This window comes from Pectobacterium quasiaquaticum (assembly GCF_014946775.2).
Classification (GTDB): Bacteria; Pseudomonadota; Gammaproteobacteria; order Enterobacterales; family Enterobacteriaceae; genus Pectobacterium; species Pectobacterium aquaticum.
Genome location: NZ_CP065177.1, coordinates 2,071,588 through 2,186,930 on the forward strand (window position 1 = coordinate 2,071,588; position 115,343 = coordinate 2,186,930).

A 115,343-nucleotide genomic window follows, 5' to 3' on the forward strand; every position below is an offset into this window, starting at 1 on the left:
CAGTAGCGATCTTCGTCTGTCGGTGACTGACAAATACGCTTGATGTCCTGAAACATCGCGAAGCCTAGCGCATACGGATTAATCCCGTTGTAATAAGGACTATTGTACGGCGGCTGATAGATCACGTTGGTATGGCTGTGCAGGAACTCCAGCATGAAGCGCTCGGTGACCCGACCTTCATCATAGAGATGGTTCAGAATGGTGTAGTGCCAGAACGTCGCCCAGCCTTCATTCATCACCTGAGTCTGCTTCTGCGGATAAAAATACTGGCTGACTTTGCGCACGATACGCAGAACCTCACGCTGCCAAGGCTCCAGCAGCGGCGCGTTTTTCTCCATAAAATAGAGCAGATTTTCCTGCGGTTCTTGCGGAAAACGTCGGGCTTGTTCTGGTGCGGCGCCTTGTTCGCGACGCGGTAAGGTTTTCCAGAGATCGTTAACCTGACTTTGCAGGTAGGCCTCACGGCTTTTCTGGCGGGACTTTTCCTCTTCGAGCGAAATCTTCTGCGGGCGCTTATAGCGGTCAACGCCGTAATTCATGAGCGCATGGCAGGAATCTAGCAGGCGTTCCACTTCGTCCACGCCATAACGCTCTTCGCATTGCGCGATATACTGTCGGGCAAACAGCAGGTAATCGACGATGGAACTGGCGTCGGTCCAACTGCGGAACAGGTAGTTACCTTTGAAGAACGAGTTGTGCCCGTAGCAGGCATGCGCCATCACCAGCGCCTGCATCGGCAGCGTGTTCTCTTCCATCAAATACGCGATACAGGGATCGGAGTTAATGACGATTTCGTAGGCCAGCCCCTGCTGCCCGTGCTTGTAGCGCTGTTCGGTTTCGATAAATTTCTTCCCGAACGACCAGTGGGCATAGTTGATCGGCATGCCTATACTGGAGTAGGCGTCCATCATTTGTTCTGAAGTGATGACTTCAATCTGATGAGGGTAGGTTGCCAGACGATACAGCTTCGCCACCCGATCAATCTCATCAAGGTAAACCTGCAATAACTCAAACGTCCAGTCCGGTCCATCACTCAGGCGAAGTGTTTTTTTTACCTGATTATCCGTCGATATAGCCATCAGCGCGCCCCCTAACATAGCAAGTCTGTACGTGAGATCTCGTTTACTGCCTTCCCGCTGGCTCCTGTCAAAAAATCATCGTTGTTCATTTAGTTATAGCTGAGCTTTGGAAACGCGGCAATTGACGAATTGAGCGTATTTGATGGAGAAAGGTCGCTGAGGGGATAAAAAGAAACCGGTCTTACGCTGTCGATTGATAGGGAAATGCTGATAGGGAAATGCGCTCCCCGGAGAGAGCGCGAAATACCACCAGAACTAGCGGTGTTGATACCGTTTTAACAGCGCCTGAATATCGTTGAGGCGGGAAACGGCAATGGTAGACAGCTTCTCTTTAGAAACGTTGCGATCGAGCGAGATGCAATCCTTCCACAGAGAGCGTCCGGCAATCACGCCAGAGGCACCGTTTTTCAACGCGCTCTCTACCTGAGGGAGAAACGTCGCGTGATCGACGCCGGCAGACAGGACGGCCCAGGGAATGTCGCCGCAGAGTGCCGTCACGCGAGCACAGGCTTCATCCGATCCAGGGTAAGGGATTTTTAAGACCTTTGCGCCTTGGTCGATACAGGCCTGACAACCTGCGGGAATGAGTTCGGGCAGGAGGCGGGTATAGGCGTCGCGAGATTCATTTTCCAGAGGATAGGTCAGGAATTCGACGACGAGCAGTAAATCTTCCTGCGCAAAATCCTGAATCACGGTACGGAGTGTGGCAAGGTTCTGGGTATTGGCGTCTGGTCTATCCGGGCGAAGGTAGATCATGATTTTTCCGCCGGTGGCACCCCACTCGCGCACTTTACGTGCCGTGACGCCTTCAACCATCGTGGAGATGCGGTAGCCTTCTGGCGTTGTTTCCCACCCTGACGCGTCAAGCCCGATGAGCAGACCTGTATCGCGGGGCAGAATGTCTTCGTCTATCAGGCCCGGAATGGCGCAGATCGGATCAACCAGCACACAACCTGCCTCCGCCGCCAGATAGCGAGTGATGTCATATTTTGTTTTTCCTAATGTTTCATTGGTAATCGCGGCCTGTGCTTCTGATGTTGGTGCTAATAATGTTCGCATACCGCCACGTTGATCGCAGGCAATAACCATCATAGCGCCTGTCGCGTTACAAATTAATTGATATCCTCGGTGTTCAGCTGTTGTCATGGTGTTCATAATAATTACCCTCATAAAAAGTAATATAAATAAGCGATTAATCTAGGTGTGTTTTGATCCATTGAATTAATTCCTGATGATTAATTTCCTTATCCTGATCAACCGTGTAACACTTTCCAATACACATCGGTTTCGCCTGATGTGCGAGTGAAATTAATTCCGGGAGATACTCGTTGCCGGGATGGCCTTTTATTCTTTCATTCGCTCTGGCTTGATATCGCGCCGCTACCCGATCGGATGAGATGGCATTCCATATTTCAAGCGTATGGTTGATGGCACACGAAGCCAGGTAGTCCTGTAATACGGATCTCTCGCGAAATCCAAACCAGGCGTCGAGAATGAGAATGCTATTTTCAGGCGCCTGTCTGACAATATTAAACATGGCCTGATAGGCGGCATATCCCAGTTTTCTGTTTAACGTTCTATCAATGGCATCGCAGAACTGCATCATGAACGGCTCTTTTATTTCATCGAGGCTTAACCGAGGGAAACTCAATTCATCCGCAATAATACGTGCTACCGTGCTTTTCCCTGATGCGGGAATACCATTTACTAAAATAAGCTTTTTCATAATACTCCGACAATATCATCTGCCGTAGTGGCATTTCGAATACGAGAGAGAATGTCGTCCTTTTCCAATAGATTGATGATTGAGGCGATGCCTTCTGTAATATGTGCGTCGCTGTTAATGCCGCCGAACATAATTAAAATATCCACCGGTTCACTGCCCTGAATAGAGAGCGGTGTCTGGAGCGTCAGTAAACTAAAACAATTCTCCCGAACGCCACACTCGGGGCGCGCATGGGGAATAGCGATACCTTCATCAAAAACATAATAAGGCCCGTATTCCTTCGTGCTTTCTATCACCGCGATAGGATAGTGTTTTGTGATACATCCTGCGCGAATTAACGGTTGCGCGGCGCAATAAATAGCCTCTTCCCATGTCTCACATATTACGCCGAGTTGAATGCAATCATGTTGCAAAAGGAAATTTTTTATGCTCATAAATCCTCATATATTTTTCCGAATGGTATTTCTGAGTTCATCTATCTGAATGAAAATACGATCAACGCGATCCCGATAGTCAGGATGCGCAGAAAATAACTGAATGGCCTGGTTGTATTTAATCATTAGCGCTTTTTGTGTTTCACTATGGGCCGGATCCTGAACTAAGTGAGACTCAAGCTCCGCTAATTCTTCCTCAATTTCCCTAATGCGATTGTCATCCTTATTATCGAGCGGGTCGGAAGCGGGAACTGGGGATAAAAAGCGTTTGAGTAGAGAAAACATAGTGACTCCTTAAGCTATTTGCATCATGACAGCAGGCCAATACGCTATTGCGATAGTTTACGATTCGCAATAAAGGCAATGAAGGCAACGAACGCGACAAAGGCGGCGACAAATAGCCAGTCTTGCTGGAAGGCATGTCCTAATATCAGGCCAGTGCCGATGACATCGGAATCACTGAAGGTGACGCCAGTAAATCCGAAGACTTCCAGTAATGGCACCAGAATAGCGGGCAAGAGCGTAATAAAAAGACCATGAACCACGCCGCCGATGACTGCGCCACGCCGCCCTCCCATGGCGTTACCGAAAATACCCGCTGTCCCGCCCGCAAAGAAGTTGGTCAGTAAACCTGGCAAAATCATCGCCAATCCAAACATCGGGAAGATCAGCATTCCCAGAATGGAACCGACGGTGGTGGCGAGGAAGCCAACAATCACGGCGTTGGGCGCATAAGGGAAGAGCACCGGGCAATCTAACGCGGGTTTAGCGTTAGGAACCAGCCGCATGGCGATCCCCCGAAATGCGGGAACCAGCTCATTAAGCAGCAGACGGACACCGCTGTAGAGAACGAAAACGCCTGCGACAAACTGCATGGACTGCATGAAGGAATACATCAGATAGTTGACGCCGTTGGCGTACTGCGCGATGTAGGTCGGTCCCGCCGCTACGGCAGGGATGAGGTACATCGGTACCATGACGACGGCCATCGACAGGTAGGTATCCTGCAAGAATTTGAAATTATCAGGCAGCGTTAAATCTTCCGTGGATTTGGAATTTTTACCGACGACCCGAGCGACGGCAGCCTGCACCAGATACCCGATGGTACAAAAATGCCCCAGTGCAACATCATCGGAATTCGTGATTTTACGGACAATCGGCTGCGCCAGCGCGGGCATCAGCACGGCCATAATGCCGCCAAATATGCCTCCGGTTAAGATCAGTGTCGCGCCGGTCAAGCCCGATTTATAGCCGATCACGGTGCCGATGGTTGCCATCCACAGCAGAGCCTGTCCCGTTAGGAAGATATATTTAAAGGGAGTAATGCGTGCAATAAGGATGTTGACGGCAAAGATCACCATGAGCGTCAACGCGACTTCTGACCCGAGTTCGCGGTTTGCCAACCCGGCGATGGCGGCGACATCGGTGATGTAGCCTTTCATGCCAAAGCCTTGGGTAAATATGTTGTTCAAATAAGTCAGGGTATCAACGATGATGTTAATCCCTGCCATCATAATGAGGAAACCCAGCAGCGTCTTGAAGGTTCCCTCTGCAATTTTCCCTACTGATTTCTTCTGTAAAATCAATCCGATCATGGCGATCAGCGCGATGAGTATGGATGCCTGGCCTAATAAATCTTTCACAATGAAATTGATAACGGTGTTCATTTTTCACCTCATGCTATTGATTAGCCTGGATATACGTTAAAATTTTTTCTTCTATTTCGTCTTTATCAGTCAATTTATTAAGAATGATGACTCTTTTTTTCTCATCTTCACTGGCATCACTATTCAGGATGTCAGCAAATATTTTCTGGGTTAGGATGACGTCATAATTAAAGGCAGAGGCCTCTGAAATCGTGGTGTGATTTATTTCCGCATCAATACCTAATTTTTTTAGTACGGATTTGGCTGTCATTTCGATAGCGAAACTGGAACCTAATCCACAACCGCAAACGCAAAGTACTTTCAACATAATCATGGCCTCATATAAGGTGATGGGCTTTCGCGAGCTTATAAAAGTGACTGTCGACATCAACCAAACGTCGTTCGGAATCCTCCAGGTCGATAGGAATAGCCTTGTTGTTATTATTGATAATGATAATTTTATTGGTTAGTCCGGCGTTAATACACCGAACCACTTCTTCTGCTAATAGGGTGCCCTGAATAATTTCTTCCCCGGTGGGCGCGCCATTTCGTAAGCCATATCCCAAAATGGTTTTTCGGATACGGATGCCAATCTTATGCTCTAGTTTATTGATAATCGTATCGATAGCGCCCTGAAAGCCAGGAGTATACTCATGGGTATAGCCTTCAGAACATAAAATGATCACGCTGTTTTGTTCTGCGATTTTCTCCCGAATGCATTGTGATAATTTATCAATATCCCACGGTGATTCTGGAATGAGTGCAATATCTGCGTTGCTCTTTAATGCCGCCTGTAATGTTAATTCACCGCAATAACCGCCGAGTAATTCAATCATGAATACCCGTCCTTGTAGTCCACGGCCTGTATTTCGCAATTTTTCTACTTCACTCATTACCTGCTCACAGGCGGTAGAAAAACCGATCGTATAGCTGTTCCCTGAAATGTCATTATCAATCGTCATGCCTACGCCATAGCAATGAATGCCATAGTGACTGAGTTTTTTTAGAAATTGGAATGAACCATCTCCCCCAGCCATAATGAGCGCGTCGAGTTTTTGTTTTTGAATGTTTTTGACGATTTTCTCATAGTCTGTTTTTCTACATTTTCCGGTTTTTCTCCCTGAAGTAATCAGGGGCATTGCCGAGATTGAATAATCCACTAAATCGCGGCGAGTGAGGACTTTACAGCAGTTATCGATAAGGCCATTAATTCCACCATCGAAAATGACGATGTCAGAGGCAGTCATTCTGTTCACCTGAAAAATGAAGTTATTTATTCCGCTAACGTCGCCGCCGCTAATGACTAATCCAATTTTCATCGTCGCCCTCTGGAAATATGAATAACCACCGTGTGAACACAATGTTATTAAACTGATAAGGCGTTTTTTTGATGAATGTCGCAAATTTGTATTTAATTACGGTGCTGAGTGTCTTGACAGTGATGTTGATTATTCGATTGATGTGATGATTATCACGATTTAAAAATAAGCAATCTCACTAACTTATTAATTAACCTGGACTTTAACATTTCCCCCTTTTTTACTTTTATTATGCTTTTCAGCTAAAAAACGAATACATATTTTGTGAATGATTTCACAGTTATTTCGTTACGATCTCCAATGGAGAAGCAACGGATCGAAGAGATAACAATAGATAAATGTTATCGTCGAGATTGGTGACAATTCCTTCCCAAATGCTAGAGTAGTCTTCAGTTTTACCTTTTAACTAGTGTTTTATTCCATTAAATAAGCATTTTTCCAGTAGATTAGACGGTCTTTAACGGAGAGAAAGGGAGAGCGGTAGCATGCGGGTTGTGATTCTGGGAAGTGGCGTCGTTGGCGTAAGTACCGCCTGGTATCTTGCGCAGGCAGGGCATGATGTTACCGTGATCGACAGGCAGCCGGAGCCCGCGTTGGAAACCAGCGCCGGGAATGCCGGACAGATTTCCCCCGGCTATGCCGCGCCTTGGGCTGCGCCGGGAATACCGCTGAAAGCGATAAAGTGGATGTTTCAGCGTCATGCTCCGTTGGCCATCCGGCCGGACTTCACGGCAGCACAGCTGTGCTGGATGTGGCAAATGTTGCTCAACTGCGACGCGCGCCACTATAAAACGAATAAAGCGCGGATGGTGCGGCTGGCGGAATACAGTCGCGACTGTCTGCAAGCGCTGCGGCGAGATACCGGTATCCAGTACGAAGGTCGACAAGGTGGAACGCTGCAACTGTTTCGCACTGAGCAGCAGTATGAAAACGCGACACGCGATATCGCCGTGCTGGAAGAGGCTGGCGTACCGTATCAACTGCTGACGCGTCATGAGCTAGCCTCGGTGGAACCTGCGCTGGCACACGTGGCGGGAAAACTGACCGGCGGGCTGCGTTTACCGCATGATGAGACCGGCGACTGCCAGCTGTTCACTCGCCAACTGGCGGCGATGGCTGCCGATGCAGGTGTCACCTTTAAGCTGGGGCGTAACGTTCGCCAGTTGCGGGTGGAAGGGCAAAGCGTCACGGGCGTCCAGTGCGACGATGAAATGATCGTGGCAGATGCCTATGTGATGGCGTGCGGCTCCTATTCCACCGGATTACTGCGTCAGTGGTTCGATATTCCGGTTTATCCGCTGAAAGGCTATTCACTGACGATTCCGCTGGCGGATGACGCTTTTGCACCGGTTTCTACCGTATTGGATGAAACCTATAAAATAGCGATTACTCGTTTTGATCGTCGCATTCGCGTCGGAGGCATGGCAGAGGTCGTAGGTTTCAACACCGAGCTGAATCCCAAGCGCCGTGAAACGCTGGAAATGGTGGTGCGCGATCTCTATCCTCACTGCGGCCCGATTGAGCAAGCAACCTTCTGGACGGGATTGCGTCCGATGACGCCGGACGGCACGCCGCTGGTGGGGCGCTCACCGTTAAAAAATCTGTATCTGAATACGGGGCACGGCACGTTGGGCTGGACGATGGCCTGTGGATCGGGGAAATTACTGGCGGATATTCTGTCGAACAAATCACCGGATATTGAAGCCGATGATTTGTCCGTGGAAAGGTATGCGCGTTAGATTTGAACTACTTATTTTTGAACTACTTATTTTTGAACTACGTACGGGGCAGCGATGTAATGCTGCCCTTGTGGTGCCGCGTAAGCAGGCGGGCGCGTATTGCCAGCAGTGCGGCACAGAGCATGACCAGCGCCAGTGATACTTTTGACGGCAGAGGAATGGCCATAGCAATCAGCCCCAGCGCCGCGCCGCCCGCCATCTGCAAAAATCCTACCATCGCCGACGCAATCCCCGCCTCATTGGAATAAGGCTCCAGCGCATAGCTGGTGGACGGCCCGATCAAAAATGCCAGACCGGCACAGGCCAGCGCGACAGGCAGCATGTAGGTTGGCCAGGTGTTTTGCATCGCTTCGGGTAAGAGAACGACGCCGCCAAGCAGCGAAAGAAACCCAGCCCCCATCAGCAGGCTACCGATAGCCAAGCAGCGCGGTCGGCCGACTTTGCGGATAATGCGATTTGCAAAGAAGCTGACCAGCATGATCCAAAAACCGTTTACGCCAAAGGCAATGGAAAACTCAAGCGGCGTGAGCCGGGCCTCATTCATCAACACCACGGGAGAGAAGGTGACATAGGTCAATGCCATCCCCATGGCACCCGCGTTGACTGAGGCAAATCCCAGAAACTGGCGATCGGATAACAGACGTGCGTATTGGCGCAGCGGCAAGCCGTGTACGGGCAGTGTTGAGTCTGGGCGCGTTTCAGGCAGGAAGCGGATGACGAGTGCCAGTACCAGAATACTGTAGCCCGCGAGGAACCAGAAGGGGGCACGCCAACCGAAGGCTTCGGCCAACAGCCCACCCAAGAGCGGCGCCAGCGCCGGCACAATGTTCAGCGTGCCGTTAAGAAAGCCATAGGTTCTGGCGGCATCGTCGCCGTTCAGTTTGTCACGCACGCTGCTGAAAATGGCGACGGCGGTACAGCAGACGGCCAGCCCCTGAAAAAGGCGTGAGAGGACGAACAGCGTGGCGCTGGTGGCTAGCGCGGCCATGATCGCACCGATGAGATAGATAATCACGCCAGCCAGCGCCATAGGGCGTCGACCGTATTTATCGACCAGCGGCCCTGCTAGCAGTTGGCCTAATCCCATGATCAGAATAAACAGTGCGACGGTGGATTGAATCAGCGATTCAGGGCTGTTCAGTGCCACGGCGATGGCGGGAATAAGCGGTAAATAGATGTCGATGCCCAGAGGGCCGAGTAGAACCAGAGTCAGTAAAATCAGAACAAATCGTTGCATAACAAAAACAGAAATCTATGTTTTATGGGTTCGACAGGGTAATGCGCACACTGGCGGAAAGAAAGCGTTATCTTTGTGACAATGTCACGACGAGGTAGTGATTTCAACTCTGGAAAGAGAAAATCAGCCAGCTAACGATTAATTATTAACAGATAACTGGCTGATTGAGAGGAGGGTCAGTGCCCTACCGTTTGTTTACGGAAGAGTTCACGGAAGACAGGGTAGATATCATCCTGATCGCGGATATGCTGCATGGCGAAATTATCGAACGTATCGCGTAGCGTTTCATATTCGCGCCAGAGCGTCTGGTGTGAACGCCGAGTGATTTCAATATAGCTATAGTAACGCACCATCGGCAGAAGCTGATTTGCCAGAATCTGGTGACACAGTGGTGAGTCATCGGCCCAGTTATCGCCATCCGACGCCTGTGCCGCATAGATGTTCCACTGTGACGGATCGTAACGCTCGCGAACCACTTCCTCCATCAGCTTTAACGCACTGGAGACAATGGTGCCGCCGGTTTCCTGAGAGTAGAAGAACTCCTGTTCATCAACCTCTTTCGCCTGTGTATGGTGGCGAATGTAGACGACGTCGACGTTTTTATAATTTCGGCTGAGGAACAGATACAGCAGAATATAAAAGCGCTTCGCCATGTCTTTCGTCGCCTGATCCATCGAACCAGACACATCCATCAAACAGAACATCACCGCTTGGCTCGACGGTTCGGCCCGACGCTCGTAGTTCCTGTAGCGCAGGTCAAACGTATCAATAAACGGCACGCGGGCGATTTTCTGGCGCAGTTCGTTAATTTCCTGCCGCAGCCGTTCCTCTTCCAGCAATTGTGCAGGTTCGGTATGCGCCAACTGTTCCAGCGTCTCTTCCAGTTCATGCAGCGTACGCCGTTTACCCGCTGTCATCGCCATACGGCGTGCCAGCGAGTTTTGCAGCGAACGTACCACGCTGATATTGGCAGGAACGCCGTTAGCGGTGTACCCAGCGCGGTGCGTTTTGTACTCGTTCATTTGCCGATGCTGGGTTTTCTTCAGATTCGGCAGCGCTAGATCTTCAAACAGCAGGTCCAGATATTCATCTTTGGAGATCTGAAAGACAAATTCATCTTCGCCTTCGCCATCTTTACTGGCATCCCCCTGACCGGAACCACCGCCGCCACCTCCTTGTGGCCGCTCGATTTTGTCGTTCTGTACAAAGTGATCGTTGCCCGGGTGGACGCGGTGGCGGCGTCCTCCACGGCCCTGATGGAACATCGGTTCGTTGATGTCTGCATTGGGGATCGAGACGGACTCCCCGCTTTCGATGTCGGTCACCGAACGCTTATTAATGGCCTCGGAAATCGACTGTTTTATTTGCGACTTATAGCGGCGCAGAAAGCGTTGGCGGTTCACCGTGCTTTTGTTTTTGCCGTTCAGTCGTCGGTCAATAAAATAGGCCATGTTTCCCCCAAACGCTGTTGCCAGCATCGTGCGTCATTATGATGACTTCCTCACCCGCAGATACCATTCGCACAGCAAACGAACCTGTTTCCGGGTGTAGCCTTTCTCCATCATGCGATCGACGAAGTCATCATGTTTTTTCTGTTCATCCGTTGAGGTTTTGGTATTAAACGAAATCACAGGCAGCAGCTCTTCCGTATTGGAGAACATCTTCTTCTCAATGACCGTACGCAGCTTCTCGTAACTGGTCCAGTTTGGATTCCGGCCGCTATTGTTGGCACGGGCGCGCAGGACAAAGTTGACGATCTCGTTACGGAAGTCTTTAGGGTTGCTGATGCCCGCAGGCTTCTCGATCTTTTCCAGCTCGGCGTTTAACGATTCGCGGTCAAACAGCTGGCCAGTATCTGGGTCACGGTACTCCTGATCCTGAATCCAGAAATCCGCATAGGTAACATAACGGTCAAAAATGTTCTGGCCGTATTCGGAATAGGATTCGAGGTAGGCGGTCTGGATCTCTTTACCGATAAACTCGGCGTATTTCGGTGTCAGATAGCCTTTCAGGTGCTCTAAATATTTCTCTGCCAGCTCCTGCGGGAACTGTTCGCGCTCGATCTGCTGCTCCAGCACATAGAACAGGTGCACCGGGTTAGCCGCGACTTCGCTGTGATCGAAGTTAAAGACGCGCGATAGAATCTTGAACGCGAAGCGGGTCGACAGACCGTTCATTCCCTCATCCACGCCTGCATAGTCGCGATACTCCTGATAGGACTTCGCCTTCGGATCGGTATCTTTCAGGCTTTCGCCGTCGTAAACCCGCATCTTGGAATAGATGCTGGAGTTTTCGGGATCTTTCAGACGCGACAGAATGGAGAAACGGGCCAGCGTTTCCAGCGTGCCGGGCGCACAAGGGGCATGCGTCAGTTCGCTGTGATCCAGCAATTTGTCGTAGATCTTGACCTCTTCGGACACGCGCAGGCAGTACGGCACCTTCACGATATACACGCGGTCAAGAAACGCTTCATTGTTCTTGTTGTTACGGAACTGCACCCACTCGGATTCATTAGAGTGCGCCAGAATAATCCCGTTGAACGGTAGGGCGGCAATGCCTTCCGTCCCGTTATAGTTGCCTTCTTGTGTCGCAGTCAGTAGTGGGTGGAGAACCTTGATCGGCGCTTTGAACATTTCGACGAATTCCATAATGCCCTGATTCGCGCGGCATAGTGCACCGGAATAACCGTAGGCATCGGGATCGTTTTGGGCAAAATGCTCCAGCTTGCGGATGTCGACTTTACCAACCAGCGCTGAAATGTCCTGATTGTTTTCATCGCCGGGCTCGGTCTTCGCGATCCCAATTTGCGCCAGAATTGAGGGCCAAACTTTGACAACTCTGAACTTGGTAATGTCGCCGCCAAACTCCTGAAGGCGCTTGGCTGCCCACGGCGACATGATGGTGCCGAGGTAGCGCCGTGGAATGGCATACTCTTTCTCAAGTATTGTGGCATCTTCCTGCGGGTTGAACAGGCAGAGCGGATGATCATTCACTGGGCTGCGTTCGCCGTTAGCACTGAGGATGTAAATCGGTACGCGCTGCATTAGCGCTTTCAGGCGTTCGGCAAGAGACGATTTCCCGCCGCCGACTGGCCCCAACAGATACAGAATCTGTTTCTTCTCTTCCAATCCCTGCGCGGCATGTTTCAGGTAAGAGACAATCTGTTCGATGGCCTCTTCCATACCATAAAATTCTTCAAAAGCAGGGTAGCGAGCAATCACCCGGTTTGAGAATAGGCGCGACATTCGTGATTCTTGGGCGGTATCCACCATTACAGGCTCACCGATAGCCGTTAACAATCGTTCAGCCGCGTTCGCATAAGCGTTGCGATCCTGCTGACAGATGGTAAGGAATTCCTGCAGAGTGAACTCTTCGTCCTTGGCAGCGTCGTAGCGCTGGCGGTAGTGATCAAATATGTTCATAGTGATGCCCGTCCTTCGTCGATTAGCACAGATTAAGAGAGCGTGTGGAATATATGCCTATTAATGTATTGCCCTCCGAAAGAAGAAATCTCCTGAGTCCAGCAACCCTTATGCCAACTTGTCGCATCAGGGCGTCGTGATTTTATTCATTCCTGCTGGTCAGGAAGACGTCACCTTCTGTATTAAAGCGTAGTTTGCATCCGTAAAATTTCCTCTAGTCCACAGACGTATTTTTAAGATATTTCAAGGACTCACTTTCAGGAAAATCCGTGTAACATTATAGGGAATAGGCGCTCAGCCTTAAGAACTCGGCCTATTACCGACGTTAGCGCACGTAAAACCTATCGAATATATCGGTTATTCGTTAATGTTATTTTTATATAACCTGAACGCGAACGTGTGTAATTGGCTTATCATGTTTCATGATATTTATCTGTAATAGGAAATAGAAAACTGTGAAAAAACCTCAACTATGTATGCTGGCCGCGCTGGTTTCTGGTGCTGTGCTCCTGCCTTCAGCCTATGCCGCAGATGTCTCTCTGGGCCTTGGCGCTGCGGGTTCAACGTCCGTGTACCGTGGTGTTGATAATGACGTTTATCCGCTTCCTGTGCTGAATTATGAAAGTGAAAGTTTTTATTTCCGCGGGCTGGGTGGTGGATACTACCTGTGGAATGACGGCGCAAATCGTTTCTCTTTAACGGCGTACTACCTGCCTTTAGGGTTTAAACCGGGAGATAGTGACGATCTGCGTATGAAGCAGTTGGACAAACGCCGCGGTACGCTGATGGCGGGTGCGGCTTATCGTCATACTGCCGACTGGGGTGAAATTCGTACCGTGTTGGCCGGTGATACGCTGGATTACAGCAACGGTTTCATATGGGATACCGCCTACCTTTACCGCTTCTCAATGGGTGATCTGAGTATCACCCCCGGTATCGGTGCCTCTTGGTTCAGTGAAAATATGAACCAGTATTACTACGGTGTTAGCGCACAGGAGTCCGCTCGTTCTGGCTTTAACCAATACAGCCCTGGCGATGGCTGGGCCCCGTATCTTGAACTGAGCGCGGGTTATCAGATTAACGAAAGCTGGAGCGCCTGGGCCGTGGGCCGTTACACGCGTCTGTCTGACGAAATGAAAGACAGCCCGATTGTTGATAGTAACCACAGCATCTTGATGAGCGCGGGCGTCAGCTATCGCTTCTGATGCTTTTCATGAGCGCTTTTAATGCTCTTCGTAAGCATAGTGCATCTGCCGTACAATAATGGGGTGATATCACCCCATTTGCACATTTATGGTGCGCCAAACGCCATGTTAGGTTGACGGCAAACCCGTTACGTTGACGGCAGGCAAGGGAGGAACGTGTGACAAAAGCGATTCGTTTTCCAGATGACACCCGCGTACCGGCGATCGGTCAGGGAACGTGGTACATGGGCGAAGATGCCCGAATGAAAGCGCAGGAAGTGACGGCGCTGCAAACGGGTATCGATCTTGGGTTAACGCTGATTGATACGGCCGAAATGTATGCGGAAGGCAGGGCGGAGGACATCGTCGGTGAAGCGATACGTGGCCGCCGCGATAGCATTTATCTGGTGTCGAAAGTCTATCCGCACAATGCGGGAGGCGAAAAGGCGATACAGGCGTGTGAACGCAGCCTGAAGCGACTGCAAACCGAGCGCATTGACCTGTATTTGCTACATTGGCGCGGTGGCATCCCGTTAGTGGATACGATTGCGGCGATGGAGCGGTTACAGCAGGCGGGAAAAATCGGCCAGTGGGGCGTCTCCAATCTCGACTTTGAGGATATGCAGGAGCTCTGGTCGCTAAACGGCGGACAGCGCTGCATGACCAATCAGGTGCTTTACCATTTGGCATCGCGCGGTATTGAGTTTGATTTGTTACCGTGGTGTCAGCAACAGCCGCTTCCGGTAATGGCATATTGCCCGCTAGCGCAGGCCGGGCGCTTGCGTGAGGGATTATTCTCGCATCCGGTGGTGAACCGCATTGCGCGTGAACATAACATCACGCCTGCTCAACTTCTACTGGCGTGGGTGATTCGCCAGCCGGGCGTGCTCGCGATTCCAAAAGCCAGTTCTGTGAAGCATGTGCAGGAAAATGCGAAAGCGCTGGACGTGGTGCTATCGAAGGAAGATATCGCACAGCTCGATCAGGCCTTTCCACCGCCGACGCGTAAACAGCATTTGGATGTGGTGTAACGGAAGCGAAAGGATTTGCGGAAAAGGATTTGCAGAATAGGGCGTATGGCGAAATCGGCATACACCCTATCGCGTGGTTATTTCTTGATGCGGATAACCGTTGCCAGACGCGCTGGCGCGTTGACGGAGGCGACAAACGGTTGATTAATGCGCGCAGTTTCCACACACACGAACGTTTTATATCCCTCATCGGTCATATCGCTAATCGTACGAGAGAGCTCAGCACCGGGGTTCCATGACACGACATCGCTATGGTGCGTATGGTGCACTTCGATAGCACGTTTCAGCACAGCGTCATGTACCACACTGGTGTCCTGCGGCTGGGTATAAATGCGGTCTGTACGGTCGGTAAAGACCAGATCGCCTTGCTGCGTTGTCAGCTTGCCCTGATCCACCTTATCAATGAAAGACTCACCCAGGCCAGCAATGCGGATATTGCTGATATCGCCGATATTGAAATAGGTATGCAGCGCGCTGGTAATGCTGTAATCACCATGCGCTTCCAGTTCAATGCCACATTCCTTACCCAGCTTGAAGCGGGCGATGAGCGTGAACGCATGCGGCCAGCTCTTGCGCGTTTCTTCATTGTCTTGCAGCGTGAACGTGAGCTGTACGCCGTGTTCATCTTCGCTGTGGGCGGTAAATTCCCACGGCAGCAGACGGGCAAAACCGTGATTAGGATCGGCGAAAGGGCCAAACCAAGGGAAACAGATCGGGACACCGCCGCGAATCGCAACGTGATGAGTAAAAGGCGTATTGTCGCTCAGCCAGAGCACCGGCTCTTCGTTTGTTGGCTGCCAACTGAGCAGATGCGCACCTTGTAATGCGACTGCCGCGCGAACTTCAGGGTGATCAACGACAATGATGGGTAATTGGTCCAACTGACGCTGGGTGAGGGTGGCGCTAATTTGTTTCGTGACGGGGAGTGAGAACATTGTGTTATGCATGATAGTGCCTTTTTTTGATTGTTTTTCGTGGTAAAAAGAAATCTGCAATAAACAATAAAAAAGGGCGACATCACGTCGCCCTTTTTTCACAGAATCATCGCTGACGCTTATTTAGAGATGTGAGCGATCAGATCCAGAACTTTGTTTGAATAACCAGTTTCGTTATCGTACCAGGAAACCAGTTTCACAAAGTTGTCGCTCAGAGCGATACCCGCTTTAGCATCGAATACGGAAGTCAGTTTTTCACCGTTGAAATCGGTAGAAACGACTTCATCTTCGGTGTAGCCCAGAACGCCTTTCAGCTCGCCTTCAGAAGCGGCTTTGATTGCTGCACAAATTTCTTTGTAAGAAGCAGGTTTTTCCAGGCGTGCAGTCAGGTCAACAACAGAAACGTTCGGGGTAGGAACGCGGAACGCCATACCAGTCAGTTTGCCGTTCAGCTCAGGAATCACTTTACCTACTGCTTTAGCAGCACCGGTAGAAGATGGGATGATGTTCTGTGCTGCGCCGCGGCCGCCGCGCCAGTCTTTGTGAGACGGGCCATCAACCGTTTTCTGCGTTGCAGTGGTTGCGTGAACAGTGGTCATCAGTGCTTCAACGATACCGAAGTTGTCGTTGATGACTTTTGCCAGCGGAGCCAGGCAGTTGGTGGTGCAAGATGCGTTAGAAACGATTTCCTGACCAGCGTAAGTTTTGTGGTTTACGCCCATAACGAACATTGGGGTGTCATCTTTAGATGGACCAGTCAGAACGACTTTCTTCGCACCAGCAGCGATGTGTTTACGTGCAGTCTCGTCAGTCAGGAACAGGCCAGTTGCTTCAGCAACAACATCCACGTTGACTTCGTTCCACTTCAGGTTTGCAGGATCGCGCTCTGCGGTAACACGAATGGTTTTGCCGTTAACAACCAGGTGGCCATCTTTAACTTCAACGGTGCCGTCGAAACGACCATGAGTTGAGTCGTACTTCAGCATATACGCCATGTAATCAGCATCTAACAGGTCGTTGATTGCAACGATCTCGATGTCAGAACGCTCTTGCGCAGCGCGAAAAACAATACGGCCGATACGGCCAAAACCGTTGATACCTACTTTGATAGTCATATATTCCACCAGCTATTGGTTTGTGAATAAAAGGTTGGTTGTAAAATTACAAAAACCTTGCTGAGCGTCAAGCGGAATCGTGTCAATAGTTGCTGTAAGTCAAACCTATGACCAAACTTTGTGCGAAAACCGCTCGACCCTGTAACTAAGTAACATCTAAGCCTGATATGAGGGTGAAATGCATCATATAAAGCCTGTGTGATCTCAATATGTGATTCGCATCACAATTAAATATTGATGCTAATAACATTCCTAATATTAGGCCAGAACGGTCTGTCAGGTTGTTAATTTTTTGTTATAATCAATGATTAATTGAATTGATAACACTCGCTGTGAGACTTCCTATGACTAACGACTCTGCTTCGCGTACCCCATCCGACAATACTGAATTGACAGAGATGCAGCGCTATGTCACCCAGCAACGTGGTACGGAACCTGCATTTTCAGGCAAATTGCTGCATAACAAGCGCACTGGCGCTTATCACTGCCTGTGCTGCCAGGCTCCGCTGTTTTATTCCGACAGTAAATACGACACCGGCTGTGGCTGGCCAAGCTTCGATCAGCCCGTTTCTTCAGAGGCGATTCGCTATCTGGAAGATGATTCACACAATATGCGCCGTATTGAGATCCGCTGCGGGCAGTGTGATGCGCATCTGGGGCACGTTTTCCCTGATGGCCCGAAAACCACGGGCGAACGCTACTGCGTGAATTCGGCTTCACTGAGTTTCATCGACGACATTGATGGCGAACGCGTTGACGGGTAATCTGTCTGTGATAGGTGCGACGGCGATAAACTAGATGATAGTTGGCTTTAAACGATTCAGCTACTAAAAACGCTGTTAGCACAGAAACCCAGTAAGAATAAACCTGACCTTTCTCGGAGCAGAAACCGGATATGGAACTCAATGATCTGATCGACGCTATGACGCCAGAAATTTACCAACGGTTAGTCACGGCGGTGGAACTGGGCAAATGGCCAGACGGTGTCGCGTTGACGGCTGAACAGAAAGAAAATTGCCTGCAAATGGTGATGATGTGGCAGGCTCGCCATAACGAACAGGCTGAACACATGACGATTGGCACTGATGGCGAAATCGTGATGAAGAGTAAGCAAGAGCTGAAGCGCGAGTTTAACATCGCTGACGCCATTATTACGCTGAAACCCAACGCGTAAAACATAAGCAGGCAGCCGCAATGGCTGCCGCTGTTCCCGTTGTCAGTAGCCGTAGCGTTAGTGGGTGGCAGACAACGTAGTAAGAAACTGCGCCATATCCGTCAGTATCGCCCCACGTTGTGTCATTTCCAGTAATGCGGATTCACTGTCATCTGACGAAAGATTCACGCCACGACAGCCATCCACCAAGACTTCGGTGTGATAGCCCAGCGCAATCGCATCCAGCACGCTGAACTTGACGCAATAATCGGTCGCCAGCCCCAGAATAATCAAATGGGTGATGTGATTGGCGTGTAGCCACGCATCCAATTCGGTTTTCACCCGATGTCCGTTATCGAAAAAAGCGCTATAGCTATCGATCTCCGGCTGGGTTCCTTTTCGCACTACCCACTGAATGGCTGATTGATTCAGTGCTGGATGAAAATCAGCGCCGGTTGTTCCCTGCACACAGTGAATCGGCCACCAGATCTGCGGCCAACCGTTTAACTCACCGAGTTCTCCGACCTTGGTATTCGCATTAACCGCAAAACTGCCGTGATTAGCGGGGTGCCAATCCTGACTGGCAATCACTGGAACGCCAGCGGCGACGCAGGCTTCAATAGCGCGGTTAGCCACCTCAATGACGCGGTCGCCTTCGTTAACGGGCAATGCGCCACCGGGACAAAAATCATTTTGCAGATCAACTAATAGCAATGCTTTTTTCATTACGACTCCGTGATTGATTCAGTCTTTATCGCTCAATTCCCCGAGCAGGTTTTTCTGCATCAACTGGCGAATGTCATCGGCGCTTAGGTCTTGCTGGCTCAGTAAGTAATGCAGTTTGGTCAATGCGGCTTCGACCGTCATGTCAAAGCCACTGATAACGCCTGCATGCGCCAGCGCATTGCCTGTCGCATAGCCGTCCATGTTAACGCGCCCAGAAATACACTGTGTCAGGTTAACGACTACAATGCCGCGAGCAGAGGCTTCACGTAATTCATGCAGCAGCCCCGGGCTTTGCGGTGCGTTGCCAACGCCGTAGGAGCGCAGGATAAGTGCTTTCACCGGTTGACGGAGGAAATTGCTGATGACATCGGCAGAAATGCCGGGGTAAATCGTAATTACCCCGATAGGCTGCGGCGTAATGTGATGCACTTTCAGCGGCGGACAGTTGCTACATTCCACGGTCGGTGCCAGCCGACGAATATGGATACCGGCTTCCAGCAGCGGCGGATAGTTGGGGGAAGCGAAGGCATCAAAGCCGTCCGCGTGAGCTTTGGTGGTGCGGTTGCCGCGCAGCAGTTTGTTATTGAAGAAGAGGGCGACTTCATTAATCGGATGATTAGCCGCAACGTACAGCGCGTTCAGCAGGTTGGTCTGACCGTCCGAGCGCAATTCCGCTAACGGAATTTGTGACCCTGTCACGATAACCGGTTTGGCAAGATTTTCCAGCATAAACGAGAGCGCAGAGGCGGTGAACGCCATCGTGTCAGTACCATGCAGAATCACGAAACCGTCGTAATCATCGTAGTGGTTTTGAATATCGTCCGCGATGGATTGCCAATCCGCTGGCGTCATATCAGACGAATCGATCAGCGGATCATATTCATGAATTGTGAACGACGGCATCTCTTCACGGTGGAATTCCGGCATGTTTGCCAACTGCTGCTGTAAATGACCGGATACCGGAACATAGCCATTAGCAGAGCGCTGCATGCCGATAGTGCCGCCCGTATAGGCGACATAAATGGATTTCTTTCGCATGGTGGTGTGAGTCAGGCTTAAACCGAGAATTATAGAGGGAAAAACAGCCCGATAATACTATCATAAGCAATGACTATTACTATCGGGCTATACCCGTCATACTTCAAGCTGCTTGTGCGTTGGCAGCGTTCAGTCACCCGAATCACTTACCTGAGTAAGCTCATCGGGATGCCTTCTCTTGCCGCCTTCACGCAACTCGAATTATTTAGGGTACATATTGGCGACTACTGTAAACGCTACCGGACTTCTCCGCAGGTGAGGCAAAATGCATACCGGTTCTGCGGGTCGTTCAGGTTATTCATGATGGACGGCTGTGACCGCATGGCTTCCGCCAGCTGTGCGACCGGTGCTGGCAGCATAGACTGGACGGCAACGGGCAGCAGGGCATAAACGGAAGCGTTCACCTGATTCAGCATCGTGTCGAGCAAACTTGGCTGTTCGGCATACCAGTTCAACTGATATTGCCCCAGTTTTGCCAGCTCAGCGGCTTTCTTCACGGCATCATCAAAATCGCCGATCTGATCGACCAAACCATTTTCTTTCGCGTCGCTACCGACCCAGACGTGACCTTGTGCGATCTGATCGATTTGCTCAGGCGTTTTCTTACGCGCCTGCGCCACGATATCAATGAAGTTCTTATAACCGCGTTCGATACTTAACTGCATCATCTGCGAGAATTCAGGCGGCAGCGATTTCGTGATCGACAGATCGGCCAGCGGAGAAGTGGCAACGCCATCCGTGTGGACGCCAAGGCTTTCCAGCGAATTCTCGAACGTGGTAATCACGCCAAAAATACCGATAGAACCAGTCAGGGTACTGGCGCTGGAGATGATTGCGTTCGCTGGCGTTGATATCCAGTAGCCGCCCGATGCTGCCATACCGCCCATAGATACCACGATCGGTTTACCCGCCAAACGGAGTGCCATCAGTTCTGAGCGAATCAGCTCTGACGCAGTGACGCTACCGCCGGGGCTATTGACGCGCAGTACCAGCGCTTTGACTTTAGGATCGAGGCGCGCGGCGCGGATTTGTGCTGCCGTGGTATCGCCCCCGACCATTCCCGGCGTTTCCGGGCCATCAATGATGGCGCCATTGGCAAATACAACCGCGATCTGGTTGTTATTTTGCACCGGCGGTTTGATGGTGTAGTCGTAAATGCTGATGAAATTAAAGTTGTTCTTCTGGCTATTCCAGCCGAATGCTTTAACCAGCGATTGCTCGGTCACGGAACGTGATGCCACTTCATCGACCAGCTTGTTATCCAGCGCATAGCGTGCGGTATCGCCCTGAACGGCCTGCAAGCCTGCAATGATGTTGGTTGCACCCGGGAAGAGCTGCTGAGGCGTAATCTGGCGGTTAGCGGAAACGGTATTTAAATACTGCTGCCACAGCGCATTGATCCAACGGCCATCGGCATCGCGTGCAGCAGGCGACATATCGTCACGCAGATACGGCTCAACGGCTGATTTATAGGTTCCCACGCGGAAGATATTGGTGGTCACTTTCAGCTTGTCCAACATGGACTTGAAATAGAGATTGTTGGTCGCGAAACCGTGTAGATCAACACTGCCTTGTGGCGTCAATGACACCGTATTAGCAAAACTGGCCAAATAGTATTGAGACTGGTTGTAGCTGTCGCCGACCGCATAAATAGGCTTACCGCTATCGCGAAATTCGCGTAGCGCCTTGCCGATATATTGCAGAGACGGTTGGTCGGCACCGGTAAAGTCGCTGAGATCCAGCACCATTCCCGTGATGTTGTCGTCACTCTTTGCCTGACGAATACTGTCGACAATATCGAACAGTGAGTTCTCCTGGCGACGGTTGTTCGATGCGCCAAAGAATTCACGTCCTAATTGACGCAGTCTGTTGTTAACGGTGGGTTGATCGACGACCACGCCCGTCAGATCGACCAGCAGCGCACCCTTCGTGGGCTCTTCCGGCGTCGTTTTTACCTGTGAGTAGATCCCAACACCCAATAAAATCAGAGCAATAAGGAAAATATTGAGAAGAAATTCTCTGATAAAATTAAGTAGACGCCATGTCCACTTAAAAAATCCGCTAAAAATTCGCCACAATGTGCGCATGATATCTCCATGAACGGGTAAACAGCGTGTGCCCTACGTCCTTCAACTCGCCCTCTGGCAAGTGATGAAGCACAAGGAGTGATAGTATCCTAATGAGCGGACAGTAAAAAGTCAGCATTAAATCGCCGCAGAAGCACGCCCTGTCAGGGGTTATCTTGTAACAAAACTTCTACTTGTGCTAACGTGGCGCGCAACGTTGTCGTACCGTCATTTCTACTGTAGAAGTGGCTTGCCGTAGAACTGAGTTGTACCGCAGAAATTATATTGCCAGACAGGAGATGTGCGATGGATGCTCTTGAATTGCTATTGAATCGTCGTTCGGCCTCGCGCCTGACCGCGCCAGCACCGACAGGTGACGCATTGAATAACATTATCCACGCCGGTATGCGTGCGCCGGATCATGGTGCCATGCAGCCGTGGCGCTTTTTTATGATCGAAAATGACGGCCTGGATCGTTTTAGTTCGCTACTGACCCGTGCAGCGCAGCAGGAAGGGTTTGACGAAGCCGGTATCGATAAAGCGCGTCAGGCACCTTATCGTGCACCGCTGATTATCACCGTTGTTGCGCATTGCGAAGAGAACCCGAAAGTCCCGCTTTGGGAGCAAATTGTCTCCGCAGGCTGTGCGGTTCAGGCCATGCAGATGGCGGCATTGGCGCAGGGTTTTAACGGTATCTGGCGTAGCGGTGCCTGGACACACAATTCACTGGTGCGTGAAGCGTTCAACTGCCGTGAACAGGATGAAATTGTCGGTTTCCTCTATCTGGGAACACCACAACTCAAAGCCTCGACCACGATCGCGCCGCTTGATACCGACGCGTTTGTTCACTACTTCTGATCGTCATCTCTTGAATAATATCGATTTCCACCCTGTTTTACAGCGTGCTTTCCCGCGAGTTACGCGGGAAATGCGCAGTCTGCTTGATGGTGAATAATGCGACTTTTTATTGCCGAAAAGCCCAGCCTTGCGCGGGCGATTGCAGACGTGTTACCCAAACCGCATCGACGCGGCGATGGCTTTATTGCATGCGGCCAGAATGATGTTGTGACGTGGTGCGTGGGGCACCTACTGGAGCAGGCGCAGCCGGATGTTTATGATGCGCGCTATGCTCGCTGGTCGCTTGCCGATCTCCCGATCATTCCCCAGAAATGGCTGTTGCAGCCGCGACCCTCGGTCAGTAAGCAGCTCAACACCATCAAGAAGCTCCTGAATGACGCCACCGAAGTGATTCACGCGGGAGATCCCGATCGTGAAGGACAACTGCTGGTGGACGAGGTGCTGGAATATCTTTCTCTGCCGGAAGAAAAACGCCAGCAGGTACGTCGTTGCCTGGTTAACGATCTCAACCCACAGGCGGTAGAACGTGCCGTTTCTCGTCTTCGTGAGAACCGAGAGTTCATCCCTTTGTGTGTGTCGGCGCTAGCGCGTTCCCGCGCAGATTGGCTCTACGGCATAAACATGACCCGTGCTTATACGCTGTTAGGGCGCAATGCGGGCTATGACGGCGTGCTGTCGGTTGGCCGCGTGCAGACGCCGGTGCTGGGGCTGGTGGTGCGACGAGATGAAGAGATAGAAAACTTCGTTTCCAAAGATTACTTTGAAGTGAAAGCCCATATCGTGACGCCTGCCGATGAGCGTTTTGTCGCGCTATGGCAGCCCAGCGAGTCCTGCGAACCTTATCAGGATGAAGAAGGGCGATTGTTGCATCGCTCGTTGGCGGAACATGTCGTCAGGCGTATCGAAGGCCAGCCCGCGATTGTCACCAGCTATAATGATAAACGGGAATCAGAAACTGCGCCGTTGCCTTATTCGTTGTCGACGTTACAGATCGAAGCCGCAAAGCGTTTCGGGCTGAGTGCGCAGCAGGTACTGGATGTGTGCCAGAAGCTCTATGAAACCCATAAGCTGATTACGTACCCGCGTTCTGACTGTCGCTATCTGCCAGAGGAACATTTTGCTGGGCGTCATGCCGTCTTGAATGCGATATCCGTACACCAGCCCGATCTGTTGCCACAGCCGGTGATGGATGTGGATCGACGTAACCGCTGCTGGGACGATGGTAAGGTTGATGCTCACCACGCGATTATTCCCACCGCCCGCAGCGCAAGTGCCTCGCTGACGGAGAATGAGCGCAAGGTGTATGGTTTAGTCGCGCGGCAGTACATCATGCAGTTCTGCCCAGACGCCGTGTTTCGCAAGTGCGTCATTGAACTGGATATCGCGGGCGGTAGGTTTATTGCTAAAGCGCGATTTTTGGCCGAAGCCGGTTGGCGCACGTTGTTGGGTGGCAAAGAGCGGGACGAAGAAAACGAAGGTATGCCGTTGCCCGTGGTAGCAAAAGGTGATGAGTTACTGTGTGAACGCGGTGAGGTGGTTGAGCGTCAAACACAGCCGCCGCGACCGTTTACCGATGCCACGCTGTTGTCAGCAATGACGGGTATCGCGCGTTTTGTGCAGGACAAAGAACTGAAGAAAATCCTGCGGGCGACCGATGGATTAGGCACAGAGGCCACGCGAGCAGGTATTATCGAGTTATTATTTAAACGGACATTCCTGTTTAAGAAAGCCCGCTATATTCACGCAAGTGAAGCGGGGCGAGCGTTGATTCACTCACTGCCTGCGAGCGCGGCACACCCCGACATGACCGCACATTGGGAAGCCACGTTGACGCAAATTAGCGAGAAAAAATGTCGCTATCAGGATTTTATGCAACCGCTGACGAGCTCCTTGCAGGAGTTGATTCAGCAAGCGAAACAAAACGGTGCGGTGAGGGCGTTTAAAGGGCTTTCTGCACCGCCGTCGGGTGCATCAAAACGGCGCAAGCCTCAGACTAAAAAAGCGAAGGAGCAGGAGCAATGAAATCGTTAGTGTCTTTGTGTGTCGCCAGTGTGATGCTCGTGCTGCCCACGCTGGCGCAGGCTAATCGTGGTGGAACAGATATTGTTGTTCCCGTTCCACCGGAGGTATGGGGAGCAGGGACCGCGGTACGTGAGCAAAATAACACCTGCCTACGTTGCTGTGTGTATGAAAACCGGAATTATTCTGAAGGCGCGGTGGTAAAGGTCGAAGGGGTGATTCTGCAATGCGTGCGGGACAAACAAACGCTGGGAACGAATAATCTGATATGGCAGTTGGTTAAGCAATAACCGTGCGTTAAAAAGCACTACGACTAATATTTCTGCTAATTTTAATCACCGCTGTGGCTTTGATGCACAACGGTGATGTTATTTTTACTACGCATTACGTCTACAACGCATTGCCTTTACAGCGAAAACGTCTATAACGAAAACTGTGCCCAGATCGGTGCATGGTCGGACGGTTTTTCCATCCCTCGAATATCGTAATCAATACCGGTAGCGACGCAGCGTTCGGCCAGGAACGTACTGGCGAGAATCAGGTCGATACGCAGGCCGCGGTTGTCATCGAACCCGGCAGAACGGTAGTCAAACCACGAAAAACGATCGTTGCTGTCTGGATTCGCGGCTCGGAAGGTGTCGATAAGCCCCCAGCCTTGCAAACGCGCCATCCATTCACGCTCTTCCGGCAGGAAAGAACATTTACCGGTGCGCAACCAGCGCTTACGGTTCTCTTCGCCGATGCCGATATCCAGATCGGTAGGGCTAATATTGACATCACCCATCACAATCAGCGGTTGTGTCGCGCTGTGATGCTGTTCCAGATACGTTTGCAAATCCTGATAAAAGCGCGTCTTCGCGGGGAATTTCACCGGATGGTCGCGGCTTTCTCCCTGTGGGAAATACCCGTTAACGACGGTCAACGTGCCGTACTCGGTGGCAAAATCTGCCATGATGATCCGGCGCTGTGCATCGTCTTCATCCGTTGGGAAACCGCGCCGAACCGCAATGGGCTGCGTTTTACACAGCAGCGCGACGCCGTAGTGACCTTTTTGTCCGTGGTAATAAACGTGGTAGCCGTATTGGCTGACATCCTCTAACGGAAACATGTCATCGTGGACTTTGGTTTCCTGCAACCCGATCACATCCGGCTGGTGTTGTTCGATAATGGCGGCCAACTGATGAGGGCGCGCCCGCAGGCCATTGATATTAAAAGATACAACTTTCATGTTCGCTGCCATTCGCTAAAAAATGTGACCAGATGGTAGCAGAAAATGAGGGATGCCGTCACGGCGAGGCTACGCTTTCGAATGCGGTTACTGGGCTTATTGCTGTGGCTTCAGAGATGGTTGGCGCAGATGGGAATCGTTAAAAAATAAGATTCACTTATATTCAGTTGAATATGAGACTTGTCGACCGCTATACTCCGCACCTCGCAGGAGAGAGGGCGTATACCCGTCATTATTTAGGGTATATATGACGCTCCGCCGAAGGCGCAAACTCCCATAATCGCTCAGGCTACCCTAACTGCGAATTCCATTGAAGCCAACTGGAGAGAGGTTGCCATGCAACCCACCGAAGGGGCAAGCAGCACGACTGCGTAAACTCTCAGGTAAAGCGGACAGAGGGAGTGGCACATTTCACAGGATAACTTGTGTGCTGACTTACATCTATCTGATCGCGATTACGGCTGAAGGGATGTCTGGGGCGCTGGCCGCTGGACGTCGTAATATGGATATTTTTGGTGTAGGCATGATTGCCTTTATCACCGCGCTTGGCGGTGGCACCGTTCGCGATATTCTTCTTGGTAATTATCCCATCGGCTGGACGCAGCATCCCGGCTATATCTACCTCACCATTGGTGCGGGTCTTTTCACGATTATCATTGCGCGCTTCATGCATCATCTGCACCGGCTCTTTCTGGTGCTGGATGCGATGGGGCTGATAGCCTTTACGGTTATTGGCTGCAACGTCGCACTGCAACTGAATTATTCAACGACGGTGGTGGTTATGGCGGGTATCGTAACCGGAATTTTCGGTGGAATATTGCGTGATATTTTCTGTAACCGTACGCCCATGGTGCTGAAAAAAGAGCTGTACGCCAGCGTCTCGCTTTTAGTCGCACTTCTCTATCTTGGGCTAAAGTCGCTTAACGTTAATCACGATATTAACCTGCTGGTGTCATTCAGCATTGGTCTGGCCGTGCGTCTGGCGGCAATCCGCTGGTCGTGGCAGCTCCCTGTCTTCTCTTATGTTCCTGGGCGCTGGAAAGGGAAGGCATAAGGCTATTTTCCCCCATTCTATATAGCGCGCTGATTATGGGTGCGAATGGCGGTGGGGGAATAACGCTACGCGTTGCTCAAAACAGTGCCGGTTTTGTCGAACCTTGGTCGAAGGTTCTCACCTTCCCCTGACGGGAATTTGATGCTTTAGCGTTGGAATGTAATTCAGAAGTGATGCTGTGAAATGGTGGTGGGGGAAGGATTCGAACCTTCGAAGTCTGTGACGGCAGATTTACAGTCTGCTCCCTTTGGCCGCTCGGGAACCCCACCACTGGCCTTGCTGCAAGATACTTTCGCTTCAAGCGGGGCGCATCATATCAAATGACGCGCCCCTGTAAAGCGGTATATATCAAAAATAAATGCGGTTGCCGTTTTTTTATTCCGTTCGGCGCATCCTTATACAAAAAGATGCCCGATCAACCAATTACAGAATAATGGTGCGGTTACCGTAGACAAAAACACGCTGTCCCAGCACGCGGTATAGCGCACGACTCAGGACATTTTTCTCAACGTCTCGGCCTGCACGCATCATGTCGTCGCCCGAATAAGTATGGTCGACGTGAATAACGTCCTGCATGATGATCGGACCTTCATCCAGATTATCGTTGACGTAGTGTGCCGTCGCGCCAATGATTTTTACACCACGCTCATAAGCCTGATGGTACGGGCGAGCACCGATAAAGGCGGGTAAGAACGAATGGTGAATGTTGATCACCTGATTCGGGTAGTGCTGAACAAAGGCCGGTGTCAGCACTCGCATATATTTCGCCAGCACGACGTAATCAGGTTTGTATTGGTCGATTTGCGCGATCATCTTTTGATCATGCTCTTCGCGAGTCAGTCCTTCATGGCTGACCAGATGGAAAGGAATATCAAACCGCTCAACCAGCGTCTGTAAGGTATCGTGGTTGCCGATGACGGCAGAGATTTCGACATCCAAACCACCGTAGGCGCTTTTCATCAACAGATCGCCCAGGCAGTGGGCTTCTTTCGTCACCAGAACGACGATGCGACGACGGCCAGCCGCGGTTAATTCGCGAGAAGACCCTTCGGGAAGTGCGCTATCCAGATCGGCTAACAGCGTGGTGTCGTTGAAAATCCCTTCCAACTCGGTCCGCATGAAAAAGCGGCCAGTGCGATGATCGACAAACTCATTGTTTTGCACGATGTTCAGTTCGTGCTTATAACAAATATTCGTAATTTTCGCGATGAGCCCTTTTGCGTCGGGGCAAATGGTTCGTAATACTTTTCTTTGTATATTTTGGGATTGCATGAGCGTGTGGATCCTGTCCAAAAACTAAAATAACGATCTTAGGGTAACGCAGCAATAAGGCCGCGTGGGGGACTGCCTGTGTTCTATTGTCCGCAACACTTTTTGTATTTTTTGCCGGAATCACACGGGCAAGGTTCATTTCTGCCGGTCTGCAAATGAACGCCGTCTATATAGTACCAGCGATTATGCTGGCGAAGGAAGCGTGAGCGCTCTCGCATCACTTCTGTTCGTTGGTTGTCGCTTTCAGATAGATAACGTGCGGCGAATTCCACATACCCCTCATCGGGCGTTTTTCCGGGAGACGTTGCCAGTATAGTAAGGCCGAGCCACTGCGAATTCTGGCAACTTTCCGCGAGGGACTCACGCCATTTCTCGGGTTGAAGATCGGGATGCCAGGTAGCGATAAGGTAATCGACATCGTGTTTGACATAGGCGGTATAGCGCGATCGCATTAATATGGCGGGCTCAGCCGCTGTTTCGGCATGCGTGAGGTAGGGTTGACAGCATGCGTTATACTGCAACCCACTGCAACAGGGGCAAAATTCTGACACGACGTCTCCTGAAGAAAATTTAAGATAAAAACTGATAGATAATAAACAGATCACTATGCAGGATGCCGATATGTTACCTAAGAAACTCTACGTGTAGCAATGTGCGCTAAAATGAAGGCAGGTGGATCGATCATGCAGCGGAAAAAAATTGGAATAGCCTTGGGATCTGGGGCAGCGAAAGGATGGGCGCATATTGGTGTGTTTAATGCGTTAACAGAAATGGGGGTAAAGGTTGATGTTGTGGCTGGTTGTTCTATCGGTGCGCTGGTTGGTGCGGCGTATGCCACAAACAATTTATCCTCAATGGATCGCTGGGTAAGAAGCTTCGGCTACTGGGATGTGATTCGTCTGATGGATCTCTCTTGGCAACGCGGTAGTTTGTTGCGTGGCGATCGTGTTTTTAATAGTGTGAAGCATTTGTTACATACAACACAGATTGAAGACTGTGCTATTAAATATGGCGTAGTGACGACCAACCTCAGTACAGGGCGTGAGCTCTGGCTGACGGAAGGCGACTTGCATCAGGCTATGCGTGCGTCTTGCAGTATGCCAGGTCTGCTATCCCCCGTTCGATTTAACGATTACTGGCTAGTGGATGGCGCGGTGGTTAACCCTGTTCCCGTTTCTCTGGCACGGGCAATGGGGGCCGACATTGTTATCGCGGTTGATCTCCAGCACGACGCCAGCCTTAATCATCAGGATTTGCTGTCGATCAAACCGACGGCGTCGGACATTGATGTGGAGAATGTTCCACAAGATTGGCGTAGCAGAATCCGTGAACGTTTACTACGAAGCCGTCGCCAGCCAGCGGAAAGTTCGCCAACGGCGATGGAGATAATGAGTACGTCGATCCAGATTCTGGAAAATCGGTTGAAGATGACGCGGATGGCGGGCGATCCACCAGATGTGCTGCTGCAACCGTATTGTCCCCAGATTGCTACTTTAGATTTTCATCGGGCGCAGGAAGCAATTGAGGCGGGCTATAAGGCGGTGCAAAAGAGGCGTGATGAATTGTTGCCGCTAGCTAAAGAGGCATAGTGAAGCGCGCTGCATGTAGTTAAAGTACATGTAGCGAAGGAGGCTAAGTGTGCTGTCTATCTGGCACACTGGCGCTAAAGCAACTGTGATTATTCGGTGTTTGAAGTAAGGGGTACTGATGGAAAAACCACTGGCGGGTAAGCATATTTTAGTCATTGATGACGAGGCTGTTTTTCGCTCTGTGCTCGCTGGTTATCTGACTTCTCTTGGAGCTTCAGTTCAGGAAGCCATTAATGGATTAGATGCGTTAAGTACTCTTGAACATAACCAACCCGATTTAATGATTTGCGATCTGAATATGCCGACGATGGGAGGAATCGAGTTCCTTGAACGTCTGCGCTTGAAAGACAACGACACGCCAATACTGATCATCTCTGCAACCAGCCAGATGGCAGACATCGCCAAGGTCTTGCGGCTTGGTGTTCAGGATGTGTTGCTGAAGCCGATTCGTGACTATGCACGTTTGCGTGAAGCAGTGATGTCCTGTCTGTATCCTGATATGTTCACCTCACAGCTGAATGAGATGGATCAACTCATGCAGGATATGGATTCCCTGAATCAATCTCCTGAAGCGGTCACCAAACTGCTTGCTCAGCTACAGCCGCCCGTTCAGCAAACGCTTGCTCGTTGCCGTATTAACTATCGTCAGTTGACGGCAGCAGAACAACCGGCGCTGGTGTTGGATATTGCCGCGCTTTCGGAGACTGAGCTAGCGTTCTATTGCCTTGATGTCACTCAGGGCGTCAATAATAATGGGACGCTGGCAGCGTTACTGCTTCGGACCTTGTTCAATGGGGTGCTTCAGGAGCATTTGGCCGATCAACAACACCGTTTGCCGTATCTGCCGACGTTATTAAAGCAGGTAAACCAGTTATTGCGGCAGGCGAGCCTAGACGGCCGTTTTCCTTTACTCGTAGGGTATTATCATCAGCAGTTAAAACAGTTGATACTGATTTCCGCTGGGCTAAATGCGACGTTGAACGTTAACGGACAGCAGATAGCGTTGAATAGTGGTGTCCCTTTAGGCACGCTTGAAGGCGCTTATCTCAACCAACTGAATTATCAGTGTGAAGCATGGCAATGCCAGATATGGGGCGGCAGTGGCCGTTTACGACTGATGTTGACGACAGAATAGTCTGATGGTGCGGGATTCGGGTAATACCTCTCTTTCGGTATTATTTTTTATTTCCTACTATGTAGGGAGTTATCTTATTTTTATTGAACGGTAACGTTGGGACAAGCATGCCCTTGTTAAAATCGTTATACTCTTGCGGTTATTTGGATTAGATAAATAAAGTTCATTATTTGAACGGTATATAAGAGGCTGTTTATGTCGATTGTGAATAAAAAAGTAAAAAAAGCGGTCATACCAGTTGCTGGATTAGGGACGCGTATGCTGCCTGCCACCAAAGCCATTCCTAAAGAAATGCTGCCGTTGGTAGATAAACCGCTGATCCAATATGTTGTTAATGAGTGTATCGCCGCTGGGATTAATGAAATTATTCTTGTTACACACTCTTCTAAGAATTCTATCGAAAACCATTTCGATACCAGTTTTGAACTGGAAGCCATACTGGAAAAACGCGTTAAACGTCAGCTGTTGGAAGAGATTCAATCTATCTGTCCTAAGCACGTTACCATTATGCAAGTGCGTCAGGGGTTAGCCAAAGGGCTGGGTCATGCCGTATTGTGCGCGCATCCGTTAGTTGGGGATGAGCCTGTCGCGGTTATTCTGCCGGATGTGATTATTGATGAATATGAATCCGATCTGAAGAAAGATAACCTGAGCGAAATGCTACAGCGCTTTTCTACGACAGGCCGTAGCCAGATTATGGTTGAGCCGGTTGAGAATGTAAGTAGCTATGGCGTGGTCGACTGTAAAGGTGTGGAATTAAAAGCAGGGGATAGCGCACCTATGGTTGGTGTAGTTGAAAAACCTAAGGCTTCCGAAGCCCCGTCTAATTTAGCCGTCGTTGGCCGTTATGTCCTCTCTGCGGATATTTGGTCTCTGCTGGAGAAAACACCGCCTGGCGCAGGTAATGAAATTCAGTTAACCGATGCCATCGCAATGTTGATGGAAAAAGAAACAGTAGAAGCGTATCACCTGAAAGGTGTGAGCCATGACTGTGGTAATAAATTAGGCTATATGCAGGCATTCGTGGAATATGGTTTACGCCATGATGGTTTAGGTCAGGAGTTTGCGCAGTGGCTGCAGGAAACAATTGAAGCAGAAGAAAAATAACAGAATGTAGTGATTGCTCTCTGTTTACAAAAAACAGAGAGCATCCCAAAATGGCGACATATCTGTTTTCTCTTTGCAATATGCGTTACCAAAGAAAAAACCCCGATAGATATCGGGGTTTTTTTTGTATTCAGTATTTATAAACGATTACAGCAGGAAATCGTCTAAAGATTTACCTTGCTCTTCGATTGCTTTCTTGATTACTGCCGGTGTACGACCCTGACCGGTCCAGGTTCTAAGTTCGCCGTTTTCGTCAGTGTATTGATATTTTGCTGGGCGGGCAGCGCGCTTGCTTTTACCTGCAACTTTAACTGAGCCTAAAGACTGCATTAATTCGTTAGGGTCAATACCGTCTGCCATCAGCATTTCGCGATATTGTTGCAATTTACGCGCACGTTCTTCAACTTCAGCCTGAACCTGGCTATCTTCTTCGCGGCGTTCATTAACCACGACTTCCAGTTTTTCCAGCATTTCTTCCAAAGTATCCAGGGTACATTCTCTTGCCTGGGCACGCAGAGTACGGATGTTGTTAAGAATCTTTAGTGCTTCGCTCATTGTGATAATCTCAAATAATATTATTGGTGGCGTGTGGTGTGATAATAGAGTGCTATTTTCCTTTCTGCAATAGTCAAATTTGTAAGTTTGTTAAAAAATATCATTTTTAAAACAGATCTCGCATCGTATGTTGCATAAATATAAATACTTTCCTGTTATCAAAAAAATACATTTGGTATGACGATTTTCTACCTCAAACGGCAAAGAATGACTTATTGATGCCGCGCTGTTGTTATAAGGAACGTTTATCTCTTTTATCATAACAGACCGCCATTGGCGGACGTATGGACAAAATATGGCCGATGAATAGCCCATTGCGCAGCGTGAAGACGAGTTGTTACAATAAGTGTTTACGACCCGAAGATCATATACCCCAAATAATTCGAGTTTCAGGCAGGCGGCAAGAGAAGGACAAATTCGGCTGGAACGAATTTAACCAGCCAGCGGCTGGCCTCCGGTGAGAGACAGTATGTCTCTCATTTAATCCCGATGAGCTTACACAGGTAAGTTATTCGGGTGACAAATCTGCTAGCTGCGGCCCTTTAGGGCGAGGCCCACGACGGGGCGAGTATTTAAACGTAGCCAACGCACATGCAACTTGAAGTATTACGAGTATATAGCCTGCCTTTTGGAGTGACCGAGTGGCCCAACTTTATTTTTATTATTCTGCAATGAATGCAGGGAAATCGACGGCGCTATTGCAGTCGTCATATAACTACCAGGAGCGTGGGATGCGTACGCTGGTGTTCACTGCAGAAATAGATAATCGGCATGGCGTGGGGATAGTCAGTTCACGGATCGGCCTTTCTTCCCCGGCATTATTATTTAATCCGCAGACTTCCTTATTTGGATTGCTGGAGAAAGCGCACCGTGTTCAACCTGTAGATTGTGTGTTAATTGATGAATGTCAATTTTTAACCCGCGAGCAGGTGAGTGAGCTTTCCGATGTTGTGGACCAATTAGATATTCCGGTATTGTGTTACGGATTGCGTACTGATTTTCGTGGAGATTTGTTTTCTGGGAGTCACTATTTATTAGCGTGGGCAGATAAGTTGATCGAGTTAAAAACGGTCTGTCATTGCGGCCGTAAAGCCAACTGTGTATTGCGGTTAGATGCACAAGGTAATGCCGTTCACGAAGGAGAGCAGGTCGTTATTGGCGGTAATGAGAGCTATGTTTCCGTATGCCGTAAACATTATAAAATTGCTCTGGGATTAACCCGTAAAGAAAGCGAGTAAATCGATTAAATATCCTACAGGCAGGGCGATGAATACACGGCGCAGTGATGCGAATCTATGCTGAGGACGAGTAATAAAAATGCCCAACCTTAAAAGAGTTGGGCATCGTTGAGAGATAAACCGCCTTCAGGCTAAGGCGGTAATAGCAAGAACGTTAGTGAGCGGTTTTCTTGCCAGTTTTAGCGGCTTTTACTGCAGGCTCAGCCGCTTCCGTTTTTTCTTCTTCAGAGAACTTACGACCGTAGTAAGTATCCAGCAGAATCTGTTTCAACTCTGAAATCAGCGGGTAACGCGGGTTAGCGCCAGTACACTGATCGTCGAACGCATCTTCTGACAGTTTATCTACTTTAGCCAAGAAATCGGCCTCCTGCACGCCCGCTTCACGAATGGACGTTGGGATCCCCAGCTCGGTCTTCATTTCTTCCAGCCAGTTCAGCAATTTCTCGATTTTCTGCGCGGTACGATCGCTTGGAGCAGTCAAACGCAGGTGGTCGGCTATTTCCGCGTAACGGCGGCGAGCCTGTGGACGGTCATACTGGCTGAACGTCGTTTGCTTGGTCGGGTTGTCGTTCGCGTTATAGCGAATGACGTTTGAGATCAGCAGGGCGTTAGCCAGGCCATGCGGAATATGGAACTCTGAGCCCAGTTTATGCGCCATGGAGTGACAAACGCCGAGGAAGGCGTTGGCAAACGCGATACCTGCAATCGTCGCAGCATTGTGCACACGCTCGCGGGCAACAGGGTTTTTCGCACCGTCACGGTAGCTGTCTGGCAAGTTTTCTTTCAGGAGTTTCAGCGCTTGTAACGCCTGTCCATCTGAATATTCGTTTGCCAGCACAGAAACATAGGCCTCCAGTGAGTGGGTTACTGCATCAAGCCCACCAAACGCACACAGCGATTTCGGCATATTCATGACTAAATTGGCATCAACAATCGCCATATCTGGCGTCAGCGCATAGTCTGCCAACGGATATTTCTGTCCGGTGGCATCGTCGGTCACCACGGCAAACGGCGTGACTTCGGAACCCGTACCGGATGTGGTGGTAATCGCCACCATCTTGGCTTTTACGCCCATTTTCGGGAACTTGTAGATACGCTTACGGATGTCCATAAAGCGCAGCGCCAGCTCTTCGAAGTGTGTCGTCGGGTGCTCATACATCACCCACATGATCTTCGCGGCATCCATTGGAGAACCGCCACCCAGCGCAATAATCACATCCGGCTTGAAGGAATGCATTTGTTCCGCACCTTTACGCACGATGCTCAGCGTCGGGTCTGCTTCAACTTCGAAGAATACTTCGGTTTCCAGCCCGTGCTGTTTCAAGACGGACGTCACCTGATCGACATAGCCATTGTTGAACAAGAAGCGGTCGGTCACGATAAATGCACGTTTTGCACCATCGGAAGCGACTTCTTCAAGTGCAATAGGCAGTGAGCCGCGACGGAAATAAATGGATTTAGGAAGTTTATGCCACAACATATTCTCTGCTCGCTTGGCTACCGTTTTCTTGTTGATCAAGTGCTTCGGACCGACGTTTTCGGAGATGGAGTTTCCGCCCCATGAGCCACAGCCCAGCGTCAGAGACGGCGCGAGTTTGAAGTTGTAAAGATCGCCGATACCGCCCTGAGACGCTGGGGTGTTAATCAGGATACGTGCCGTTTTCATCATATTACCGAAATGATTCACGCGCTCTGGCTGATTGTCCTGATCGGTATACAGGCAGGATGTGTGACCGATGCCACCCATTGCCACCAGTTTTTCCGCTTTAATGACGGCATCGTTGAAGTCTTTCGCACGGTACATCGCCAGCGTTGGAGACAGTTTTTCATGGGCAAACGGTTCGGATTCGTCAACGGCCGTTACTTCACCGATCAGCACTTTGGTGTTTGCAGGCACAGTGATGCCCGCCATTTCTGCGATCTTCGGTGCAGGTTGACCCACAATGTCGGCGTTCAGTGAACCGTTTTTCAGCAGGATGCCCTGCACGGCATGCAGTTCTTTTCCTTTCAGCATGTAGCCGCCGTGGGTGGCAAAACGTTCACGTACAGCATCATAGACGCTGTCTACCACGATGACTGACTGTTCTGACGCACAAATTACGCCGTTATCGAAGGTTTTTGACATCAAAATAGAGGCAACGGCACGCTTGATATCCGCGGTTTCGTCAACGACAACAGGCGTGTTACCGGCACCTACGCCGATTGCTGGTTTACCGGAGCTGTATGCGGCTTTCACCATGCCCGGGCCACCCGTCGCCAGAATCAGGTTGATATCGGGGTGGTGCATAAGCTGGTTGGACAGGTCGACAGAAGGCTGATCGATCCAACCGATGATGTCTTTCGGTGCGCCTGCCGCAATGGCCGCTTGCAGAACAATATCAGCGGCTTTATTGGTCGCATTTTTTGCACGTGGATGGGGAGAGAAGATAATCCCGTTACGGGTCTTCAGGCTGATCAACGCTTTAAAAATAGCGGTAGACGTGGGGTTAGTGGTGGGAACAATACCGCAAATCAGGCCAATCGGCTCGGCAATCGTAATGGTACCAAACGTGTCATCAGTAGAGAGGACGCCGCAGGTTTTTTCATCCTGGTAGGCGTTATAAATGTACTCGGAGGCGAAGTGGTTTTTGATGACTTTATCTTCCACGATCCCCATGCCGGATTCGGCAACTGCCATTTTTGCCAGCGGGATACGGGCATCCGATGCTGCGAGTGCGGCGGCGCGGAAGATTTTGTCCACTTGTTCCTGAGTGTAAGTGGCAAATTCCTGCTGTGCCTTTTTCACTCTTTCGACCAATGCGTTAAGTTCAGCAATGTTGGTTACGGCCATAATGCTCTCCTGATAAATGTTAAACTCTTTCAGTCAATTGTTCGCAGGATAGAACAGTATAGATAAACGAACGGGGTGTGTTTTCGTTACCTTGCTATTCTTTTCTGCCTATTTCGCATTAATTGACTCAAAGAGCTTGTCAGCCGCCGTTGTGGTGTGATTATTGCTTTTTAAAATACTGTAACCGCCAATATCGTAAATTTTTGAAATATTGTTTTGAAATTATGTCAAAACTAAGAAGATCTACGTGTCAGTTACAGCATGCGATGAGCATACCTATTTGTGGGGGCTTTTTTTGTGATCCGTATCGACTTTTCTTTAAGCTGACACCATTCAGCAGGTTGGTATTGATAATTCCTATCATTAACCAGATAAATTAGCTGATTTTATACCCAAAAGGGATGGTAAGGGATGGTAAGGGCACCGGAGTACGACAGAGTTGGGAGCGTTCTGGGCACAACGCTGTGCACATAACCGGAATGACCTGTTCGTATAAAACGTGTTCGTATAAACGATGCTTATATCTTAATCGAGTGAGTTATTCTACGCGCAGCCTGCCGTAAGGGAATTGTGTACTATTATTGTGCAAGATGGGTAACTGAGTTGTTAAAATAATAACATTCTAGTCAGGTAATGACGCGGACAGGTAAGCATCTATCATCATTTTTGTGCTGTGAAAATGATAAAACCCACTACGATGTTTTTTTGTTCAAAATATATAAATTGCTGAATATTTAAAAAATATCTGCAAATAAACGAAAAAAACATTGTTTATCATGTGGTTAATGGTTGTGTGAAATGATTGAAATAAAACGTTTGCCGAGCTGTAGTAAAGAAAATTAAGCAACATCAATGTAAAAATATTGGCGAATGTCTCTGCTTTTGATAGCTTCGAGTGTCGACCTGCTATTCGTTATTCATCCATAAATTAATTTTATGATTTATTTGGATAATGGGCGATTTTTTCTGCTCTATGTAACGGCGATTTTTATGCATGGAGTCCGGTATGGCGTTGTATCAAGACAGGGGCGTTTATAAAGTGAAAATTTGCAAAACAAAACGATGCTTTGTTACCAGTATGATTGCCGCAGCAGTGATGGCGTCATGCGTGAATGTTCAGGCTGCGACTGTACCTGCCGGTGTTGAGCTGGCGAAAGAGCAGGCTCTGGTGAGAAACAATGGTGCTGAGGTGTCATCACTGGATCCGCATAAAATCGAAGGTGTGCCGGAATCCAACGTCGCGCGTGATTTATATGAAGGGTTGGTGATTTCCGACCCGGATGGACACCCGATTCCTGGCGTGGCCGAGCGGTGGGAAAGCAGCGACTTTAAAGTCTGGACATTCCATTTACGCAAAGATGCCAAGTGGTCAAATGGCGAACCGATTACTGCGCAAGATTTCGTTTATAGCTGGCAGCGTCTGGCCGATCCGAAAACCGTTTCTCCTTATGCTAGCTATTTGCAATATGGTCATCTACTGAATGTTGATGACATTATTGCCAGCAAGAAATCTCCTGATACGTTGGGCGTAAAAGCGCTCGACGACCATACGCTGGAAGTGACATTAAGCGAACCAATCCCGTACTTTTATAAATTACTGAATCACTCATCGATGTCCCCGGTCAATAAAGCGGCGGTGGAGAAATTTGGTGATAAATGGACTCAGCCGGAAAACTGGGTAGGAAATGGCGCCTACCGTCTTAAATCCTGGGTTGTGAATGAGCGGCTTGTGCTGGAGCGTAATAGCCAATATTGGGATAACGCCAAGACCGTGATTAATCAGGTCACCTATTTGCCGATTGCTTCTGAAGTTACGGATGTTAACCGTTACCGTGCGGGTGAAATTGATGTCACCAATAATAAATTGCCCATTGAGCTATTTCAGAAGCTAAAAAAAGAAATCCCACAAGAAGTTAACATCAATCCCTATCTCTGCACCTATTATTACGAAATCAATAATCAGAAACCGCCATTTAATGATGTCCGGGTGCGTACCGCTCTGCGCATGGGGCTTGATCAAGACATATTGACCAATAAAGTGAAAAATCAGGGCGATATTCCCGCTTATGGCTATATTCCGCCGTTTACTGACGGCTTGAAAGCGCATACGCCAGAGTGGTTTACCTGGCCACAGGCGAAACGTAATGAAGAAGCGAAAAAACTGCTGGCAGAAGCGGGCTATACCGCAGAGAAACCGCTGACGTTTAATTTGCTCTATAACTCGTCAGATTTGCATAAAAAAATGGCGATCGCAGCGGCATCGATCTGGAGACAGAATCTGGGCGTTGACGCGAAGTTGGAAAACCAGGAATGGAAAACCTATCTCAGCACGCGTCATCAAGGCAATTATGACGTTGCGCGTGCCGGATGGTGTGCGGACTATAACGAACCGACATCGTTCCTGAACAGCATGCTGTCAGACAGTAGCAACAACACGGCGCACTATAAGAGCGCGGCGTTCGACACGCTGATGGCGCAAGCTATTCAAGCGAAAACGGACGATGAACGTGCGCAAGTTTATCAGCAGGCAGAATCGCAGCTGGATAAAGACGCGGCCATTGTACCGGTCTATTACTACGCGAACGCCAGACTGATAAAACCTTATGTCGGTGGCATTACTGGCAAGGATCCGTTGGATAATATACGGGTGAAGGATCTCTATATCATTAAGCATTAATCCGCAGCTGTTTACGGGTTGATGCAAATGAAGTGAGCAAGCAGTGATTAATTTGGTGTTTACTCTCTGGTTACCCATTCCTGCCATGTGGGAATGGGTCCTGAGTCGAATCGATTAATCGTTTTCTCACCGGGTTCTAATTCAGGAATCGTGCTGGGATAACTAGCACGACAACATTACAGGAGAAAATAATGACACACATCACAACTAAAAAAAGAATCGCTGCCGCTATTATCGCGGCATTAAGTAGCACGATGGCTGTTTCTGCCTTCGCCGCGACCGTTCCCGCCGGCGTTCAGTTAGCAGAAAAACAGGAGTTGGTCCGTAACAATGGTGCTGAAGTTTCCTCTCTTGACCCGCATAAAATCGAAGGTGTGCCGGAATCCAACGTATCACGCGATCTGTTGGAAGGATTGGTTATTTCCGACGTTAACGGCAAAACCAGCCCCGGCGTAGCAGAAAGCTGGGATAACAAAGATTTTAAAGTGTGGACATTCCACCTGCGTAAAGATGCCAAATGGTCCAACGGTGAGCCGGTTACCGCACACGATTTCGTCTATAGCTGGCAGCGTCTGGCCGATCCAAAGACAGCATCGCCTTACGCCAGCTATCTGCAATATGGTCATCTGCTGAATATCGATGACATCATCGCCGGCAAAAAATCCCCCGATACGCTGGGCGTGAAAGCGATCGACGATCATACCTTTGAGGTGACGCTCTCCGAAGCGGTGCCTTACTTCTACAAATTGCCTGTTTACGTCGCCATGTCACCGGTGAATAAAGCGGCAATCGAAAAATTCGGTGAAAAATGGACGCAGCCGCAAAATTGGGTAGGCAACGGTGCCTACAAGCTGAAAGACTGGGTGGTGAACGAAAAAATAGTGCTGGAGCGCAACCCGCAATATTGGGATAACGCCCACACCGTGATTAATCAGGTGACGTACCTGCCTATTGCTTCGGAAGTGACTGACGTCAACCGCTATCGCAGCGGCGAAATTGATATGACCTATAACCAACTGCCGATTGAATTGTTTCAAAAGCTGAAGAAAGAAATCCCGAATGAAGTGAAAGTCGATCCGTACTTATGCACCTACTATTACGAAATCAATAATCAGAAGCCGCCGTTTAACGATGTGCGGGTGCGTACCGCGCTGCGTCTGGGCCTGAGCCAGGATATTCTGACCAATAAGGTGAAAAACCAAGGTGATATTCCTGCCTATGGTTTTGTGCCGCCATATATTGATGGCTTCAACGCGCAGACCCCAGAGTGGTTCACCTGGCCACAAGAAAAACGTAACGCAGAAGCGAAGAAGCTGCTGGCGGAAGCCGGTTACACCGCAGACAAACCGCTGACGTTTAATTTGCTCTATAACTCATCCGATCTTCATAAAAAGATGGCGATTGCAGCGTCTTCGATATGGAAGCAGAACATTGGCGTGGAAGTGAAACTGGAAAACCAGGAGTGGAAAACGTTCCTCAACTCTCGTCAACAGGGAACGCATGACCTGGCGCGTGGCGGGTGGTGTGCAGACTATAACGAGCCGTCTACCTTCCTGAACAGTATGTTGTCGGACAGCAGCAATAATAAGGCACACTATAAGAGCAAAGAGTTTGATGCATTGGTGGCGAAATCTTTACAGGTGAAAACCGAAGAAGAGCGTGCTGCCGTATATCAACAGGCTGAAGCATTGCTGAATAAAGATGCGGTTATCGTACCTGTTTACTACTATGCCAATACCCGACTGGTGAAACCTTATGTGGGTGGATTAACGGGCAAAGATCCGCAGGATAATGTTTACGTGAAAGATCTTTATATCATCAAGCACTAATAATAATGGCTGGCACGCGCTCTTGTGCTGCCAGCCTTTTATAGGTACGAGCAATGTTAAAATTTATTCTTCGCCGCTGTTTAGAGGCGATTCCGACACTCTTTATCCTGATCACCATCTCGTTCTTCATGATGCGATTGGCACCCGGCAGCCCTTTTACCGGAGAGCGTAATTTACCGCCGGAAGTGATGGCGAATATTGAAGCCAAATACCATCTGAACGACCCTATTATGACGCAGTACGGTAACTACTTGCTGCAATTGGTACAGGGTGATTTTGGGCCTTCTTTTAAATACAAAGACTATTCCGTGAACGATTTGGTCGCGACGTCTTTCCCCGTTTCTGCAAAATTAGGGGTCGCTGCATTCATTCTTGCCATCGTTTTTGGGGTGAGTGCCGGCGTGATCGCCGCGCTGAATCAGAATACGAAATGGGATTATACCGTGATGGGCTTTGCCATGACGGGGGTGGTGATCCCCAGCTTTGTCGTCGCACCGTTACTGGTGCTGATTTTTGCCATTACGCTGCGTTGGCTGCCCGGCGGTGGCTGGAACGGCGGGGCCACCCAATACATTATTTTACCGATGGTGGCACTGTCTTTGTCTTATATCGCCAGCATCGCGCGTATTACCCGAGGATCGATGATCGAGGTTTTACACTCTAACTTTATTCGCACCGCGCGCGCCAAAGGGTTGCCGATGCGCCGCATCGTCCTGCGCCATGCGTTAAAGCCTGCGCTGCTGCCCGTGCTCTCTTATATGGGGCCGGCGTTTGTAGGGATTATTACTGGTTCGATGGTGATTGAAACCATTTTTGGTTTACCGGGTATTGGGCAACTGTTCGTAAACGGTGCACTGAACCGCGACTACTCACTCGTACTGAGCCTGACGATTCTGGTCGGCGGCTTAACCATTCTCTTTAATGCGATCATTGACGTGCTCTACGCTGTTATCGATCCGAAAATTCGCTATTAATTGGGGGCGTTATGTTTTGGAATCGAAAAAACGTTGAAGCGTTAGAGAATTTCACCGAGCAGGCTGAAATTGAAGGGCGCAGTTTGTGGCAGGATGCGCGCCTGCGCTTTATGCACAACCGTGCGGCGCTGGCCAGTCTGCTTGTTTTAGCCGTGATTACCGTGTTCGTGATCTTCGCCCCGATGTTGTCGGCATTTGACTACGCGGATACGGACTGGGGAATGATGTCGGCTGCGCCGGATATGACGTCTGGACACTATTTTGGTACGGATTCCTCGGGTCGTGATCTGTTGGTTCGTGTTGCCATCGGGGGCCGCGTCTCGCTGATGGTTGGCGTTGCGGCGGCGCTGGTTGCGGTGATCGTCGGAACGCTGTATGGCGCGATGTCCGGCTATCTGGGCGGGAAAGTGGATTCGGTGATGATGCGCCTGCTGGAAATCCTCAACTCATTCCCGTTCATGTTCTTTGTTATTCTGCTGGTGACGTTTTTCGGGCAGAACATGCTGCTGATCTTCGTGGCTATTGGCATGGTGTCCTGGCTGGATATGGCGCGTATCGTGCGCGGCCAGACGCTGAGCCTGAAACGTAAAGAGTTCATTGAAGCGGCGATGGTTTCTGGTGTATCCACGCGCGGTATCGTATTACGCCACGTTGTGCCTAACGTGCTGGGCGTGGTGGTGGTGTATGCCTCTCTGCTGGTGCCAAGCATGATCCTGTTCGAATCCTTCCTGAGCTTCCTAGGTCTGGGAACGCAGGAACCGTTGAGCAGTTGGGGTGCTTTGCTGAATGATGGTGCGAACTCAATGGAAGTGTCGCCGTGGTTACTGTTCTATCCGGCGGCGTTTCTGGTTGTCACGCTGTTTTGTTTTAACTTTATCGGCGATGGCCTGCGTGATGCCCTCGACCCGAAAGATCGCTGAGGGATATCAACATGAGCAAAATTGAGTTAACTGGCGCGCACGACGCGCTGCTACATGTTCAGGATCTCCGGGTAACGTTCAACACGCAGGACGGTGATGTGACGGCGGTTAACGACCTGAACTTCACGCTCAACGCCGGTGAAACGCTGGGGATTGTCGGTGAATCCGGCTCCGGTAAATCACAAACCGCGTTTGCGTTGATGGGGCTGCTAGCGCGTAATGGGCGTATCGGCGGCTCGGCGCGTTTTCGTGGCAAAGAGATTCTCAATTTGCCTGAAAGCCAGTTGAATAAGCTGCGTGCTGAAGAAATCAGTATGATCTTCCAGGATCCGATGACCTCGCTGAACCCGTACATGCGCGTCGGCGAACAACTGATGGAAGTGCTGATGTTGCACAAACGCCTGAGCAAAAGCGAAGCGTTTGAAGAGTCGGTCAAAATGCTGGATGCGGTCAAAATGCCGGAAGCGCGTAAGCGTATGAAGATGTATCCGCATGAGTTTTCCGGCGGGATGCGTCAGCGCGTGATGATCGCAATGGCGCTGCTGTGCCGGCCGAAGCTGTTGATTGCCGATGAACCGACAACGGCGTTGGATGTGACGGTTCAGGCGCAGATTATGACGTTGTTGAACGAGCTGAAACGTGAGTTCAATACCTCTATCATCATGATCACCCACGATCTGGGTGTGGTGGCAGGTATTTGTGACAAAGTGCTGGTGATGTACGCCGGACGCACGATGGAATACGGCGCTGCACGCGACGTCTTTTATCATCCGAGCCACCCGTATTCTGTTGGCCTGCTCAACGCCGTGCCGCGTCTGGATGCGGAAGATGAAGTGCTGGCAACCATTCCGGGCAATCCGCCTAACTTATTACGCTTACCGAAAGGCTGTCCGTTCCAACCTCGCTGCCCGTATGCGATGGATCTCTGCCATAGCGCACCAGCGCTGGAATCTTTTGGTGATGGCCGCTTGCGCGCCTGCTTTAGAGCGATTGAGGAGGTGGTATGAACAACGCGGACGAGAAAAAGGTGTTGTTAGAAGTGGACGATCTGAAAGTCCACTTTGATGTCAGAGATGATAAGCAGTGGTTCTGGCAGCCGCCGAAAAAACTGAAAGCAGTGGATGGCGTGACGCTACGTTTATATGAAGGCGAAACGCTGGGCGTGGTGGGGGAGTCTGGTTGCGGCAAGTCCACGCTGGCGCGTGCGATTATCGGTCTGGTAAAAGCGACGGACGGACGGGTCACGTGGCTGGGGAAAGACCTGCTGGGCATGAGTGCCGATGAATGGCGCGCCGCACGTAGCGATATTCAGATGATATTCCAGGATCCGCTGGCATCGCTGAACCCGCGTATGACCATCGGTGAGATTATTGCCGAGCCGTTGAAGGTTTATCATCCAGAACTGGATCGGCAGACGGTAAAAGATCGTGTGAAAGCGATGATGCTGAAGGTTGGGCTGCTGCCAAACCTGATCAACCGCTATCCGCATGAATTCTCTGGCGGGCAATGTCAGCGTATCGGTATCGCGCGCGCGCTGATTCTGGAGCCGAAGCTGATTATCTGTGATGAGCCAGTTTCGGCGCTGGACGTGTCGATTCAGGCGCAGGTCGTGAACCTGCTGCGTCAGCTACAGCGCGAAATGCGCCTGTCGCTGATTTTCATCGCTCATGACTTATCGGTCGTGAAGCACATTTCCGATCGCGTATTGGTGATGTATCTGGGTCATGCGGTAGAACTGGGAACGTACGATCAGGTCTATAAAAACCCGCAGCACCCGTATACCCGCGCGCTGATGTCCGCTGTGCCGACGCCCGATCCCGATCAGGAGCGAAACAAGAAGATACAACTGCTGGAAGGGGATTTGCCTTCGCCAATCAATCCGCCATCGGGCTGTGTGTTCTGCACGCGCTGTCCGGTTGTCGGCCCTGAGTGCTCGAAAACCCGTCCCTTGCTGGAAGGGAGCTTTACGCACGCGGTTTCGTGTTTGAAGGTCGATCCGCAGGCGCTGTTACCGTTACCGGTGGCAGAAGCGGAAGCACAGTAATCCGTTTTATCGGCTACTGATGTAAAAAAGGCGTCTCCTGCGGGAGACGCCTTGCATTGCTGACAATGTACGTTGAGCGTTGATAATGGATAGATCGTGAAGACGCTGTGAATACATCCTTGTCGCGGACGCTTTACTCTTCTATTCCATTATCACCGTTTTCGTTTCGTAAATAGAATCACCTGCGTTTTTAGACGCTTTGCGTTGAGGCGAAACGAATTATTCTTTCCACAAAATGTGGCAAAGTTTGTGGTCTTTTTCCCGGCAAATTAGCACGCGGGCAAAAATATCGGTGATCTCTTCGCCGTCTTCTTCGGCCAGCCCAATGACGACTTCGGCAAAAAAGTCAGGATTCAGGTCGAAATCAACGTGATCGGCCCAGTCTTCAGCAGGGTCGAATAACTCTGCGCCACCGCGCTCTTCGAATTGCAGGTTGAACAGCAGAATATCTGCTGGATCGAGGTTATCAGCCGCAAGTTCCAAAAAGATGTCGTAGGCCTGTTCCAATGCTTCGTCTTCGGTCAGGCGATTATTCAAATCCATAACGTCATTCCTGTTAATTCCCAATAGCCTTATTAGAACACGGGAAAACGCGTATTTATAGCAGGGGGCTGAAAAAGTAGAACAGCCGCTCGACGATACGTTGCCAGTAAGGGCGGTTTTGCCACTGTGTCGCGTTTAACAGGCGTGAGCGGGCGATATAGTCTTCCTGCACGCAGGCTAAATCACTGCCGAATCCGGCATCGTCAATCACCAGCGTAATTTCAAAATTCAGCCACAGACTGCGCATATCCAGATTCACCGTGCCAACCAGACTGAGCTGTCCATCAACCAGTACGCTTTTGGTGTGCAGCAGTCCGTCCTTGAACTGATAAATTTTTACGCCAGCGTCCAGCAGTTCCGTGAAGAACGCGCGACTGGCCCAGCCGACCAGCACGGAGTCATTCTTGTGCGGAACAATAATGCTGACATCGACCCCGCGCTGAGCGGCGGTACAGATGGCGTGCAGTAAATCGTCACTGGGTACGAAGTAGGGGGTCGTCATGATCAATTGCTTACGTGCCGAATAGACGGACGTCAGCAGCGCCTGATGGATCATTTCTTCCGGGTAACCGGGGCCGGAGGCAATAACCTGAATGGTATGGCCGCTCTCCTGTTCGAACGGCATAACGTTAACATCCGGCGGTGGCGGAAGCAGGCGCTTGCCTGTCTCCATTTCCCAGTCGCAGCAGTAGATAATTCCCAACGTGGTCGCCACTGGGCCTTCAATGCGTGCCATCAGATCAATCCACTGCCCAACGCCCGCATCTTGTTTGAATAAACGTGGATCGACCATATTCATGCTGCCGGTATAGGCAATACGGTTGTCGATCAGGATGATTTTACGATGCTGTCGCAAATCCATGCGGCGCAGGAACGCACGGAACAGATTGACTTTCAGAGCTTCGACCACGTCGATCCCTGCGGTGCGCATCAGCTCAGGGTGATGCTGGCGGAAAAATTGTACGCTGCCAGCTGAGTCTAGCAGGATACGGCAATGTACCCCGCGTCGTGCCGCGGCGATAAGCGAAGAGGTCACTTGCTCAACCAGACCACCGGGTTGCCAGATGTAGAACACCATCTCGATGTTGTTACGTGCGAGTTCAATATCTCGCAATAACGCTTTAATGGTGTCATCAAACGTGGTCATCAACTGCAACTGATTGCCTTTAACGCCGCCGACCCCTTGCCGCCTTTCGCACAACTTAAATAACGCGCTAGCGACTTCGCTGTTTTCCGTTGCGAAAATACGGCGATATTCTTTTAATTCGCGTAGCCATTTCGCCGTTGAAGGCCACATTTTGCTGGCACGTTCGGCTCGGCGTTTGCCGAGATGGAGCTCGCCAAACGAAAGATAAGCGACAATACCGACAAGTGGCAGAATATAAATCACCAACAGCCAAGCCATCGCAGAAGGCACCGCCCGACGTTTCATCAGAATACGCAGGGTCACACCTGCAATCAGCAACCAGTAGCTAAAAACCAGTAACCAACTTATTACGGTATAAAATGTCGACATAAAAGCAGCACGGTTCCCTTCTGCAAATAATTAACAAAGTGTACGCATAGATTTATAAAAGGGGAAATGCCTTTCCTCTGAATAAAAGTTATGAGTAAGAAGATAATCGTTGAGAAAGGAATTCACGGATTGTCGCCGTGAATGAGGGGGGTATAATGCCCAGCGCGAGTGGATTAACAAGAGTCGCATAATGAAACGCAGTCGGAATGAAGTGGCCCGCTGGCGGATGTTGCGTCAGGTCCAGCGTAGAAGAAGTCGCTGGTTGGAGGCTCAATCACGGTCGTATCGCCATATTCGCTCTGCCCGTTATCTGCAACAAAAGCAACAACGGCGGGCATTGCTCTATGCGGTAACCTACGACTGGTAAGCCAGTGAGGAAAATAGCGACCTGAAGTATGGTCGCTATTTTTTTATCACGAGTCTGAACTCTCTGCGGTTCACCCTATTGCTGGAATGCGCTGTGCCATTTCTCTTTTAGCAATCATCAAGTTAACCTCAGCCTCTGTTGAGGGCAGGATAAACAGCGAGACTGACCTATTTAAGCGTTCCGTTTGCTCCAGCAGTGAGGCGAAGGTGTGTGCGGAGGCTTCAACCTGTCCCGCATTTTCTCTGACGGTGTCGTTCAGCGTACTGAGCCGGGCGGTGACTTCATGAATGCTCTCGTTCTGCTGGTGCGATACTTCCGAGATCTCGCTCAGAAACGCGCCAGTCCCTTTCGCTGTCTGAATGATATTCTGTAGGCTGTCATTCAGTTTGTTCACCAGTCGCGTTCCGGCGGTTACGCTGTTATCAGAATCACGAATCAGCACATTAATATTTTGTGCAGAATGGCTGCTTTGCGAAGCTAGGGTGCCGACTTCCCGTGCGACAACGGCAAAACCTCGGCCCATCGCCCCAGCTCGTGCGGCTTCAATGGCGGCGTTCAACGACAAAATATGCGTCTGAAACGCCACGTTCTCAATCATCCCTATGGCTTCGGTCATCTCACGCGTTCTGCCTGCAATGTCTGACATCGCCGCTTTGACGTCGTTCATCATCGTCTCACCCTGCGCAGCGATTGTGCTGGTATCTTCTGCGTGCAAATTGGCCTGTTGGGTATGCTGGGTATTTTGCTCAAGATGCTGACTAAGCTGAATAATATGCTCGGTGGTGACTTTGAGCTCGTGGGATTGGCGGTTTGCCTGTTCGGAAAGCCGATGGTTATCTGCCGCGACCCGATCGACCTGCGTCACCATATGGTCAACGCCCTGGCGAACCTGATTGACCAAGGTTACCAAGCCTTCCTGCATTTGAATGACGCTGGCGTTAAGCTGTTCAACTTCGCGTGTACCGCGCGTCTTTGTATTGACCGCATGCGAAAGGTCACCCTCGGCGATCCGTTTTAAATGGGCAATGATGTGCGTCAGTGGACGAATAATGATACGACTTACGCCAATCCACACGGCGATGGCGATCGCCAGCAAGAGGCCAAGAACTGTAATGAAAATCGTTTTTGCGTTATCGAGAGAGGATAAAAATTGTTGACCATGCTGTTTTTGTAGCGCATCGGTATCTTGCAGGTAGTGTGAATACTTCTGGGTAAAATCGCTTTGATAGGCCTGTACCGGAACGGCAAAGAAAATATCGATCTGATTAGTGGTCTTTATTCCCTCGGCCAGCTCGACAAGCCCAGAATAAAGCTGACTGTAACTCTTTTTCAAATCGATAAACGCCGCGGTGTCCGCTTCAGCCGTTGTAACCGTCCCCAGTAATTGGTAGTGCTCCTGTGCCTGTTTGAGAGACACTTCCGCCTCATCCATCAAGCTATGCCAGCTACCTTCAGAGCCCGTTTCTTTGTCTACTAACAGATAAATGCCCGCGCGGTTGAGTTTATCGCTGGCACTCATCACTTCCATCCGTGCTTTATCCATTAACGCTTGTTGCTGACGCAGGTTCTCGTTAGCGGAAATATCCTGCCGAACCTGAGTCATCGTTTGCGAAATGACGCCGACGGAAACCAATTGCAGTAAAGAAAATAACCCAATGATCAATAACAATCCGGAGAGAATACTGAGGCGATGACGGCGGCGGATAGGTGCAACGCCGTTTCGTAAAATCGCAGGCATTAACATGATTGCTGACCCTCTATAAGTGAATAGCGGTCAAACTATCATTGTTAAATGACTAAAATATTTCAGCTTTTGAGAGAGGCGAAAAAGGCCATGGCATTTTAGTACAACCATGACCTTTATCAAGGGAACCCTTAAAACACTTTCTTGAATGGCTTCACGCTAACGTGTTTATAGACGCCCGCCGCGAGGTAAGGATCGGCGTTTGCCCATGCTGTTGCCTCATCCAGCGATGTGAATTCGGCGATAATCACGGAGCCGCTAAAACCAGCCTGACCGGGATCGTCGCTGTCGATTGCAGGCAAAGGGCCAGCGGTAATCAGTCGCCCTTGATCGCGCAATGCCTGTAAACGTGCAAGATGGTCCGGTCTGACCGACAGGCGTTTTGCTAATGAATCAACATTATCTTCAGCATAAATGACGTAGAACATAGCGACCTCACAAGTGGGAAAGTACCTTTTCGTTTTGTGACTGGGTTGATACCCCAGCGGCCAAACGCTATCGGGTAAGAGAAACGTGTTTCTATCATCATACGTGATGTTGTTTGAAGACAATAGTGCGAGGACAATAGGTTGATTTGCCAGCGTAATCCCCCCACAATTTCGGTTTTTTTAACAATTCCACGGGTTGTTATTGAATATGATTGCTATTTGCATTTAAACTTGGGCGGCATAAGAGGATAAAGACAGACTATGCCGCAAAAAAAGTTTTTTTGGACCCGCCGCTACTCATGGCCATTCATACTCTCAGTTGGTTTCCACGGTTCACTGATTGCAGGATTGCTGTACGCCTCGTTTAATCATTCAATCGAATTACCGCAGGAATCCAAGCCTATCAGCGTTGTAATGGTGAACCCTGCGGCCTATGAGGCGGCACCAACGGCCAAATCTGCTCCAGAGCCTGAGCCGATCAAGCAGCCCGAGCCAGAGCCGGAACCGATTCCGGAACCGGAGCCATTGCCGCAGCCGGTTCCGATGCCATTACCCGAACCCAAGCCTAAGCCGCCGAAACCTGAACCCAAGCCTGTGAAGAAGGTTGAGCAGCCGAAACCAGTTAAACGTGAGCCGACCGTTGAAAAACAGCCACCTTCGCTGTTTACCAGCGAAGAGCCGACGCGCAATGTGACGAATGCGCCAGTGAAACAGGCACCCGCGCCCGCAGCAAGCACGCAGTCAAGTGGGCCACGTCCGTTGAGCCGCGCACAGCCTCAGTATCCGGCGCGCGCGTTTTCCCTGCGCGTTGAAGGGCGGGTAAAAATGCAGTTTGATGTGGATGAGTTTGGACGTGTTGACAACGTACGCGTGCTTTCTGCCGAGCCGCGCAATATGTTCGAACGCGATATCAAACAGGCCATGCGTAAATGGCGTTATGAAGCCGATAAGCCGGGCAAAGATTTAGTGGTGACCATCGTCTTTAAAATTGACGGCGGGGCGGCAGTTGAATAATTCACGCTGATATGAAAAAAAACGGGGCGCCATCTTTGCAGATGACGCCCCGTTTTCGTATCGATCACTATTCAAGGCAGCTTACGTCGATGAACGCTAAACGTTACTCGCTTGGCGTGAAGTTGCTTTTACCTGCGGGCAGTTCGCGCGGATGGCCTTCTTCATCTACGGCGACATAGGTGAATAACGCCTCGGTAGCCCGATAGCGCTGACCAATCGGCTCAGAGGAGACTTTCTTCACCCACACTTCAACATTGACGTTGATAGAGCTACGGCCAGTACGTAAACAACGCGCATAGCAACAAACCACATCGCCGACGGCGACAGGTTTTAAGAACGACATCCCATCAACCCGTACGGTAACTACACGCCCCTCGGCAATTTCTTTCGCCAGAATCGCGCCGCCGATGTCCATCTGCGACATCAGCCAGCCGCCAAAAATATCCCCGTTCGCATTGGTATCGGCTGGCATTGCCAGCGTGCGGAGAACCAGTTCGCCCTGTGGTAACACGTTTTGTGTGCTCATTGTGTCTATCTCGCTTTGGCTATTGCTGTTGCTCGCTTTTTTCTTCTTCTGACTTTTCCTGATCGTTAGGCAAGTGACGATAGATATAAACGCCACAAATCAGCGTAAACAGCAGCGTCACACCGGTCAGACCAAAGACTTTGAAATTAACCCAAACGTTTTGCGGTAACCAGAAAGCAATATAGATGTTAACCAGCCCACACACCAGAAAGAACATAGCCCAGGCGAAATTCAGTTTCCCCCAGACGGGCTGCGGCAAGGTTAACTCTTTACCCAGCATTTTCTGAATCAGGGTCTGTTTCATCACAAACTGGCTAACCAGCAGGGCAATGGTAAACAAGGTGTAGATGATGGTGACTTTCCACTTGATAAACAGATCGTTATGGAACACCAGCGTTAGCGAACCGAAAACGACGACCATGGCAAAGGTGACCAGCGTCATTTTCTCTATTTTACGATACATCACCCAAGTGACCACGAGTGACAGCGCCGTTGCGGCAATCAGTGCACCCGATGCGATATAGATGTCATAAAGTTTATAGGCCGCAAAAAAAACGACCAACGGTATAAAATCAAGAAGTTGCTTCATTATGTCAATCCATCACTCAACAGTGTCGTAATCTTAACTCGCGAGAGTTATCCGATAGCTCACGCCATTATCCTTTATTGTCGAACACCATTCCCGAGATATTGTAATAATTTGCAGAAAATTACGATTGGGTTGATAGCGAACGGATATCAGGCGGAACCTATGCCACCAGAGCGATGGCATAGGCAGAGAGCGGAAGCTAAGTGCGCAGCAGCATATAAAGGCGGAACAGGTAAATGAGCAGTAGCGCGGAGATCAGGTTACCTAAGCCATTCAGAACCACGCCGAGCACGGTTGGTGAGGAAATCGGTAACTTTGACACGATCAGCAAAATAGCGATTTTAGCCAGTAGCCACATCACGATGGCAGGCGCGGTTGCACGCAGGTTACCGTAAGCCAGTTTAGTACTCACTTTAATCGCGTTGAAAATTCCGCTTTTTTCCGTGACGACAATCACGGGTGATAAACTCAGCGCAATAGCCAGCAGTACGCCAGGGATGACCAGAAGCATCATGCCAAGTTGAATGAGCAGGGTGCACAGCAGGATCAGGATAAGCAGACGCAGTAAAAAAGGTGCCGATGCGCCAATTGCTCGCAGTGCACTGGTGCGCTGTCCGTCAGAAACCAGATGGATCAGCATCAGAACCCCGCCCGTCAGCAGCGCATTGCCCACTAACGCAGCAAAGGTGCCTGCTGCCGACATTTTCAGTAACACGGTTTGTTGTTCCGGTGTCATCTGCTGAATCATATCCATCAAGCCAGCTTCGACAGAAGATGACAGATCGCTGCTGGAACTGCTCAGAATCTGTAACTCGTCTCCAGAAGGCGATAGTGCATGATTCAGTATGACAGTAATGAATGCCGTCAACAGTGACAGCATTAAGATGCTGATGAACTGGTTGCGGGTGAAATTCATCGTGTCACGGTACAACGTGTTAGCCGTGATAGGCATGCAGGCTCCTTGAAAAAGATAAATCGACAGAGAGAACTTAACTCCCAATTGTAACCTGTTAATTCGCGCTGTGGCACCCCGTCAACGATGTTTCGCCTCACTATGAGGTCAGTGTGGCATGGCTACTCATCGTGGCGCTTATTGTCACCAGTGGCGTATTTGATGCCTTGCGACACTATTGATCTGGATCAATTTCATGAAATTTAATCAGTTAGTGATAAATGATTTCGTTCAATTTGGGCGTAAAATCTTTAAAAGATGTGATCTGGCTTAAAACAAGAATACCTACTTAGGGGTATATTTCGCTCGAAATTTAAACCCTATAAATGGAGTGGGTAATGAAAAAGACATCTTTCTTATTGTTGGCAGCGGCGCTCATGCCTGCATTGACACAGGCTCATCAAGCGGGTGATTTCATTGTTCGGGCGGGATCGGCAACCGTACGACCGGTTGAAAGTTCCGATAACGTGCTGGGTAGCTTGGGATCCTTTCAGGTGAATAACAATACGCAACTGGGTCTGACTTTCAGCTACATGGTGACGGATAATATTGGGGTTGAATTGCTGGCCGCTACGCCGTTTAACCATAAAGTCGGCTTACAAAGCACGGGGACAATCGCAGAAGTGAAACACCTGCCGCCGTCTCTGGTGGCACAGTATTACTTTGGTGATAAAGAAGATAAATTACGTCCTTATTTGGGTGTTGGTCTGAATTACACGATGTTTTTCGATGAGAAATTTAATGATACGGGCAAAAATGCCCAGTTGAGCGATCTGAGTCTGAAGAATTCCTGGGGCCTTGCTGCACAAGCGGGCTTGGATTACAACCTAGATAAAAATTGGTTGGTAAACATGTCCGTGTGGTGGATGGATATTGATACCGATGTGAAATTTAAAGCCGGGAACAATCAGCAAAGTATCCATACTACGCTTGATCCATGGGTCTTTATGTTTGGCTTAGGCTATCGCTTCTGATTGTGATTGTTAGTGTAGTTTGATGAATAAAAAACGGCGACGTAAATAACGTCGCCGTTTTTATAGACAGGAAATAACAAACCAATAAAGAAACGCTATTTTTATTACAGCAATTATCTAAATAGCGTTAGCCCTTAGAAACTGTATTGTACACCAACGCGGTAGCGAGTCTGACGCTCGTCCGTTGTTGTGCTGCCTTTGACGTTACCGATCTGAGCGTAAGGCGTCCAGTTTTTGTCGAATTTATAAGCCAGTTTAATATCGTGGCTCATTTCATAATTTTCATTATCTGCCAAATACCACTGAGCGCCTGCTTTGTTGTTCTTGTTGTATTCAAATTCGTATTCAACCACAAAGTTGGCTGGCAGTTTATAACCCAGCGTACTGGTGATGGTGTAGCCAGTGATAGCGGTAGGGTTTGTAGCAGAATTCGGGTTACCGATGTTATTACTGTTACGCAGATAGGAAGCACGATAACGCAGACCATAGTACAGGGAATCGGTAATGTTGGCCGTTCCTTTGATATATGGACGGTAGTTGTTGTTGTCAGAAGTGGAAACCATGTTTAGGCCAGCTTCTAAACCAAAGGTTTTATCGAATTTGTACAGGTAGCTGGCAGTCACTTCGGTACCGCTACTGACGGTTTCGTTATAGGGTTTATTTGGCGTATTGTCTTTGCCTGACTGTTTCCACTTGGCTTCCATTGACAGGCCAAAGCCGTTGTCAAAACGGTGGGACATCAGCAGGCGATCTTTATGATCGTTCTTTGGCGTATCCTGCATCTCATGACGATAGTCAATCGTCACCGCCATGGAGCTTAAGCTGATTAAGGAGGTTACCACCATCGTCAATATTTTAGCTTTCATTTTATTATCCCAAGTCAAAGAGAATTATTATTTAAAAACGCGCTGCCACTTTTGTTCAGCGGTTCCATTCTATTTATTATTTCTTACAGTAATGTGAACAAGATCGTTAAAAAGAAAAAATTCTAAATGATCTTATTTTTGTGATTGTCTTCGTACTTTATTGGTGGGATTTATGCGATTTAAAAATAATGGTTATTTGATTTATTTCTTTGATGTGAAATTAAATAATTATTTCAATTGGAAAACATTTCTTACAATTCTAATAAATCAGACATTGAATAATAATTGAAATTATTAATTTTTAATTAAATAAGAAATAATTTGAAACATTATTCGGCGCGCGATAGGACTTGTGTAAAGTACAAATCGCGCGCCTGAAACGTGTTATGAACGCGTAGCGGCTTTCATTTCACTCACAAAGGCGTGTAACTCGGACAGCATAATGTCAGGCTGGTTCAGATTTTTTTCGATAATCCGTACGATCGCGGAGCCAGAAATGGCACCCGCTGCGCCTGAGGCTAACGTTTCCCGTACTTGAGCGGGATCGGAAATGCCAAATCCTTGTAACGGCGGGGCAGCATGATACGCATTCAGTTTGGCAACCAGATGATTCAACGGCAACTGTGCGCGCTTTTCTGCCCCAGTCACGCCCGCCCGTGAGACTAAATAGGTGTAGCCGCGACCATAAGAGGCGATCTCGCGCAGCAGTTCATCGTCAGCATTAGGCGGACAGATAAAAATGGGGGCGATACCGTGCCGCAGGGCAGCCGCACGGAAAGGCGCTGATTCCACCACAGGAACATCCGCCACCAAAACCGAATCGACGCCAACCTGCGCGCAACGCTGATAAAATTCATCAATACCGTTGCTGAAAACCAGGTTGGCATACATCAGCAGGCCAATCGGGATTTCCGGGTATTTCTGGCGTATAGCCGCCAGCATGTCGAAGCATTGGTCCGGCGTGACGCCTGCGGCAAACGCGCGCAGGTTGGCATCCTGAATGGTCGGGCCATCCGCCAACGGGTCAGAGAAGGGCACGCCCAGCTCCAACGCATCGGCACCGGCCGCAATCAGCGTGTCGATAATTTTCAGGGACTGCTCGGGAGAGGGATCGCCCAGCGTAACAAACGGAACGAACGCGCCTTCCTTTTTCTCTGACAGGCGGTTAAATAACGGTTGATAGCGTTCCATTAGATTTCTCCCCGATCTTTCAAAATATCGTGCACGGTAAAGATGTCTTTATCACCACGGCCGGACAGGTTGACCACCAGCAGTTGCTCCTTCTCTGGCTCCGCTTTGATCATCTTCAAGGCGTGTGCCAGCGCGTGGGAGGATTCCAGCGCGGGAATAATCCCTTCACCGCGGCAGAGTGCTTTGAAAGCATCCAACGCTTCATCATCGGTAATCGAGACATAGTCGGCACGACCAATGCTGTTCAGATAGGCGTGCTGCGGCCCTACGGACGGGAAATCCAGCCCAGCGGAAATCGAGTAAGACTCTTCAATTTGTCCGTCGGACGTTTGCATCATCGGGGACTTCATGCCGAAATAAATACCCACGCGGCCGTGTTTTAACGGTGCGCCGTGCTGCCCGGATTCAATACCCAAGCCACCAGGTTCAACGCCGATCAGACGGACGGTAGTATCGTCGATGAAATCAGCGAACATCCCAATCGCGTTAGAACCACCGCCGACACAGGCTAATACCGCATCCGGCAAGCGACCTTCTTTTTCCAGAATCTGCGCTTTGGTTTCCTCACCAATCATGCGTTGGAACTCGCGCACGATCGTCGGATAAGGATGCGGACCAGCCGCTGTTCCCAGCAGATAGTGTGCTGTTTCATAGCTGCCAGACCAGTCACGCAGCGCTTCGTTGCAGGCATCTTTCAGCGTGGAAGAACCGCTGTGAACCGGAATCACTTCCGCCCCCATCAAACGCATGCGGAACACGTTCGGCGACTGGCGCTCAACGTCTTTTGCTCCCATATAAACGCGGCATTTCAGGCCGAGCAGGGCGCAAGCCAGCGCCGTCGCGACACCGTGTTGGCCCGCACCGGTTTCGGCGATGATTTCACTTTTACCCATGCGCTTAGCCAGCAGAGCTTGTCCGAGTACCTGATTGGTTTTGTGCGCACCGCCGTGCAGCAGATCTTCGCGTTTCAAGTACAGCTTGGTTTTTGTCCCAGCCGTCAGGTTTTGACACAGGGTTAACGCGGTCGGACGACCTGCGTAGTTTTTCAGCAGATCGATAAATTCGGCCTGAAATTCAGGATCTTTTTGTGCGCTGACGAAAGCCTCTTCCAACTGGCGTAACGCCGGGATGAGGATCTGCGGAACAAACTGCCCGCCGAATTCACCGAAATAAGGGTTGAGTAATGTCATAATTTTCCCGTCTGTTTTAGTGCTGCGGCTGACGTAATGTCGCAAAAACCGCCGCAATTTTATGTGAGTCTTTTTTTCCCGGTTCGCTTTCTACCCCGGAATTGAAATCCAGTCCTGCGCAACCTTGCTGGGCCGCCAGAGCGCAGTTATCACTATTCAGGCCGCCGGCTAGCAGCACGTTATTCAATGATTGATTCGCCAGCAGCGACCAGTTGAAGGTTTTCCCGCTGCCACCTTGGCCGTTATCAAACAGGTAGCGATCGACGTGGGTGAGATTGCGTTCTGGCAGGGTATCCGTGATGCTCAGCGCTTTCCAAATCTGGCAGGTTGCGGGTAACTGCTGGCGTAGCTTGTCGATCGTCTGTTGATCTTCATCGCCGTGTAACTGAACGGCTGCTAACCCCAACTGCGTTGTGATCGCAACGATGTGTTCAACGGGCGCATTGCGAAAAACACCGACATAGCGCAGTGGGGCACCCGTCATCACGTCGGCGGCTTGTTTGGCGTCAATATAGCGTGGAGAACTGGCTACGAAGATTAAACCGCCGTAGAGCGCACCCGCTTGATAGGCGGCCTGCGCATCAGTTGCGCGCGTCAGGCCGCAGACCTTGTTTTCTCCCAAAATAACGCGCCGTACCGCGCCGTTCAGATCCGGCTCAGACATCAGTGAACTGCCGATCAGGAAGCCCTGAGCAAAGGCGCTAAGTTCACGAATCTGTGCCTGGCAGTTGATACCGGATTCGCTGATCACGGTGACGCCAGCAGGCAGACGGGGTGCGAGCGTCCGGGTACGATTGAGGTCAATGGAGAGATCGCGCAGGTCGCGGTTGTTGATCCCAACAACGCGGGCTTCGAGCTGAATGGCCCGCAGCAGCTCTTCTTCATTACTGACTTCTGTCAACACGCCCAGCTTCAGACTGTGCGCCACTTCGGCCAGTTGCTGATACTGATCGTCGTCCAGCACGGATAGCATCAGCAGAATGGCATCGGCCTGATAGTAGCGTGCCAGATAGATCTGGTAGGGCGAAATAATAAAGTCTTTGCACAACACCGGTTGATGCACTGCCGCGCTAACCTGCGGCAGAAAGGCAAAATCGCCCTGAAAGTACTTTTCGTCAGTCAAAACGGAAATAGCAGACGCGTAATCTTTATAGACCTGCGCTATCGCTACTGGGTCAAAATCATCGCGAATCAATCCCTTCGACGGTGACGCCTTTTTGCATTCAAGAATAAAGGCGGGTTTATCCTGTTTCAGCGCCTGATAAAAATCACGCTGGCTGGGAACGATCTCATGCTGAAAAGAGGCCAGCGGCTGTGCTTTTTCGCGTTCCGCAACCCAGAGCGCTTTATCGCGCACAATTTTATGTAATACGGTTTCCTGCATGGTTCCATTATCCTCTGGCGGACAGGGCGATAACGCGCTGATAAGCCTGTCCACTATGAATGACTTCAAGCGCCTGTTGCGCATTTTGGCGCAGATCTTCTTGTCCGAATAATCTCAGGAGCAGCGCAACGTTGGCGGCAACCGCGGCGGCGTGCGCACGTTCGCCTTTACCTTGTAGCAGCGACGCGAGAATGTCACGATTTTCTTCTGGCGTACCGCCTTGTAATGCCGATAGCGGATACGCATCCAGCCCGAAATCGCGGTGCGTCAGTTCGTAGGTTGCGATCTCGCCATGGTTCAACTCGGCAACCTGCGTCGGTGCATGAAGCGCGACTTCATCCATTCCGCCACCGTGTACAACCGCGGCACGCTGGTAGCCCAGTACTTTCAGCGTTTCGGCGATAGGGCGAACCAATTCGGGGCTATACACGCCAATCAGCGCCAGCGGTGGACGAGCGGGGTTAACCAACGGCCCCAACACGTTGAAGACGGTGCGGGTTTTAAGCTGCTGACGAACTGGCATGGCATGACGGAAGCCCAGATGGTATTGCGGAGCAAACAGGAAACATACGCCCAGGTCGTCCAGCGCCTGACGGGAATCCTGCGCGCTCATATCCAGCTTAATGCCGAAAGCGGAGAGTAAGTCAGAGGAACCGGAACGGCTGGATACGCTGCGGTTGCCGTGCTTGGCGATTTTCAGACCACAGCTGGCGGCAACGAAGGCACTGGCCGTCGAAATGTTGATACTGTTGGTGCCGTCACCGCCGGTGCCGACGATATCGGCAAATAAATAGTCAGGGCGCGGGAACGGCTGCGCATCGGCCAGCAGAGCAGTGGCAGCACCGGCGATCTCATCGGGATGTTCGCCGCGCACTTTCATACTAATCAACGCCGCTGCCAGTTGGCTGGCTTCCAGTTCGCCGCGAATAATGGCACCAAACAGCGCCTGACTTTCCTGACGGCTGATAGAGTTCGCGCCGTATAATTTTTCCAGTATGTGTTGCATGGTAATGACATCCTGAGCAGTAGACGGTTCTCGGGTCTTAGGAGACTGTTGTATAGAAGACAGTTGCATAATCGTATCCCTCGTTAAGCCAGCGCCCAGTCCAGCGTTTGTTCCAGCAGTCGAGCGCCGTGCGTGGTCAGGATAGACTCAGGGTGGAATTGAAAACCGCAGACGCGATCGGTATCGTTCCGCACGGCCATGACCATCGTGTTGAAGTGTGCATTAACGGTCAGCGTCGATGGAATGTTGCTGCCGACCAGCGAGTGGTAGCGAGCGACGGGCAAGGGATGCGGTAAACCGCTAAACATGCCGCTGGCATCGTGGTCGATAGCAGACGCTTTGCCGTGCAGGATTTCACCCGCCTGACCAACATGGCCGCCATAGGCTTCCACGATAGCCTGATGGCCGAGGCAAATGCCGATAATCGGCAACTGACCGCGCAGACGCTGCAGCAGTTCCGGCATACATCCCGCTTCGGCTGGCGTACCGGGGCCGGGGGAGAGCATCAGGATCGGTTTTTCCATTTGCTGTAACCGCGCGATGATGACGTCGGCAGGCAGATGGTTACGGTAAATCACGACCTGATGACCGCTGGCACGCAGCTGATCCACCAGGTTGTAGGTGAATGAATCAATGTTATCGAGCAGTAAGATGTCAGCCATCAGAAAATCTCCTTTGCATGGTGCGCGCTGGCAATGGCTCGCAGTACGGCCCGGGCTTTATTACGTGTTTCGTCGGCTTCGGCCTGAGGGTTAGAATCCAGCACCACGCCCGCACCCGCCTGAACAGTGGCAATACCGTCTTCGACATAGGCGGAGCGGATAACGATGCAGGTGTCCAGATCGCCGTGAGCGGTGAAGTAGCCCACCGCGCCGCCGTAGCTGCCGCGTCGGGTTTTCTCACTTTCGGCAATCAGCTGCATGGCTCGGACTTTCGGCGCGCCGCTCAGCGTGCCCATATTCATGCAGGCGCGGTAGGCGTGCAGCACATCTAAATCTTCACGCAGCGTACCAACGACACGGGAGACCAGATGCATCACAAAGGAATAGCGGTCAACTTTGGTCAAATCAGCAACGTAACGGCTGCCCGGCTGACAGATGCGCGCCAGATCGTTACGCGCTAAATCTACCAGCATCAAATGCTCAGCCAATTCTTTATGGTCGGTACGCATTTCTAACTCAATACGGCTATCGAGATCGCGATCCAGTGAGCCATCGGCACGGCGACCGCGCGGGCGAGTACCGGCAATCGGGTAAATTTCGATTTGACGGCTGTCGGCATCGTATTTCAGCGAGCTTTCCGGCGAGGCACCGAACAACGTGAAGTCCTGATCCTGCATGTAAAACATGTAAGGGCTGGGATTGTTATCCTTCAGCGTTTGGTAGGCGGCCAGCGGTGAAGGACAGGGCAGAGAGAAACGGCGTGACGGCACGACCTGGAAAATTTCACCGATACGGATAGCTTCTTGCATCTGACTGACGACTTCCCCGAAGGCTTCATCGCTCTGGTTGCAGCTCAGCGTCATGTCTTCGATGGACTGACGCGGCAGCGCAGGCGCTGGCTGGGTGAGCTGATGCTGTAGCTGTTCCAGACGCTGTTGCAGACGCTGCTTTTCGCTATGGTTCGGTGTAAACAGGCTGGCTTGTAGCGCGGTTACACGTTTTTGGTGGTCAAGCACCAGCAGCGTTTCTGCCAGATAGAAGCAAAAATCCGGGCAACGCTGCTGCTGGCTCAGTGCGGGTAATTTTTCAAACCCCGCGACCAGATCGTAGGCGAACAGGCCGCCGAGAAACATGGCTTCACGTTCGTCTGTCGGGCAGGCGACCAGCGTCAGAATCTGACGTAAGGCATCAAAGACCGATAGCGAACGCAGACGAGCGTCTTCATCTTGCATGACGTCTGCCAGTGGGAACGTGAGTTCACGACCGTTCGGACGTGGTTGATTGATAATCTCCACTGGCAGCGCGGCATCCAGAAGCGGCAGGAGGCTGGCGCCGTTTGCCGTCAGTGCCTGAATGGAAACGTGCTGGCCCAGTGCAGTGATGCGCAGTGCGCTATCAACGATCAACAGGCTTTTCAGGTTTTCCTTGCTGTCGATTTCAGCCGACTCTAACAGCAGCGTTGCTGGTCTGGCACCGCAGAGCTGATGGAAGATAGCGCTGGGGTCGTTACGGTAAACGGCCTCAATACGCAGCAGTTCCAGTTTAGGTTGTGTTGTTTGCATTCTTGCTACCCGTTTAATGTTGTGCCCATCAAATAAAAAGCCCGCTTGGTTAAGCGGGCCTGGGAATATCTGCATGTGTGATAACAGCGATGCGTGATTAGTCCACCCGCGAGAGGGAAGAGCGCCACCAACCATGCTTCATCATTTTCTGCGTTGCCATTATCATCATCTCACTGTTTGTATACTGATTACTGTCTGCGTACTGCGCTTGCGTACTAGTTAACTGGTTCGGCGATAAAATGTCAACACCTTCAATAGGATTATTTTATTACTCAGGGAAACGGCGGGCATTACCATTTACGCCCTATTGATGGCATCATGCGGTCTTCGCATTATTCTTGTTAATGGATAGGCTTGTGCCAGAAAATTCTCAACCGATATCGTCGTTCCCACTTTATGATTTGCATAGCCATACCACGGCATCTGATGGCCTTTTAACGCCGACGGCGCTGGTCAGTCGCGCGGTAGACATGCGGGTGAGCGTGCTGGCGATTACCGATCACGACACGACGGCTGGGTTTGACGAAGCGCAACATGCGATTGCACAACAGGGGCTACCGCTGAGATTGATTCCCGGCGTGGAGATCTCCACTCTGTGGGAAAACCATGAGATCCATATTGTCGGATTAGGGATGGATAGTGCACACCCAGCGTTGACGAGGTTGCTGCAACAGCAGGCGGCGTGTCGGCAAAATCGGGCGGAACAGATTGCGACTCGTCTGGAAAAAAACCGCATTCCTGATGCTCTGGCTGGCGCACAGCGTCTGGCGACGGGAGGACAGATTACACGCGCGCATTTTGCACGTTATCTGATCGAACTGGGCATCGCGGCGAATATGAATCAGGTGTTCAAAAAATATCTGGCGAAAGGCAAAATCGGTTATGTGCCACCGCAGTGGTGCACCATCCCGCAAGCGATCGAGGCGATTCATCAATCCGGCGGTGTGTCGGTGTTGGCGCATCCGGGGCGCTACGATTTGACGGCCAAATGGCTAAAGCGTCTGTTAGCTACCTTCGCAGAAAACGGCGGGATCGCAATGGAAGTGGCGCAATGCCAACAGGCACCGGATGAACGGACGCAGTTGGGGCGCTATGCGCGGGATTTCAACCTGATGGCGTCGCAAGGATCGGATTTCCACCTGCCGTGTGCCTGGATTGAGCTGGGCCGCAAGCTGTGGCTACCTGCCGATGTCGAACCCGTTTGGCACCATCCGCTATTGGTGGAGGCGGGCAGCGCATAATTATCGATCAACTGATACCACGTTGATACCATGACGCTCTTTTTGAAATAACAAATCATGGAATAACAATCTTTTACCGCCAACACGTTCTATAATCATCCTTATTGCACGATGAAGCGGGTTGGAATGAACAGCGCCGCGAAATGTCAGACGTATGAGGTAGGGTTATGAGCCAGTTTTTCTATATTCACCCGCAGAATCCGCAGCCGCGATTGATCAATCAGTCGGTGGAATTTTTGCATAAAGGTGGGGTGATTGTTTATCCAACGGATTCCGGTTACGCGTTGGGCTGTATGTTGGGCGAAAAGAACGCGCTGGAACGCATCTGCCGGATTCGCGATCTGGGGAGCGATCATAACTTCACGCTGATGTGTCGCGATCTGTCCGAACTGTCGACGTATGCCCACGTTGATAACTCGGCTTTTCGGTTGATTAAAAATAACACACCCGGTAATTACACGTTTATTCTGAAAGCGACGAAAGAGGTTCCTCGCCGCTTAATGAATGAAAAGCGTAAAACCATCGGCCTGCGCGTGCCGTCCAATCCTATCGCACTGGAGCTGCTGGCTGCGCTGAATGAGCCGCTGATGTCGACGACGCTGATGCTGCCGGGAAATGATTTCGCCGAATCCGATCCAGAAGAAATTCAGGACAGATTGGGAAAACAGGTGGATTTAATTATTCATGGCGGTTCGCTGGGTCAACAACCGACGACGGTTATCGATTTGACCGATTCCGTGCCACGCGTCGCGCGTGAAGGCACCGGTGATGTCACGCCGTTCCTATAGACGAGCGGTAACAATGGGAATACAAATGGCGCGAAGATCGGTATAATCGCGCCGGCTTTTAATATGACGAACGATTTTTACGTACACACTATTTTTACGTACATTCAATTTTTACGTAACGGCTGAATTTTATCAGCAGTTATGACTCCCCCCGACGCCTGGGAAGGCGACACTAGAGGTTGCTCAATGAGCGAAAAGTTACAAAAAGTTCTGGCGCGTGCCGGACATGGTTCACGCCGCGAAATTGAAGGTATCATTCAGGCTGGACGCGTCAGCGTTGACGGTAAGATTGCCACTCTGGGCGATCGCGTTGAAGTGACGAAAGCCACCAAAATCCGTATCGATGGTCATGTGGTTACCGTTAAGGAAACCGAAGAGTCTGTGTGCCGCGTACTGATGTACTATAAACCGGAAGGTGAATTGTGCACCCGTAACGATCCTGATGGCCGCCCGACAGTATTTGACCGTCTGCCAAAAATTCAGGGGTCTCGCTGGGTTGCTGTAGGGCGTCTGGACGTGAATACCTCCGGCCTGCTGCTGTTCACGACCGACGGTGAGTTAGCCAACCGCCTGATGCACCCCAGCCGTGAGGTTGAGCGCGAATATGCCGTGCGGGTCTTCGGTGTCGTTGACGATGAAAAGATCAAACAGCTGAGTAAAGGTGTACAGCTGGAAGACGGCCCAGCATCGTTCCGTACTATCCGCTATCAGGGCGGTGAAGGTCTGAACCAGTGGTATAACGTGACGCTGACCGAAGGGCGCAACCGTGAAGTTCGCCGTCTGTGGGAAGCAGTTGGCGTGCAGGTTAGCCGCCTGATTCGCGTGCGTTACGGCGACATTTCGTTGCCGAAAGGCATTCCGCGCGGTGGCTGGACAGAAATGCCGTTGGAACAACTGAACTATCTGCGTGAGCTCGTGCAGCTTCCGGCAGAAACGGTATCGAAACTACCAGTTGAGCGCGAACGCCGCCGAGTGAAAGCGAACCAGATCCGTCGTGCGGTAAAACGTCACAGCCAGCTCAACAGTGCTCCAGCGCGCCGTACCTCGCCAAAGCCTAAGCGCAACGGGTAATCTTCTCTCTATACGCTTCACGGGCAGCTTTCGCTGCCCGTTTTCATTTGCGCTCTGCTTATCACTAATAAAGCTAACGGCTACCAGTCAATGCCTTGTTGAGCCTGAATTCCGCTATCAAACGCATGTTTTACCGGACGCATTTCCGTCACGGTATCAGCCATTTCTAGCAAATCACGATGGCAACCTCGTCCGGTAATAATGACTGTCTGCTCGGCAGGGCGTTGCTTTAATGCAGTGACAACGTCACTTAAATCCAGATAATCATAGCTAATCATATACGTCAGTTCGTCCAACACGACGAGGTCGAGCTGTGGATCGGCCAACATGCGTTTGCCATGCTGCCAGACGTGCTGTGCCGCTTCGGTATCCGTCTGGCGATTCTGCGTATCCCAGGTAAAGCCCGTCGCCATGACTTGAAATTCCACGCCGTGCTGTTGCAGCAGGTTCTTCTCACCGTTTGGCCACTCGCCTTTAATAAACTGGATCACGCCCGCCCGCAATCCGTGGCCTATCGCTCGCGTGACGGTACCAAATGCCGCCGTGGTTTTGCCTTTCCCGTTACCGGTGAAAACGATCAGAACACCGCGTGTTTCATTCGCGGCGGCAATGCGGGCGTCGATCTTTTCTTTCAGGCGCTGTTGGCGTTGCTGGTGGCGTTCATCGCTCATCGTGCGGCTCTTCTCTATTATTCGGCTGGACCGGCTTTTCTGCCCGGCTGTGCGTCAAAACTCATCCCCGTCTTGCGGCGACTGTCATCGCCCATCAGGTAGAGATACAGTGGCATAATATCTGCTGGCGTTTTCAGTCTCATTGGATCTTCGTTGGGAAAGGCTGACGCACGCATTCCTGTACGTGTTCCGCCAGGATTAATACAGTTCACGCGCAGATTGTGTGAACGATACTCTTCGGCCAGCACTTGCATCAAGCCTTCTGTCGCGAACTTGGAGACGGAATAGGCTCCCCAGCCGGCACGACCTTCGCGGCCCACGCTGGAACTGGTGAAAACCAGAGAAGAGCACGGCGATTTCAATAACAGAGGCAGCAGCGCCTGCGTCAGCATAAAGGTTGCGTTGACGTTGACCTGCATAACCTGATGCCAGATTTCCGGCGTTTGCTGTGTGATAGGGGCGATTTCCCCAAGTAATCCGGCGTTGTGGAGAACCCCATCTAGGTGCGGCACAATCTGAGCCAGTTCGTCAGCCAGTTGAAAGCACTGCGCAGAGGATAAGGCCAGCATATCGCAGACAACCACGTGCGCTTGTGAACCGTGTTCCTGCTCGATCTGCTGTTTAACCGACTGAAGTTTGCTTTCTGTCCGCCCTAATAAGATGACGTGCGCGCCGTAGCGAGCGTAGGTCAGCGCGGCTTCCCTGCCAATGCCGTCGCCCGCACCGGTGACCAGAATGATGCGGTTTTGCAGTAAATCGATTTTAGGCTGGTAATGCACAATGAATTCCTCTTGCCGTGGCGCAAAACAGCCACACTTCAGATAATAGACCTGCCATCGCGTATCGGCACGACGAGATGCGTCGGTCGTGCCACTGAACGTCAGATAACGGCGCATTCGGGCAGGATGAATGGGGGTGTTATGCCTCAAATATCGACTGTTTTCAATGAGACTGCCTCTATTTATCCCTGTGCTGTTGTAAAAAGCAGCAACAGGCGTAAAAACCGCAGGAATAACATCGCCATATTGCGTGCCATCAGTTAGGTTATAGGAAGGGAATGGCGCACGACGTCAACGCCATGGTTGGTGAGTAAACCAACATTAATTAATACGCAGTCAATGAGGACGGTGTTTGTGGAATTACTTTCTCTGTACGGTTTATTCCTGGCTAAGGTACTCACCATCGTGGTGGCGATTGGTGCGTTAGTCGTTCTGGCATTCGGAATGACGCAGCGTAAGCGCCCGCATAAAGGTGAGTTGCAGGTCACGAATTTGGGTGAACAATATCAGGAAATGCAGCGTGAAATGCAGACCGCCTGTATGAGCGACACCGAGCGTAAGCTGTTATCTAAACAAGAAAAGAAGAAAGAAAAAGAAACCGCGAAGCAAGATAAACAGCGCGCCAAGCGTGGAGAAGAGAAGAGTGTTAAACCGTGTCTGTATGTGCTCGATTTCAACGGCAGTATGGATGCGGGCGAAGTCAGTTCGCTGCGTGAAGAGATCTCCGCCGTGCTCGCTGTGGCGAAACCGAAAGATGAGGTCTTGCTGCGTCTGGAAAGCCCAGGCGGTGTGGTACACGGTTATGGATTGGCGGCGTCGCAATTGCAGCGTTTACGCCAGGGCGGCGTACGTTTGACGGTCTCCGTGGATAAAGTGGCTGCCAGTGGCGGATATATGATGGCCTGCGTGGCTGACCGCATCGTAGCGGCACCGTTCGCGATTGTAGGATCTATTGGCGTTGTGGCACAAATCCCCAACTTCCACCGTTTGCTGAAAAACAAAGACATTGATGTTGAGCTGCACACCGCGGGCGAATTCAAGCGTACGCTGACGCTGTTTGGTGAGAACACCGAACAAGGTCGTGAGAAATTCCGTGAAGATCTGAATGTCACGCACACGCTGTTTAAGGATTTTGTACAGCAGATGCGTCCTTCGCTGGATATTGATTCGGTGGCGACGGGAGAGCACTGGTTTGGTACTCAGGCGAAAGATTTGGGGTTGATTGACGCTATCGGTACCAGTGACGATCTGCTGATTGCTGAAATGACCAGTCATGAAGTGTTAAGCGTTCGCTATACACGGCGTAAACGCCTGCTGGATCGTCTGACGGGCAGCGCTGGCGATACCGCAGAACGACTGATGTTGCGCTGGTGGCAACGTGGTTCAAAGCCCCTACTGTAATTAATAAAATAGTAAGTCGTACACAATCAAATGCCCGCGAATTTGCGGGCATTTGCATTTAATCGATCAAGCTATTTAATCGATCAAGTCGTATTTTTCGGATAAAACATGCGCAAGATGCTTGAACATGTTAAATACCGCGGTGCTTTTTAAGGTCGGTGTTCCGTTCTCATCGAGAAAAAACTCACCGCGAAAAACCAGCACGCCGTTTTTTTGTTCTACGCTATCAGCGACCATACCATGCAAATAATCATCGTGATGCTTAATGATGTCATTGGCTTCAATTAATAAGCTCTGGCGGTCAATTGGACGCTTTTCTTCGTTAACCTGATGTTCAGGTGACATGATTGTTACTCCTGTACTCACCCTTGAAAAAGGGGGCGTTGCACTCTATCAACAAGGCTATTTCTAAAATCAACACAGCGATTTCAACACGCAATGCGGTTATTTCAACTGTTGCATCAAGAGGAAGGGTACTGCGATACGGTTTCAGCGTAAAGCGTAGATTATGATGCAAATGGACTACATTTTAGGTGCTTACCTGCCGATATTCAGTGTGGCGGGAAGCGGATAAAACCGCGTTTCCATGCTAATTAGGTTGCGTGGCAGTATTTATCAGGTAGAGTGTGGGATTTTGCGCAGTCAGTAGAATCCGCTCTGGATGCCCCGAAAAATATCTGATTTTCAGAAGAATTCAGCAGGTAATAGTACATATGGGTAAAGCTCTCGTTATCGTCGAGTCCCCGGCAAAAGCCAAAACGATCAATAAGTATTTGGGCAATGACTACGTGGTGAAATCCAGCGTCGGTCATGTGCGCGATTTGCCGACGAGTGGCTCAGTCAGTAAAAAGAGCGCGGACTCAACGACTAAAGATAAAACGAAAAAAGTCAAAAAGGATGAGAAATCTGCGCTAGTTAATCGTATGGGCGTCGACCCTTATCATGGCTGGAAAGCCAACTACGAGATACTGCCGGGTAAGGAGAAAGTTGTCTCCGAATTAAAAACGCTGGCGGAAAATGCTGACCACATCTATCTCGCAACCGACCTTGACCGCGAAGGGGAAGCCATTGCTTGGCACCTGCGGGAAATCATTGGTGGTGACGATCAGCGTTTCAGCCGCGTGGTGTTTAACGAAATTACGAAGAATGCCATTAAACAGGCGTTTGAAAAACCCGACACGTTGAATATTGACCGCGTGAATGCCCAGCAGGCACGTCGATTTATGGATCGCGTGGTTGGCTACATGGTTTCCCCGCTGCTGTGGAAAAAAATCGCCCGTGGACTGTCCGCTGGGCGCGTACAGTCGGTTGCGGTACGCCTGATTGTCGATCGTGAGCGTGAAATCAAAGCGTTCGTGCCGGAAGAATATTGGGAACTGCATGCTGATTTGCTGGCAGGCAGCGATATTCAACTGCAAATGCAGGTGACACATCACAACGGCAAGCCGTTTAAACCGGTTAATAAAGAACAAACGCATGCGGCGGTCAGCCTGCTTGAGCACGCGCGTTATGTGGTTGCCGATCGTGAAGATAAGCCGACCAGCAGCAAACCGGGCGCGCCGTTCATCACCTCCACGCTGCAACAGGCTGCCAGTACGCGCCTTGGCTTCGGCGTGAAAAAGACCATGATGATGGCGCAGCGTCTGTACGAAGCGGGCTACATTACCTACATGCGTACCGACTCAACGAACCTCAGTCAGGATGCCTTGACGATGGTGCGTGGCTATATTGGTGAAGAGTTCGGCAAGCGCTATCTGCCGGAGTCAGCAAACCTTTACAGCAGCAAAGAAAACTCGCAGGAAGCGCACGAAGCGATTCGTCCTTCTGATGTTGGCGTGCTGGCTGACAACCTGAAAGATATGGAAGCCGATGCACAGAAGCTGTATCAACTGATTTGGCGTCAGTTTGTCGCCTGTCAAATGACTCCGGCGCAATACGATTCCACCACGTTAATCGTGGAAGCTGCTGATTATCAGTTGCGTGCCAAAGGCCGTACGCTGCGTTTCGATGGCTGGACGAAAGTCATGCCTGCGCTGCGTAAAAATGATGAAGATCGCACGTTGCCGACGGTGGCAGTGGGTGAAACGCTGTCGTTGCAGAAGCTGCTACCAGGGCAACATTTTACTAAACCACCGGCACGTTACAGCGATGCTTCTCTGGTTAAAGAGCTGGAAAAACGTGGGATTGGCCGTCCGTCTACCTATGCGTCTATTATTTCCACCATTCAGGATCGCGGCTACGTTCGAGTGGAGAATCGCCGTTTCTATGCCGAAAAAATGGGTGAAATCGTTACCGATCGACTGGAAGAAAACTTCCGCGAACTGATGAATTACGATTTCACCGCTCGGATGGAAAGTCGTCTCGATCAGGTCGCCAATAATCAGGCGGAATGGAAAGCGGTACTGGATGAATTCTTCAACGAATTTAGCCAGCAGTTGGAAAAGGCTGAACAGGATCCTGAAGAAGGCGGTATGCGCCCCAATGCGATGGTGTTAACCAGCATTGATTGCCCAACCTGCTCTCGTCAAATGGGTATCCGTACTGCCAGTACCGGGGTGTTCCTGGGCTGTTCCGGCTATGCACTTCCACCGAAAGAGCGCTGTAAGACCACGATCAACCTGATACCGGAAACTGAAGTACTGAACGTGTTGGAAGGCGACGATGCCGAAACCAACGCGTTGCGTGCCCGCCGTCGCTGCGAAAAATGTGGTACGGCAATGGACAGCTACCTGATTGATAATCAGCGCAAGCTGCACGTGTGCGGGAATAACCCAGCCTGTGACGGGTATGAGATCGAGGCCGGTGAGTTCCGCATCAAGGGCTATGATGGTCCGATTGTTGAGTGCGAGAAGTGTGGTTCCGAAATGCACCTCAAAATGGGACGCTTCGGTAAGTACATGGCGTGTACCAGCGAGACGTGTAATAACACGCGTAAGATCCTGCGTAATGGCGATGTCGCGCCACCGAAAGAAGATCCGGTGCCGTTGCCTGAGTTGCCTTGCGAGAAGTCTGATGCCTATTTCGTCTTGCGTGATGGTGCAGCAGGCGTCTTCCTTGCGGCCAATACGTTCCCGAAATCTCGTGAAACGCGGGCACCGCTGGTAGAAGAACTGGTGCGATTCAAAGATCGTTTACCGGAAAAACTGCGCTATCTGGCGGAAGCGCCTGTGGTCGATAAAGACGGCAACAAAACGCAGGTGCGTTTCAGCCGTAAGACCAAACAGCAATATGTCTCGTCAGAGAAAGACGGCAAGGCAACGGGCTGGTCAGCGTTTTACATTGATGGCAAATGGGTTGAAGGGAAGAAGTAACCTCTTTCAGTAACCCTACACATAACTGGGTTATGTGTAAGAGAGCGCTACATCAAGCCAGCCGCAAGGCTGGCTTTTTTGATCGCAGGAAATATCTAAATAAAACAGATGCATGAAGATTGTCCCGCAGTAGCATGAGGATTGTTGATCCGTGATAGAGAATGATGCGGTTTACCTCGGTGATAATCGCATGCACCGCATTCTTTATCGCTGCCGCATGCAGAAATGGTTATATAAAAATAGTTTTTATGATTAAATGACATTAATTGATGGAAATATGCGCCAGGTGGTTAAGACGCAATCAAAGTCAATAAAACGGAACGTCGTCAGAACGTTGTGAGATGCCACGCGCACACTTCAATTGGGAATGGGATAAATTATGAAACTACAACAGCTTCGTTATATTGTTGAAGTTGTTAATCACAACCTGAATGTGTCTTCTACCGCAGAAGGGTTGTACACCTCCCAGCCGGGGATCAGTAAACAGGTCCGCATGCTGGAGGATGAGTTGGGCATTCAGATTTTTGCCCGTAGTGGAAAACACCTGACACAGGTGACACCCGCCGGACAGGAAGTCATCCGCATTGCGCGTGAAGTGTTGTCGAAAGTCGATGCCATCAAAGCGGTTGCCGGAGAGCACACCTATCCCGATAAAGGGTCGTTGTATGTCGCGACCACGCACACGCAGGCGCGTTACGCGCTGCCAAGCGTCATTAAAGGTTTCATCGATCGCTATCCTCGCGTGTCGCTGCACATGCATCAGGGCTCACCGACACAGATTGCTGAAGCCGTTGCGAAAGGATCTGCGGATTTTGCTATTGCGACCGAAGCACTGCATTTGTACGATGATCTGATCATGCTGCCGTGCTACCACTGGAATCGCGCGGTGGTGGTAAAACCGGATCACCCGCTGGCGTCTAAGACCGATATTACCATCGAAGAACTGGCCGCTTATCCTATCGTCACCTATACCTTTGGTTTTACGGGGCGCTCCGAGCTGGATACCGCGTTTAACCGCGCTGGCCTTACACCGCGTATCGTCTTTACCGCAACGGATGCCGATGTGATTAAGACCTACGTGCGTTTAGGGTTGGGGGTCGGGGTGATTGCGAATATGGCGGTCGATCCGCAGATAGAAACCGATCTGGTGACCATCAATGCGAACAGCATCTTCAGCTACAGCACGACGAAAATTGGCTTCCGCCGCAGCACGTTCCTGCGCAGCTACATGTACGATTTCATCCAGCGCTTTGCACCGCATTTAACGCGCGATGTCGTCGATTCTGCCGTTGCGCTACGCTCAAATGATGAAATTGAGGCAATGTTCAAAGATGTGACGCTGCCTGTAAAGTAAACGTCATTCAGGACGGATCAACCAACGTAAAAAAGCCAGACAGTGTCTGGCTTTTTATCATCTGGCTATCTCTAATACTTCACCAGTAACACGTCATACCGTCATTTGCGTGACGTGTTACGGCGGCGGGTTATCAGGCAGAGGCGGTCGTCGTGACGGCGTCTGCAGGGGCGTCGGTGACATCCTGCGTCATACGCGTCAGTTTCGGCGCGGTCAGCAGCATCAGAACGGCGATGATGCCCGTGACGATACCAATCTGCATGAAGACATTGCTATAAATCTCAAGAGACGCGTGCGGGTCTACGACGTTCTCAGGCACGGCCATCATATTCGCAACGTAGCCTGCGATAATGGCGGCACCGGCTGACGTCAGGAACCAGGCACCCATAATGAAGCCCATCAGACGCTGTGGTACCAGTTGAGCGACCATCGCCAGACCCAGGCCGGAAATCATCAACTCTCCAATACTTTGCAGGCCATAGCAGAGGATCAGCCAGTTGACGGACACGATACCCTGTTCGTTTGCCATGCTAGCACCCCACGGCAGCACCAGAAACGCGCCGGAGCACAGCACCATACCCACCGCAAACTTGTGCGCCATCGGCAGTTGGTCGCCCATTTTGTTGTAAACCGCAGCCAGAATCGGGCTGGCAACCATGATCCAGAATGGGTTGAGCGCCTGATACTGCTCTGGCTCAAAGGTAAAACCTAAAATGGAGTGCTCAACGTTGCGAATAGCAAAGAAGTTCAGCGATGTTGGCATTTGGTTGTACAGCACAAAGAAGACAACGGCTTCCAGCATCAGCAGAAGGGCGACAATCATTTTCCGGCGTTCTGCACCGCTCACTGCCAGCATCTCTTTGATGAAGATGGCGACAACGGCTAGGGAAATAAGCGTCAGAATCCAACGTGCGACGCTCTGGTTGTGCAGCAGCCAGGTGGAAAGTGCGACCAGTGCGACAATACCTGCGAGCGTGACAGCGAGCTTCGGCAGATTGATCGGTTGGAAATCTGGCTGAGAACCTTGTGTGCTGACCCACTTGCGGCAGAACATAAAGTTAACCAGCGTCAGCATCATACCCACGACGCTCAGGGAGAAGGCCACGCTCCAGCCATAGTTTGCGGCAAGCACCGGCGTAGCCAGCATAGAAAAGAAGGAGCCGATGTTCACCGCCATATAGTACATGGTGAAAGCACCATCCAGGCGCGGATCGTCTTTCGCATAGCTGGTAGACAGCAGGGCTGACGGGTTGGCTTTAAACAATCCGTTGCCGACGGCAATGGTAGCCATACCGATATACACCCACGTCACGCTGTGGCCTGAGTAGGCAATCATGGTGTAACCGATCGCCAGCACGATGGCACCCAGCACGATCACACGCTTGGTGCCGAGGACGTTGTCACCCAACCAGCCGCCAATGGCGACAAACCCGTAGACCAGCGCACTGAATGAGGAGAAGAGAGTAATGGAGTCGGTTTCCGACATGCCCAGCATTTTGACCAGATAAACTGCCATAATGCCTTGCAGGCCGTAGTAACCAAAACGCTCCCACAGCTCGATGCTGAAGATGAGATAAAACGCTTTTGGTTGTTTGAAAGCGTTCATGCTGACGCTTTCAGGGGATTCGCTGTTGTTGTTTGCTGTTGACACAAAGACCTCTGATTTTACCTATCTCGTTTTTTTTAACGAGAAAATAACAAGAGTGAAACAGTGAAACTGCAACCTCTTTTGACTCGTTATGGGGAGGAAAAACGGCGCTATATTGACGTGATTTTATTGACAGGCAAGTCATTTGACATGTTTTGTTACAAGTGGTTTTGGTTGTTGGATAAAACTAGAAATTAAATGTTATGCAGAGTTTAATTTCATAACTTTCTTTTGCTTCAAATGATTATATTGGTTTCACCTATTTATTTTTCATAAAAGGTATATAATCTGCCTTTTACTTAAAATCAAGACAATATCATTAACTATGAATGAATATGCGGTTTAATGTTTTGCATATCACTAAATATGCAGTGAGTATAAAAATGCATCAATAGCAGGCAATAAGATGAATATCGATATAGTCACTCAAAGTGACTTTCAATCACTAAATTTTCTATTAAAAATAACTTATTAGCCTTAAATAGTGGTTACTTGTACTTTTATACAGGCTTTTTGCTAGAGGAATACGCTGCAGTGCACCGAATAAACCGCCTGAGAGCATCGTTGTCTGAGCTGTAAGATGCAGAGAACACGCGGCTCGCTTTGCTAGTGAGAGAGCGAAAGACGAGGCGGAGTGTGGAATAACGGAGAGAAGGTCTGGCGAGAGGGGATTCCACCAGACCTCGACAGATTAGGCGTCGACCTTTTCGCCAAATTCACATAAATCTTCAATCAGGCAGGAACCACAGCGCGGTTTACGGGCAATACAGGTGTAACGACCATGCAGGATTAGCCAGTGATGGCAGTCGACTTTAAATTCTGCCGGAACGACTTTCAGCAGCTTTTCCTCTACCTGTTCGACATTTTTACCCGGCGCGAATCCTGTCCGGTTACTGACGCGAAAGATGTGCGTATCAACGGCAATCGTTGGCCAGCCAAACGCGGTGTTCAGAACGACGTTTGCCGTTTTTCGTCCTACGCCGGGTAAGGCTTCCAGCGCGGCGCGATCTTCGGGAACCTGTCCCTGATGCTTTTCCAGCAACAAACGGCAGGTTTTGATGACGTTTTCCGCTTTGCTGTTAAACAGGCCGATCGTCTTGATGTAGTCTTTCACGCCGTCTACGCCGAGTTCAAGCAGCGCTTCGGGCGTGTTGGCGACAGGGTAGAGTTTGGCCGTTGCCTTGTTCACGCTGACATCGGTTGCCTGCGCGGAAAGCAGCACGGCGATGAGCAGTTCAAAGGGCGTACTGAACTGCAATTCAGTCGTCGGATGGGGATTGTTGTCGCGTAAACGCGTTAAGATCTCAATCCGCTTAGCCTTATTCACAGCGATTCCCCTACGGTGCCGGTTGCCGGTGCCGCTTTCTCTTCGGTGACAGCCGCACGAGCTCGACGTTGTTTCATTTTCTCATCGATCAAATATTTCACGGCCAGCAACAGTCCCAGACCGATAAACGCGCCCGGTGGCAGCATCGCCAGAAGGAAAGGGGAATCGAGGTGAACCACCTCAATGCGCAGCGCTTTAGCCCAACTGCCCAGCAGCAAATCCGCGCCGTCGAATAGTGTGCCGTTACCCAGAATTTCACGTAGAGAACCGAGCACCACCAGTGCGCTGGTGGCTCCCAGCCCCATTGCCAGGCCGTCAATAGCCGAAGGGAAAACCGCATTCTTGGACGCGAAGGCTTCGGCGCGGCCGATAACTATACAGTTCGTTACGATCAGTGGGATAAAAATTCCCAGCGATTGATATAAGCCGTAGGCATAGGCGTTGATCAGCATCTGTACGGTGCTGACCACCGAGGCGATGATCATGACGTAAATGGGAATACGGATTTCCGCTGGTACCCAGCGGCGCAGCGCGGAGACGGCCATGTTGGTACAGGTGAGAACCAGCGTGGTTGCCAGCCCTAATCCCAGCGCGTTAGTCGCGGTGGATGACACAGCCAGCAGGGGGCAAAGACCCAACAATTGAACCAGTGCCGAGTTGTTCTTCCATAACCCTTCAACGAAAAGTGCTTTGGTTTGACTCATTGGTTCTCTCCACAGGCGGACAGCGTGTTGATTTGTGACGGCAGCGTTTGCAGGTAAAGGGCGCTGCGTTTTACGCTGTTAACGACGGCGCGCGGCGTAATGGTGGCGCCGGTAAATTGATCAAATATTCCGCCTTCTTTCTTCACTGCCCAGCGGGCATCCCGCTCATCCTGTACCGTTTGTCCGCTGAATCGGGTGATCCAGTCAGAAATTCGTACTTCGATTTTATCACCCAGCCCCGGCGTTTCATGATGCTCGGTGACGCGAACGCCGAGTACCTTACCGTGAAAATCAGCCCCGACCAGCAGCCGAATAGCACCAGAATAGCCATCCGGCGCGGTACTTTCCAGTGCGGCGGCAACGGGTTCTCCGTTCTGGCGCGCGATGAACACGCGGTGTGGCGCTGACGATCCTAATGCCGAGTTAGTGACAACGTAACACTCTTTTTGCATGTCACTATTGTATAGCTCGGCGGGAACCACCTGATCCAACAGTATCTTTTGTTGCAGCATCGCCTGATGCGAGATAGTCGGTTCCGTTAACATGTTCACCACCGCAGTTAATGCGGTAGTGCCAGCAGCAAACAGGGCCAGTGTTGTCGCGTGGCGGCGCATTGTCGTCATCATAGGCGTCTCCTTAGCGATGGTGGCCGTAAGCGCGTGGCTTGGTGTAATAGTCGATCAGCGGCACGGTGATATTTGCCAGCAGAACGGCAAACGCGACGCCGTCCGGGTAGCCACCGTAGGTGCGAATCAGCCAGACCAGTAACCCAATCAGTGCCCCGAAAATCAGACGTCCTCGGTTGGTGGTTGATGCGGTAACGGGATCGGTCGCAATGAAAAAGGCGCCAAGCATCGTCGCCCCAGACAGCAGATGTAGCATCGGTGGCGCGAATTTCTCCGGCGAAATAATCCAGCTTAGTGTGGCGCAGAACATGAGCGACAGCAGGAGACTGACCGGAATATGCCAGCGAATGGTGCCGCGCATTAGCAAAAACAGTCCGCCGATGAGAAAACCGATATTCACCCACTGCCAGCCAATACCGGACAGTGATTGAGCAAATATCGGCTGTTGCAGAATGTTCTGCGGCGTTTGGCCGGAGCGCAGGCTGGTTTTAAACGTGTCCAGCGGGGTAGCCTGACTGACGCCATCAACGTTGTGCATCAGTTGCTGCATGGTGTACCCGTCAGGCGTATGTCCGGTAAAGATGATAACTAATGCATCATGGAAACCGACGGGAATGGTTTGTAGCGGCACGGGTGGCAGCCAGCTTGTCATCTGGACTGGGAAAGAGATCAGCAGCACCACATAGCCAATCATCGCGGGGTTAAAAGGGTTTTGCCCTAAGCCACCATACAGCTGTTTAGCGATAATGATAGCGAAGCCGGTTGCGATGACTACCATCCACCAAGGGGCAAGAGGCGGTAGACTGATGCCGAGCAGCACGGCGGTCAATAGTGCGGAATTATCAGCCAGCGTGGTGCGTACGGCGAACTTTCTCAGTGACAGCGTCACACTTTCTGCGATAAGCGCAGTGGCGGACGCCAGTCCGACCTGAATCAGGTTACCGTAGCCAAAGAAGTAAGACTGCGCCAGCATACCCGGCAGGCAGGCCAGAATGACCAACAGCATGATGCGCTGTGTGCGCTGCTGGTTATGTGTGAACGGTGAACTCGCAATTCTAAAAGCCATTTATTCCTCTTGATATGACGATGCCTGCGCGGCTTTACGAGCTTTAACGCGCGCGATAGCAGCGGCAACGGCAGCCTTACGCGGATCTTCTGGCTCTTGTACTTCAATGACGGCAATCGGTTCTGCCACCACGTCAGGAGCAGCCGACGGAACAGGCTCTTCCACGTTTGTTGCAGATTGCTGCGCGGCTTTACGAGCTTTAACGCGCGCGATAGCAGCGGCAACGGCAGCCTTACGTGGATCGTCCGGCTCTTGTACTTCCACGCTGGCAATCGGTTCTACCACCTTGTTGGAAACCACAGGCGTTGCCGCGTCTTCCGTACTTTCTGGGCTTACTGCTTCTGATTGCTGCGCGGCTTTACGGGCTTTAACGCGTGCAAGGGCAGCGGCCACTGCGGCTTTGCGGGGATCGTCAAACTCGGCAGAGGCAACCTCGACCTCTGGCGTTTCTTGCTGCGCCTGTTGTTCTCGTGCTTGTGCTTTACGGGCGGCTCGTGCGGTGATGGCGGCACTGTTATCCGGCTGCGCATCGGGGATGACTGCGATAGGTGAACCGACTTCTGTTGCGGCGGTTTGCTTACGGCGAACGCGCTCCAGTGCAGCCTGAACGGCATCTTTATCCGTGGTAGAAACGCCCGCTGCCGCCTGTTTGTGGCGCAGTTCGCGTGCCGCTTTTTCCCGCTCCAGACGAGCCAGTTTGGCATCAAAGCGCACTTTGGCTTGGGCGGCACGCTGTGCCTCTTCGTCGATGGCCCGAATTTCGGCCTTTTCCTGACGGTAATATTGCACCAGCGGAATATTGCTGGGACAAACGTAAGCACAGGCACCACATTCGATGCAGTCAAACAGATGGTGATGGCGGGCTTTTTCGTGTTCCTGCCCGCGACTGAACCAGTAAAGCTGTTGCGGTAAAAGGCCTGCCGGACAGGCATCGGCACATCTGCTACAGCGAATGCAGGATTGTTCCTCAGCAACCGGCTCCATTTCCGTATGTGACGGTGCGAGCAGGCAGTTGCTGATTTTAACGATAGGGACATCCAGCGACGGCAGCGTAAAGCCCATCAGCGGCCCACCCATCACCACCATCGGTTGCTTATTGACGTGGAAGCCGCCCTGTTTGAGCAGGTGGCGTACCGGGGTCCCCAGTCGTGCCCAGACGTTGCCGGGTTGGCGCAATGCTTCACCGGTCAGCGTCACCACGCGTTCGGTGAGCGGTTCGCCGTCGATCACGGCGCGTTTGATGGCGAAAGCCGTTCCGACGTTCTGCATCAGCACGCCAATGGCGGCGGAGTGTTTACCGAACGGGACTTCCTTGCCAGTCAGAATCTTGGTGAGCTGCTTGGCACCGCCTGACGGATACTTGGTTGGGATGACGCGTAGCTGCATGTCGCTACGTTTGCCCAGGGCCAGCCGCAGGGCGCTGATAGCTTCCGGTTTGTTATCTTCGATCCCAATCAGAATGCGTTTCGGCTGCAACAGGAATGACAGAATCTCGACGCCCTGAATAATCTCCTCGGCGCACTCCTGCATGAGTCGATCGTCGGCGGTGATATAGGGTTCACACTCTGCGCCGTTGATAATCAGGGTTTCAATCCCGCGCATCCCGCCTTGTAACTTGGCCGCGGTAGGGAAGCCTGCGCCGCCCAAGCCCGCAATACCAGCCTGATGCAGATGGGCAAGCAGGGTATCGACGCTATGTTCACGGTAGTCCGTAAAGGTTTGGCGTTCACACCAGCGATCTTCGCCATCCGGCACGATGATGATGCTGAGTTCGGACAAGCCAGACGGATGCGCCGTCGTGTGCTGACGAATCGCGTTCACCGTTCCTGACGTCGGTGCATGAACGGGCAGCGTGCGGCCTTTTCCCCGCGTTAGCGGTTGACCGCGCAGGACGTTATCGCCGACGCTGACGCAGATCTCGCCTTCCGGCCCAAGATGCTGCTTGAGCGGAATAATGAACTGTTCTGGCAGCGGAATCTGGCGCAGTGGTATCTGGCTGGACTGTGACTTCATTTCCGGCGGATGAATGCCACCGTCGAAATCCCAGATCCTGTCTTTTTTAAAGGTGGAAAACAGCTTAAGCATGTCGTTCTACTTGAATAACGCGTACTGGAATCGTATCGAGATCCCATTTCCAGTTAGCGGGAGTCGGCGCGATAGGACGTAATTCGATACAGTCCGTTGGGCAAGGGGAGACGCAGAGATCGCAGCCGGTGCACAAATCGCTGACGACGGTGTGTAGCGCTTTGGTACTGCCGATGATGGCATCGACCGGACATGCTTGAATGCACTTGGTGCAGCCGATGCAGTTGCTTTCATCGATCCAGGCAACCTGGCGCACGGGGGCTTGAACATCGGCGTCACCTTCCAGCGGTTGCGGATCGACGTTGAGCTTTTCAGCCAGCTTCAGCATCATCGCTTCGCCGCCGGGGCCGCATTTATTAATACTTTCGCCATTTAGCGCGACCGCCTCGGCGTAGGGCCGACAGCCAGGGTAGCCGCACTGGCCGCACTGGCTTTGTGGCAGCATGGCTTCCACTTCTTCCACGATGGGATCGTTTTCGACTGCAAACCGACGGGAGGCATAGCCGAGCACCAGGCCGAAGAATAGTGCTAGTGCACTTAATGCCACAATGGCAATCCAGATAGCGCTCATCAGAATTTCACCAGTCCGGTAAAGCCCATAAACGCCAGCGACATGAGGCCTGCGGTGATCAGTGCGATAGACGAACCGCGGAACGGCGCAGGAATATCCGACACGGCAAGACGCTCACGAATGGCGGCAAAAAGCACCATCACCAGCGAGAAGCCGGCCGCCCCGCCAAAACCATAAATCGTCGATTGCAGGAAACCGTGTGACAGGTTGATGTTGAGCAGAACAACGCCAAGCACTGCACAGTTGGTGGTAATCAGCGGCAAGAAGATCCCCAGCAGGCGATATAGCTCAGGGCTGACTTTGCGCACGAACATCTCGGAAAACTGCACCACCACGGCGAGCACCAGAATAAAAGCCATGGTGCGTAAATAGAGAATATCGAGCGGAACGAGAATAAATTCGTTGACCAGCCAGGAAAACATGGAGCCGACAGTCATCACAAACGTGGTCGCCATGCCCATACCAATCGCCGTCTCGAGTTTTTTGGACACGCCCATAAAGGGGCACAGCCCAAGAAACTTCACTAAGACGAAATTATTTACCAGAAGGATGCTAACAAAGAGCAATGCGTATTCGGTCATTACGGTGCCTAGAAAACAAAACCGGACTATTATCAGGCATTGTTGGGTTTTCGACAACATACCCAAAGTAGGGTTATCACCGTCCCCTTCAAGGGGCGGAAGGTCAGAGTCGCTTAATAACAGAAGCGCCGGGCTATGATACAGTAACGAGCTAAGCGTTCGGTGTAATATTCCGGAAGGAAATTATTGCATAATTATTCTTTTCGTTGCTACCCACTACAGAACGTGATGCCAGATGGATTTTGGCACGCAGCCGAGATCGAACAAGCGCCCGCCGGATGCCAACTCAGCCCGCCGATGGTCCGCAGCACGATACATGTTGATGATTTCCTGACTGTCTGTCAGAGAATAATTGAGATGATCAAAGAGTTTTTCCAAGCTTTCTGTTGAGCTGACTTTCCTGAATTTGAGCAAATAGTCATAAACGGTCATGGTGATTGGTCTAATAGTTATGTTGTTGAGATGACTAAGTATATTCAAGCGAAAAAGCCTGTCTAGAGGGGGATGAAAAAAGTACGCTTATTTTTCAACAACAAACGAATGAAAATGAAAAATAATAGATTGACAGGAAAATACTACGGCGTTTAGGGCAATGTCGGGCGGCAGGGCGATGGAAAATCAGAGTGTGGGGTAGTGAGTGCCTATACAAGTGCCTACAAAGGGGCAGATTGTTCACGGACACGTATCCATAGACAACCGGCCCCTGAGAGCGGACTTAGCGGCTACAAAGTTTGTAATACACCTCATTCCAACGCAGCGCATCTTTGAATTCGTGGAGTCGGGTTTCGTTGTCGATCACCAGCAGTTCAATGTTCTGCATCTCGGCGTAGAGCCGCATGTGTTCGAGATCCAACGCCTGACTAAAGACGGTGTGGTGCGCACCGCCAGCCAGAATCCAGGCTTCAGCCGCCACTTCCAGTGACGGTTGGGCTTTCCAGATGGCTCGAGCAACCGGCAGTTTCGGCAACGGGCGCGGCTGTTCGATGGTATCGACCAGATTAACCAGCATTCTGAAACGGTCGCCCATGTCGATCACGCTGGCGTTGAGGGACGGCCCAGCCGGCGTTGAGAAAATCAAACGAGCAGGGTCGGCTTTGCCGCCAATACCAAGGTATTGCGCATCCAGAATCGGTTTCTGTTCTTTCGCAATCGTCGGGCAGACTTCCAGCATGTGGGAGCCGACGACCAGATCGTTACCGTTCTGGAAGTTATAGGTGTAGTCCTCCATGAAGGACGTCCCGCCCGACAACCCGCCGGCCATCACTTTCATAATGCGCAGCAGCGCGGCGGTTTTCCAGTCGCCTTCGCCACCGAAGCCGTAGCCTTGCTGCATTAGACGCTGCACCGCTAGCCCCGGCAGCTGTTTCAGACCGTACAGGTTTTCAAAATCGGTGGTGAACGCGTGATAACCGCCTTGTTCCAGAAAGCGTTTCATCCCGAGTTCAATCTGTGCCGCATCCAGCAGGTTCTGACGGTTCGCGCCGTTGAGTTTCACCGCGTCGGTTAACTGATAGCTGGCTTCGTACTCTTCGACCAGCGCATCGATATCGCCTTTGGATACAGCATCGACCACGGCGGTTAAATCGCCCAGCCCCCAGGCGCTGACGGAGTAGCCGAATTGGATCTGCGCGCCGACTTTATCGCCTTCGGTGACGGCGACTTCACGCATGTTGTCACCAAAGCGCGCAACCTTCAGCTGTTTGCTTTCCTGAATGGCGGCGGCAACCCGCATCCATTTGCCGATACGGGCATGGGCGTTCTTATCCTGCCAGTGGCCGACGACAACCTGATGCGTCTGCCGCATCCGGGCTCCGATGAAGCCAAATTCACGTCCGCCGTGCGCGGTCTGGTTCAGGTTCATGAAATCCATGTCCATGGTGTCCCACGGCACTTCGGCATTGAACTGGGTGTGGAATTGCAGCAGTGGTTTACTGAGTACGCTCAGGCCGCCAATCCACATTTTGGCCGGAGAGAAGGTATGCAGCCAGGTCAGCAGGCCGATACAGTTATCCTGATAGTTGGCATCGCGGCACAGTGCCAGAATTTCGTCCGGCGTTTTTACCAGCGGTTTCAGTACCAGCTTAACGGGCAGGTTGGCCTGTTGATTCAATCCGGCGACGACTTTTTCCGCGTTCTCTTTTACCTGACGTAACGTTTCTGGCCCATAGAGGTGTTGACTACCGATGACGAACCAGACTTCAAGCTGCTTAAAATGATCCATGATGACTCCTGTAACGTGATCCCCAGAGGGATAAAATTAGTTTTTTGCCGTAGACGTTGGGCTATAGGCGGGTTCCGCGAGGCGGCACCACTGCTGATAGCGCTCATAAAGCTGCTGATAACGGGCGACGCGCTTGCTGTCTGGCATTAAGGTGCGCTCGATGCCGCTGGCCATATGCTGCTGTGCCGTTGGGATATCGCCGTGAACGCCAGCAGCGACGGCGGCAAAGATCGCCGCGCCGAGCGCACAGCACTGATCGGAAGCGACGATCTGCAAGGGACGATTCATCACGTCGGTACACACCTGCATGATGACAGGGGATTTCCGTGCGATACCGCCCAGCGCCAGCACGTTCTCGACGGGAACACCCTGATCTTCAAAACATTCCATAATCGCGCGCGCGCCAAAGGCCGTCGCCGCAATAAAACCGCCGAACAGCGTGGGAGCATCGGTGCCCAGATTAAGACCGGTAATCACGCCTTTCAGGCGCTGATTGGCGAATGGCGTTCTGCGGCCGTTGAACCAGTCCAGCACGACAGGCAGGTGATCCAGCGTCGGGTTCTCCGCCCAGCGGTGCGTGAGTCGCTCCAGCAGTTTGCCTTCCATCGCCTGTAATGACGTTTTGAGTTCAGGATGATCTTTCGCTGCTTCCTGTAACGACCAGCTCAGCAGTCGCCCAAACCAGGCGTACATGTCGCCGAAGGCGGACTGCCCAGCTTCGAGGCCGATATAGCCGGGAACCACGCTGCCGTCGACCTGCCCGCAGATACCCGCGATGGTGCGATCGGCAATGCGCGCGTCGTCGGCGATCAGAATGTCGCAGGTGGACGTGCCAATCACTTTGACCAGCGTATACGGCTGTGCGCCTGCGCCGACGGTGCCGACGTGGCAGTCAAACGCGCCGCCCGAGAGGATGACCGTTTCGGGGATGCCGAGCCGCTGCGCCCACTCGGCGGTGATAGTGCCGACCGGCTGTTCGGCGGTCCAGGTATCGGTAAACAGTGGGTACTGTAATGTCTCCGTCAGGCAGGGATCGAGCGCGTGCAAGAAGTCTTTCGGCGGCAGCCCGCCCCAACTGGGGTGCCAGAGTGATTTATGCCCGGCGCTGCATCGACCACGGCGGATATCGGCAGGTGCTTGCGTACCGGAAAGCAGGGCGGGCACCCAATCGCACAGTTCGATCCAGGACACGGCGGCCTGACGCACCGCTGCGTCGGCGCGGGAAACATGCAGGATTTTGGCCCAGAACCACTCGGATGAATAAACGCCGCCGATGTAGCAGGTGTAATCTGGGAATTTGCCGCTCCGGCACAGTGCGTTGATGGCTTCCGCTTCTTCTATTGCGGTGTGGTCTTTCCACAGCACGAACATGGCATTGGGGTTGTCGGCAAATTCGGGGCGTAGGGCGAGGATCTGACCTTGCCCATCAATCGGTGCGGGAGTTGACCCGGTGGAGTCCACTCCAATACCGATGATGTTCTGCCGCTGTTCGTTCGTCAGGCGTGAAACGACGACCTTAACCGCCTGTTCCAGCGATTCAATATAGTCCAGTGGATGATGTCGGAACTGGTTGTTGGCAGGCTGACAATATTTACCCTCGCGCCAGCGGGGGTAGTAGACCACTTCTGTTTCCAACTCTTGCCCGCTTTGGCAGTCAACGGCTAAGGCGCGCACCGAATCACTGCCGAAGTCGAGACCAATCGTAATAGCGCCCGCACTCATGCTTTGCTCCTCATTAATCCCAGATCGTTGGTGTTTACGATGGCAGGGATAACGAGAGGCGGTGAGGAGCGGTTAGCTGGAAGTATGTATTTTTCTGTCGCCAGCAGCCATTTTGTGAAGCCGGTCAAAGGTTAATGATTGGTTAAATTCGCTAAATGTATGCACAAACCTGTCATTGTTCCGGACTGTGATAAAGCTCTACATTCTTACCAGGAATAACGACTAAAACATAAAGCGTCTGAATGCTACTGAGTAAAGGAATGGTGCTAAGTCTGTGTTTTTCCTTTATCCAGACCGGAAATACCCTACCAGGAACTCGAACTCGTCTCAGCGTTGCTGACGAATGAAAAGATAATTACACCGGAGAACATCATGCATAAATTCACTAAGGCACTGGCAGCAATCGGGTTAGCTGCCGTTATGTCACAATCAGCTATGGCAGAGAACGTAAAGCTGGGCTTTCTGGTTAAACAGCCGGAAGAACCGTGGTTCCAGACGGAATGGAAGTTCGCGGATAAAGCAGGGAAAGACCTTGGTTTTGATGTGATAAAAATTGCGGTTCCCGATGGTGAAAAGACCTTGAACGCAATCGACAGTCTGGCAGCCAGTGGCGCGAAAGGCTTCGTTATCTGTACGCCGGATCCGAAGTTGGGGCCTGCCATTATCGCAAAAGCACGCAGCTACGATCTGAAAGTGATCGCGGTTGATGACCAATTCGTGAACGCCAAAGGCCAACCGATGGATACTGTGCCATTGGTGATGATGGCAGCCACCAAAATTGGCGAGCGTCAGGGGCAGGAACTGTATAAAGAGATGACCAAACGCGGCTGGAAAGTAGAGGAAACCGCCGTGATGGCGATTACCGCTGATGAGCTGGATACCGCACGTCGCCGCACGTCTGGTTCCATGGATGCGCTGAAAACCGCAGGATTCCCGGAAAAACAGATCTACAAAGTACCGACCAAATCTAACGATATCCCCGGTGCGTTTGACGCCGCTAACTCCATGCTGGTTCAGCATCCGGGCGTGAAAAACTGGCTGATTATCGGCATGAACGACAACACTGTGCTGGGTGGCGTGCGTGCAACGGAAGGTCAGGGCTTTAAAGCCGCAAACGTCATTGGTATCGGTATCAACGGCGTGGATGCGGTGAGTGAGCTGTCTAAAGATAAGGCAACGGGCTTCTTTGGTTCACTGCTGCCGAGCCCGGATATTCACGGTTACAAGAGTATCCAGATGCTGAACGACTGGGTAACCAAAGGCGTGGAGCCGGAGAAATTCACCGAAGTGACCGACGTGGTGCTGATCACGCGTGACAACTTTAAGGTCGAACTGGAGAAAAAAGGCCTGATGTAATCACGCCTGATTTCGTAAAGACGCGGATAACGCCGATCAGCATGACGCTGGTCGACGTTATCCTGATCGAAGTTATCCGCGCTCTATCTGCATCGTTATGAGGAAACAGACATGACAGCACAGTCACCCTATTTGTCGTTTCATGGGATTGGTAAAGAATTTCCCGGTGTTAAGGCGCTTTCGGATATCAGTTTTTCCTGCCATGCCGGCCAGATCCATGCATTGATGGGGGAAAACGGGGCGGGCAAGTCGACGCTGTTAAAGATCCTGAGCGGTAACTATTCACCGTCAGCGGGCGAGATCCATATTCAGGACAAGCCCGTGCAGTTTAACAACACGATGGATGCCTTGAATGCGGGCGTTGCTATCATTTATCAGGAACTGCATCTGGTGCCGGAAATGACGGTCGCCGAGAACATCTATTTAGGTCAACTGCCACATAAATATGGCATGGTGAACTATTCGCTGCTGCGTTATGAAGCCAAACTTCAGTTGCAGCATCTGGGACTGGATATCGATCCTGATACCCCGCTGAAATACCTCTCTATCGGGCAGTGGCAGATGGTGGAAATCGCCAAGGCGCTGGCCCGTAACGCCAAGGTTATTGCTTTTGATGAGCCGACCAGTTCGCTATCTGCCCGTGAAATCGAGCAACTTTTCCGCGTGATTAAGGAATTGCGCAGTGAAGGCCGGATTATTTTGTACGTTTCGCACCGGATGGAAGAAATTTTTGCGCTGAGCGATGCCATTACCGTGTTTAAAGATGGCCGCTACGTGCGTACGTTTGACGATATGCAGCAGGTGAACCATGAGTCGCTGGTACAGGCGATGGTAGGGCGTAACCTGGGGGATATCTATGGCTATGCGCTGCGTCCGCACGGCGAAGAGCGTCTGACGCTGAAAGATGTAAAAGCGCCGGGCGTGAAATCCACGGTTTCCCTGAACGTGAAGCAGGGGGAAATTGTCGGGCTATTTGGTCTGGTGGGGGCTGGCCGCAGCGAACTGATGAAAGGGCTGTTTGGCGCGACCAAAATCACCAGCGGTCAGGTGCTGCTGGATGGCAAACCGCTGGTGGTGAATTCCCCCATTGATGCGATTCGTCAGGGGGTGATGCTCTGCCCAGAAGATCGCAAAGCCGACGGCATCATTCCGGTGCACTCGGTGCGTGACAATATCAATATCAGCGCAAGGCGTAAGAGCCTGAAAGCCGGTTTTATTATTAATAATCAGTGGGAAGTGGATAACGCCTCGAAGCGCATTGCGGCGTTGAACATCAAAACACCGTCCGATGAACAGCTGATTATGAATCTTTCTGGGGGAAACCAGCAGAAAGCCATTCTTGGCCGCTGGCTGTCCGAAGAGATGAAGGTCATTTTGCTCGATGAACCCACGCGCGGCATTGACGTCGGCGCGAAGCACGAAATCTATCATGTTATCTATGAACTCGCGAATCAGGGGATCGCGGTGCTGTTTGCCTCCAGCGATTTACCCGAAGTGCTTGGGCTGGCCGACCGGATTATCGTCATGCGCGAAGGAGCCATCTCTGGTGAGCTGCTGCATACCGATGCCACGGAGCAGAAGGTGCTCAGTTTGGCCATGTTACGAACCCCCGATATCGAATCTGCGGTTGCCTGACCGCGAAGGAGTAAAATAATGTCAACGGTTACGTCTGCAACTTCAGAAAAGAAGAAAAACGGCGCGGGATTATCCCGTATTTGGGATAACTACGGCATGCTGGTGGTGTTTGCCGTGCTGTTTTTTGGCTGTGCAATTTTCGTCCCCAACTTCGCCTCGTTTATCAATATGAAAGGGCTGGGGCTGGCGATCTCCATGTCCGGCATGGTGGCCTGTGGGATGTTGTTCTGTCTGGCTTCCGGTGATTTTGACCTGTCGGTTGCGTCAATCATTGCCTGTGCTGGTGTGGCGACGGCGGTGGTGATTAATATCAGTGAAAGCCTGTGGATCGGCGTCGGTGCTGGGCTGCTACTGGGCGTGGCGTTCGGTTTGCTCAACGGGTTCGTGATTGCCCGTTTAAAAATTAACGCGCTGATCACGACGTTGGCTACGATGCAGATTGCGCGCGGTCTGGCATACATCATTTCCGATGGTAAAGCGGTAGGGATTGAAGATGAGCGTTTCTTCGAACTGGGCTATGCCAACTGGCTGGGTTTGCCAGCGCCAATCTGGATCACCATCGGATGCATGATTCTGTTTGGCCTGCTGCTGAATAAAACCACCTTTGGCCGCAATACGCTGGCGATTGGCGGTAATGAAGAAGCAGCGCGTCTGGCCGGGGTGCCGGTTGTACGTACCAAAATCATCATTTTCGCCTTGTCCGGTCTGGTATCGGCGGCGGCAGGGATCATTTTGGCATCGCGTATGACCAGCGGCCAGCCGATGACCTCCATCGGGTATGAACTGATCGTGATTTCTGCCTGCGTGCTGGGCGGTGTGTCGTTGAAAGGTGGGATCGGTAAAATTTCTTATGTCATCGCTGGTGTGCTGATTTTAGGTACGGTAGAAAACGCGATGAACCTGCTGAACATCTCGCCGTTTGCCCAGTATGTGGTGCGCGGTCTGATTCTGCTGGCGGCGGTTATCTTCGACCGCTACAAACAGCTGGCTAAGAAAACGGTATAAATGCCCGTGCGGCAGGTAAGAGCCTGCCGCTTTCTCTTATTAGCGTGTACCGGAGGCTCGATGTATCACCGTATGGCGCATGAATCTCAGCCTAATCCGCTGCTGCCGGGATATTCGTTCAACGCTTATCTTGTGGCAGGTATGACACCGATTCTGGCAGAAGGGCCGCTCGACTTCTTTATCGATCGTCCAGATGGCATGAAAGGCTACATCATTAACCTCACCATGAAAGGTCAGGGTCAGGTCTTTGATGGCGATGAGACCTTTTTCTGTAATCCCGGTGACCTGCTGTTGTTCCCGCCGAAATCGAAGCATTTTTATGGACGTTCGCCGAGCAGCGACTGCTGGTATCACCGCTGGGTCTATTTTCGCCCTCGCGCCTACTGGGCGGATTGGCTGGAATGGCACACCAAAAGCAGCGGCATTGGTCGCATGAGCCTGCCGAATAACCAACTGCTACTGGAATTTGACAGGCTGTTTGCCAATATCGAGCAGACACAGCGTTCTGGGCGTCGTTTTTCAGAAGAATTGGGTATGAATCTGCTGGAGCGTCTATTGCTCCGCGCGATGGAAGAAGATCCACAGAGCCCGCAGAAGATCATGGATCCGCGCGTGATAGAAGCCTGCCAGTTTATTACCAGCAATCTGGCTGGAGAGCTGCGTATTGACGAGGTTGCGCGGCACGTTTGTCTGTCGCCGTCGCGGTTGGCGCATCTGTTCCGTGAACAGGTGGGCATTAATATTTTGCGCTGGCGTGAAGATCAGCGCGTGATTCGCGCCAAACTGTTATTGCAGACGACGCAGGAATCTATCGCCAACATCGGTCGCGTGGTGGGATATGACGATCAGCTGTATTTCTCTCGCGTGTTCCGTAAGCGGGTCGGGGTCAGCCCCAGCGATTTCCGTCGCCGCAGCAGTGAAATCAACTATCCGGCAGCTAAAACGCTGCCTGTGGCGTGGGGAGAGCGGATGCCCAGCGCCGTGAGTGGCTAACGTTCCGAAGTGTGACAGATTCCCCTGGCTGTTATCCCTCTCTGCAATCTGGCGGATGACGGGTATATACTGAGTGAGAAATCACAAAGTCAAAATAAGCTAAGGGGAATCGTCATGAGTGAGACCGTTCGTGTTGGGCTGCTGGGTTATGGCTATGCCAGTAAGACATTCCACGCGCCGTTGATTGCAGGTACGACGGGTATGGAGCTGGTGGCTGTGTCCAGCAGCAGTGCTGAAAAAGTGCATGCGGATTGGACAAATCTGCGAGTAGAGAAAGATCCTCAGGCGTTATTTAACGATCCCGATATTGACCTCATTGTTATTCCTACCCCCAATGACACGCACTTTCCGCTGGCGAAACAGGCGCTGGAAGCGGGCAAGCATGTCGTTGTCGATAAACCGTTTACGGTGACGTTGTCACAAGCATACGACTTGGGCGCTATAGCCGACCGTGTCGGAAAAATGCTTTCTGTTTTCCATAACCGCCGTTGGGACAGCGATTTTCTGACGCTGAAACAGCTGCTGGCGGCGGGAACGTTAGGAAATGTGGTGTATATGGAATCGCATTTCGATCGCTTCCGTCCCGAGGTTCGCCAGCGTTGGCGTGAAGACGGCAGCGAAGGCAGCGGGATTTGGTACGATCTTGGGCCGCACTTGCTGGATCAGGCGCTGGAGCTGTTTGGCTTGCCGGTGGCGATTCAGGTAGATATGGCACGGTTGAGGCCTGGCAGTAAGGCAATTGATTATTTCCACGCGACGCTGATTTACCCACAACGCCGGGTTGTGCTGCACGCCAGCATGCTGGTGGCGGCGGCGTCTGCCCGCTATATCGTGCATGGCACACGCGGCAGCTTTGTAAAATACGGTCTTGACCCACAGGAAGATCGCCTGAAAGCGGGCGAACGTCCACCGCTGGCCGACTGGGGGCAGGATAAACACGATGGCGTGCTGACGCTGTCTCGCGATGGCATTACGGTGGAGCAAACGATCGCCACGATTCCGGGTAATTATCCGGCTTACTACGCGGCAGTGCGTGATGCGCTGACGGGTAAAGGCGAAAACCCCGTCAGCGTGCATCAGGCGATTCAGGTGATGGAACTGATCGAGCTCGGGCTGCTTTCCCACGAGCAGAAAAAAGCCGTCACGGTGAAAAATAGCTAGATTTACCGCGTTTTATTCCAGATAGTTAATGGTTTGTTTAAACAGGCGATCTTAGGATCGCCCGTCTTGTTAGTGTGTTCATTCGGCTGATAACAGGCCAGGGGAAAGGTGTCGGGCATGGGGTGGTTACAACGGTTACGTATTGATAAATTCTTATTGGTTCTGATTTTGGTGGTGGTGACGGCGTCGGTTCTTCCTGCTGAAGGCTCCGTGAAGGTTTTCTTTGAGCACCTGACCACGGCGGCGATTGCTCTGCTGTTCTTTATGCACGGTGCGAAGCTATCGCGTGAAGCGATTAGTGCGGGTATGGGGCACTGGCGTTTGCATCTGGTGGTGTTTGCCAGCACGTTTATTCTGTTCCCGTTGCTGGGAATCGGTATGAGTCTGTTGTCGCCCGTGGTGCTGACGCCGACCTTGTATCTGGGTTTCCTCTATCTGTGTGCTCTACCCGCGACAGTGCAGTCGGCGATTGCTTATACCTCAATGGCCGGTGGTAACGTGGCGGCGGCGATTTGTAGCGCCTCGGCATCCAGTATTTTGGGCGTGTTTCTCTCGCCGATTCTGGTCGGTTTGCTGATGCAGACGCAAGGGGGAGAAACGGATACATTGCACGCTATTGGCTCTATTATCATGCAGTTAATGGTGCCTTTCGTGATTGGTCACCTGTCTCGCCCGCTGATTGCCAAGTGGGTTGAACGTCACCGTAAGCTGATTAATATTACTGACCGGTCATCAATTCTTTTGGTGGTGTATGTCGCTTTCAGCGAGGCGGTTGTGCAGGGGATTTGGGGACAGATCAACGTCTGGTCATTGCTGGCCGTCGTCGGCTGCTCAATCGTGCTGCTAGCGATTGTGCTGGTGGTGAATACGCTGGTTGCCCGTAAGCTGGGCTTTAATACCGCCGATGAAATCACCATCGTATTCTGCGGTTCGAAGAAGAGCCTGGCGAATGGGATCCCGATGGCAAACGTGCTATTTCCTGCCGCTGCTGTCGGTGCGATGGTGCTGCCGCTGATGATTTTCCACCAAATCCAACTGATGGTCTGCGCCGCGCTGGCTCAGCGTTATGCCAAGCGGATAAACAAGGAACAGGATACGCTTCGTCAGTAAGAAATTATCGTTTTCTGGCATCATACAAAACGCCCTCGGCCTTACACAGCCCGAGGGCGTTGTCATTTATAACAAACACGTGTAACTAGACGGAAATACAATAAATAATATATTACAGTGATAGTTTCATTTTGGTGTTACTTTTTTGTTGCATTGCGTTATAACAATAGTTGCTCATCGAGAGGAATTGTTGATAGAGCAAGACACAGTTGATGATGATTATTTGAGAACGAGGGAAATATGTTTAAAAAAACGGTGTTAACTTTAGCGATGTTAGGGACGTTGGCTTCCGCGTCTGTGCAGGCTGCACAGAGTATGGAATGTGTCAAAACCAGTCAAAAAGAAATTGCGTCGTTATTTGACCGTTGGAATGCATCGCTGCAAACGGGTGATGCGAAGAAAGTTGCGAAAAACTATGCATCAGACGCGGTGCTGCTGCCAACGCTGTCCGATCAACCGCGTACGACTGACGCAGAGCGTATTGATTACTTCGAACATTTCCTGGCGAAAAAGCCGGTTGGTAAGATTGATACCAGCACGATCCGCATCGGTTGTAATGACGCGGTTGATACCGGAACCTACACGTTCACATTCGGTGATGGTAGCGTAGCCAAAGCACGCTATACCTACACTTACGCTTGGGACACAAAACAGAAACAGTGGTTGATTACCACGCACCACTCTTCAGCAAACCCAAGTAGCTGATCTCTATAATTTATCTTTAAAAATGCGCATTAAACGGCTAACAAGAGTTAGCCGTTTTCTATGTGTTGTTGATACAAACTACTGTGCACCACCGCGTTTACGCAGAACCTTTTCGCGCAGTTGCTGCTTTTCCTGTTCGCTGATAAACGCAATGTTCAGGCCGTTTTCCTGTGCTTTGCGAGTTTCTACCGCCGTCAGGCCAGCAAGTGGGGCCGCGATCTCATATTCGTGACGGATCTCTATGCCCTGAACCGCAGGATCGTCCGTGTTGATGGTAGCGGGGATTTCATAGCGCAGGAAGTGGATCAGCGGATGTTTATCCAGTGATTCAACAGTGCTGGTTTGAATGTTAGAGGTCAGACAGGATTCGATGCCGATGCCATGCTCTGCCATGTGCGTCATCAGATGAGGATCGATAATAGCGGTTACGCCATGCCCGATGCGCTCTGCGCCCAGATGGTTAATCGCCTGCCAGATACTTTCCGGCCCGGCCGCTTCACCCGCGTGAACCGTGATGTGCCAGCCAGAATCGCGGGCTTGTCGGAAATGAGAAGTAAACTGCACACCGGGGTAACCCAATTCATCACCAGCCAGATCGAGTGCGACGATGCGATCGCGCTGGGACAACAGGGCGTCCAGCTCTTGCTGACAGGCCTCGGTGCCGAAGGTTCGGCTCATGATACCAATCAGACGGATATCGGTATCGAAATCACGGCAACCTGCGGTAATGCCATCGATCACTGCCTCGACAACGCCAGCAATCGGCAGTTTATGATTCATCGCCATATAGTAGGGTGAGAAACGCAGTTCTGCGTAATCCAACCCAGCTTTCACGGCATCTTCAACGTTCTCGTAAGCCACGCGGCGGCAGGCATCCAGTGAGCCAAGTACGGCCACTCCCCAGTCGAGCTTTTGTAAAAAGCTCAGTAAGTCAGGTTCGTTTTTGGTGACCTGAACGTGAGGACGGAGCGCGTCAAGATCGCTGGCGGGTAACGCGATATTGTACTGGTGACCTAGATCAAGAATAGTCTGGGCACGGATATTACCATCTAAATGGCGGTGGATATCCGTCAACGGCAGGAGTGAATCAATCATAATGTTATTGTCTGATTACTGTTTTTTGTACGACAAAGTATAAAAAGAAATCGAGGTAAATAGCCAACAGTTAGCGCCAAAATCCCACTATTTTGAACAATCATTAAGCAAAAACAACTTGTTACTGCTTTTCCTGACCCGTAGCACGAGCGTTCAACTTAAAAACGGTGGCGGCGAGTGCGGCCACCGTATGTTTTAGCACATAACACGATATGCTGAATTACTGCGCCGGTGGTGTGACGGGTTCTTCCTGTGCGCCAGGCAGAGACTCTTCACCTTCTTCCGTTGGAATGGAGAAATACGGTGCGATGAAATCAGCCAGCGCTATTTTGTTGCCGTTGAAATCAATTTGACCATCGGCATAGTGCAGTGAACTGGTAATGGCGTTGTCTTTGGTTACGCTCAACTGGTTTCCCTGACCAATCTCTGCCATCATATTAACTTGCTGTTTCGCCATATCCTCTAACTGTTTTTGCTCTTCAGCATTGGCGGTTTTTGGGCTGCTCTGTACCATCAACTCTGTCAGCATATCCAGCGGTACGTTGAGTTTAGCATCGAGTTTTTTGACCGACTGACGAATGATTTTTTCTTCATCCGACAGGGTTGCATCGTTCGCTTTATCCGCACTCTGCAATGGATCGGTTAAATCCAGTGCCAGCGTGAACGTCCCTTCACCTTTACTGTTTTTCCAACTAATCGGGGAGATTTCAACGCGCGGATTGCCTTTCAGTAACTGTGGTAGATATTGCAGGACCGACATGGCAGCGTCATGCTGATAAGTGTCAGGATCGATAGCAGTCGGATCCTGCAACAGTTTCTGCACCTGTGCCTGATAGGCGGTGATGAACTGCTTGGTGCCCGCGCCGTCAAGCTGTGAAATGGACATACTCACATTACCAGAACCCAGATTACGGTCACCGATGATTAACGATCCCAGCGTTACGGCCAGTTTGCCCGCCAGATTTTTATCATCTTCCGTTGCGCTGCTTTGCAGAGAGAAGCCGCTCAACGTTACGGGTTCACCGCCTTCTACGGTAAACGTCATCGTTTTAAAGGACAGATTGCCATCGCCTAAATCAAGATCGAATTTGCCTTTTTTGTTAGTTCCCTTGATGGAGAAATCGGTGAGATCGACGTTCTCGGTTTGGCCCCAGTCGTTTTTCCTTTCCATCTTCACGCTGTTGATGGTGGTATCCAACTTACTGCTGCGCAGATCGTGCCCGATATCCAACACGGCTTGAGCCCCGCTGAAAGCGAATTTCTGTTCTGGCGTTTGATAGTCGATAGGGGCCAGCGTAACGAGTGACTGCGTATCACCGCTGTAAGCGACGCGAGTTTCAGCCGTAAAGAACGGCTTCTCTTTCGTCAGCTCAAACCAGGCTTTGACGGCTGGCGTGTTGACCAACTCGGTATGGACAGACGCCATCGCCGGAGCGAGGTTGAATTTCTTGAGCTGTGCTAGCGGGAATGGCCCATGAGACACGGTTTCGTTAAAGACAAGTTCTTCACCGGGCGCAAGGAATTGGGCACCTTTTGCTGTGCCGTCTGTCTGTAAAACATAGGCCAGGGTGCTGCTGAATACGCCGCCGTTATAGTCGCGATAGACGACTTTCAGGCCAGCGTTCGGGTAGGCTTGCTTGAGCTTGGTATTCAGCGTATCGGTAAAACCATCAATTTGCTGAGCCATCTGCTTGCCAGTGTACCAGGATGCACCCGTCCAGATGGCACCCAGAGCAACAATAACGCCTACGGCGACTAACGACTTCTTCATTTTTATTCATCCTTTAGTAAAAAAATGCGCGTTTTCAACGCGAAACGCTGGCGACTTACCCGTAGGTAAGCGCAGCGTATGGAACAAGTTATCGGTTAAATACGCGAGCGAGACGCCCCTGTCCCTCAACCGTTATCGGTGATTCACTGGCGGAAATGAAGCAGGATTCTCCCGGATATAGCGAGAGCCGCTGCTCATTTTTTTGCAGGACGGCATGGCCGTCAATACAAAATACAATGGCGGCACTATTCTGGCTGAGCGTTTGCGGGCTCTGGCTCAGTTCGTGCAGCGAAAAAGCGAAATCTTCAACAGGAATCGGAAAGCTGAGTTCATTACCCTGTCGGTGTGGCGTCGTCAGCAACTGGTTTGCAGGTTTGGCTTCGAACACGACATTATCCAGCAGTTCTGGAATATCAATGTATTTCGGCGTTAGCCCGGCACGCAGCACGTTGTCCGAGTTCGCCATGACTTCTAATGCCACGCCTTTCAGATAAGCATGCGGTGTTTGCGCAAAGAGGAACATAGCTTCGCCGGGTTGGAGCGTAATGACGTTCAGCAGCAGCGGGGAGAACAATCCGCTGTCGTCGAAGTAGTATTGTGTAATCGCGCGGATAGTCACCCAGGGCTCGTCATTTTGACTATTTAGTGCGGCTTTCAATACGCCGAGGGCGCGCAATTTTTGCTCGCCTTCCATACTTAGCAGGTTGGTGAACAGCATGGCGAGATTCTTCGCGTCGGGCTGTTGTAAAAACGCGGTGATTGACGGATGTGCGCTAGCAACTGGCTCTAGCAACTGCACAATTTCAGATAATTCTCTGAACCCATTCATGGCCTGAAAGGGCGTTAATGCGTAGACCAATTCCGGTTTGTGATTGGCATCTTTGTAATTTCTTTCGGCTGCATCGAGTGGGATGTCTGCGGCATTCTCTTTCGCAAAGCCTTGTTCTGCCGACGATTTACTGGGATGAACCTGAATGGAAAGCGGCTGTTCTGCGCACAATACCTTAAATAAAAAGGGCAATTCGCCAAAACGTTGCGCGATCGTTGCGCCAAGATGGGTGGTTGCGTCTTCTGCAATCACGTCTCGCAGGCTGCGGGTGTTGCCTTTTTCATCAATAATCGCCGAACTGCTTTTTGGATGGGCGCCCATCCAAAGCTCCGCCATCGGTAAATTACTGGGATTATCAATGCCATATAGCTCATTTAAGGCGTATTTGCTGCCCCAGGCGTAGTGCTGGACGCAATTGAGCATTTTTTGCATGTCGGCTCCCTGCTATTACATTAATTGTTAATTTCTGTGATGCTAGCTGTTAATTACTTGAGTGATTATGAATACACTGCATCTTCTTCGCTTCATGGTAATGTTTTATGTAGCGCGATGCCAGACAGTGTTAGTAGACCAATAAGCGTGATAAGGCCAGTGAGTGTTATCAGAATAGGCCCTGCGATGTGATTCGATGTCTTCTACTAGTTGAATGGGTATTTTAAGGAGGAAAGGTAATGAGCACGACGCGTAGTGAAAAAGACTCAATGGGACCGATTGATGTGCCTGCTGAACGGTTATGGGGCGCACAGACACAGCGATCGCTGGAACACTTCCGTATTTCTGAAGAGAAAATGCCCCGCGCGCTGATTTATGCACTGGCGCAAACCAAGCTCGCGGCAGCCCGCGTCAACATGGATCTCTCGCTTCTGCCTGCCGATCGGGGAAATGCGATTATTCAGGCGGCGGATGAAGTGTTGGCTGGCCAGCATGCCGGGGAATTCCCGTTAGCAATCTGGCAGACGGGGTCTGGCACGCAAAGTAATATGAATATGAACGAGGTGTTGGCTAACCGCGCCAGTGAACTGCTGGGGGGAGAGCGGGGTAACAATCGTCTGGTTCATCCGAATGATGATGTCAACAAAAGTCAGAGTTCCAACGACGTCTTCCCGACGGCGATGCATGTCGCCGCTGTTGTCGCGATCAACGAACACCTGATTCCTGAATTGAAAGCGCTAAATGCCACGTTGGCGGCCAAGGCAGAGCAGTTTAAGGATATCGTCAAGATCGGCCGTACGCATTTACAGGATGCCACGCCGCTGACGCTGGGGCAGGAAATCTCCGGCTGGGCCGCGATGTTGCAGCATAACCTGAAGCATATCGAAAACAGTGTGCCACATATTTGCGAGCTGGCGCTGGGCGGCACCGCGGTCGGAACAGGACTAAACACCCATCCCGAATATGCGGTGCGCGTGGCGGCGGAACTGGCGGAACTGACTGGGCAGCCGTTTGTGACCTCGCCGAATAAATTCGAAGCGCTGGCGACCTGTGATGCGTTGGTTCACGGGCACGGTGCCTTAAAGGGGCTGGCGGCATCGTTAATGAAGATTGCCAACGATGTGCGCTGGCTGGCATCCGGCCCGCGCTGTGGTATCGGCGAACTGAGCATTCCTGAAAACGAGCCGGGCAGCTCCATCATGCCAGGCAAGGTCAACCCGACTCAGTGTGAAGCGCTGACGATGCTGTGCTGTCAGGTGATGGGCAACGATGTCGCCGTGAATATCGGCGGAGCGTCCGGTAACTTTGAGCTGAACGTCTATCGTCCTATGGTGATTCATAACTTCCTGCAATCAATTCGTCTGCTGGCTGATGGCATGAAGAGCTTCGATGAGCACTGTGCGGTGGGGATCGAGCCGAATCGCGATCGCATCAATCAGTTGCTGAACGAATCGCTGATGCTGGTGACGGCGCTGAACACGCACATCGGCTATGACAAAGCGGCAGAAATTGCCAAAAAAGCGCACAAAGAAGGGCTGACACTGAAGGCAGCCGCGCTCAAACTGAACTACCTAACCGAAGCACAGTTTGATGAGTGGGTTCGACCGGAAGAGATGGTCGGTAGCCTGAAAAAGTAATGGCGCGATAGTCCGCATTTTATTCTGTAGCCTGCCGGTGTTTACCCGCAGGCTTTTTCTTTTTATTCCGGCGCATCGGTATACAGGTGCAAACGCGGAATGAGCAGGCGAAGTTCGGCCGCTTTCGGTTTGTGTTTATGCTTGATGTTATTGGCGTCATAAGGATTGAGTTCGCCGATAATGGGAATATCGCTGTCGGATTCCTGCTGACAAAGCACAAGCAGGGGAGACGGGCAGGGATGCTGAACCTGTTTTTGCTGTTCGGGATACCACACGCGGGCGATAGGCTGGACTTTGACCGGGCGTTTAATTTTCAAAATGGCGTCTTCCGGCACCGACAAGACCGCATCAATTTCTTGCTCGATATGTTCAATCCACTGCGCCTTGGTATACGGCGTCGTATGCTTTGCCGCATTCAGGCTCTTGGTGAGTTTCTCCAGCAGCTCTACTCGCGTCATATTTTTGATGACATGCTTATTCGCCCAGCCAAAACGAACTGATGCCGGATTCGTTATGAGCGTCAACGAACGATAAGCGCTAAGCGTGATCAATCCTTTCAAATGCGTGTGGACGAACTCAAAGCGCTGTTCCGGCTCTAGCCCCGATTCGACGGTAATAATCTGCTCCAGCTCTTTTTTCAGTGCGTTAATTTCCGCAATGAGCCACTGTGCCTGCTGATACTGTGCGGCATTGACGGAAAAGCAGAGTGCGCCCGGCAAGCGTATAGCGCTTTTACTGCTGAGCGTTTCCGGATAGTGGTGAATGAACAGACGCTGAAAATGCACTAGCCCTTTATCAAGCGCCTCTTGTCCAACGTACTGCGTGACGGCGATATGCTCGATAGGATCGTGCTCCGTTCCTTTTTCCACATGCGGAAGGGAATAGACGCGTCCGGCTAGGAGCCGATACTCGGCAAACTGTTGCTGCATCAGCGCAAGTTTCTTCTCTAATGTCTGAAAGCAGTAATTCATGCGATCGATTAGCGTATAGCGGTTCATAGTAAAACTCAATTTAGTTACAACATACTTATCTTTATACTGATAAATGGACACTTCAGCAATCGTGATCGGTATTATTTCAAGCAGGTTTGACGGGGCATAGAGGGAGAGTGTGGAAACAGCGCGGAGTTTGCCTGAATCAGGTAAACTCCGGTAAGAAAGGCGTTTAAAGGCGATGCTTGAGTATCAGGCTAACTACCAGCGCGAGAAGTAACAGGGCGATTAGGAACGCGGTGATCCCCATCCAACCGAATGAATGCCAGAAGAATCCCCCCAGCGTACCGGCCAGACTGGAGCCCAGATAGTAAGAAAAGAGATACATGGATGACGCCTGACCTTTCGCGCGCCGTGCCCGTTGGCCAATCCAACTGCTGGCTACCGAGTGGGCGGCGAAGAAACCGGCGGTAAAGAGCATCATCCCGCCAAAAATCGCGAAGAGCGGGCTCAGTGCCGTCATTCCCAGTCCCGCTAGCATCAGGAGGATCGCAATGCTTAGCACCGGGCCGCGTCCGTAGCGGGCCGTTAATGCTCCGGCTTTTGGTGAGCTGTAACTTCCGGTGAGATAAACCACGGAGAGTAAGCCAACCACCGCCTGACTGAGTAAATAAGGCGGAGCCAACAACCGATACCCAATGTAGTTGAACAGGGTAACGAACGCGCCCATCAGCAAAAATCCCTCAAGGAACAGCAGCGGCAAGCCCGCATCGCGCCAGTGCAGTTTGCTATTCAGCAGCAGCGTTTTTGGACGCAGCGAACCGGGTCGGAAATGACGTGAGTCGGGCAGAATACGCCAAAACGTCATCGCGGCAATGAGCGCCAGTACGCCGATCGTACCGATGGCGACTCGCCACGGGAAATAGTCCGTCAAGACGCCGCTCACCAGACGTCCGCTCATGCCGCCAATGGAGTTACCGCTGATATATAACCCCATAGAAAATGCCAGCACGCTGGGGTGAATTTCTTCACTCAGGTAGCTCATGGCGACGGCCGCGACGCCGCTTAGCGACAGACCCATCATGGCCCGCATGACCAATACGCCGTTCCAACTGGTCATAAAAGCGCAAATCACGGTGCAAATCGCGGCCAGCATCAAGGACACAACCATCACATTCTTACGACCGATGGTGTCAGAGAGAGGTCCGGTAAACAGCAGCCCAAAGGCCAGCATCACCGTTGAGACGGAAAGCGACAGACTGCTGGTCGCTGGCGAAATACCGAAATCCTGAGACAGCACCGGCAACAGTGGTTGAACACAATACAGCAGGGCAAACGTTGCTAACCCAGCAGAAAACAGCGCCAGCGTGACACGCATAAATTGTGGTGTACCACGCATGATATAAGGCGTTTTAACCGAATGTTTCGGGGCAATATCATCCGCATCGTCAGCCGCAGGGATAGGCCAGTCGTTCGGTGCAGAAGATGGCAGGTTACTCACAATAATTCCTTATCGGAAAGGGTAAATCAGGCGTAAAACAACAATGAGAGGATCATAGAAGAGTGATATTATTTTGTATAATATATTAATAATCATGATTGATATGTTTAAAGTATGAATATCGAGCTACGTCATCTTCGCTATTTTATCGCGGTCGCGGAAGAGCTGCATTTTGGCCGAGCCGCAGAACGATTACGCATTTCCCAGCCGCCACTGAGCCAGCAGATTCAGATTCTGGAAGAGCAGGTAGGGGCGAAATTGTTGGCGCGCAATAACCGGAATGTCCAGCTCACGCCAGCAGGCGAGATGTTTCTGAAAGAGGCTTGGTCGATTATCAGTCAGGTTGATCAAGCGGCAGAGCGGGCGTCCCGCATTCAACGCGGCGAAATTGGGGAATTAACGATCGGCTTTACCTCGTCCGCACCGTTTATCAAAAAGATCTCCAGCAGCCTGCTGCGTTTTCGCCAAACATACCCGGAAGTGCATATTCAGATGATGGAGCTTAACACCAAGCAGCAAATTGAACCGCTGCTGAACGGTAAGCTCGATATCGGCATTATGCGCAATAATCCGTTGCCGGACGCGCTGGATCATCAGTTGCTGCTGCGTGAACCGCTGATTGCCGTCGTGCAAGAGTCCCATCCGTTAGCGCAGCAGGACGCAGGGCGAGCAATCAATATCACACAGTTGGCAAATGAGCCGTTCGTTTTCTTCTCGCGCGCGGTTGGAACGGCGCTCTATGACGACACGCTGACGCTGCTGAAACGCTATGGCATCAGCCCCTACATTACGCAGGAAGTGGGCGAGGCGATGACCATCGTCGGGCTGGTATCGGCGGGATTGGGCGTGTCCATCTTGCCAGCGTCGTTCTTGCGTATTCGGGTCGATGGCGTGAAGTATTTGCTGCTGGAAGAAGAGGACGCCACAACGGAAGTCTGGCTGGTGACGGCGAGACATCAGCCGCAAAGTGCAGCTGCGAAAGTGCTGATGTCGCTGATGCTGGGTGGATAATCGTTAAAATATGCGCGCTAAATCACATAACGAATCAAATATTTGACGAGTTTAGTGAAAAGCCCCACCATACCCGCAGTTTTTTTATTTTGCAGCGTGAAAAATAGTCATACCGCAATAATAAAGATAAATTTTTCAACAGCAGTGCCAGATATACCCTAAATAATTCGGGGTGCAGGAAGGCGGCAAGGGAAGGAATCCCGATGAGCTTACTCAGGTAAGTGATTCGGATGACTGACAAATCTGCCTTGGCAGATTTGAACGCTGCTTGCAGCGGCCCCAACGGGGCGAGGTGCACGCCAGTGCACCGAGTAACGTAGCCAACGCACATGCAGCTTGAAGTATGACGGGTATATAATGAGTAGGAGCCAGGTTTGTGATATCCGACGGTCAACCAGGACACATCGATCAAATCAAACAAATGAATGCCGGTGCAGTGTATCGGCTGATCGATACATACGGCCCGATATCACGTATCGAACTGTCTAAACGCGCTCAGCTCGCGCCCGCCAGTATTACCAAAATCGTCCGCGAACTGCTGGAAGCTCATCTGGTGCAGGAAACTGAATATCAGGATGTGGGCAGTAGAGGACGTCCCGCTATCGGCCTAATTCTGGATACCGAGGCCTGGCACTATCTTTCCGCACGTATCAGCCATAATACCCTGTTATTGGCGCTGCGCGATCTCAGCAGCAAGCTGGTTGTGGAAGAAGAAATCCCGCTTCCCGCCGCGTCGCCACAGCCACTGCTCGATCGTATTTTGAATGAAATCGACCAGTTTTTTATTCGTCATCAAAAGCGGTTGGAACGGCTAACGGCAATCGCGATTACCGCACCAGGCATGATTGATGCCAGCAAGGGCATGATTCACCGGATGCCATTTTATGACGTTGAGGAAATGGCGATTGGTCCAGCACTGGAACAGCGCACGGGGTTGCCGGTGTATTTGCAGCATGATATCTGCGCCTGGACGATGGCTGAAGCGCTATACGGCGCATCGCGCGATTGCCAAAATGTGATTCAGGTGGTGATCGACCATAACGTCGGTGCGGGTGTGATTACCGGCGGTCGCATCCTCCATGCGAGAAGCAGGAATCTAGTCGAAATCGGGCACACGCAGGTCGATCCCTATGGCAAGCGTTGCTACTGCGGCAATCACGGCTGTCTGGAAACGGTCGCCAGCACGGAAAATATGCTGGAACTGGCGCAACAGCGCATGAATACGTCCATGAGTTCGCTTCTGCACGGTTCACCGCTTAGCGTTGAGAACCTGTGTGACGCTGCGCTCAATGGCGATCAGTTAGCCAAAGATATCATTAACGATGTCGGCCATAACGTAGGCCGTATAGTCGCCATCATGGTGAATCTCTTTAATCCCGATAAAATTCTGGTGGGCTCCCCCCTGAATAAAGCAGCCAGTATTTTACACCCCGCCATTTTAGGCTGTATTCAACAGCAATCATTCCCGCCCTATAGCCACAACATCCAGGTGGAAGCGACCCAGTTCTATAATCAGGGCACGATGCCCGGTGCCGCACTCGTCAAGGACGCGCTCTACAATGGATCGCTGCTGGTTAAACTGCTACAGGGATAACCATAAAGCCGTAGAGCAACAAAACATTGCGCTAACGCAAACTGCCTGAATGAGGCATAGCCTAGACTTTCACGCTTGGAAAGCATTTTGGCTGTGCTTGTTTTTTGGTATTCAGGTGGTCTGGAGTTATCCCATGTTGAAACGTATTTTTGTCACTGGTACTGATACCGCCGTTGGCAAAACAGTGGTATCCAAGGCGCTACTGCAAAAACTGGCGCTGGCAGGCAAATCGGTTGCGGGCTACAAACCGATAGCAAAAGGGTGCGAAGAGACGGAAGCAGGCCTGCGTAATAAAGATGCACTGCTGCTACAGGCCGCATCCACGCTCGAATTGCCCTATAACATGGTGAATCCTATCGCACTGCGGGAAGATGAAATCAGCGCCAGCGAAGGAACCATTGATTACTGCACGATGACGCAAGGCCTGCGCCACATGGGTGAAACGGCTGATATCGTGGTGGTTGAAGGCACGGGCGGATGGCGAACTGTCATGAACGATCTGCGTCCGTATTCCGAATGGGTGGTGCAGGAACAGTTGCCTGTTGTGCTGGTTGTTGGCATCAAACTGGGCTGTATCAGCCATGCGCTGCTGACGGCGCAGGCGATCATCAACGATGGTTTACCGCTGGTCGGCTGGGTCGCTAACCGTATTAACCCCGGACTGGCGAATTACGCAGAAATCATTCACGTTCTGCGGAAAAAAATTCCGGCACCGCAGTTGGGTGAACTGCCTTACTTGCCGCGCGCCGAACAGCGGGATCTCTCGTCTTATATCGATCTTTCTGCCGTCAGCTATTAATTTCTTTCGTCTTCTATTCCCGCTTCTCTGCGGGAATAAATTTTCTCCGCCACGCCACCTGTTATACTCACAGGCAGTTTTTCTTCTTATCCTGAAAATATAATGAAAACAGAGAATAACCAGCAGCAAACACCTGTCCCACATCGCCATTGGATTTTAATTGCCTGTATGTTGGCTATGTTCACGGCCGCGATTGAAGTGACAATTGTCGCTACGGCGCTGCCGACCATCATCGCGGATTTAGGCGGGTTTTCCCTATTGGGCTGGGTTTTTGCTGGCTATTTGCTGACACAGTCAATCAGTATTCCGATCTATGGCCGATTGGCCGATCTGTATGGCCGCAAAAAGATATTCTTCTTTGGCATGATCGTGTTCCTGCTGGGATCGATTCTGTGCGGATTCTCGACGCAGATGGGTTGGCTAATCGTCTTCCGCACCTTGCAAGGGCTGGGAGCGGGCGCGATTACGCCGATTGCCTTCACCATTGTTGCTGATGTGTACAGTTCGACCGAGCGCCCGAAAATACAGGGCTATTTGTCCAGCGTATGGGGCTTTTCCGCGATTATCGGCCCGCTGCTGGGGGCGTTTATCGTGCAACACTTCAACTGGGCGCTGGTTTTCTGGGTTAACGTGCCGATTGGGCTATTCTCCATCTTCCTGCTGGCTCGTTATCTGCCAACGATCAATGCCGTACGCCAGCATCAGTTGGACTGGATGGGGGCGTTCTATCTGATTGTATCCGTCGCCAGTTTGCTGATGGCGCTGCTACAGGCTGAGGTGTTTGGCTACTGGGTAATCCCGCTGCTTGCGATCTCTGCTGTCGGCAGCATTCTGTTAGTTCGACAGGAAAAACGCACGCCGGAGCCGCTGTTTCCATTGGCGCTGTGGCGCAATCGGGTCATTATCGCCAGCAATCTCGGCGGATTGGTCGTCGGAGCAGCCATGATGGGCGTGAGCGCTTTTTTGCCGACGTTTATTCAGGGTGTAATGGGTAAAACCCCGCTGGAAGCTGGCAGCATACTGGCGATGATGTCGATTGGTTGGCCACTGGCCAGCACGCTGAGCGGGCGCTTAATGCTGTGGACGTCTTATCGCTTTACGGCAATGCTCGGCGGTATTGTGCTGCTTATCGGCAGCCTGACGCTTCTGACCGTTCAACCGGACAGCAACCTCATGTGGGCGCGGCTCGCAGCATTTTTGATCGGCTCGGGAATGGGGTTGAGTAGCACCACGTTCCTAGTATCGATACAAAATTCGGTGGACTACTCCATTCGCGGCATTGCGACAGCTTCCGCCATGTTTACCCGCATGCTGGGTTCAGCATTGGGAACGGCAATCCTTGGCGCGACGCTAAACATCAGTCTGCACTGGCGATTGCCGGAAGTGAGCGATCCACTCCAGACGCTCATGGATCCGGCCAAGCGCATCCTGCTGAGCGTAAACCAGCTCGATACGCTGGCATCGCAAGTCGCCTCGTCAATCCACGGCGTATTTATCGTTTCGGCACTTATCGCCGCTATCACACTGCTTTCCGCCAGAATGATCCCAGCAAGCCAGCGGCCGGGGCATGCTGAAACCAGACAAAAATAATGGAAAAAGAAAAGGGAACCCCACGCCAGAAGGCGTGGGTAAAAAATCAGGGGGTAACGGGGCGGCCAGTACGACGATCGAGACAGCGATCGGTGGTGTTTTCCCAGTAAGCATTGACGTTGTAGCTGGCGTTGCATTTTTCACGCCCATCAATCGCTTTCTCAGTTTTATCGAATTCTTTCTCAACGCGGTTATTGACTTTATTACGCAATGAGCGGGTTGAATCCCATTGCTCTTTGCTTTGACGCGCCGCCTCTTTTGACAACGCGCTGTCGCCTGAATCGACAATGATATGCCGCGTCTCTGCCAGTGCAGTAGGCTGCCAGGCAGCGGAAACGATAACCAAAGAAAGCGGGATAAGAGCCCGAATCAGAGAAGAAAAAGAGTAGTGGTTCATGTTTCACCTTGACAGAACGAATGATAAAAACAAACGCCGGTGCCGCAGAACGATAAAGCGCACGGCAAGCGATAGACAACAAAAGACGACCGCCGTTCCCTGTAACCTCCGCGCGTTGTGCAAAAGGAAGGTTACCTATAACGAGAAGTATACATCCTTCGCTTCAACGGCACTATAACCGCTCAGTATCTGGAACCACGCAATATCTGGCAAACTCCGGTGTGTGACGCTATAGAAAAAGGCATGAAACAGCGTTCATGCCCTTAATTCTTGTGTTTCAGTAATGATTAGCCTTCGCGGTGTACACTTAACCCAGCAAAAGACTGGCTGACTGGCATCATTTCCAACGTATTGATATTGACGTGTGCTGGCAGGGTGGCCACCCAGAAAACGGCTTCAGACACATCTTCGGCGGTCAGCGGCGTCGTGTTGTCATAGGTTTTACTGACTTTATCGTCGTTCCCTTTAAAACGTACGGCCGAGAACTCGGTTCCACCGACCAGACCCGGTTCAATATTTGTTACACGGATTTGGGTGCCAGACAGATCGGCACGCAACCCAAGACTAAACTGCTGTACGAACGCTTTACTGGCACCGTACACGTTACCGCCTGCATATGGCCAGTTTCCTGCAGTAGAACCGATGTTGATAACGTGCCCGATATTACGCTCCACCATGGCGGGCAGCAGCGCGCGCGTCATGAACACCAGCCCTTTGTTGTTGGTATCGATCATGTTTTCCCAATCATCTACCGATGCTTTATGCGCAGGTTCCAGACCCAGCGCCAGTCCAGCATTGTTCACCAGCACATCAATTGTCTGCCATTCGGCTGGCAGGGAGGCAACTGCTTGTTCAATCGCCTGACGGTCGCGTACATCCAGTTTTAACGGATACAGCGCATCACCCAGTTCTGCCTTCAGCGCATCCAGCCGTTCCTGACGGCGACCTGTCGCGATCACTTTATGGCCCGCACTAATAAATTTACGCGTAATTGACTCACCAAACCCAGCCGTTGCACCGGTAACAAAAATAATCATGCTCTTATTTCTCCCTGACCGTTTTCATATTTTTCTTGTGCCTGATATCAATATAAATAATGAAAGGCATGCCATCATTTAGCCGCGCAATTCACCATGGGTCAAGCGTTACTCCGGTTTCAACGATACGGTTCAGGAATCATTGCCCCTCAGAACGAGAGGAGAATGTTGTCCACGGTTGTGCGGCATCCCACCAGTAAGTCTCATGATCGAGTAACGATCCGTCGAGATCGCTGAAAATAATCAGCTTCGTATTATGCGTTTATATGGATTCTCCATGTTTTATCGTGGATAAATAGAGAGTAATGATCCGGCTATTTTTCGGCAGGCTGATGAGCATCAGCGGACGCTGCTTTTATCCTGAAACGTTTTACGCCAGTCGGTCGGGCTAACGCTAAAACGCTGCTTGAATTGCTGTCGAAAGGTTACTACTGACTGAAAACCCACGCTATCCGCAATCGCTTCGATGGAGTGAGAAGTCGATTCCAGCAATGCCTGGCTATGATGGAGCCGTTCCGCCGTTAACCAATCGCTAACCGTCATGCCTGTGGCTCGGAAGAAATGTCGGGTAAATGTCCTGCGACTCATCTGCACATGGCTTGCCAATGCATCCAACGTGTGGGGGGAACAGAGATGGCTACGCAGATAGTCCAGCATCTGATTGATTTTACTATCCCGCGTATTTTCCGGCACAGGATGTTCGATAAACTGAGCCTGTCCACCTTCACGGTAAGGCGGGATCACCAGACGGCGGGCGGCACGGTTAGCGATAGCGCTGCCGCAATGTTGACGAACCAGATAAAGGCAGCAGTCTATTGCCGCTACCGTTCCCGCAGACGTAATCAGATGTTCGTCTTCGACATAGAGCGCGTTGGTATCCAACTTTATATGAAGAAAGCGGGCGATAAAATCCTGCTCAAACGCCCAATGTGTCGAGGCGCGGCGGCCATCTAGCAACCCGGCATAAGCCAGCACATAAGTCCCCAAACATAATCCTGCGATCTGCGCTTTGCGGGCTTCGGCAATACGTAACGCATCCAGAAGCCGTGCAGAAGGGCGCGTTTCTGGATGGCTCCAGTGCGGGACTACGATAAGATCGGCTTTTCCCAATGCGGAAAACCCGTGTTCAACGTTGATAGAAAACCCGTGTTCTGATGCCACCATGCCCGGTTTTTCTGCACAGAAAAAGATCTCAAACTGTTTTTTTTCATAGAGCATGTCGTTGAAAACCATGCTCGGTATAGATAAATGAAACGGGCTAAAATTCTCGGAGACAACCACCGCAACGGTTAACACAGCCATAATAGCCCTCATTAAATCATCAATAGATTCTGGTTATTACCCAGTTCAGAATTGTACGCTTTCGCCATCGTTCGGTATGTGCACGACGGACTGAAGCTTTTCTTCGTGCAAATAGTCACGCAGTTCAGCACGACTCAGAAGGCAATGGTTCACCGCTTCCATATGCGTTGCGACTATCGCCGCATTGGGTACAAGCTGATGCACACGTCGTACATCTTCTTTTCCCATGATAATAGAACCGAAGCTGGGAATAACCGCATTGCCGATATTCAGCGCCACCACATCGGGTGTGTGATGCGTCAGTGCAGCTATAACATGCTGATTCCAGACGGTATCGCCCGCCAGATAAAACGATTTCTCATGAGCATGTCGAAAGACAATCCCGCAGACATCACCCAGTCGTTCCGCCATCTGTGGATTAGCATAGGTTTCATCAGAACCGTGTTGACCGGATGTTTTGATCAGCGTTATGCCGTCGTATTCCGTCTGCTCACCCAATACACGTACGGAGGTAAACCCCGCCTGCCGAATGATGCCAGCATCCTGCGTATTTTGGCTGAAGATCGGCATCGTTTTCGGGATAGCGTCGATGGCTGCATCATCCCAATGGTCGAGGTGCGTATGCGTCACAAGCACGGCATCAACATCCAGAATTGCCGCCATAGGCAGAGGAAGATCGACCAGTGGATTACGCAGATGCGCATTTGCCGTTCCCGGGAAGCCGGGATAGGTTGCCTTTGGTGCCAGCATCGGGTCAATCAGAAACGTTTTACCACCAAATTCCAGTCGTAATGTCGCATTGCGAATCTGCGTTATTTTCATCTTATTGCTCCTATCTCCGGTTAACTGGCAGCGCTGTTACACGCCAAACAGGAACAGTATAAGAATCTGGCAGATCGCTAACAGTGGCCTGAATGACACACTTCGATGAGTTTAGGCCAATTTTTCTCAAGCAGATTGTTTATCATCGGACGAACTACCCTATTGCTGTCTTTATGCACACTAGCTATCTTAACTGACTCGCTATTTTAACCAATGTGCTGTTTCATCACTGAAAAGGACCATTCCATGCCCCATATCGATGTCAAACACTTCCCAAGAAATCTGTCTGAAGAAGAGAAGAAAACCGTCGCGGAAGATCTTGCTGCGGTCCTGAAGAAGCATTTCGGTTCTTCCGACGAATCGCTTTCTGTCGCGTTAAACGAAATCCAGCCGGAGCGCTGGAAAGATGACGTTTACGACCCGTTCATCAAACCTCAGTTGGATACGTTGCCGAAAAAGCCGGGATATTCGTATTAATTCGCCCGCATCCTGACAGATTAATTTGCCTACTCTGAGACTTTCCAAGGGGCAGTGTAGAACGGAAAAAGCCGATAACCTGTTAAGTGTTATCGGCTTTTCACCATGCGGTAAAGCAGGGGGGTTACGCGGTCAGCAGAGGCTGTGCAGTGCTTTCAACCAGATCCAACAGGACTTTGACATCGTCCAGGCTGACCGTTGGGTTCAGCAACGTCAGTTTCAGGCAGGTAACACCGTTAAATTCGGTGACGCCTACGTTGGCACGACCTGATTCCAACAATGCATCGCCAATGCGTTGGTTCAGCAAAGCGATAGTCGCATCATCCGCTGTCGCCAGCTGTTGCGGACGGAAACGGAACAGTACGCTTGCCAGCTGTGGCTGCATCACCAATTCCAGTGAAGCATGCCCATCCACATATTGTGCAACCTGCTGTGCCAGCGTAACGCCGTGATCGATGATCGCCGCATACTGCTGTTGGCCTAATGCTTCCAGCCCCATCCACAGTTTCAGCGCATCAAAACGACGCGTGGTCTGCAATGATTTCGAAACCAGATTAGGGACGCCCTGTGCTTCATCGAACTCAGAGTTCAGGTAAGCCGCCTGATAGCGCATCAGTTCATAGTGGCGAGCTTCTTTCAACAAGAAAGCGCCACAGCTGATGGTCTGGAAGAATTGTTTGTGGAAATCCAACGTAATGGAATCCACCAATTCAATGCCGTCCAGATAATCGCGATACTTCTCGGACAGCAGCAGTGCGCCGCCCCAGGCTGCATCAACGTGTACCCAAATCTGATGTTCTGCCGCGAGTGTTGCAATCGCCCGTAAAGGATCAATCGCACCCGCGTCAGTGGTACCGGCCGTCGCCACAATCGCCAGAATCTGTTCGCCGTTAGCCTTGGCCTGCGCCACTTTCTCTGCTAAATCGTTCAAATCCATCCGCGCGAAGCGATCGGTTTTCACCAGCGTAACGCATTGATAACCCAGCCCCAGTAAAGCCATGTTCTTTTGCACCGAGAAATGGGCATTTTCAGAACAGAACACTTTAATTTTCTTCAGGTTACCCACCAACCCATCTTGCTGGATCGAATGTCCCTGACGGGCAAAGAAGGCATCACGCGCCAGCATCAACCCCATCAGGTTACTCTGGGTGCCACCACTGGTGAACACGCCCGCGTCACCAGACTGATAGCCAACCTGAGTACGCAGCCACTCAATCAGCTTCATCTCGATGATGGTGGCTGACGGGCTTTGATCCCAGGAGTCCATGCTCTGGTTCGTGGCGTTAATCAAGACTTCCGCCGCCTGACTGACCACCAAACTCGGGCAGTGCAGGTGAGCGACACACTGTGGGTGATGCACCGACAGGCTGTCTTTCAAAAAGTACTCAATCGCACGCTCGATAGCGGCCTGGTTACCCAGGCCCTGCGGATTAAAATCCAGCGTGATGCGCTCACGCAGTTCAGCAACGGTTTTCCCCTGATACATCTCAGGCTGTTGCAGCCACTGCATGACGGCTTGACTACTCTGCGTAATCGCTTCCTGATAGGCTTCGATACTCTGTGCAGAGGAGGCCAGAATCGGGTTGATTTTTGTTTCCACTGCTTCTGTTTCCACTAATTGGGACATTGTGGTCATTCGCTCCACTCAGACTGGCTTCACGCCAGCAGACAGCAGGGCGTTTTCAAATTTATCCAGGAAGATTTCCAATTCAGCATTGCTGATCAGCAGGGAAGGCAGCAGACGCAGAACGCAACCATGACGGCCACCGCGCTCCAGAATCAGACCCGTTTCAAAGCATTTTTTCTGCAACAGGGCCGATAGCTCGCCGTCAGCCGGGTAGCAACCCATGTGATCCTGCGCTTCATTAGGCTTAACAATCTCAATCCCGATCATTAATCCCAGACCGCGAATGTGGCCGATCACCGGATAGCGTTTTTGTAGCTCAGCCAGCTTGGCTTTTAGCCATTCGCCTTGCTCAGCGACTTTGTTTGCTACCTGATTGTCTTTGAGGTGCTTCAGCGTCGTCAGGCCGGTTGCCATCGCCAGTTGGTTACCACGGAAAGTACCGGTATGGTGACCCGGAGCCCAGGCATCGAACTGCTTTTTGATACCCAGAACAGCTAATGGCAAGCCACCACCCACTGCTTTAGACATCACGATAATATCTGGCTCAATACCAGCGTGTTCAAAGGCGAAGAATTTACCTGTACGTGCAAAACCCGCCTGAACTTCGTCGATGATCAACAGAATGCCGTGTTCCTGCGTGACTTTACGGATGCGTTGCAACCACTCAACAGGTGCTGGGTTAACGCCGCCTTCACCCTGAACCGCTTCCAGAATGACTGCCGCAGGTTTGCGTACGCCACTCTCAACGTCGTTGATCAGGTTTTCAAAGTAGTAGGTCAATGCTTTAACGCCAGCTTCCCCGCCAATGCCCAACGGGCAACGGTACTGATGCGGGTAAGGCATAAACTGGACTTCAGGCATCATGCCGTCGACCGCTTCTTTCGGTGACAGGTTACCCGTAACCGACAGCGCACCATGCGTCATGCCGTGGTAGCCGCCGGAGAAGCTGATCACACCAGCACGACCGGTGTATTTTTTTGCCAGTTTCAGCGCAGCTTCAACAGCATCGGCGCCAGAAGGGCCCGTGAACTGGAGGCAGTACTCTTTGCCCTGACCAGGCAGTAAGGAAAGCAGATACTCGGAGAACTGATCTTTCAACGGCGTTGTCAGATCAAGGGTATGTAACGGCAAGCCGCTAGTAATGACACGTTGGATGCTTTGCAGCACGTCAGGATGGTTATGTCCAAGCGCCAGCGTTCCCGCCCCAGCTAGACAATCAAGATATTGATTATTCTCAACATCGGTAATCCACACGCCTTCAGCTTTCGCAATTGCTAGAGGCAATTTGCGTGGATAACTCCTCACGTTCGATTCAAATTCAGCTTGCCTTGCCAAATAGGTTTCATTGTTTCCGTTTAATGAATTCGCACCTAAACTGTCAATACGGACTTTATCCGTCATCATATCTCTCCTACAACCGCGTGCTCGCAGGCAACCACAGTTGAATAAATGAATTAAACATGTAACTGCTATAAGAAAAACGCGGCCAATATAGGGTTTTTCAGTCACCGACTCAATGATTTATTTCGTTTAGAAACTTTTATTTTTTCATATATAAATCAACTGCTTGAGTGACTAATTGTTAATCATGATGCCACAACAATCTTACATGCTTATTAAATAAGCAAAAAATCTTTCCTAACACTGGGGGAAATTAAATAGAAAGACAGATAACCACACGAGAAATTCCCGTCAAACGCCCTATGCCAAAGCTGCTTTTTATTCATATAGAGCGAATAAATTATTTATTTATCAAAATATTGATTGATTTTTTGCACGGCACAGGCAAAAAGCAGTATGCCATACCATGACTGGTGACAGCCGATGTCGAGTTCTATTATCGATCATGCCACAGCAGACCGAGTGGTATTTATCGATATTCACAATCATAGACGGAGGAAAAATGGCTACTTATATGACTCAACAGATGAGTAATCCCAAAACAATTACCATCACTTACTACCGTAAGCAGAGCAGCGCGCATGTCAGCCACGACGAATCAGGGCGTTTTACGGACGATGCCGTCGCAAACTATGCACAATTTAATAATCTTCGCCCCGAAGACGTTGTTCGGGGCAATTATAAGAGCGGGCAAGGCGTGCCAGTAGGCGGTAAGGTTTTTGAAATTTAAGTATTAAAAAGAAAGCCCGCTAAGTCTGTTATCAGGCTTTATGCGGGCTTTCTTGCATATAGCGCTAACTGCCCCAGCGATTTCTGAGATAATTAACCGCTTCCTGGGTCTGTGGTTGATTGAGATAGTTCTCTCTGAACAGAATCGTCCCGTTGATTTGCGGCATAGACTCGTTCAAATCGAGCTGCTTTTTCAGCTCCGGCACGCCGCCATTTATTGTCCAGTCAGGTTCATTCTTTGAGGGTTCACCCACTTTATACAGCGCAACGCCAATATAGAGGCGTGTGTTTGTGGGCTTCACCACATCCGCCCACCATTTTGCCAAGACATCATAACGCGCTGCATCACGTGAAAAAGGCCAGTAGATCTGTGGGGCAATGTAATCCAGCAACCCTTTCTGCACCCACAGGCGAGTATCGGCATAAGCTTCATCGTAAGCCGCCGCGCCTCGCGTGTCTGAGCCTGCTGCATCGTGTGATCGGTTGCGCCATACGCCTGCAGGGCTGACGCCAAATTCAACCTCGGGTTTCAACTGCTTGATAGTGTGCGACACCTGCTCAATCAACTGCTGTGTATTGTATCGCCGCCAGTCTGCCTTTGAGCCAAATCCCTGACCATATCTTTTAAAGGTCTCGCCATCATTAAGCATCGAGCCGGATGATTCGGCATAGAAGTAATCATCGAACTGCACACCATCAATAGGATAACGCGCAACGACTTCAGCCACGATACTGGTGATCCAACTTCGCGCTTCTGGGATACCTGGGTCGAGCACAAAGCGATCGCCGGCCGTACGGATCCAGTCACGATGCAACACAAATACGCTGGCAGGATTTTGCGACAAGGTGCGATTTAGCTCTGTCACAGTTGACGACTTAGTGTTAACGGAGACGCGATAGGGATTAAACCATGCATGAACTTTCATACCGCGTTTGTGCGCCTCATCCAGCATGAACTGGAGCGGGTCGTAGCCCGGATCTTCACCAATATTGCCCGTTAGCATATCTGACCAAGGCAATATTTTAGAACGCCAGAGCGCGGTACCATCAGGCTTAACCTGAAAAAATACGGTATTGATACCGAGGCTTTTCAATTTATCCAGCTTGCTTGTCAGCGCATCCTGCTGCTGAGTTATGCGGATAGCAGGGCTACTGGCATTGACGGATCCCACCGGTGGCCAATCCAAGCGGGAGACGGTCGCCAGCCACACACCGCGCATGGGTTCCTTATTCTGCTGAGATTTCGCCGGCAGCGGCTGTTGAACAGAAGGAAGGGGGGTTACAAGCGAACTCGGTGGTTTAGACGCGCAACTGACAAGTAGAAGCGCAGCGGCAATAAGTACGACTGGCTTTTTCACGTTGGTTAGCTCTTATTTCTGCGACTATTAGCCCAAGGATCAACAGCACTATCATCTGGTTTTACGAGAGCGGAACCGTCCAGAGAATCAAGGTACAGTGCTTCAACTTCAGCACGCGCCCAAGGGGTCCGACGCAGAAACTTTAAACTGGATTTGACGCTCGGATCGCTTTTAAAG

The 115,343-nt window shown here is 51.1% G+C and carries 102 protein-coding genes, 1 tRNA gene, 1 pseudogene, 1 riboswitch and 1 other annotated feature (2 of these 106 only partly in view); of the genes and pseudogenes, 42 read left to right on the forward strand and 62 right to left on the reverse strand.

The annotated features are described in order from the left end of the window. The 8 genes from IG609_RS09630 to IG609_RS09665 all read right to left on the reverse strand — a co-directional run. Positions 1 to 1,079, reverse strand: partial view of a SpoVR family protein gene (locus IG609_RS09630; protein WP_039319701.1) — the 5' portion only. Its footprint begins 463 nt before the window's first position; the window shows 1,079 of its 1,542 coding nt (coding positions 1-1,079); it begins with the start codon at positions 1,077 to 1,079; its stop codon lies beyond the left edge, outside the window. Positions 1,080 to 1,334: 255 nt separating this feature from the next. Next, positions 1,335 to 2,234, reverse strand: a complete 900-nt coding sequence (locus tag IG609_RS09635; protein ID WP_039496126.1) for a tagatose-bisphosphate aldolase — start codon at positions 2,232 to 2,234, stop codon at positions 1,335 to 1,337. A gap of 37 nt (positions 2,235 to 2,271) precedes the next feature. After that, on the reverse strand, positions 2,272 to 2,805 hold the full coding sequence (locus tag IG609_RS09640) for a P-loop nucleotide/nucleoside kinase family protein (protein WP_193400746.1): 534 nt from the start codon (positions 2,803 to 2,805) through the stop codon (positions 2,272 to 2,274). Continuing rightward, positions 2,802 to 3,239 carry a PTS sugar transporter subunit IIA gene (locus IG609_RS09645; RefSeq protein ID WP_193400748.1) on the reverse strand — a complete coding sequence of 146 codons (438 nt, stop codon included), beginning with the start codon at positions 3,237 to 3,239 and terminating at the stop codon, positions 2,802 to 2,804. The genes IG609_RS09640 and IG609_RS09645 overlap by 4 nt, the downstream gene beginning before the upstream one ends. Positions 3,240 to 3,245: 6 nt before the next feature. Beyond that, on the reverse strand, positions 3,246 to 3,524 hold the full coding sequence (locus IG609_RS09650) for a hypothetical protein (protein ID WP_193400750.1): 279 nt from the start codon (positions 3,522 to 3,524) through the stop codon (positions 3,246 to 3,248). Between the two features lie 44 nt (positions 3,525 to 3,568). Continuing rightward, positions 3,569 to 4,906 (reverse strand): PTS sugar transporter subunit IIC, encoded by a 1,338-nt coding sequence (locus IG609_RS09655; RefSeq protein WP_193400635.1) that lies wholly within the window; start codon positions 4,904 to 4,906, stop codon positions 3,569 to 3,571. Positions 4,907 to 4,919: 13 nt separating this feature from the next. Next, entirely contained in the window at positions 4,920 to 5,213 is a 294-nt protein-coding gene (locus IG609_RS09660; protein WP_193400637.1) for a PTS sugar transporter subunit IIB, read from the reverse strand. 10 nt (positions 5,214 to 5,223) lie between these two features. Then, positions 5,224 to 6,204, reverse strand: coding sequence for a 6-phosphofructokinase (locus tag IG609_RS09665; RefSeq protein ID WP_193400639.1), 981 nt, complete (start codon positions 6,202 to 6,204; stop codon positions 5,224 to 5,226). Between the two features lie 485 nt (positions 6,205 to 6,689). On the opposite strand from IG609_RS09665, the gene IG609_RS09670 reads away from it, so the two are divergent. Next, a complete protein-coding gene (locus IG609_RS09670) occupies positions 6,690 to 7,943 on the forward strand; it encodes a D-amino acid dehydrogenase (RefSeq protein WP_193400753.1) in 1,254 nt (417 codons plus the stop codon). Positions 7,944 to 7,980: 37 nt separating this feature from the next. On the opposite strand, the gene IG609_RS09675 is transcribed toward IG609_RS09670, so the two are convergent. From IG609_RS09675 to yeaG, 3 genes are all read right to left on the reverse strand, one after another. Continuing rightward, positions 7,981 to 9,180 carry a multidrug effflux MFS transporter gene (locus IG609_RS09675; protein WP_193400642.1) on the reverse strand — a complete coding sequence of 400 codons (1,200 nt, stop codon included), beginning with the start codon at positions 9,178 to 9,180 and terminating at the stop codon, positions 7,981 to 7,983. Positions 9,181 to 9,356: 176 nt separating this feature from the next. Beyond that, positions 9,357 to 10,631 (reverse strand): YeaH/YhbH family protein, encoded by a 1,275-nt coding sequence (locus IG609_RS09680; RefSeq protein ID WP_039277752.1) that lies wholly within the window; start codon positions 10,629 to 10,631, stop codon positions 9,357 to 9,359. A gap of 36 nt (positions 10,632 to 10,667) precedes the next feature. Beyond that, entirely contained in the window at positions 10,668 to 12,602 is a 1,935-nt protein-coding gene (yeaG, locus tag IG609_RS09685; RefSeq protein WP_193398638.1) for a protein kinase YeaG, read from the reverse strand. 455 nt (positions 12,603 to 13,057) lie between these two features. On the opposite strand from yeaG, the gene IG609_RS09690 reads away from it, so the two are divergent. Together IG609_RS09690 and IG609_RS09695 are read left to right on the forward strand one after the other, a co-directional pair. Next, on the forward strand, positions 13,058 to 13,807 hold the full coding sequence (locus IG609_RS09690; protein WP_193398637.1) for a MipA/OmpV family protein: 750 nt from the start codon (positions 13,058 to 13,060) through the stop codon (positions 13,805 to 13,807). A 158-nt stretch (positions 13,808 to 13,965) separates the two neighbouring features. Next, on the forward strand, positions 13,966 to 14,817 hold the full coding sequence (locus IG609_RS09695; RefSeq protein WP_193398636.1) for an aldo/keto reductase: 852 nt from the start codon (positions 13,966 to 13,968) through the stop codon (positions 14,815 to 14,817). A 77-nt stretch (positions 14,818 to 14,894) separates the two neighbouring features. Here the strand turns inward: IG609_RS09695 and IG609_RS09700 are convergent, their stop codons facing one another. Further along, entirely contained in the window at positions 14,895 to 15,764 is an 870-nt protein-coding gene (locus tag IG609_RS09700; RefSeq protein ID WP_193398635.1) for a D-hexose-6-phosphate mutarotase, read from the reverse strand. A 107-nt stretch (positions 15,765 to 15,871) separates the two neighbouring features. Then, a complete protein-coding gene (gene gapA / locus IG609_RS09705) occupies positions 15,872 to 16,867 on the reverse strand; it encodes a glyceraldehyde-3-phosphate dehydrogenase (protein ID WP_102117593.1) in 996 nt (331 codons plus the stop codon). Positions 16,868 to 17,211: 344 nt separating this feature from the next. Between gapA and msrB the strand changes: the two genes are divergently transcribed. Together msrB and IG609_RS09715 are read left to right on the forward strand one after the other, a co-directional pair. After that, a complete protein-coding gene (gene msrB, locus IG609_RS09710) occupies positions 17,212 to 17,631 on the forward strand; it encodes a peptide-methionine (R)-S-oxide reductase MsrB (RefSeq protein WP_193398634.1) in 420 nt (139 codons plus the stop codon). A 131-nt stretch (positions 17,632 to 17,762) separates the two neighbouring features. Next, positions 17,763 to 18,041, forward strand: a complete 279-nt coding sequence (locus IG609_RS09715; protein WP_010295246.1) for a YeaC family protein — start codon at positions 17,763 to 17,765, stop codon at positions 18,039 to 18,041. A gap of 57 nt (positions 18,042 to 18,098) precedes the next feature. On the opposite strand, the gene pncA is transcribed toward IG609_RS09715, so the two are convergent. The 3 genes from pncA to sppA all read right to left on the reverse strand — a co-directional run bounded on the left by pncA (position 18,099) and on the right by sppA (position 21,871). Further along, positions 18,099 to 18,746 carry a bifunctional nicotinamidase/pyrazinamidase gene (gene pncA, locus IG609_RS09720; RefSeq protein WP_193398633.1) on the reverse strand — a complete coding sequence of 216 codons (648 nt, stop codon included), beginning with the start codon at positions 18,744 to 18,746 and terminating at the stop codon, positions 18,099 to 18,101. A gap of 18 nt (positions 18,747 to 18,764) precedes the next feature. Continuing rightward, positions 18,765 to 19,784: an asparaginase gene (gene ansA / locus IG609_RS09725; RefSeq protein WP_193398632.1), complete on the reverse strand. Its 1,020-nt coding sequence runs from the start codon at positions 19,782 to 19,784 to the stop codon at positions 18,765 to 18,767. A gap of 236 nt (positions 19,785 to 20,020) precedes the next feature. Continuing rightward, positions 20,021 to 21,871 carry a signal peptide peptidase SppA gene (sppA, locus tag IG609_RS09730; protein WP_193398631.1) on the reverse strand — a complete coding sequence of 617 codons (1,851 nt, stop codon included), beginning with the start codon at positions 21,869 to 21,871 and terminating at the stop codon, positions 20,021 to 20,023. A 285-nt stretch (positions 21,872 to 22,156) separates the two neighbouring features. On the opposite strand from sppA, the gene IG609_RS09735 reads away from it, so the two are divergent. From IG609_RS09735 to IG609_RS09745, 3 genes are all read left to right on the forward strand, one after another. Then, the gene (locus tag IG609_RS09735; RefSeq protein WP_193398630.1) at positions 22,157 to 22,708 is read left to right on the forward strand and encodes an NAD(P)H nitroreductase; all 552 of its coding nucleotides are present in this window, start codon (positions 22,157 to 22,159) and stop codon (positions 22,706 to 22,708) included. A gap of 96 nt (positions 22,709 to 22,804) precedes the next feature. Then, positions 22,805 to 24,730: a DNA topoisomerase III gene (locus IG609_RS09740; RefSeq protein ID WP_193398629.1), complete on the forward strand. Its 1,926-nt coding sequence runs from the start codon at positions 22,805 to 22,807 to the stop codon at positions 24,728 to 24,730. Next, positions 24,727 to 25,017 (forward strand): YnjH family protein, encoded by a 291-nt coding sequence (locus IG609_RS09745; RefSeq protein ID WP_193398628.1) that lies wholly within the window; start codon positions 24,727 to 24,729, stop codon positions 25,015 to 25,017. The genes IG609_RS09740 and IG609_RS09745 overlap by 4 nt, the downstream gene beginning before the upstream one ends. A 131-nt stretch (positions 25,018 to 25,148) precedes the next feature. Here IG609_RS09745 and xthA read toward each other — a convergent pair whose 3' ends face one another. Further along, positions 25,149 to 25,955, reverse strand: coding sequence for an exodeoxyribonuclease III (xthA, locus tag IG609_RS09750; RefSeq protein WP_193398627.1), 807 nt, complete (start codon positions 25,953 to 25,955; stop codon positions 25,149 to 25,151). Between the two features lie 310 nt (positions 25,956 to 26,265). Next, positions 26,266 to 26,361: riboswitch (glycine riboswitch) on the forward strand. A 21-nt stretch (positions 26,362 to 26,382) separates the two neighbouring features. Between xthA and IG609_RS09755 the strand changes: the two genes are divergently transcribed. Further along, positions 26,383 to 27,009 (forward strand): trimeric intracellular cation channel family protein, encoded by a 627-nt coding sequence (locus IG609_RS09755; protein WP_039537403.1) that lies wholly within the window; start codon positions 26,383 to 26,385, stop codon positions 27,007 to 27,009. Positions 27,010 to 27,193: 184 nt separating this feature from the next. On the opposite strand, the gene IG609_RS09760 is transcribed toward IG609_RS09755, so the two are convergent. From IG609_RS09760 to IG609_RS09770, 3 genes are all read right to left on the reverse strand, one after another. Beyond that, positions 27,194 to 27,278, reverse strand: a tRNA-Tyr gene (locus IG609_RS09760). Between the two features lie 154 nt (positions 27,279 to 27,432). Next, the gene (gene purU / locus IG609_RS09765) at positions 27,433 to 28,281 is read right to left on the reverse strand and encodes a formyltetrahydrofolate deformylase (RefSeq protein ID WP_010295235.1); all 849 of its coding nucleotides are present in this window, start codon (positions 28,279 to 28,281) and stop codon (positions 27,433 to 27,435) included. 83 nt (positions 28,282 to 28,364) lie between these two features. Continuing rightward, a complete protein-coding gene (locus IG609_RS09770; protein ID WP_193398626.1) occupies positions 28,365 to 28,832 on the reverse strand; it encodes a YchJ family protein in 468 nt (155 codons plus the stop codon). A gap of 132 nt (positions 28,833 to 28,964) precedes the next feature. On the opposite strand from IG609_RS09770, the gene rssA reads away from it, so the two are divergent. From rssA to galU, 3 genes are all read left to right on the forward strand, one after another. Then, complete coding sequence (gene rssA, locus IG609_RS09775) at positions 28,965 to 29,870, forward strand: patatin-like phospholipase RssA (RefSeq protein ID WP_193398625.1); 906 nt, start codon at positions 28,965 to 28,967, stop codon at positions 29,868 to 29,870. Between the two features lie 118 nt (positions 29,871 to 29,988). Continuing rightward, complete coding sequence (gene rssB, locus IG609_RS09780; RefSeq protein ID WP_193398624.1) at positions 29,989 to 31,005, forward strand: two-component system response regulator RssB; 1,017 nt, start codon at positions 29,989 to 29,991, stop codon at positions 31,003 to 31,005. Between the two features lie 195 nt (positions 31,006 to 31,200). Beyond that, positions 31,201 to 32,112: a UTP--glucose-1-phosphate uridylyltransferase GalU gene (gene galU, locus IG609_RS09785; protein ID WP_095699417.1), complete on the forward strand. Its 912-nt coding sequence runs from the start codon at positions 31,201 to 31,203 to the stop codon at positions 32,110 to 32,112. A gap of 147 nt (positions 32,113 to 32,259) precedes the next feature. On the opposite strand, the gene hns is transcribed toward galU, so the two are convergent. Continuing rightward, entirely contained in the window at positions 32,260 to 32,667 is a 408-nt protein-coding gene (gene hns / locus IG609_RS09790) for a histone-like nucleoid-structuring protein H-NS (RefSeq protein ID WP_102117606.1), read from the reverse strand. A 641-nt stretch (positions 32,668 to 33,308) separates the two neighbouring features. Here hns and IG609_RS09795 point away from each other — a divergent pair. Next, a complete protein-coding gene (locus tag IG609_RS09795) occupies positions 33,309 to 33,905 on the forward strand; it encodes a thymidine kinase (RefSeq protein WP_102117607.1) in 597 nt (198 codons plus the stop codon). A 154-nt stretch (positions 33,906 to 34,059) separates the two neighbouring features. On the opposite strand, the gene adhE is transcribed toward IG609_RS09795, so the two are convergent. Further along, on the reverse strand, positions 34,060 to 36,735 hold the full coding sequence (adhE, locus tag IG609_RS09800) for a bifunctional acetaldehyde-CoA/alcohol dehydrogenase (protein ID WP_102117608.1): 2,676 nt from the start codon (positions 36,733 to 36,735) through the stop codon (positions 34,060 to 34,062). Between the two features lie 1,078 nt (positions 36,736 to 37,813). On the opposite strand from adhE, the gene oppA (IG609_RS09805) reads away from it, so the two are divergent. The 6 genes from oppA (IG609_RS09805) to oppF all read left to right on the forward strand — a co-directional run bounded on the left by oppA (IG609_RS09805) (position 37,814) and on the right by oppF (position 45,179). Next, positions 37,814 to 39,412, forward strand: coding sequence for an oligopeptide ABC transporter substrate-binding protein OppA (gene oppA, locus IG609_RS09805; protein ID WP_250127253.1), 1,599 nt, complete (start codon positions 37,814 to 37,816; stop codon positions 39,410 to 39,412). Between the two features lie 191 nt (positions 39,413 to 39,603). Beyond that, positions 39,604 to 41,241: an oligopeptide ABC transporter substrate-binding protein OppA gene (gene oppA / locus IG609_RS09810; RefSeq protein ID WP_193398622.1), complete on the forward strand. Its 1,638-nt coding sequence runs from the start codon at positions 39,604 to 39,606 to the stop codon at positions 41,239 to 41,241. 53 nt (positions 41,242 to 41,294) lie between these two features. After that, positions 41,295 to 42,215, forward strand: coding sequence for an oligopeptide ABC transporter permease OppB (gene oppB, locus IG609_RS09815; protein ID WP_193398621.1), 921 nt, complete (start codon positions 41,295 to 41,297; stop codon positions 42,213 to 42,215). 11 nt (positions 42,216 to 42,226) lie between these two features. After that, the gene (oppC, locus tag IG609_RS09820; RefSeq protein WP_193398620.1) at positions 42,227 to 43,135 is read left to right on the forward strand and encodes an oligopeptide ABC transporter permease OppC; all 909 of its coding nucleotides are present in this window, start codon (positions 42,227 to 42,229) and stop codon (positions 43,133 to 43,135) included. Between the two features lie 11 nt (positions 43,136 to 43,146). Further along, positions 43,147 to 44,142, forward strand: a complete 996-nt coding sequence (oppD, locus tag IG609_RS09825) for an ABC transporter ATP-binding protein (protein ID WP_102117613.1) — start codon at positions 43,147 to 43,149, stop codon at positions 44,140 to 44,142. After that, positions 44,139 to 45,179: a murein tripeptide/oligopeptide ABC transporter ATP binding protein OppF gene (oppF, locus tag IG609_RS09830; protein ID WP_193398619.1), complete on the forward strand. Its 1,041-nt coding sequence runs from the start codon at positions 44,139 to 44,141 to the stop codon at positions 45,177 to 45,179. Before oppD ends, oppF begins: the two co-directional genes overlap by 4 nt. Positions 45,180 to 45,398: 219 nt before the next feature. On the opposite strand, the gene IG609_RS09835 is transcribed toward oppF, so the two are convergent. Both IG609_RS09835 and cls read right to left on the reverse strand, forming a co-directional pair. Continuing rightward, positions 45,399 to 45,722, reverse strand: coding sequence for an HI1450 family dsDNA-mimic protein (locus IG609_RS09835; protein ID WP_039286579.1), 324 nt, complete (start codon positions 45,720 to 45,722; stop codon positions 45,399 to 45,401). Between the two features lie 55 nt (positions 45,723 to 45,777). Next, positions 45,778 to 47,238 (reverse strand): cardiolipin synthase, encoded by a 1,461-nt coding sequence (gene cls, locus IG609_RS09840; protein WP_193398618.1) that lies wholly within the window; start codon positions 47,236 to 47,238, stop codon positions 45,778 to 45,780. 190 nt (positions 47,239 to 47,428) lie between these two features. Between cls and IG609_RS09845 the strand changes: the two genes are divergently transcribed. Beyond that, complete coding sequence (locus tag IG609_RS09845) at positions 47,429 to 47,605, forward strand: YciY family protein (protein WP_125176083.1); 177 nt, start codon at positions 47,429 to 47,431, stop codon at positions 47,603 to 47,605. Positions 47,606 to 47,675: 70 nt separating this feature from the next. Here the strand turns inward: IG609_RS09845 and IG609_RS09850 are convergent, their stop codons facing one another. Together IG609_RS09850 and IG609_RS09855 are read right to left on the reverse strand one after the other, a co-directional pair. Further along, complete coding sequence (locus IG609_RS09850; protein WP_193398617.1) at positions 47,676 to 49,349, reverse strand: Tar ligand binding domain-containing protein; 1,674 nt, start codon at positions 49,347 to 49,349, stop codon at positions 47,676 to 47,678. Between the two features lie 131 nt (positions 49,350 to 49,480). Continuing rightward, on the reverse strand, positions 49,481 to 49,777 hold the full coding sequence (locus IG609_RS09855; protein WP_102117618.1) for a YciI family protein: 297 nt from the start codon (positions 49,775 to 49,777) through the stop codon (positions 49,481 to 49,483). A gap of 261 nt (positions 49,778 to 50,038) precedes the next feature. Here IG609_RS09855 and tonB point away from each other — a divergent pair, with 261 nt between their 5' ends. Further along, complete coding sequence (tonB, locus tag IG609_RS09860) at positions 50,039 to 50,791, forward strand: TonB system transport protein TonB (RefSeq protein WP_193398616.1); 753 nt, start codon at positions 50,039 to 50,041, stop codon at positions 50,789 to 50,791. A 103-nt stretch (positions 50,792 to 50,894) separates the two neighbouring features. Here the strand turns inward: tonB and yciA are convergent, their stop codons facing one another. From yciA to IG609_RS09875, 3 genes are all read right to left on the reverse strand, one after another. Next, positions 50,895 to 51,317: an acyl-CoA thioester hydrolase YciA gene (gene yciA, locus IG609_RS09865; RefSeq protein WP_010275288.1), complete on the reverse strand. Its 423-nt coding sequence runs from the start codon at positions 51,315 to 51,317 to the stop codon at positions 50,895 to 50,897. Between the two features lie 19 nt (positions 51,318 to 51,336). Next, the gene (locus IG609_RS09870) at positions 51,337 to 51,906 is read right to left on the reverse strand and encodes a septation protein A (protein ID WP_193398615.1); all 570 of its coding nucleotides are present in this window, start codon (positions 51,904 to 51,906) and stop codon (positions 51,337 to 51,339) included. A 199-nt stretch (positions 51,907 to 52,105) separates the two neighbouring features. After that, entirely contained in the window at positions 52,106 to 52,858 is a 753-nt protein-coding gene (locus IG609_RS09875; RefSeq protein ID WP_193398614.1) for a YciC family protein, read from the reverse strand. 338 nt (positions 52,859 to 53,196) lie between these two features. On the opposite strand from IG609_RS09875, the gene ompW reads away from it, so the two are divergent. Next, positions 53,197 to 53,832 (forward strand): outer membrane protein OmpW, encoded by a 636-nt coding sequence (gene ompW, locus IG609_RS09880; RefSeq protein ID WP_193398613.1) that lies wholly within the window; start codon positions 53,197 to 53,199, stop codon positions 53,830 to 53,832. Between the two features lie 134 nt (positions 53,833 to 53,966). Here ompW and IG609_RS09885 read toward each other — a convergent pair whose 3' ends face one another. From IG609_RS09885 to IG609_RS09915, 6 genes and pseudogenes are all read right to left on the reverse strand, one after another. Then, on the reverse strand, positions 53,967 to 54,698 hold the full coding sequence (locus IG609_RS09885) for an oligogalacturonate-specific porin KdgM family protein (RefSeq protein WP_193398612.1): 732 nt from the start codon (positions 54,696 to 54,698) through the stop codon (positions 53,967 to 53,969). A 384-nt stretch (positions 54,699 to 55,082) separates the two neighbouring features. Further along, positions 55,083 to 55,889 carry a tryptophan synthase subunit alpha gene (gene trpA, locus IG609_RS09890; RefSeq protein WP_193398611.1) on the reverse strand — a complete coding sequence of 269 codons (807 nt, stop codon included), beginning with the start codon at positions 55,887 to 55,889 and terminating at the stop codon, positions 55,083 to 55,085. Then, entirely contained in the window at positions 55,889 to 57,082 is a 1,194-nt protein-coding gene (gene trpB / locus IG609_RS09895; RefSeq protein WP_180784335.1) for a tryptophan synthase subunit beta, read from the reverse strand. The genes trpA and trpB overlap by 1 nt, the downstream gene beginning before the upstream one ends. Before the next feature lie 13 nt (positions 57,083 to 57,095). Next, positions 57,096 to 58,463, reverse strand: a complete 1,368-nt coding sequence (trpCF, locus tag IG609_RS09900; protein WP_193398610.1) for a bifunctional indole-3-glycerol-phosphate synthase TrpC/phosphoribosylanthranilate isomerase TrpF — start codon at positions 58,461 to 58,463, stop codon at positions 57,096 to 57,098. Positions 58,464 to 58,470: 7 nt separating this feature from the next. Beyond that, positions 58,471 to 60,131: pseudogene (gene trpD / locus IG609_RS20710) on the reverse strand (bifunctional anthranilate synthase glutamate amidotransferase component TrpG/anthranilate phosphoribosyltransferase TrpD). Continuing rightward, on the reverse strand, positions 60,131 to 61,693 hold the full coding sequence (locus IG609_RS09915) for an anthranilate synthase component 1 (RefSeq protein ID WP_193398608.1): 1,563 nt from the start codon (positions 61,691 to 61,693) through the stop codon (positions 60,131 to 60,133). The pseudogene trpD and the gene IG609_RS09915 overlap by 1 nt, the downstream one beginning before the upstream one ends. A 31-nt stretch (positions 61,694 to 61,724) precedes the next feature. Next, positions 61,725 to 61,829: a sequence feature (Trp leader region), on the reverse strand. A 208-nt stretch (positions 61,830 to 62,037) separates the two neighbouring features. On the opposite strand from IG609_RS09915, the gene rnm reads away from it, so the two are divergent. The 3 genes from rnm (at position 62,038) to rluB (ending at position 64,793) form a co-directional block, all read left to right on the forward strand. Then, positions 62,038 to 62,934, forward strand: coding sequence for an RNase RNM (rnm, locus tag IG609_RS09920; protein WP_193398607.1), 897 nt, complete (start codon positions 62,038 to 62,040; stop codon positions 62,932 to 62,934). A gap of 167 nt (positions 62,935 to 63,101) precedes the next feature. Continuing rightward, positions 63,102 to 63,722 (forward strand): L-threonylcarbamoyladenylate synthase, encoded by a 621-nt coding sequence (locus IG609_RS09925; protein ID WP_039517275.1) that lies wholly within the window; start codon positions 63,102 to 63,104, stop codon positions 63,720 to 63,722. A 186-nt stretch (positions 63,723 to 63,908) separates the two neighbouring features. Beyond that, positions 63,909 to 64,793 carry a 23S rRNA pseudouridine(2605) synthase RluB gene (gene rluB / locus IG609_RS09930; RefSeq protein WP_103860720.1) on the forward strand — a complete coding sequence of 295 codons (885 nt, stop codon included), beginning with the start codon at positions 63,909 to 63,911 and terminating at the stop codon, positions 64,791 to 64,793. 80 nt (positions 64,794 to 64,873) lie between these two features. Here the strand turns inward: rluB and cobO are convergent, their stop codons facing one another. Both cobO and IG609_RS09940 read right to left on the reverse strand, forming a co-directional pair. Further along, the gene (gene cobO / locus IG609_RS09935; RefSeq protein ID WP_193398606.1) at positions 64,874 to 65,464 is read right to left on the reverse strand and encodes a cob(I)yrinic acid a,c-diamide adenosyltransferase; all 591 of its coding nucleotides are present in this window, start codon (positions 65,462 to 65,464) and stop codon (positions 64,874 to 64,876) included. Between the two features lie 17 nt (positions 65,465 to 65,481). After that, a complete protein-coding gene (locus tag IG609_RS09940) occupies positions 65,482 to 66,243 on the reverse strand; it encodes a YciK family oxidoreductase (protein ID WP_193398605.1) in 762 nt (253 codons plus the stop codon). Between the two features lie 354 nt (positions 66,244 to 66,597). On the opposite strand from IG609_RS09940, the gene sohB reads away from it, so the two are divergent. Continuing rightward, positions 66,598 to 67,644 (forward strand): protease SohB, encoded by a 1,047-nt coding sequence (gene sohB / locus IG609_RS09945; protein ID WP_193398604.1) that lies wholly within the window; start codon positions 66,598 to 66,600, stop codon positions 67,642 to 67,644. 75 nt (positions 67,645 to 67,719) lie between these two features. On the opposite strand, the gene IG609_RS09950 is transcribed toward sohB, so the two are convergent. After that, a complete protein-coding gene (locus IG609_RS09950) occupies positions 67,720 to 67,989 on the reverse strand; it encodes a YciN family protein (RefSeq protein WP_193398603.1) in 270 nt (89 codons plus the stop codon). A 368-nt stretch (positions 67,990 to 68,357) separates the two neighbouring features. On the opposite strand from IG609_RS09950, the gene topA reads away from it, so the two are divergent. Continuing rightward, positions 68,358 to 70,955: a type I DNA topoisomerase gene (gene topA, locus IG609_RS09955; RefSeq protein WP_193398602.1), complete on the forward strand. Its 2,598-nt coding sequence runs from the start codon at positions 68,358 to 68,360 to the stop codon at positions 70,953 to 70,955. Between the two features lie 379 nt (positions 70,956 to 71,334). Beyond that, positions 71,335 to 72,309, forward strand: coding sequence for an HTH-type transcriptional regulator CysB (gene cysB / locus IG609_RS09960; RefSeq protein WP_193398601.1), 975 nt, complete (start codon positions 71,335 to 71,337; stop codon positions 72,307 to 72,309). Positions 72,310 to 72,442: 133 nt separating this feature from the next. Here the strand turns inward: cysB and dtpA are convergent, their stop codons facing one another. The 11 genes from dtpA to IG609_RS10015 form a co-directional block, all read right to left on the reverse strand. Next, complete coding sequence (dtpA, locus tag IG609_RS09965) at positions 72,443 to 73,960, reverse strand: dipeptide/tripeptide permease DtpA (protein WP_193398600.1); 1,518 nt, start codon at positions 73,958 to 73,960, stop codon at positions 72,443 to 72,445. Between the two features lie 688 nt (positions 73,961 to 74,648). Then, complete coding sequence (nth, locus tag IG609_RS09970; RefSeq protein WP_010275207.1) at positions 74,649 to 75,284, reverse strand: endonuclease III; 636 nt, start codon at positions 75,282 to 75,284, stop codon at positions 74,649 to 74,651. Then, the gene (locus IG609_RS09975) at positions 75,281 to 75,988 is read right to left on the reverse strand and encodes an electron transport complex subunit E (protein WP_180774169.1); all 708 of its coding nucleotides are present in this window, start codon (positions 75,986 to 75,988) and stop codon (positions 75,281 to 75,283) included. Before IG609_RS09975 ends, nth begins: the two co-directional genes overlap by 4 nt. Next, positions 75,985 to 76,614, reverse strand: coding sequence for an electron transport complex subunit RsxG (gene rsxG / locus IG609_RS09980; RefSeq protein WP_193398599.1), 630 nt, complete (start codon positions 76,612 to 76,614; stop codon positions 75,985 to 75,987). Before rsxG ends, IG609_RS09975 begins: the two co-directional genes overlap by 4 nt. Before the next feature lie 10 nt (positions 76,615 to 76,624). Further along, positions 76,625 to 77,680 (reverse strand): electron transport complex subunit RsxD, encoded by a 1,056-nt coding sequence (gene rsxD / locus IG609_RS09985; RefSeq protein WP_193398598.1) that lies wholly within the window; start codon positions 77,678 to 77,680, stop codon positions 76,625 to 76,627. After that, entirely contained in the window at positions 77,681 to 79,765 is a 2,085-nt protein-coding gene (gene rsxC / locus IG609_RS09990; RefSeq protein WP_193400756.1) for an electron transport complex subunit RsxC, read from the reverse strand. Then, positions 79,758 to 80,336 carry an electron transport complex subunit RsxB gene (rsxB, locus tag IG609_RS09995; protein ID WP_193398596.1) on the reverse strand — a complete coding sequence of 193 codons (579 nt, stop codon included), beginning with the start codon at positions 80,334 to 80,336 and terminating at the stop codon, positions 79,758 to 79,760. Before rsxB ends, rsxC begins: the two co-directional genes overlap by 8 nt. Beyond that, the gene (gene rsxA / locus IG609_RS10000; protein ID WP_010296121.1) at positions 80,336 to 80,917 is read right to left on the reverse strand and encodes an electron transport complex subunit RsxA; all 582 of its coding nucleotides are present in this window, start codon (positions 80,915 to 80,917) and stop codon (positions 80,336 to 80,338) included. The genes rsxB and rsxA overlap by 1 nt, the downstream gene beginning before the upstream one ends. A 216-nt stretch (positions 80,918 to 81,133) precedes the next feature. Then, the gene (ydgT, locus tag IG609_RS10005) at positions 81,134 to 81,349 is read right to left on the reverse strand and encodes a transcription modulator YdgT (protein ID WP_102117642.1); all 216 of its coding nucleotides are present in this window, start codon (positions 81,347 to 81,349) and stop codon (positions 81,134 to 81,136) included. Positions 81,350 to 81,632: 283 nt separating this feature from the next. Beyond that, on the reverse strand, positions 81,633 to 83,138 hold the full coding sequence (gene araA, locus IG609_RS10010) for an L-arabinose isomerase (RefSeq protein WP_193398595.1): 1,506 nt from the start codon (positions 83,136 to 83,138) through the stop codon (positions 81,633 to 81,635). A 36-nt stretch (positions 83,139 to 83,174) separates the two neighbouring features. Next, a complete protein-coding gene (locus tag IG609_RS10015; RefSeq protein ID WP_193398594.1) occupies positions 83,175 to 84,860 on the reverse strand; it encodes a ribulokinase in 1,686 nt (561 codons plus the stop codon). Positions 84,861 to 85,232: 372 nt separating this feature from the next. On the opposite strand from IG609_RS10015, the gene IG609_RS10020 reads away from it, so the two are divergent. The 7 genes from IG609_RS10020 (at position 85,233) to IG609_RS10050 (ending at position 92,825) form a co-directional block, all read left to right on the forward strand. Continuing rightward, positions 85,233 to 86,216: an arabinose ABC transporter substrate-binding protein gene (locus tag IG609_RS10020; protein WP_116162252.1), complete on the forward strand. Its 984-nt coding sequence runs from the start codon at positions 85,233 to 85,235 to the stop codon at positions 86,214 to 86,216. 111 nt (positions 86,217 to 86,327) lie between these two features. Next, positions 86,328 to 87,851: an L-arabinose ABC transporter ATP-binding protein AraG gene (gene araG, locus IG609_RS10025; RefSeq protein ID WP_193398593.1), complete on the forward strand. Its 1,524-nt coding sequence runs from the start codon at positions 86,328 to 86,330 to the stop codon at positions 87,849 to 87,851. Positions 87,852 to 87,869: 18 nt separating this feature from the next. Next, on the forward strand, positions 87,870 to 88,856 hold the full coding sequence (araH, locus tag IG609_RS10030; RefSeq protein WP_102117646.1) for an L-arabinose ABC transporter permease AraH: 987 nt from the start codon (positions 87,870 to 87,872) through the stop codon (positions 88,854 to 88,856). Positions 88,857 to 88,916: 60 nt separating this feature from the next. Next, positions 88,917 to 89,849, forward strand: a complete 933-nt coding sequence (gene araC, locus IG609_RS10035) for an arabinose operon transcriptional regulator AraC (protein ID WP_039473079.1) — start codon at positions 88,917 to 88,919, stop codon at positions 89,847 to 89,849. Between the two features lie 114 nt (positions 89,850 to 89,963). Further along, positions 89,964 to 91,010, forward strand: a complete 1,047-nt coding sequence (locus IG609_RS10040; RefSeq protein WP_193398592.1) for an oxidoreductase — start codon at positions 89,964 to 89,966, stop codon at positions 91,008 to 91,010. A 117-nt stretch (positions 91,011 to 91,127) separates the two neighbouring features. Beyond that, the gene (locus IG609_RS10045) at positions 91,128 to 92,120 is read left to right on the forward strand and encodes a bile acid:sodium symporter family protein (RefSeq protein WP_193398591.1); all 993 of its coding nucleotides are present in this window, start codon (positions 91,128 to 91,130) and stop codon (positions 92,118 to 92,120) included. A gap of 240 nt (positions 92,121 to 92,360) precedes the next feature. After that, positions 92,361 to 92,825: an SgcJ/EcaC family oxidoreductase gene (locus IG609_RS10050; protein WP_193398590.1), complete on the forward strand. Its 465-nt coding sequence runs from the start codon at positions 92,361 to 92,363 to the stop codon at positions 92,823 to 92,825. Positions 92,826 to 92,903: 78 nt separating this feature from the next. Here the strand turns inward: IG609_RS10050 and add are convergent, their stop codons facing one another. From add to manA, 3 genes are all read right to left on the reverse strand, one after another. Further along, entirely contained in the window at positions 92,904 to 93,920 is a 1,017-nt protein-coding gene (add, locus tag IG609_RS10055; protein ID WP_193398589.1) for an adenosine deaminase, read from the reverse strand. A 220-nt stretch (positions 93,921 to 94,140) separates the two neighbouring features. After that, positions 94,141 to 95,691: a YdgA family protein gene (locus IG609_RS10060; RefSeq protein ID WP_193398588.1), complete on the reverse strand. Its 1,551-nt coding sequence runs from the start codon at positions 95,689 to 95,691 to the stop codon at positions 94,141 to 94,143. 88 nt (positions 95,692 to 95,779) lie between these two features. Beyond that, positions 95,780 to 96,952, reverse strand: a complete 1,173-nt coding sequence (gene manA / locus IG609_RS10065) for a mannose-6-phosphate isomerase (RefSeq protein WP_193398587.1) — start codon at positions 96,950 to 96,952, stop codon at positions 95,780 to 95,782. A gap of 239 nt (positions 96,953 to 97,191) precedes the next feature. Between manA and fumC the strand changes: the two genes are divergently transcribed. After that, complete coding sequence (fumC, locus tag IG609_RS10070; RefSeq protein WP_193398586.1) at positions 97,192 to 98,589, forward strand: class II fumarate hydratase; 1,398 nt, start codon at positions 97,192 to 97,194, stop codon at positions 98,587 to 98,589. Between the two features lie 62 nt (positions 98,590 to 98,651). Here the strand turns inward: fumC and tus are convergent, their stop codons facing one another. After that, positions 98,652 to 99,587: a DNA replication terminus site-binding protein gene (gene tus / locus IG609_RS10075; protein ID WP_193398585.1), complete on the reverse strand. Its 936-nt coding sequence runs from the start codon at positions 99,585 to 99,587 to the stop codon at positions 98,652 to 98,654. A gap of 166 nt (positions 99,588 to 99,753) precedes the next feature. Next, positions 99,754 to 101,022 (reverse strand): MFS transporter, encoded by a 1,269-nt coding sequence (locus IG609_RS10080; protein WP_193398584.1) that lies wholly within the window; start codon positions 101,020 to 101,022, stop codon positions 99,754 to 99,756. Positions 101,023 to 101,136: 114 nt separating this feature from the next. Between IG609_RS10080 and IG609_RS10085 the strand changes: the two genes are divergently transcribed. The 4 genes from IG609_RS10085 (at position 101,137) to IG609_RS10100 (ending at position 106,016) form a co-directional block, all read left to right on the forward strand. Continuing rightward, entirely contained in the window at positions 101,137 to 102,033 is an 897-nt protein-coding gene (locus IG609_RS10085) for a LysR family transcriptional regulator (protein WP_010275135.1), read from the forward strand. 376 nt (positions 102,034 to 102,409) lie between these two features. Then, positions 102,410 to 103,627 (forward strand): sugar metabolism global transcriptional regulator Mlc, encoded by a 1,218-nt coding sequence (gene mlc / locus IG609_RS10090; protein ID WP_193398583.1) that lies wholly within the window; start codon positions 102,410 to 102,412, stop codon positions 103,625 to 103,627. Positions 103,628 to 103,760: 133 nt separating this feature from the next. Beyond that, positions 103,761 to 104,426 carry a dethiobiotin synthase gene (gene bioD, locus IG609_RS10095; protein ID WP_010296067.1) on the forward strand — a complete coding sequence of 222 codons (666 nt, stop codon included), beginning with the start codon at positions 103,761 to 103,763 and terminating at the stop codon, positions 104,424 to 104,426. 102 nt (positions 104,427 to 104,528) lie between these two features. Next, positions 104,529 to 106,016, forward strand: a complete 1,488-nt coding sequence (locus IG609_RS10100) for an MDR family MFS transporter (RefSeq protein WP_193398582.1) — start codon at positions 104,529 to 104,531, stop codon at positions 106,014 to 106,016. 46 nt (positions 106,017 to 106,062) lie between these two features. On the opposite strand, the gene IG609_RS10105 is transcribed toward IG609_RS10100, so the two are convergent. From IG609_RS10105 to IG609_RS10120, 4 genes are all read right to left on the reverse strand, one after another. Continuing rightward, positions 106,063 to 106,413, reverse strand: coding sequence for a DUF1283 family protein (locus IG609_RS10105; protein ID WP_193398581.1), 351 nt, complete (start codon positions 106,411 to 106,413; stop codon positions 106,063 to 106,065). Between the two features lie 287 nt (positions 106,414 to 106,700). Continuing rightward, entirely contained in the window at positions 106,701 to 107,450 is a 750-nt protein-coding gene (gene ydfG / locus IG609_RS10110; protein ID WP_193398580.1) for a bifunctional NADP-dependent 3-hydroxy acid dehydrogenase/3-hydroxypropionate dehydrogenase YdfG, read from the reverse strand. A 339-nt stretch (positions 107,451 to 107,789) separates the two neighbouring features. Next, a complete protein-coding gene (locus IG609_RS10115) occupies positions 107,790 to 108,752 on the reverse strand; it encodes a GlxA family transcriptional regulator (RefSeq protein WP_193398579.1) in 963 nt (320 codons plus the stop codon). A gap of 45 nt (positions 108,753 to 108,797) precedes the next feature. After that, positions 108,798 to 109,574 (reverse strand): MBL fold metallo-hydrolase, encoded by a 777-nt coding sequence (locus IG609_RS10120; RefSeq protein ID WP_193398578.1) that lies wholly within the window; start codon positions 109,572 to 109,574, stop codon positions 108,798 to 108,800. Between the two features lie 246 nt (positions 109,575 to 109,820). On the opposite strand from IG609_RS10120, the gene pptA reads away from it, so the two are divergent. Then, positions 109,821 to 110,051: a tautomerase PptA gene (gene pptA, locus IG609_RS10125; protein WP_039519521.1), complete on the forward strand. Its 231-nt coding sequence runs from the start codon at positions 109,821 to 109,823 to the stop codon at positions 110,049 to 110,051. A gap of 124 nt (positions 110,052 to 110,175) precedes the next feature. On the opposite strand, the gene IG609_RS10130 is transcribed toward pptA, so the two are convergent. Beyond that, the gene (locus tag IG609_RS10130) at positions 110,176 to 111,678 is read right to left on the reverse strand and encodes a pyridoxal phosphate-dependent decarboxylase family protein (RefSeq protein ID WP_404825784.1); all 1,503 of its coding nucleotides are present in this window, start codon (positions 111,676 to 111,678) and stop codon (positions 110,176 to 110,178) included. 18 nt (positions 111,679 to 111,696) lie between these two features. Beyond that, positions 111,697 to 113,082 (reverse strand): diaminobutyrate--2-oxoglutarate transaminase, encoded by a 1,386-nt coding sequence (locus tag IG609_RS10135; RefSeq protein WP_029367562.1) that lies wholly within the window; start codon positions 113,080 to 113,082, stop codon positions 111,697 to 111,699. Between the two features lie 499 nt (positions 113,083 to 113,581). On the opposite strand from IG609_RS10135, the gene IG609_RS10140 reads away from it, so the two are divergent. Continuing rightward, on the forward strand, positions 113,582 to 113,809 hold the full coding sequence (locus tag IG609_RS10140) for a hypothetical protein (protein ID WP_102117665.1): 228 nt from the start codon (positions 113,582 to 113,584) through the stop codon (positions 113,807 to 113,809). Between the two features lie 64 nt (positions 113,810 to 113,873). Here the strand turns inward: IG609_RS10140 and IG609_RS10145 are convergent, their stop codons facing one another. Together IG609_RS10145 and IG609_RS10150 are read right to left on the reverse strand one after the other, a co-directional pair. Beyond that, positions 113,874 to 115,166, reverse strand: a complete 1,293-nt coding sequence (locus tag IG609_RS10145; protein WP_193398576.1) for a glycoside hydrolase family 10-like protein — start codon at positions 115,164 to 115,166, stop codon at positions 113,874 to 113,876. A gap of 5 nt (positions 115,167 to 115,171) precedes the next feature. Beyond that, positions 115,172 to 115,343, reverse strand: the 3' portion of a protein-coding gene (locus IG609_RS10150; protein WP_193398575.1) for a VF530 family protein. Its footprint extends 116 nt past the window's final position; the window shows 172 of its 288 coding nt (coding positions 117-288); its start codon lies beyond the right edge, outside the window; its stop codon occupies positions 115,172 to 115,174.

Excerpts from the sequence above, each read along its gene's own strand:
- IG609_RS10050 (WP_193398590.1), top strand. The coding sequence starts at position 92,361 with ATGTTTAAAAAAACGGTGTTAACTTTAGCGATGTTAGGGACGTTGGCT.
- tus (WP_193398585.1), bottom strand. The coding sequence starts at position 99,587 with ATGAACCGCTATACGCTAATCGATCGCATGAATTACTGCTTTCAGACA.
- pptA (WP_039519521.1), top strand. The coding sequence starts at position 109,821 with ATGCCCCATATCGATGTCAAACACTTCCCAAGAAATCTGTCTGAAGAA.
- sppA (WP_193398631.1), bottom strand. The coding sequence starts at position 21,871 with ATGCGCACATTGTGGCGAATTTTTAGCGGATTTTTTAAGTGGACATGG.
- IG609_RS09650 (WP_193400750.1), bottom strand. The coding sequence starts at position 3,524 with ATGTTTTCTCTACTCAAACGCTTTTTATCCCCAGTTCCCGCTTCCGAC.
- rnm (WP_193398607.1), top strand. The coding sequence starts at position 62,038 with ATGGATAGGCTTGTGCCAGAAAATTCTCAACCGATATCGTCGTTCCCA.
- ansA (WP_193398632.1), bottom strand. The coding sequence starts at position 19,784 with ATGCGAAAGAAATCCATTTATGTCGCCTATACGGGCGGCACTATCGGC.
- oppF (WP_193398619.1), top strand. The coding sequence starts at position 44,139 with ATGAACAACGCGGACGAGAAAAAGGTGTTGTTAGAAGTGGACGATCTG.
- IG609_RS09670 (WP_193400753.1), top strand. The coding sequence starts at position 6,690 with ATGCGGGTTGTGATTCTGGGAAGTGGCGTCGTTGGCGTAAGTACCGCC.
- bioD (WP_010296067.1), top strand. The coding sequence starts at position 103,761 with ATGTTGAAACGTATTTTTGTCACTGGTACTGATACCGCCGTTGGCAAA.
- oppA (WP_250127253.1), top strand. The coding sequence starts at position 37,814 with ATGATTGCCGCAGCAGTGATGGCGTCATGCGTGAATGTTCAGGCTGCG.
- galU (WP_095699417.1), top strand. The coding sequence starts at position 31,201 with ATGTCGATTGTGAATAAAAAAGTAAAAAAAGCGGTCATACCAGTTGCT.
- IG609_RS09925 (WP_039517275.1), top strand. The coding sequence starts at position 63,102 with ATGAGCCAGTTTTTCTATATTCACCCGCAGAATCCGCAGCCGCGATTG.
- rsxB (WP_193398596.1), bottom strand. The coding sequence starts at position 80,336 with ATGAGCGCTATCTGGATTGCCATTGTGGCATTAAGTGCACTAGCACTA.
- IG609_RS09740 (WP_193398629.1), top strand. The coding sequence starts at position 22,805 with ATGCGACTTTTTATTGCCGAAAAGCCCAGCCTTGCGCGGGCGATTGCA.
- IG609_RS09675 (WP_193400642.1), bottom strand. The coding sequence starts at position 9,180 with ATGCAACGATTTGTTCTGATTTTACTGACTCTGGTTCTACTCGGCCCT.
- IG609_RS10100 (WP_193398582.1), top strand. The coding sequence starts at position 104,529 with ATGAAAACAGAGAATAACCAGCAGCAAACACCTGTCCCACATCGCCAT.
- IG609_RS10105 (WP_193398581.1), bottom strand. The coding sequence starts at position 106,413 with ATGAACCACTACTCTTTTTCTTCTCTGATTCGGGCTCTTATCCCGCTT.
- IG609_RS09885 (WP_193398612.1), bottom strand. The coding sequence starts at position 54,698 with ATGAAAGCTAAAATATTGACGATGGTGGTAACCTCCTTAATCAGCTTA.
- trpCF (WP_193398610.1), bottom strand. The coding sequence starts at position 58,463 with ATGCAGGAAACCGTATTACATAAAATTGTGCGCGATAAAGCGCTCTGG.
- IG609_RS10040 (WP_193398592.1), top strand. The coding sequence starts at position 89,964 with ATGAGTGAGACCGTTCGTGTTGGGCTGCTGGGTTATGGCTATGCCAGT.
- IG609_RS10045 (WP_193398591.1), top strand. The coding sequence starts at position 91,128 with ATGGGGTGGTTACAACGGTTACGTATTGATAAATTCTTATTGGTTCTG.
- rssA (WP_193398625.1), top strand. The coding sequence starts at position 28,965 with ATGCAGCGGAAAAAAATTGGAATAGCCTTGGGATCTGGGGCAGCGAAA.
- trpA (WP_193398611.1), bottom strand. The coding sequence starts at position 55,889 with ATGGAACGCTATCAACCGTTATTTAACCGCCTGTCAGAGAAAAAGGAA.
- gapA (WP_102117593.1), bottom strand. The coding sequence starts at position 16,867 with ATGACTATCAAAGTAGGTATCAACGGTTTTGGCCGTATCGGCCGTATT.
- rluB (WP_103860720.1), top strand. The coding sequence starts at position 63,909 with ATGAGCGAAAAGTTACAAAAAGTTCTGGCGCGTGCCGGACATGGTTCA.
- cobO (WP_193398606.1), bottom strand. The coding sequence starts at position 65,464 with ATGAGCGATGAACGCCACCAGCAACGCCAACAGCGCCTGAAAGAAAAG.
- xthA (WP_193398627.1), bottom strand. The coding sequence starts at position 25,955 with ATGAAAGTTGTATCTTTTAATATCAATGGCCTGCGGGCGCGCCCTCAT.
- IG609_RS09635 (WP_039496126.1), bottom strand. The coding sequence starts at position 2,234 with ATGAACACCATGACAACAGCTGAACACCGAGGATATCAATTAATTTGT.
- IG609_RS09700 (WP_193398635.1), bottom strand. The coding sequence starts at position 15,764 with ATGCATAACACAATGTTCTCACTCCCCGTCACGAAACAAATTAGCGCC.
- oppC (WP_193398620.1), top strand. The coding sequence starts at position 42,227 with ATGTTTTGGAATCGAAAAAACGTTGAAGCGTTAGAGAATTTCACCGAG.
- IG609_RS10135 (WP_029367562.1), bottom strand. The coding sequence starts at position 113,082 with ATGATGACGGATAAAGTCCGTATTGACAGTTTAGGTGCGAATTCATTA.
- rssB (WP_193398624.1), top strand. The coding sequence starts at position 29,989 with ATGGAAAAACCACTGGCGGGTAAGCATATTTTAGTCATTGATGACGAG.
- msrB (WP_193398634.1), top strand. The coding sequence starts at position 17,212 with ATGACTAACGACTCTGCTTCGCGTACCCCATCCGACAATACTGAATTG.
- IG609_RS09735 (WP_193398630.1), top strand. The coding sequence starts at position 22,157 with ATGGATGCTCTTGAATTGCTATTGAATCGTCGTTCGGCCTCGCGCCTG.
- adhE (WP_102117608.1), bottom strand. The coding sequence starts at position 36,735 with ATGGCCGTAACCAACATTGCTGAACTTAACGCATTGGTCGAAAGAGTG.
- ompW (WP_193398613.1), top strand. The coding sequence starts at position 53,197 with ATGAAAAAGACATCTTTCTTATTGTTGGCAGCGGCGCTCATGCCTGCA.
- pncA (WP_193398633.1), bottom strand. The coding sequence starts at position 18,746 with ATGAAAAAAGCATTGCTATTAGTTGATCTGCAAAATGATTTTTGTCCC.
- IG609_RS09855 (WP_102117618.1), bottom strand. The coding sequence starts at position 49,777 with ATGTTCTACGTCATTTATGCTGAAGATAATGTTGATTCATTAGCAAAA.
- IG609_RS09645 (WP_193400748.1), bottom strand. The coding sequence starts at position 3,239 with ATGAGCATAAAAAATTTCCTTTTGCAACATGATTGCATTCAACTCGGC.
- IG609_RS09870 (WP_193398615.1), bottom strand. The coding sequence starts at position 51,906 with ATGAAGCAACTTCTTGATTTTATACCGTTGGTCGTTTTTTTTGCGGCC.
- yciA (WP_010275288.1), bottom strand. The coding sequence starts at position 51,317 with ATGAGCACACAAAACGTGTTACCACAGGGCGAACTGGTTCTCCGCACG.
- hns (WP_102117606.1), bottom strand. The coding sequence starts at position 32,667 with ATGAGCGAAGCACTAAAGATTCTTAACAACATCCGTACTCTGCGTGCC.
- manA (WP_193398587.1), bottom strand. The coding sequence starts at position 96,952 with ATGCAAAAAATGCTCAATTGCGTCCAGCACTACGCCTGGGGCAGCAAA.
- tonB (WP_193398616.1), top strand. The coding sequence starts at position 50,039 with ATGCCGCAAAAAAAGTTTTTTTGGACCCGCCGCTACTCATGGCCATTC.
- oppA (WP_193398622.1), top strand. The coding sequence starts at position 39,604 with ATGACACACATCACAACTAAAAAAAGAATCGCTGCCGCTATTATCGCG.
- IG609_RS09715 (WP_010295246.1), top strand. The coding sequence starts at position 17,763 with ATGGAACTCAATGATCTGATCGACGCTATGACGCCAGAAATTTACCAA.
- ydfG (WP_193398580.1), bottom strand. The coding sequence starts at position 107,450 with ATGATTATTTTTGTTACCGGTGCAACGGCTGGGTTTGGTGAGTCAATT.
- IG609_RS10115 (WP_193398579.1), bottom strand. The coding sequence starts at position 108,752 with ATGGCTGTGTTAACCGTTGCGGTGGTTGTCTCCGAGAATTTTAGCCCG.
- araA (WP_193398595.1), bottom strand. The coding sequence starts at position 83,138 with ATGGATCATTTTAAGCAGCTTGAAGTCTGGTTCGTCATCGGTAGTCAA.
- IG609_RS09660 (WP_193400637.1), bottom strand. The coding sequence starts at position 5,213 with ATGTTGAAAGTACTTTGCGTTTGCGGTTGTGGATTAGGTTCCAGTTTC.
- cysB (WP_193398601.1), top strand. The coding sequence starts at position 71,335 with ATGAAACTACAACAGCTTCGTTATATTGTTGAAGTTGTTAATCACAAC.
- IG609_RS10060 (WP_193398588.1), bottom strand. The coding sequence starts at position 95,691 with ATGAAGAAGTCGTTAGTCGCCGTAGGCGTTATTGTTGCTCTGGGTGCC.
- IG609_RS10015 (WP_193398594.1), bottom strand. The coding sequence starts at position 84,860 with ATGAGTGCGGGCGCTATTACGATTGGTCTCGACTTCGGCAGTGATTCG.
- ydgT (WP_102117642.1), bottom strand. The coding sequence starts at position 81,349 with ATGACCGTTTATGACTATTTGCTCAAATTCAGGAAAGTCAGCTCAACA.
- IG609_RS09665 (WP_193400639.1), bottom strand. The coding sequence starts at position 6,204 with ATGAAAATTGGATTAGTCATTAGCGGCGGCGACGTTAGCGGAATAAAT.
- IG609_RS09950 (WP_193398603.1), bottom strand. The coding sequence starts at position 67,989 with ATGTCACCTGAACATCAGGTTAACGAAGAAAAGCGTCCAATTGACCGC.
- rsxA (WP_010296121.1), bottom strand. The coding sequence starts at position 80,917 with ATGACCGAATACGCATTGCTCTTTGTTAGCATCCTTCTGGTAAATAAT.
- IG609_RS09845 (WP_125176083.1), top strand. The coding sequence starts at position 47,429 with ATGAAACGCAGTCGGAATGAAGTGGCCCGCTGGCGGATGTTGCGTCAG.
- araC (WP_039473079.1), top strand. The coding sequence starts at position 88,917 with ATGTATCACCGTATGGCGCATGAATCTCAGCCTAATCCGCTGCTGCCG.
- IG609_RS10120 (WP_193398578.1), bottom strand. The coding sequence starts at position 109,574 with ATGAAAATAACGCAGATTCGCAATGCGACATTACGACTGGAATTTGGT.
- IG609_RS09835 (WP_039286579.1), bottom strand. The coding sequence starts at position 45,722 with ATGGATTTGAATAATCGCCTGACCGAAGACGAAGCATTGGAACAGGCC.
- cls (WP_193398618.1), bottom strand. The coding sequence starts at position 47,238 with ATGTCGACATTTTATACCGTAATAAGTTGGTTACTGGTTTTTAGCTAC.
- topA (WP_193398602.1), top strand. The coding sequence starts at position 68,358 with ATGGGTAAAGCTCTCGTTATCGTCGAGTCCCCGGCAAAAGCCAAAACG.
- IG609_RS09875 (WP_193398614.1), bottom strand. The coding sequence starts at position 52,858 with ATGCCTATCACGGCTAACACGTTGTACCGTGACACGATGAATTTCACC.
- IG609_RS10130 (WP_404825784.1), bottom strand. The coding sequence starts at position 111,678 with ATGTCCCAATTAGTGGAAACAGAAGCAGTGGAAACAAAAATCAACCCG.
- fumC (WP_193398586.1), top strand. The coding sequence starts at position 97,192 with ATGAGCACGACGCGTAGTGAAAAAGACTCAATGGGACCGATTGATGTG.
- IG609_RS09655 (WP_193400635.1), bottom strand. The coding sequence starts at position 4,906 with ATGAACACCGTTATCAATTTCATTGTGAAAGATTTATTAGGCCAGGCA.
- rsxC (WP_193400756.1), bottom strand. The coding sequence starts at position 79,765 with ATGCTTAAGCTGTTTTCCACCTTTAAAAAAGACAGGATCTGGGATTTC.
- IG609_RS10140 (WP_102117665.1), top strand. The coding sequence starts at position 113,582 with ATGGCTACTTATATGACTCAACAGATGAGTAATCCCAAAACAATTACC.
- oppB (WP_193398621.1), top strand. The coding sequence starts at position 41,295 with ATGTTAAAATTTATTCTTCGCCGCTGTTTAGAGGCGATTCCGACACTC.
- IG609_RS10085 (WP_010275135.1), top strand. The coding sequence starts at position 101,137 with ATGAATATCGAGCTACGTCATCTTCGCTATTTTATCGCGGTCGCGGAA.
- IG609_RS09915 (WP_193398608.1), bottom strand. The coding sequence starts at position 61,693 with ATGCAAACAACACAACCTAAACTGGAACTGCTGCGTATTGAGGCCGTT.
- IG609_RS09680 (WP_039277752.1), bottom strand. The coding sequence starts at position 10,631 with ATGGCCTATTTTATTGACCGACGACTGAACGGCAAAAACAAAAGCACG.
- IG609_RS10020 (WP_116162252.1), top strand. The coding sequence starts at position 85,233 with ATGCATAAATTCACTAAGGCACTGGCAGCAATCGGGTTAGCTGCCGTT.
- rsxD (WP_193398598.1), bottom strand. The coding sequence starts at position 77,680 with ATGGCTTTTAGAATTGCGAGTTCACCGTTCACACATAACCAGCAGCGC.
- IG609_RS09640 (WP_193400746.1), bottom strand. The coding sequence starts at position 2,805 with ATGAAAAAGCTTATTTTAGTAAATGGTATTCCCGCATCAGGGAAAAGC.
- add (WP_193398589.1), bottom strand. The coding sequence starts at position 93,920 with ATGATTGATTCACTCCTGCCGTTGACGGATATCCACCGCCATTTAGAT.
- IG609_RS09975 (WP_180774169.1), bottom strand. The coding sequence starts at position 75,988 with ATGAGTCAAACCAAAGCACTTTTCGTTGAAGGGTTATGGAAGAACAAC.
- yeaG (WP_193398638.1), bottom strand. The coding sequence starts at position 12,602 with ATGAACATATTTGATCACTACCGCCAGCGCTACGACGCTGCCAAGGAC.
- IG609_RS09745 (WP_193398628.1), top strand. The coding sequence starts at position 24,727 with ATGAAATCGTTAGTGTCTTTGTGTGTCGCCAGTGTGATGCTCGTGCTG.
- IG609_RS09850 (WP_193398617.1), bottom strand. The coding sequence starts at position 49,349 with ATGTTAATGCCTGCGATTTTACGAAACGGCGTTGCACCTATCCGCCGC.
- purU (WP_010295235.1), bottom strand. The coding sequence starts at position 28,281 with ATGCAATCCCAAAATATACAAAGAAAAGTATTACGAACCATTTGCCCC.
- araH (WP_102117646.1), top strand. The coding sequence starts at position 87,870 with ATGTCAACGGTTACGTCTGCAACTTCAGAAAAGAAGAAAAACGGCGCG.
- oppD (WP_102117613.1), top strand. The coding sequence starts at position 43,147 with ATGAGCAAAATTGAGTTAACTGGCGCGCACGACGCGCTGCTACATGTT.
- rsxG (WP_193398599.1), bottom strand. The coding sequence starts at position 76,614 with ATGATGACGACAATGCGCCGCCACGCGACAACACTGGCCCTGTTTGCT.
- araG (WP_193398593.1), top strand. The coding sequence starts at position 86,328 with ATGACAGCACAGTCACCCTATTTGTCGTTTCATGGGATTGGTAAAGAA.